The 112,864-nt window shown below is 65.7% G+C and carries 106 protein-coding genes, 5 tRNA genes, 1 other RNA gene and 1 riboswitch (1 of these 113 cut by a window edge); of the genes, 39 read left to right on the top strand and 73 right to left on the bottom strand.

Features of this window, described 5'->3' with window-relative positions; translation table 11 throughout:
- From ftsW to rsmI, 10 genes are all read right to left on the bottom strand, one after another.
- A protein-coding gene (gene ftsW / locus BMY30_RS03230) for a putative lipid II flippase FtsW (protein ID WP_089710555.1) crosses the window boundary here: on the bottom strand, positions 1–526 show its 5' portion. The gene continues 683 nt to the left of window position 1, outside the view; the window shows 526 of its 1,209 coding nt (coding positions 1–526); it begins with the start codon at positions 524–526; its stop codon lies beyond the left edge, outside the window.
- Complete coding sequence (gene murD, locus BMY30_RS03225; protein ID WP_089710552.1) at positions 523–1,899, bottom strand: UDP-N-acetylmuramoyl-L-alanine--D-glutamate ligase; 1,377 nt, start codon at positions 1,897–1,899, stop codon at positions 523–525. Before murD ends, ftsW begins: the two co-directional genes overlap by 4 nt.
- Before the next feature lie 37 nt (positions 1,900–1,936).
- Positions 1,937–3,019, bottom strand: a complete 1,083-nt coding sequence (gene mraY / locus BMY30_RS03220) for a phospho-N-acetylmuramoyl-pentapeptide-transferase (protein ID WP_089710549.1) — start codon at positions 3,017–3,019, stop codon at positions 1,937–1,939.
- A 9-nt stretch (positions 3,020–3,028) separates the two neighbouring features.
- Positions 3,029–4,408, bottom strand: a complete 1,380-nt coding sequence (locus tag BMY30_RS03215) for a UDP-N-acetylmuramoyl-tripeptide--D-alanyl-D-alanine ligase (RefSeq protein ID WP_089710547.1) — start codon at positions 4,406–4,408, stop codon at positions 3,029–3,031.
- The gene (locus BMY30_RS03210; protein ID WP_089710545.1) at positions 4,405–5,925 is read right to left on the bottom strand and encodes a UDP-N-acetylmuramoyl-L-alanyl-D-glutamate--2,6-diaminopimelate ligase; all 1,521 of its coding nucleotides are present in this window, start codon (positions 5,923–5,925) and stop codon (positions 4,405–4,407) included. Before BMY30_RS03210 ends, BMY30_RS03215 begins: the two co-directional genes overlap by 4 nt.
- Positions 5,926–5,948: 23 nt before the next feature.
- Positions 5,949–7,664 (bottom strand): peptidoglycan D,D-transpeptidase FtsI family protein, encoded by a 1,716-nt coding sequence (locus tag BMY30_RS03205; protein ID WP_089710543.1) that lies wholly within the window; start codon positions 7,662–7,664, stop codon positions 5,949–5,951.
- Positions 7,661–7,987, bottom strand: a complete 327-nt coding sequence (gene ftsL / locus BMY30_RS03200; protein WP_089710542.1) for a cell division protein FtsL — start codon at positions 7,985–7,987, stop codon at positions 7,661–7,663. Before ftsL ends, BMY30_RS03205 begins: the two co-directional genes overlap by 4 nt.
- 8 nt (positions 7,988–7,995) lie before the next feature.
- Positions 7,996–8,952, bottom strand: coding sequence for a 16S rRNA (cytosine(1402)-N(4))-methyltransferase RsmH (gene rsmH, locus BMY30_RS03195; protein ID WP_089710540.1), 957 nt, complete (start codon positions 8,950–8,952; stop codon positions 7,996–7,998).
- A gap of 51 nt (positions 8,953–9,003) precedes the next feature.
- Positions 9,004–9,368: RNase P RNA component class A (rnpB, locus tag BMY30_RS03190), an RNA gene on the bottom strand.
- Between the two features lie 32 nt (positions 9,369–9,400).
- Complete coding sequence (gene rsmI, locus BMY30_RS03185; protein ID WP_089710538.1) at positions 9,401–10,258, bottom strand: 16S rRNA (cytidine(1402)-2'-O)-methyltransferase; 858 nt, start codon at positions 10,256–10,258, stop codon at positions 9,401–9,403.
- 45 nt (positions 10,259–10,303) lie between these two features.
- Here rsmI and BMY30_RS03180 point away from each other — a divergent pair, with 45 nt between their 5' ends.
- From BMY30_RS03180 to BMY30_RS03165, 4 genes are read left to right on the top strand one after another with little or no spacing between them, the layout of a single operon-like run.
- Positions 10,304–12,055, top strand: a complete 1,752-nt coding sequence (locus BMY30_RS03180; protein ID WP_089710536.1) for a penicillin-binding protein activator — start codon at positions 10,304–10,306, stop codon at positions 12,053–12,055.
- Positions 12,039–12,407: a YraN family protein gene (locus BMY30_RS03175; protein ID WP_089710535.1), complete on the top strand. Its 369-nt coding sequence runs from the start codon at positions 12,039–12,041 to the stop codon at positions 12,405–12,407. The genes BMY30_RS03180 and BMY30_RS03175 overlap by 17 nt, the downstream gene beginning before the upstream one ends.
- Positions 12,408–12,446: 39 nt before the next feature.
- Positions 12,447–13,040, top strand: coding sequence for a phosphoheptose isomerase (locus BMY30_RS03170; RefSeq protein ID WP_089710533.1), 594 nt, complete (start codon positions 12,447–12,449; stop codon positions 13,038–13,040).
- A 5-nt stretch (positions 13,041–13,045) separates the two neighbouring features.
- Complete coding sequence (locus BMY30_RS03165; protein WP_089710530.1) at positions 13,046–13,624, top strand: BON domain-containing protein; 579 nt, start codon at positions 13,046–13,048, stop codon at positions 13,622–13,624.
- A gap of 72 nt (positions 13,625–13,696) precedes the next feature.
- Here the strand turns inward: BMY30_RS03165 and BMY30_RS03160 are convergent, their stop codons facing one another.
- The 8 genes from BMY30_RS03160 to zapE form a co-directional block, all read right to left on the bottom strand.
- Positions 13,697–14,179: a ClpXP protease specificity-enhancing factor gene (locus BMY30_RS03160; protein WP_089710528.1), complete on the bottom strand. Its 483-nt coding sequence runs from the start codon at positions 14,177–14,179 to the stop codon at positions 13,697–13,699.
- Positions 14,180–14,226: 47 nt separating this feature from the next.
- A complete protein-coding gene (gene sspA, locus BMY30_RS03155; protein ID WP_089710526.1) occupies positions 14,227–14,853 on the bottom strand; it encodes a stringent starvation protein SspA in 627 nt (208 codons plus the stop codon).
- 147 nt (positions 14,854–15,000) lie between these two features.
- Positions 15,001–15,768: a cytochrome c1 gene (locus BMY30_RS03150; protein WP_089710524.1), complete on the bottom strand. Its 768-nt coding sequence runs from the start codon at positions 15,766–15,768 to the stop codon at positions 15,001–15,003.
- Positions 15,768–17,027: a cytochrome b gene (locus tag BMY30_RS03145; RefSeq protein ID WP_089710522.1), complete on the bottom strand. Its 1,260-nt coding sequence runs from the start codon at positions 17,025–17,027 to the stop codon at positions 15,768–15,770. Before BMY30_RS03145 ends, BMY30_RS03150 begins: the two co-directional genes overlap by 1 nt.
- Positions 17,027–17,626, bottom strand: coding sequence for a ubiquinol-cytochrome c reductase iron-sulfur subunit (gene petA / locus BMY30_RS03140; protein ID WP_089710520.1), 600 nt, complete (start codon positions 17,624–17,626; stop codon positions 17,027–17,029). Before petA ends, BMY30_RS03145 begins: the two co-directional genes overlap by 1 nt.
- Positions 17,627–17,846: 220 nt before the next feature.
- Positions 17,847–18,236 (bottom strand): 30S ribosomal protein S9, encoded by a 390-nt coding sequence (gene rpsI / locus BMY30_RS03135; RefSeq protein WP_089710518.1) that lies wholly within the window; start codon positions 18,234–18,236, stop codon positions 17,847–17,849.
- A gap of 13 nt (positions 18,237–18,249) precedes the next feature.
- Positions 18,250–18,678 carry a 50S ribosomal protein L13 gene (gene rplM / locus BMY30_RS03130; protein ID WP_089710516.1) on the bottom strand — a complete coding sequence of 143 codons (429 nt, stop codon included), beginning with the start codon at positions 18,676–18,678 and terminating at the stop codon, positions 18,250–18,252.
- A 240-nt stretch (positions 18,679–18,918) separates the two neighbouring features.
- Positions 18,919–20,106, bottom strand: a complete 1,188-nt coding sequence (gene zapE, locus BMY30_RS03125) for a cell division protein ZapE (protein WP_089710513.1) — start codon at positions 20,104–20,106, stop codon at positions 18,919–18,921.
- 197 nt (positions 20,107–20,303) lie between these two features.
- Here zapE and BMY30_RS03120 point away from each other — a divergent pair, with 197 nt between their 5' ends.
- On the top strand, positions 20,304–20,747 hold the full coding sequence (locus BMY30_RS03120) for a Z-ring associated ZapG family protein (protein WP_170840058.1): 444 nt from the start codon (positions 20,304–20,306) through the stop codon (positions 20,745–20,747).
- Positions 20,748–20,774: 27 nt separating this feature from the next.
- Here the strand turns inward: BMY30_RS03120 and BMY30_RS03115 are convergent, their stop codons facing one another.
- Positions 20,775–21,536, bottom strand: a complete 762-nt coding sequence (locus BMY30_RS03115) for a Nif3-like dinuclear metal center hexameric protein (protein ID WP_089710509.1) — start codon at positions 21,534–21,536, stop codon at positions 20,775–20,777.
- A gap of 101 nt (positions 21,537–21,637) precedes the next feature.
- On the opposite strand from BMY30_RS03115, the gene BMY30_RS03110 reads away from it, so the two are divergent.
- Entirely contained in the window at positions 21,638–22,870 is a 1,233-nt protein-coding gene (locus BMY30_RS03110; RefSeq protein ID WP_089710507.1) for a Do family serine endopeptidase, read from the top strand.
- A gap of 88 nt (positions 22,871–22,958) precedes the next feature.
- Here BMY30_RS03110 and hisD read toward each other — a convergent pair whose 3' ends face one another.
- The 9 genes from hisD to BMY30_RS03065 all read right to left on the bottom strand — a co-directional run bounded on the left by hisD (position 22,959) and on the right by BMY30_RS03065 (position 29,793).
- Positions 22,959–24,281 carry a histidinol dehydrogenase gene (gene hisD / locus BMY30_RS03105; RefSeq protein WP_089710505.1) on the bottom strand — a complete coding sequence of 441 codons (1,323 nt, stop codon included), beginning with the start codon at positions 24,279–24,281 and terminating at the stop codon, positions 22,959–22,961.
- 94 nt (positions 24,282–24,375) lie between these two features.
- A complete protein-coding gene (gene hisG, locus BMY30_RS03100) occupies positions 24,376–25,038 on the bottom strand; it encodes an ATP phosphoribosyltransferase (RefSeq protein ID WP_089710503.1) in 663 nt (220 codons plus the stop codon).
- 20 nt (positions 25,039–25,058) lie between these two features.
- Positions 25,059–26,321, bottom strand: a complete 1,263-nt coding sequence (murA, locus tag BMY30_RS03095) for a UDP-N-acetylglucosamine 1-carboxyvinyltransferase (protein WP_089710501.1) — start codon at positions 26,319–26,321, stop codon at positions 25,059–25,061.
- Between the two features lie 13 nt (positions 26,322–26,334).
- Positions 26,335–26,589, bottom strand: coding sequence for a BolA family protein (locus BMY30_RS03090; RefSeq protein WP_089710498.1), 255 nt, complete (start codon positions 26,587–26,589; stop codon positions 26,335–26,337).
- Between the two features lie 140 nt (positions 26,590–26,729).
- Entirely contained in the window at positions 26,730–27,068 is a 339-nt protein-coding gene (locus tag BMY30_RS03085; RefSeq protein WP_089710496.1) for an STAS domain-containing protein, read from the bottom strand.
- On the bottom strand, positions 27,065–27,715 hold the full coding sequence (locus tag BMY30_RS03080; RefSeq protein ID WP_089710493.1) for an MlaC/ttg2D family ABC transporter substrate-binding protein: 651 nt from the start codon (positions 27,713–27,715) through the stop codon (positions 27,065–27,067). The genes BMY30_RS03085 and BMY30_RS03080 overlap by 4 nt, the downstream gene beginning before the upstream one ends.
- A gap of 5 nt (positions 27,716–27,720) precedes the next feature.
- A complete protein-coding gene (gene mlaD / locus BMY30_RS03075) occupies positions 27,721–28,185 on the bottom strand; it encodes an outer membrane lipid asymmetry maintenance protein MlaD (RefSeq protein ID WP_089710491.1) in 465 nt (154 codons plus the stop codon).
- Between the two features lie 16 nt (positions 28,186–28,201).
- Entirely contained in the window at positions 28,202–28,984 is a 783-nt protein-coding gene (mlaE, locus tag BMY30_RS03070) for a lipid asymmetry maintenance ABC transporter permease subunit MlaE (protein ID WP_089710489.1), read from the bottom strand.
- Complete coding sequence (locus BMY30_RS03065) at positions 28,981–29,793, bottom strand: ABC transporter ATP-binding protein (RefSeq protein WP_089710488.1); 813 nt, start codon at positions 29,791–29,793, stop codon at positions 28,981–28,983. Before BMY30_RS03065 ends, mlaE begins: the two co-directional genes overlap by 4 nt.
- Positions 29,794–29,929: 136 nt before the next feature.
- Between BMY30_RS03065 and BMY30_RS03060 the strand changes: the two genes are divergently transcribed.
- From BMY30_RS03060 to BMY30_RS03010, 11 genes are all read left to right on the top strand, one after another.
- Entirely contained in the window at positions 29,930–30,880 is a 951-nt protein-coding gene (locus tag BMY30_RS03060) for a calcium/sodium antiporter (protein ID WP_089710486.1), read from the top strand.
- A 40-nt stretch (positions 30,881–30,920) separates the two neighbouring features.
- Entirely contained in the window at positions 30,921–31,916 is a 996-nt protein-coding gene (locus tag BMY30_RS03055) for a KpsF/GutQ family sugar-phosphate isomerase (protein WP_089710483.1), read from the top strand.
- Positions 31,917–31,957: 41 nt separating this feature from the next.
- On the top strand, positions 31,958–32,515 hold the full coding sequence (locus tag BMY30_RS03050; protein ID WP_089710481.1) for a KdsC family phosphatase: 558 nt from the start codon (positions 31,958–31,960) through the stop codon (positions 32,513–32,515).
- Positions 32,516–32,518: 3 nt separating this feature from the next.
- Entirely contained in the window at positions 32,519–33,103 is a 585-nt protein-coding gene (gene lptC / locus BMY30_RS03045) for an LPS export ABC transporter periplasmic protein LptC (protein ID WP_089710479.1), read from the top strand.
- Positions 33,100–33,630, top strand: coding sequence for a lipopolysaccharide transport periplasmic protein LptA (lptA, locus tag BMY30_RS03040; RefSeq protein WP_089710477.1), 531 nt, complete (start codon positions 33,100–33,102; stop codon positions 33,628–33,630). The genes lptC and lptA overlap by 4 nt, the downstream gene beginning before the upstream one ends.
- A complete protein-coding gene (lptB, locus tag BMY30_RS03035) occupies positions 33,630–34,355 on the top strand; it encodes an LPS export ABC transporter ATP-binding protein (protein WP_089710475.1) in 726 nt (241 codons plus the stop codon). The genes lptA and lptB overlap by 1 nt, the downstream gene beginning before the upstream one ends.
- 142 nt (positions 34,356–34,497) lie before the next feature.
- Positions 34,498–35,922 (top strand): RNA polymerase factor sigma-54, encoded by a 1,425-nt coding sequence (locus BMY30_RS03030; RefSeq protein ID WP_089710473.1) that lies wholly within the window; start codon positions 34,498–34,500, stop codon positions 35,920–35,922.
- Between the two features lie 170 nt (positions 35,923–36,092).
- Positions 36,093–36,401 carry a ribosome hibernation-promoting factor, HPF/YfiA family gene (hpf, locus tag BMY30_RS03025; protein ID WP_089710471.1) on the top strand — a complete coding sequence of 103 codons (309 nt, stop codon included), beginning with the start codon at positions 36,093–36,095 and terminating at the stop codon, positions 36,399–36,401.
- Between the two features lie 6 nt (positions 36,402–36,407).
- The gene (ptsN, locus tag BMY30_RS03020) at positions 36,408–36,893 is read left to right on the top strand and encodes a PTS IIA-like nitrogen regulatory protein PtsN (RefSeq protein WP_089710469.1); all 486 of its coding nucleotides are present in this window, start codon (positions 36,408–36,410) and stop codon (positions 36,891–36,893) included.
- 50 nt (positions 36,894–36,943) lie between these two features.
- A complete protein-coding gene (gene rapZ / locus BMY30_RS03015) occupies positions 36,944–37,864 on the top strand; it encodes an RNase adapter RapZ (protein WP_089710467.1) in 921 nt (306 codons plus the stop codon).
- A 3-nt stretch (positions 37,865–37,867) separates the two neighbouring features.
- Positions 37,868–38,137, top strand: coding sequence for an HPr family phosphocarrier protein (locus BMY30_RS03010; RefSeq protein ID WP_089710465.1), 270 nt, complete (start codon positions 37,868–37,870; stop codon positions 38,135–38,137).
- Positions 38,138–38,141: 4 nt separating this feature from the next.
- Here BMY30_RS03010 and pmbA read toward each other — a convergent pair whose 3' ends face one another.
- A complete protein-coding gene (pmbA, locus tag BMY30_RS03005; RefSeq protein WP_089710464.1) occupies positions 38,142–39,482 on the bottom strand; it encodes a metalloprotease PmbA in 1,341 nt (446 codons plus the stop codon).
- Positions 39,483–39,602: 120 nt separating this feature from the next.
- Between pmbA and yjgA the strand changes: the two genes are divergently transcribed.
- Positions 39,603–40,109, top strand: coding sequence for a ribosome biogenesis factor YjgA (gene yjgA / locus BMY30_RS03000; RefSeq protein WP_089710462.1), 507 nt, complete (start codon positions 39,603–39,605; stop codon positions 40,107–40,109).
- A gap of 172 nt (positions 40,110–40,281) precedes the next feature.
- Here yjgA and tldD read toward each other — a convergent pair whose 3' ends face one another.
- From tldD to BMY30_RS02965, 7 genes are read right to left on the bottom strand one after another with little or no spacing between them, the layout of a single operon-like run.
- The gene (gene tldD, locus BMY30_RS02995; RefSeq protein ID WP_089710460.1) at positions 40,282–41,736 is read right to left on the bottom strand and encodes a metalloprotease TldD; all 1,455 of its coding nucleotides are present in this window, start codon (positions 41,734–41,736) and stop codon (positions 40,282–40,284) included.
- Entirely contained in the window at positions 41,733–45,572 is a 3,840-nt protein-coding gene (locus BMY30_RS02990; protein WP_089710458.1) for a YhdP family phospholipid transporter, read from the bottom strand. The genes tldD and BMY30_RS02990 overlap by 4 nt, the downstream gene beginning before the upstream one ends.
- Positions 45,573–45,576: 4 nt before the next feature.
- On the bottom strand, positions 45,577–47,040 hold the full coding sequence (gene rng / locus BMY30_RS02985) for a ribonuclease G (RefSeq protein ID WP_089710456.1): 1,464 nt from the start codon (positions 47,038–47,040) through the stop codon (positions 45,577–45,579).
- A gap of 34 nt (positions 47,041–47,074) precedes the next feature.
- A complete protein-coding gene (locus BMY30_RS02980; protein ID WP_089710455.1) occupies positions 47,075–47,680 on the bottom strand; it encodes a Maf family protein in 606 nt (201 codons plus the stop codon).
- Between the two features lie 31 nt (positions 47,681–47,711).
- Positions 47,712–48,200: a rod shape-determining protein MreD gene (gene mreD / locus BMY30_RS02975; protein ID WP_089710453.1), complete on the bottom strand. Its 489-nt coding sequence runs from the start codon at positions 48,198–48,200 to the stop codon at positions 47,712–47,714.
- Positions 48,200–49,072, bottom strand: a complete 873-nt coding sequence (gene mreC, locus BMY30_RS02970) for a rod shape-determining protein MreC (RefSeq protein ID WP_089710451.1) — start codon at positions 49,070–49,072, stop codon at positions 48,200–48,202. The genes mreD and mreC overlap by 1 nt, the downstream gene beginning before the upstream one ends.
- 58 nt (positions 49,073–49,130) lie before the next feature.
- A complete protein-coding gene (locus BMY30_RS02965; protein ID WP_040187615.1) occupies positions 49,131–50,168 on the bottom strand; it encodes a rod shape-determining protein in 1,038 nt (345 codons plus the stop codon).
- A 181-nt stretch (positions 50,169–50,349) separates the two neighbouring features.
- Here BMY30_RS02965 and gatC point away from each other — a divergent pair, with 181 nt between their 5' ends.
- From gatC to BMY30_RS02945, 4 genes are read left to right on the top strand one after another with little or no spacing between them, the layout of a single operon-like run.
- Positions 50,350–50,637 (top strand): Asp-tRNA(Asn)/Glu-tRNA(Gln) amidotransferase subunit GatC, encoded by a 288-nt coding sequence (gatC, locus tag BMY30_RS02960; protein ID WP_089710449.1) that lies wholly within the window; start codon positions 50,350–50,352, stop codon positions 50,635–50,637.
- A 51-nt stretch (positions 50,638–50,688) separates the two neighbouring features.
- Positions 50,689–52,149, top strand: a complete 1,461-nt coding sequence (gene gatA, locus BMY30_RS02955) for an Asp-tRNA(Asn)/Glu-tRNA(Gln) amidotransferase subunit GatA (RefSeq protein ID WP_089710447.1) — start codon at positions 50,689–50,691, stop codon at positions 52,147–52,149.
- Positions 52,149–53,603, top strand: coding sequence for an Asp-tRNA(Asn)/Glu-tRNA(Gln) amidotransferase subunit GatB (gene gatB / locus BMY30_RS02950; RefSeq protein WP_089710445.1), 1,455 nt, complete (start codon positions 52,149–52,151; stop codon positions 53,601–53,603). Before gatA ends, gatB begins: the two co-directional genes overlap by 1 nt.
- A 26-nt stretch (positions 53,604–53,629) precedes the next feature.
- The gene (locus BMY30_RS02945; protein ID WP_089710443.1) at positions 53,630–54,181 is read left to right on the top strand and encodes a cupin domain-containing protein; all 552 of its coding nucleotides are present in this window, start codon (positions 53,630–53,632) and stop codon (positions 54,179–54,181) included.
- A gap of 9 nt (positions 54,182–54,190) precedes the next feature.
- Here the strand turns inward: BMY30_RS02945 and BMY30_RS17520 are convergent, their stop codons facing one another.
- The 4 genes from BMY30_RS17520 to BMY30_RS02930 all read right to left on the bottom strand — a co-directional run bounded on the left by BMY30_RS17520 (position 54,191) and on the right by BMY30_RS02930 (position 58,213).
- On the bottom strand, positions 54,191–54,361 hold the full coding sequence (locus BMY30_RS17520; protein ID WP_139195462.1) for a DUF6435 family protein: 171 nt from the start codon (positions 54,359–54,361) through the stop codon (positions 54,191–54,193).
- A 156-nt stretch (positions 54,362–54,517) separates the two neighbouring features.
- Positions 54,518–56,020 carry an aldehyde dehydrogenase gene (locus BMY30_RS02940; RefSeq protein ID WP_089710441.1) on the bottom strand — a complete coding sequence of 501 codons (1,503 nt, stop codon included), beginning with the start codon at positions 56,018–56,020 and terminating at the stop codon, positions 54,518–54,520.
- A complete protein-coding gene (locus tag BMY30_RS02935; RefSeq protein WP_089710438.1) occupies positions 56,017–57,417 on the bottom strand; it encodes an aspartate aminotransferase family protein in 1,401 nt (466 codons plus the stop codon). The genes BMY30_RS02940 and BMY30_RS02935 overlap by 4 nt, the downstream gene beginning before the upstream one ends.
- A 28-nt stretch (positions 57,418–57,445) precedes the next feature.
- Positions 57,446–58,213, bottom strand: a complete 768-nt coding sequence (locus BMY30_RS02930; protein WP_089710437.1) for a gamma-glutamyl-gamma-aminobutyrate hydrolase family protein — start codon at positions 58,211–58,213, stop codon at positions 57,446–57,448.
- A 256-nt stretch (positions 58,214–58,469) separates the two neighbouring features.
- On the opposite strand from BMY30_RS02930, the gene BMY30_RS02925 reads away from it, so the two are divergent.
- Positions 58,470–59,846, top strand: a complete 1,377-nt coding sequence (locus tag BMY30_RS02925; RefSeq protein WP_089710435.1) for a glutamine synthetase family protein — start codon at positions 58,470–58,472, stop codon at positions 59,844–59,846.
- Positions 59,847–59,940: 94 nt separating this feature from the next.
- Here BMY30_RS02925 and BMY30_RS02920 read toward each other — a convergent pair whose 3' ends face one another.
- The 9 genes from BMY30_RS02920 to BMY30_RS02880 form a co-directional block, all read right to left on the bottom strand.
- The gene (locus tag BMY30_RS02920; RefSeq protein WP_089710433.1) at positions 59,941–60,540 is read right to left on the bottom strand and encodes a glycine zipper 2TM domain-containing protein; all 600 of its coding nucleotides are present in this window, start codon (positions 60,538–60,540) and stop codon (positions 59,941–59,943) included.
- Between the two features lie 213 nt (positions 60,541–60,753).
- On the bottom strand, positions 60,754–62,046 hold the full coding sequence (locus tag BMY30_RS02915) for an NAD(P)/FAD-dependent oxidoreductase (RefSeq protein ID WP_089710431.1): 1,293 nt from the start codon (positions 62,044–62,046) through the stop codon (positions 60,754–60,756).
- A 152-nt stretch (positions 62,047–62,198) separates the two neighbouring features.
- Positions 62,199–63,287 carry an ABC transporter substrate-binding protein gene (locus BMY30_RS02910; protein ID WP_170840057.1) on the bottom strand — a complete coding sequence of 363 codons (1,089 nt, stop codon included), beginning with the start codon at positions 63,285–63,287 and terminating at the stop codon, positions 62,199–62,201.
- Positions 63,288–63,412: 125 nt separating this feature from the next.
- Positions 63,413–64,780 carry a glutamine synthetase family protein gene (locus BMY30_RS02905; protein ID WP_089710429.1) on the bottom strand — a complete coding sequence of 456 codons (1,368 nt, stop codon included), beginning with the start codon at positions 64,778–64,780 and terminating at the stop codon, positions 63,413–63,415.
- A gap of 56 nt (positions 64,781–64,836) precedes the next feature.
- Positions 64,837–65,901 (bottom strand): ABC transporter substrate-binding protein, encoded by a 1,065-nt coding sequence (locus tag BMY30_RS02900; protein ID WP_089710427.1) that lies wholly within the window; start codon positions 65,899–65,901, stop codon positions 64,837–64,839.
- 41 nt (positions 65,902–65,942) lie between these two features.
- A complete protein-coding gene (locus tag BMY30_RS02895; RefSeq protein ID WP_089710425.1) occupies positions 65,943–66,740 on the bottom strand; it encodes an ABC transporter permease in 798 nt (265 codons plus the stop codon).
- On the bottom strand, positions 66,737–67,660 hold the full coding sequence (locus tag BMY30_RS02890) for an ABC transporter permease (RefSeq protein ID WP_089710424.1): 924 nt from the start codon (positions 67,658–67,660) through the stop codon (positions 66,737–66,739). The genes BMY30_RS02895 and BMY30_RS02890 overlap by 4 nt, the downstream gene beginning before the upstream one ends.
- A 10-nt stretch (positions 67,661–67,670) precedes the next feature.
- Complete coding sequence (locus tag BMY30_RS02885) at positions 67,671–68,798, bottom strand: ABC transporter ATP-binding protein (RefSeq protein WP_089710769.1); 1,128 nt, start codon at positions 68,796–68,798, stop codon at positions 67,671–67,673.
- 32 nt (positions 68,799–68,830) lie between these two features.
- Complete coding sequence (locus BMY30_RS02880) at positions 68,831–70,123, bottom strand: NAD(P)/FAD-dependent oxidoreductase (RefSeq protein ID WP_089710422.1); 1,293 nt, start codon at positions 70,121–70,123, stop codon at positions 68,831–68,833.
- A 425-nt stretch (positions 70,124–70,548) separates the two neighbouring features.
- Here BMY30_RS02880 and aptA point away from each other — a divergent pair, with 425 nt between their 5' ends.
- Positions 70,549–71,907 carry an omega-aminotransferase AptA gene (gene aptA / locus BMY30_RS02875; protein WP_089710420.1) on the top strand — a complete coding sequence of 453 codons (1,359 nt, stop codon included), beginning with the start codon at positions 70,549–70,551 and terminating at the stop codon, positions 71,905–71,907.
- 65 nt (positions 71,908–71,972) lie between these two features.
- On the opposite strand, the gene BMY30_RS02870 is transcribed toward aptA, so the two are convergent.
- The 5 genes from BMY30_RS02870 to hemA form a co-directional block, all read right to left on the bottom strand.
- The gene (locus tag BMY30_RS02870) at positions 71,973–72,722 is read right to left on the bottom strand and encodes a HesA/MoeB/ThiF family protein (protein WP_089710418.1); all 750 of its coding nucleotides are present in this window, start codon (positions 72,720–72,722) and stop codon (positions 71,973–71,975) included.
- A gap of 8 nt (positions 72,723–72,730) precedes the next feature.
- The gene (locus BMY30_RS02865; RefSeq protein WP_089710416.1) at positions 72,731–73,231 is read right to left on the bottom strand and encodes an Lrp/AsnC ligand binding domain-containing protein; all 501 of its coding nucleotides are present in this window, start codon (positions 73,229–73,231) and stop codon (positions 72,731–72,733) included.
- 80 nt (positions 73,232–73,311) lie between these two features.
- Positions 73,312–74,184 carry a peptide chain release factor N(5)-glutamine methyltransferase gene (gene prmC / locus BMY30_RS02860; RefSeq protein ID WP_089710415.1) on the bottom strand — a complete coding sequence of 291 codons (873 nt, stop codon included), beginning with the start codon at positions 74,182–74,184 and terminating at the stop codon, positions 73,312–73,314.
- Positions 74,181–75,275 (bottom strand): peptide chain release factor 1, encoded by a 1,095-nt coding sequence (gene prfA, locus BMY30_RS02855; protein WP_089710412.1) that lies wholly within the window; start codon positions 75,273–75,275, stop codon positions 74,181–74,183. The genes prmC and prfA overlap by 4 nt, the downstream gene beginning before the upstream one ends.
- 9 nt (positions 75,276–75,284) lie before the next feature.
- Positions 75,285–76,553 (bottom strand): glutamyl-tRNA reductase, encoded by a 1,269-nt coding sequence (gene hemA / locus BMY30_RS02850; protein WP_089710410.1) that lies wholly within the window; start codon positions 76,551–76,553, stop codon positions 75,285–75,287.
- Positions 76,554–76,755: 202 nt separating this feature from the next.
- Here hemA and BMY30_RS02845 point away from each other — a divergent pair, with 202 nt between their 5' ends.
- The 8 genes from BMY30_RS02845 to BMY30_RS02810 all read left to right on the top strand — a co-directional run bounded on the left by BMY30_RS02845 (position 76,756) and on the right by BMY30_RS02810 (position 84,053).
- The gene (locus tag BMY30_RS02845; protein WP_089710408.1) at positions 76,756–78,525 is read left to right on the top strand and encodes a tetratricopeptide repeat protein; all 1,770 of its coding nucleotides are present in this window, start codon (positions 76,756–76,758) and stop codon (positions 78,523–78,525) included.
- Positions 78,526–78,547: 22 nt separating this feature from the next.
- Complete coding sequence (gene lolB / locus BMY30_RS02840) at positions 78,548–79,159, top strand: lipoprotein insertase outer membrane protein LolB (RefSeq protein ID WP_244516106.1); 612 nt, start codon at positions 78,548–78,550, stop codon at positions 79,157–79,159.
- A gap of 1 nt (position 79,160) precedes the next feature.
- Positions 79,161–80,063, top strand: coding sequence for a 4-(cytidine 5'-diphospho)-2-C-methyl-D-erythritol kinase (gene ispE / locus BMY30_RS02835; RefSeq protein WP_089710404.1), 903 nt, complete (start codon positions 79,161–79,163; stop codon positions 80,061–80,063).
- A gap of 62 nt (positions 80,064–80,125) precedes the next feature.
- A complete protein-coding gene (locus BMY30_RS02830; RefSeq protein ID WP_170840056.1) occupies positions 80,126–81,067 on the top strand; it encodes a ribose-phosphate pyrophosphokinase in 942 nt (313 codons plus the stop codon).
- A 127-nt stretch (positions 81,068–81,194) separates the two neighbouring features.
- Positions 81,195–81,866: a 50S ribosomal protein L25/general stress protein Ctc gene (locus BMY30_RS02825; protein WP_089710400.1), complete on the top strand. Its 672-nt coding sequence runs from the start codon at positions 81,195–81,197 to the stop codon at positions 81,864–81,866.
- A 161-nt stretch (positions 81,867–82,027) separates the two neighbouring features.
- A complete protein-coding gene (gene pth / locus BMY30_RS02820; protein WP_089710398.1) occupies positions 82,028–82,618 on the top strand; it encodes an aminoacyl-tRNA hydrolase in 591 nt (196 codons plus the stop codon).
- Positions 82,619–82,828: 210 nt separating this feature from the next.
- Positions 82,829–83,920, top strand: a complete 1,092-nt coding sequence (ychF, locus tag BMY30_RS02815) for a redox-regulated ATPase YchF (protein WP_089710396.1) — start codon at positions 82,829–82,831, stop codon at positions 83,918–83,920.
- 56 nt (positions 83,921–83,976) lie between these two features.
- Positions 83,977–84,053, top strand: a tRNA-Met gene (locus tag BMY30_RS02810).
- Positions 84,054–84,105: 52 nt separating this feature from the next.
- Here BMY30_RS02810 and BMY30_RS02805 read toward each other — a convergent pair.
- On the bottom strand, positions 84,106–85,404 hold the full coding sequence (locus tag BMY30_RS02805; protein WP_089710394.1) for a M18 family aminopeptidase: 1,299 nt from the start codon (positions 85,402–85,404) through the stop codon (positions 84,106–84,108).
- A 140-nt stretch (positions 85,405–85,544) separates the two neighbouring features.
- Between BMY30_RS02805 and BMY30_RS02800 the strand changes: the two genes are divergently transcribed.
- On the top strand, positions 85,545–87,599 hold the full coding sequence (locus BMY30_RS02800) for a carboxy terminal-processing peptidase (protein WP_089710391.1): 2,055 nt from the start codon (positions 85,545–85,547) through the stop codon (positions 87,597–87,599).
- Between the two features lie 180 nt (positions 87,600–87,779).
- Here the strand turns inward: BMY30_RS02800 and BMY30_RS02795 are convergent.
- The 5 genes from BMY30_RS02795 to BMY30_RS02775 all read right to left on the bottom strand — a co-directional run bounded on the left by BMY30_RS02795 (position 87,780) and on the right by BMY30_RS02775 (position 89,393).
- Positions 87,780–87,855: transfer RNA gene (locus BMY30_RS02795), tRNA-Asn, on the bottom strand.
- A 56-nt stretch (positions 87,856–87,911) separates the two neighbouring features.
- Positions 87,912–87,987: transfer RNA gene (locus BMY30_RS02790), tRNA-Asn, on the bottom strand.
- Between the two features lie 60 nt (positions 87,988–88,047).
- A tRNA-Asn gene (locus BMY30_RS02785) sits at positions 88,048–88,123 on the bottom strand.
- 141 nt (positions 88,124–88,264) lie between these two features.
- Positions 88,265–88,341: transfer RNA gene (locus tag BMY30_RS02780), tRNA-Met, on the bottom strand.
- An 86-nt stretch (positions 88,342–88,427) separates the two neighbouring features.
- A complete protein-coding gene (locus tag BMY30_RS02775) occupies positions 88,428–89,393 on the bottom strand; it encodes a choline ABC transporter substrate-binding protein (RefSeq protein WP_089710390.1) in 966 nt (321 codons plus the stop codon).
- A gap of 183 nt (positions 89,394–89,576) precedes the next feature.
- On the opposite strand from BMY30_RS02775, the gene betI reads away from it, so the two are divergent.
- The 4 genes from betI (at position 89,577) to BMY30_RS02755 (ending at position 95,966) form a co-directional block, all read left to right on the top strand.
- The gene (gene betI, locus BMY30_RS02770; protein ID WP_211607219.1) at positions 89,577–90,182 is read left to right on the top strand and encodes a transcriptional regulator BetI; all 606 of its coding nucleotides are present in this window, start codon (positions 89,577–89,579) and stop codon (positions 90,180–90,182) included.
- A gap of 12 nt (positions 90,183–90,194) precedes the next feature.
- Entirely contained in the window at positions 90,195–91,679 is a 1,485-nt protein-coding gene (gene betB / locus BMY30_RS02765) for a betaine-aldehyde dehydrogenase (RefSeq protein ID WP_089710386.1), read from the top strand.
- A 9-nt stretch (positions 91,680–91,688) separates the two neighbouring features.
- Entirely contained in the window at positions 91,689–93,380 is a 1,692-nt protein-coding gene (betA, locus tag BMY30_RS02760) for a choline dehydrogenase (protein WP_089710384.1), read from the top strand.
- Between the two features lie 138 nt (positions 93,381–93,518).
- Positions 93,519–95,966: an acyl-CoA dehydrogenase gene (locus BMY30_RS02755; RefSeq protein WP_089710382.1), complete on the top strand. Its 2,448-nt coding sequence runs from the start codon at positions 93,519–93,521 to the stop codon at positions 95,964–95,966.
- Between the two features lie 74 nt (positions 95,967–96,040).
- Here the strand turns inward: BMY30_RS02755 and BMY30_RS02750 are convergent, their stop codons facing one another.
- The 9 genes from BMY30_RS02750 to BMY30_RS02710 form a co-directional block, all read right to left on the bottom strand.
- Positions 96,041–97,966, bottom strand: a complete 1,926-nt coding sequence (locus tag BMY30_RS02750; protein WP_089710380.1) for an SLC13 family permease — start codon at positions 97,964–97,966, stop codon at positions 96,041–96,043.
- A 149-nt stretch (positions 97,967–98,115) separates the two neighbouring features.
- Positions 98,116–98,676 carry a carboxymuconolactone decarboxylase family protein gene (locus BMY30_RS02745; protein WP_089710379.1) on the bottom strand — a complete coding sequence of 187 codons (561 nt, stop codon included), beginning with the start codon at positions 98,674–98,676 and terminating at the stop codon, positions 98,116–98,118.
- Positions 98,677–98,690: 14 nt separating this feature from the next.
- Positions 98,691–100,019, bottom strand: a complete 1,329-nt coding sequence (locus tag BMY30_RS02740; protein ID WP_089710378.1) for an aspartate aminotransferase family protein — start codon at positions 100,017–100,019, stop codon at positions 98,691–98,693.
- A 103-nt stretch (positions 100,020–100,122) separates the two neighbouring features.
- Positions 100,123–101,040, bottom strand: a complete 918-nt coding sequence (locus BMY30_RS02735; RefSeq protein WP_089710377.1) for a metal ABC transporter permease — start codon at positions 101,038–101,040, stop codon at positions 100,123–100,125.
- Positions 101,037–102,248, bottom strand: coding sequence for a metal ABC transporter permease (locus BMY30_RS02730; protein ID WP_089710376.1), 1,212 nt, complete (start codon positions 102,246–102,248; stop codon positions 101,037–101,039). Before BMY30_RS02730 ends, BMY30_RS02735 begins: the two co-directional genes overlap by 4 nt.
- 2 nt (positions 102,249–102,250) lie before the next feature.
- Positions 102,251–103,054 carry a metal ABC transporter ATP-binding protein gene (locus BMY30_RS02725; protein ID WP_089710375.1) on the bottom strand — a complete coding sequence of 268 codons (804 nt, stop codon included), beginning with the start codon at positions 103,052–103,054 and terminating at the stop codon, positions 102,251–102,253.
- The gene (locus BMY30_RS02720; RefSeq protein WP_089710373.1) at positions 103,051–104,040 is read right to left on the bottom strand and encodes a metal ABC transporter solute-binding protein, Zn/Mn family; all 990 of its coding nucleotides are present in this window, start codon (positions 104,038–104,040) and stop codon (positions 103,051–103,053) included. Before BMY30_RS02720 ends, BMY30_RS02725 begins: the two co-directional genes overlap by 4 nt.
- Before the next feature lie 151 nt (positions 104,041–104,191).
- Entirely contained in the window at positions 104,192–105,169 is a 978-nt protein-coding gene (locus BMY30_RS02715; protein ID WP_089710371.1) for an NADPH:quinone reductase, read from the bottom strand.
- A gap of 81 nt (positions 105,170–105,250) precedes the next feature.
- Positions 105,251–105,841: a hypothetical protein gene (locus BMY30_RS02710; protein WP_089710369.1), complete on the bottom strand. Its 591-nt coding sequence runs from the start codon at positions 105,839–105,841 to the stop codon at positions 105,251–105,253.
- A gap of 155 nt (positions 105,842–105,996) precedes the next feature.
- On the opposite strand from BMY30_RS02710, the gene BMY30_RS02705 reads away from it, so the two are divergent.
- Positions 105,997–106,752 carry a glycerophosphodiester phosphodiesterase family protein gene (locus tag BMY30_RS02705; protein WP_089710366.1) on the top strand — a complete coding sequence of 252 codons (756 nt, stop codon included), beginning with the start codon at positions 105,997–105,999 and terminating at the stop codon, positions 106,750–106,752.
- A 90-nt stretch (positions 106,753–106,842) separates the two neighbouring features.
- On the opposite strand, the gene BMY30_RS02700 is transcribed toward BMY30_RS02705, so the two are convergent.
- Genes BMY30_RS02700 through BMY30_RS02685 form a run of 4 tightly spaced genes read right to left on the bottom strand, consistent with a single transcriptional unit; the run spans position 106,843 to position 111,352 of the window.
- Positions 106,843–107,610: an ABC transporter ATP-binding protein gene (locus BMY30_RS02700; RefSeq protein ID WP_089710364.1), complete on the bottom strand. Its 768-nt coding sequence runs from the start codon at positions 107,608–107,610 to the stop codon at positions 106,843–106,845.
- Positions 107,610–108,584 carry a FecCD family ABC transporter permease gene (locus BMY30_RS02695; protein WP_089710767.1) on the bottom strand — a complete coding sequence of 325 codons (975 nt, stop codon included), beginning with the start codon at positions 108,582–108,584 and terminating at the stop codon, positions 107,610–107,612. The genes BMY30_RS02700 and BMY30_RS02695 overlap by 1 nt, the downstream gene beginning before the upstream one ends.
- 25 nt (positions 108,585–108,609) lie before the next feature.
- Positions 108,610–109,506: a cobalamin-binding protein gene (locus BMY30_RS02690; protein ID WP_483099046.1), complete on the bottom strand. Its 897-nt coding sequence runs from the start codon at positions 109,504–109,506 to the stop codon at positions 108,610–108,612.
- A 10-nt stretch (positions 109,507–109,516) separates the two neighbouring features.
- Entirely contained in the window at positions 109,517–111,352 is a 1,836-nt protein-coding gene (locus BMY30_RS02685; RefSeq protein WP_089710359.1) for a TonB-dependent receptor domain-containing protein, read from the bottom strand.
- 131 nt (positions 111,353–111,483) lie between these two features.
- Positions 111,484–111,703, bottom strand: a riboswitch (cobalamin riboswitch).
- Positions 111,704–111,897: 194 nt separating this feature from the next.
- Here BMY30_RS02685 and BMY30_RS02680 point away from each other — a divergent pair.
- Complete coding sequence (locus BMY30_RS02680; protein WP_086558114.1) at positions 111,898–112,860, top strand: IS1595-like element ISHda1 family transposase; 963 nt, start codon at positions 111,898–111,900, stop codon at positions 112,858–112,860.
- The last annotated feature ends 4 nt before the right edge of the window (positions 112,861–112,864 follow it).

Here is a 112,864-nt window from a genome sequence, read left to right as displayed (position 1 = left end):
CGCCATAGTCGGGCTCGAGGATCAGCAGCCCGGCGATCACCGCCATCACCACGAGGGGGCGCAGGAAGGCTCCCCAGTGGCGTCGCACCTGGGGCAGGAAGCGCTCCAGGTAGCCCGCCAGGTAGACGATCAGACAGAACTTGGCGACCTCTGACGCCTGCAGGTTGAAGGGCAGGCCCGGCACGGAGAGCCAGCGACGGCTGCCGTTGACCTCGCGCCCTACCAATAGCACCAGCAGCAGCAGTACCAGCCCCACCAACAGCAACAGCGGGCCATTGGCCTTCCACCAGGCCAGCGGCACCCACAGGGCCAGTGTCCCGATGGCGACCGCCACCAGCAGGAAGGCGCCGTGCCGGAGGCTGAAATACCAGGCATTGCCGGTGAGGCTCGAGGCCACCTCGCTGGAAGCCGAGGTCACCATCACCCAGCCGATCAGCAACAGCGCGAAAGATGCCAGCACCAGCCAGCCATCAAAGGCGTGATCGGCGGTACTCAGCCGCTGGCGCAGACGAGACAGTCGTCTCATGCCACCTCCCCTGACAGGCGGCGGACTGCCCGACAAAAGGCCTCGCCACGCGCCTGATAGTCGCTGAACTGGTCGAGGCTGGCACAGGCCGGCGATAGCAGCACGCAGTCCCCCGGCTCAGCGATCTCGGCCGCACGGACGATGGCTGCGGCCAGGTCCGGTACCCGTGCAAGCGGAAGATGGCCCGCCAGCGCATCCTCGAGGCGCCCGGCGTCCCGGCCGAAGAGGATCGCCTCGCGGCCATGGCGCGCCAGGGGGGGTGCCAGGGGCTGGAAATCGGCACCCTTGCCCACCCCGCCGGCCAACAGGATCAGGCGTCCTTCGAGTGTCGGCCCGAGCCCCTCGATGGCAGCCAGGGTAGCGCCGACATTGGTGCCCTTGGAGTCGTTGATCCAGCGCACTCCCGCGACCTCCGCCACCAGCTCGCCGCGATGGGGTAGCCCGGGAAAGCGCCGCAGCACCTCTAGCATGGCCGGGAGCGGAAGGCCCAGGCGATGGCCCATGGCCATCGCTGCCAGGGCGTTAGCCTGGTTGTGGCGCCCCGGCAGGCGCACTTCGTCGGCCAGCATCAGCGGCTCGCCACCGTGCATCAGCCAGTCGCGGCCGGCGCGCCGCGCGATACCCCAGTCACTGCCCGCGGGCGCCCGGATGGTGAAGCGGTCCAGGGCTGGCAGCGGCCCCTCCGGCCAGGTCATGGGGTCGTCGGCATTAACCACGGCATGGCGGGCGCCGCGGAAGATGCCCCGCTTGGCGGCCCGGTAGCCCGCCATGTCGCCATGGCGGTCCAGATGGTCCTCGGAGAGATTGAGGAAAGCAGCCGTTTCGGCCCCCAGCCGGGGGGTGGTCTCGAGTTGGAAGCTCGAGAGTTCCAGCACGAAGAGTTCGGCGTCGGGTGTCGCCTCGAGAAGGTCGAGTGCCGGGGTCCCCAGGTTGCCTCCCACGGCGACCCGAACCCCGGCCTCGCGGGCCATCTCGCCCACCAGGGTGGTCACGGTAGACTTGGCATTGGAGCCGGTGATGGCGGCAATGGGCGCCCGGGCCTCGCGAACGAAGAGGGCGATCTCCCCCACCAGCACCGGCTCACCTGTCGCCTCGCGGCTACGCTCGGTGAGTCCCTCCAGGCCCGGCGTGTAAGGGTCAACGCCGGGGCTGAGCACCACCTCCTCCACTTCGGAGAGCTCCAGCTCGGCAAGCGGCCCGCAGTGGATCTCTATTCCCGGGTGGGCGGCCCGCACGTCTGTCACCCCCGGCGGCATCGCGCGTGTATCGGCGACCATGAAAGGCACATCACGCTGCTCGAGGTGACGACAGATGGCCCGCCCGGAGGCCCCGAGCCCGACCACCAGCGTCGCTCCCTTCGGCACCTTGACCATGTACTGCTCCTTGCGGATGGCGAATCGCCTCTAGGGTTCAGCGGACCTTGAGGGTGGCCAGGCCGATCAGCACCAGCACCACGGTAATGATCCAGAAGCGCACGATGACCCGTGGCTCCGGCCAGCCCTTGAGCTCGTAATGGTGGTGCAGTGGTGCCATGCGGAAAATGCGCCGCCCGGTGAGCTTGTAGGAGCCCACCTGCAGGATCACCGAGACGGTCTCCAAGACGAAGATCCCGCCCATGATGAACAGCACGATCTCCTGGCGCACGATCACCGCCACTACGCCGAGCGCCGCCCCCAAGGCCAGGGCGCCGACATCACCCATGAACACCTGGGCCGGATAGGTATTGAACCACAGGAAACCCAGGCCGGCGCCAGCGATAGTGGCACAGAACACCGCGAGCTCACCCGCGCCCGGGATGAAGGGGATCTGCAGATAGTCGGCGAACACCGTGTTACCGGTGACATAGGCGAACACCGCCAGGCCCATGGCCACCAGCACCGTGGGCATGATCGCCAGGCCATCGAGGCCGTCGGTAAGGTTGACCGCATTGGAGCTGCCGACGATCACCAGGTAGGTGAGCACCATGTAGAACACCCCCAATGGCAGCACGAACTCCTTGAACAGCGGCACGATCAGGCTGGTCTCCACCGGTGAGGCCGCCGTGACGTAGAGCAGCACCGCCGCCGCCACACCGATCAGCGACTGCCAGAAGTACTTCCAGCGCGCCGGCAAGCCCCGGGGATTCTTTTCCACCACCTTGCGGTAGTCGTCCACCCAGCCGATGGCGCCGAAACCCAGGGTCACCGCCAGCACCAGCCAGACGTAATGGTTGGTGAGATCCCCCCACAGCAGGGTGCTCACAGCGATGGCCATCAGGATCATCGCGCCGCCCATGGTCGGGGTGCCGGCCTTGGAGAGGTGGGACTGGGGGCCGTCGTCACGCACCGCCTGGCCGATCTGGCGTTCCACCAGGCGGCGAATCATCACCGGCCCCAGCCACAGGCACAGCACCAGGGCGGTCAGGGTCCCCAGGATCATGCGCAGGGTCAGATAATTGAAGACATTGAAGGCGCTCTGGAATTGCGCCAGGACGTCAGCCAGAAAGAGCAGCATGTATCGCGTTCACCTTGATGCATCCGCGCGCAGGGCCGCCACGACTCGTTCCATGCCGGCGCTGCGCGAGCCCTTGACCAGTAAACTGGCCCCGGACGGTAGATGGTGGAGGACGTGGCGCATCAGCGCCTCCCGATCGTCGAAATGGACCCCGCCTTCGCCGAAGGCCTGGCTGGCCGGCGTCGCCGGTTCACCGAGGGTACCCAGGAAATCGATTCCCCGTTCCCGCGCGTAGTGCCCGAGTTCGGCATGCAGCCGATCGGAATCGCTCCCCAGTTCTCCCATGGCACCCAGCAGGCACCAGTGCGGCCCTGGCAGCGTCACCAGAACATCGAGCGCTGCCTTCACCGCGCCGGGGTTGGCATTATAGGTATCGTCCAGCAGTCGCGAGGCGTTGAGGCCCTCCACGATGTTCATCCGGCCCGGCATCGGCGCCACCGCCTCGAGCCCAGCCAGCACCTCGCCCTCCTCCAGCCCCATGGCCAGGGCCGCGGCCGAGGCCGCCAGGGCATTGGCCACGTTGTGGCGCCCCAGCAGGGCCAGGCGGACACGCCCTATCTCGCGGCCATCCCGGACAAGCGTGAAAGCATAGCGCCCGAGGGCGTCACAGGCCAGCGCCTCGGCACGCAGGCGCGCACGCGGGTCCAGGCCGAAGTCCAGCACTTCATGGGGCGCCGCCAGGCTCGCCCAGGTGGCGAAGAAGGCATCGTCGCGGTTGAGCACCGCCACGCCGTCGGCCGGCAAGTCGGCCAGGATCTCCCCCTTGGCCTGGGCGATCTGCCCCATGCCACCGAATTCGCCCACGTGGGCCCCGGTAACGTTGGTGATCACCGCCACCCGGGGTTCGGCGAGGGCCGTGGTCCAGGCGATCTCGCCGAGATGGTTGGCACCCAGTTCCACCACCGCCTGGCGATGACCAGGCTCCAGCGCCAGCAGGGTCAGCGGTGCGCCGATGTCGTTGTTCAGGTTGCCCTGAGTGGCCAGCGTCGTCCCGCACCGCTCCAGCAGGGTCGCCAGCATCTGCTTGACCGTGGTCTTGCCGCTGTTGCCGGTCACGGCGACCAACGGGCCACCCCAGGCTCGCCGCCGGGCACGCGCCAGCAGCCCCAGTGCCAGCCGGGTGTCGGCCACGAGCAGTTGGAGGAGTGGGTCATCCACTGCTCGTTCCACTTTTCTCTCGACCACGGCCGCCACGGCCCCGGCCTCGCGCGCCTGGTCGAGAAAATCATGGGCGTCGAAACGCTCGCCCTTGAGCGCCACGAACAACGCCCCGCGGGTGAGCCGCCGGGTATCGGTGACGATCGCCCCGACAGGCAAGTCCTCGGCCGGCGCGGGAAGCCCCAGGGCAGCGGCGACCTCGCCCAGGCTCTGCAGGCCAGCGGCACTCATCGTGGACCGTCCCCTTGATATTGCCGGGAATGGGCCGCCAGGCCACGCTCGGCCTCGGCAAGGTCCGAGAAGGGATGGCGAACGCCGGCCACCTCCTGATACTCCTCGTGGCCCTTGCCGGCGATCAGCACCACGTCATCGGAAGCGGCCTCGGCCAGCACCCGGGCAATCGCCTCTCGACGCCCGGCCAACTCGAGGACCTCGGTGCGCTCGGCGTCACCCAGCCCCTCCAGAATCTGGGCACGGATCACCGCCGGATCCTCGCCGCGCGGGTTGTCGTCTGTGATCACCAGCCGATCGGCTTGTTGCCGTGCAGCGGCGGCCATCAGCGGACGCTTGCCGGTGTCACGGTCGCCGCCGCAACCGAACAGGCACCACAGCCGGCCGTCGCCCGGCAGGTGGGCCCTCAGTGCCGACAAGGCATTGTCGAGGGCATCCGGGGTATGGGCATAGTCGATGACCACCGTAGGGCGGCCCTGCCCCGTGAGGCATTGCATGCGCCCGGGCACAGGGGCCAAGTCGGCCGCCGCGGTGAAGAGCGTCTCGAGAGAGTGACCCAGACCATACAGCGTGGCCATTGCCAGCAGCACGTTATCCAGGTTGAAGCGTCCCATCAGGCCGAGTTCGAGAACCCGCTCCCCTTCCGGGGTGGCGATGAGCGCCCGCTGACCCTCGTCATGGGGTATCCAGTCGATGACGCGCAGGGTCACGGACTCATCCTGGCCCACACCCAGCACCCGCACATGGGAGTGCAGGCCGGCGAGCATCAGTCGTGCCAGCGGGTCGTCACCGTTGACCACGGCGAGCTCGAGTTCATGCCGACGGAACAGCCGTGCCTTGGCGGCGGCATAGGCCGCCATGCTGTCGTGGTAGTCCAGATGGTCACGGCTGAGATTGGTGAACACCGCGGCATGCACGCAACAGCCATCGAGGCGGCCCTGTTCCAAGGCATGGGAAGAGACCTCCATGGCCACGCGGCGCACACCGTCGGCCGCCAGCTCACCCAGTGCAGCCTGAAGGGCCAGGGGACCCGGCGTCGTCAGCTGGCCGGCCGCCAGGCGTCCCGGCCGGCCATGCCCCAGGGTGCCGATGAGTCCGGTGTCTATCCCGAGGGCGTTGCTCAGCTCGGCCAGGTAGTGGGTCACCGAACTCTTGCCGTTGGTGCCGGTAACTCCAACCAGTACCAGATCACGGGGCACGGCGAACAGCACCTGGCCCAGTTCGCCCTGGGCCTCGCGCAGCCCCGTCAGCCAGAGTACACGGGGATCGTCGAGCCCCGGCGCACCATCGTCGTGGGCCAGCACCAGCGAGGCCCCGGCCGCGAGCGCCGCCGGAATGAAGTCGCGACCATCGGCCGCCACCCCCGGTACTGCCACGAAGACGTCTCCTGCGGCCAGTCGGCGGCTGTCGAGCACCAGCCGGACTATGTCCGGCAGGAGAATGTCCGCCAGAGCACGGCGACAGTCGGGCCAGAGCCCGCACAGGCCTGCCTCGAGTCGCTCGGCGGTCAGCTGCATCGCATTTTCTCTCCAAGGCTCGCTCATGATTCCGGCTCCCGGGCGTCAGGTGGCACATCCAGCAGGCGCAGGGCATTGCCAGCCACCCGCGAGAAGACCGGCGCCGCCACCGCCCCGCCATAATAGCTGTCGCCCCGCGGATGATCGATCATCACCACGGTGACGATCCGCGGGTCCGAGACAGGAGCGATACCGACGAAGAGGCTGCGATAGGCATTTTCTTCGTAGCCGCTGGCCGAGCTCTTGCGTACCGTGCCGGTCTTGCCGGCGACCCGGTAACCGGGGACGCCAGCTCGGCGGCCACCGGTCCCGGGCTGCACCGATTCCTCCATGATGCGCAGCAGGTCATGGGCCACACCGGGTGTGATGGCAGGATTGCCCACAGGAGGTTCAGGCAGCCTGAGCAGCGAAGGCGGTAATCGCACACCATCATTGGCGAGTGCCGTATAGGCGCTTGCCAGCTGCAGCGCCGAGACCGAGAGGCCATAACCGTAGGAGAGGGCGGCCCACTGGCTGCTCGACCAGCGCACGGGGGCCGGCAGGCTGCCCCCGGACTCGCCGGGGAAGCCGGTACCCGGGGCCTGGTCGAAGCCCAGCCGCCGATAGATCTCGGGGACCAGCGGCTCGTCGAGTTGCAGCACCAGCTTGGACATGCCGATATTGGAGGATTTCTCGAGGATGCCGGCCAGGTTGAGTTCGCCGTAGTTGCGAATGTCCTTGATGGTGAAGCGGTCGATGCGCATCCAGCCCGGCGAGGTGTCGACCACGATGTCCTTGTCGAACTGGCCGCTCTCCATGATCGCCGCCATGGCCAGCGGCTTGACCACCGATCCCGGCTCGAAGACATCGACGATAGCTCGATTGCGCAGCCCCTGAGGATCGAGTCCGGCCCGGTCATTTGGGTTATAAGAGGGCTGGTTGGCCATGGCCAGCACCTCGCCGCTGTGGGCATCCAGCATCACCACGATGCCGCCGTCGGCATCATGCTCGGCCACCGCCGCCTTGAGCTCGCGATAGGCCATGTACTGGAGGCGCTGATCCAGTGCCAGGGTCAGATCCCCTCCCGGCTGGGCCTCCTGCAGCACCGCCAGGTCACGCACCAGGCGCCCACGACGATCCTTGAGCACCCGGCGCTTGCCGGGCACGCCGGCGAGATGGGACTGGTAGGCGAGTTCCAGGCCTTCCTGGCCGACATCGTCGATATTGGTCACTCCCAGCAGTTGGGCAGTCACCTCTCCCGCCGGGTAGTAGCGCTTATACTCCTCCCGGGCATGCACGCCGGGAATGCGCAGATCCAGCACTCGCTGGGCCGCCTCCGGTGTCATGCGGCGGCGAAGATACATGAACTCGTGCTCGGCATAGCGCGCAATGCGCTCGTTGAGAGCATCGAGTTCCTGGCCCAGGGCCCTGGCCAACATCAGGCGCTGGATGTCGTCGACCGGCAGGTCCTGGGGATTGGCCCAGAGGGTCACCACCGGGGTCGAGATGGCCAGCGGTTCGCCATGGCGGTCGGTGATCATGCCGCGATGGGCGGGAATGGTATCAGTGCGCAGGGTGCGGGCATCGCCCTGGCCCTGCAGGAAGGGGCGGGCGAAGACATGCAGATCGACGATGCGACCGACCAGCAGCGCGAGCCCCACCAGCACCAGCGTCATCATCAGGGCATAGCGCAGCCGACCCATGGGGGCCATGGGCGGCGGACGCCGCGGCGACACGCCGCTACGGGCGTCGACGCTCATGGTCGGATGACCTCGACCTCGTCGATGGCGGGCAGACGCATCTCCAGGCGCTCCTGGGCCAAACGCTCGATGCGGGCAGGCGAGGACCAGGCGCTCTCCTCGAGCAGCAGTTGCCCCCATTCGGTCTGCAGTTGCTGCTGCTCGCGCTCGAGCTGCTGCAGGCGAGCATACTGGTCACGGGTCAGGTGACTCGCTGCGATCACCGCCAGGGCCGATCCCAGGCAAGCTGCCAGCAGCAGGACGACCAGCAGCAGCCGCGGTGATATCCCCAAGCGAAGGGGCCAGCCAAACGAGGAAATTGCCGTGGATCGTCCCGGTGTCATGTCCGACCTCAGTATCGCTTGCGCGCCACACGCATTACCGCACTGCGTGCACGAGGGTTCTCCTGCACCTCTTCGGCGGAGGGACGGCGCGCCTTGCCCAGCGACTCCAGCCGTCGCTTCAACTGGTCGTCGCGGATCGGCATGCCGCGGGGAAGGTCGGTATCGCCGCGCACGTGGTCACGAATGAAACGCTTGACCCGGCGGTCTTCCAGCGAATGGAAGCTGATCACCACCAGGTGGCCGCCCGGGGCCAGGGCTTCCAGTGCCGCCTCGAGGGCGGCATCGAGCTGTTCCAGTTCACCGTTGACCTGGATGCGCAGGGCCTGGAAGACCCGGGTTGCCGGATGCTTGCCCTTCTCCCAAGCGGGATGGGCCGTCTTGACCACCTCGGCGAGATCTGCGGTGCGTTCGAAGGGCCGCTCGAGTCGGCGCGCCACGATGGCCCGCGCCAGCCGTCTGGCGAAGCGCTCTTCACCATAGGCCTTGAAGACACCGGCGATCTTGCCCTCACTGGCCCGTGCCAGGAAGCCCGCGGCGCTCTCGCCGCGGGAAGGGTCCATGCGCATGTCCAGGGGGCCATCGCGCAGGAAGCTGAACCCCCGCTCAGGGTCGTCGAGCTGGGGCGACGAGACCCCCACATCGAGCAGTATGCCGGCCAGCCGGCCATGCAGTCCGTGGCGATCAGCAATCTCGTCGAGTCGGGCGAACTCGCCCTGCTCGATGGTAAATCGGGGGTCATCGATGGCCGATGCCTCGGCGACGGCCTGGGGATCGCGATCGATGGCCAGCACGCCACCCTGCGGCGCCAGCCGTTCGAGGATGGCGCGCGAATGACCACCACGGCCGAAGGTGCCGTCCAGATACGCGCCATCGGGGTCGTGGACCAGCACCTCCACGGCACCATCGAGCAGCACGCTGGCATGGCGAAAGCCGCGGGCCGGCTGTTCAGGGGCGAATGTCGGCATGTGGCTCTCGTTCGAGGGGGCTGAGGGGGCGTGTGCAACGGCGATGTTCGGAAAGGGAGTCGGCCGATAAGCCGGGTTCTGTCGTGGACAGTCATTCCTCTAGGGGCCCTGTCACCAGGACCCTCAAGCAACCTACCCGAACCCGACGCGGGCCACGTCATGAGGTTCCTATTTGGTCTTGCTCCGAGTGGGGTTTACCGTGCCACGCACTGTTGCCAGGCGCGCGGTGCGCTCTTACCGCACCCTTTCACCCTTGCCGGCCTCCCGAAGGAGACGTAGGCGGTCTGCTCTCTGCTGCACTTTCCGTCGGCTCACGCCGCCCAGGCATTACCTGGCACTCTGCCCTGTGGAGCCCGGACTTTCCTCCCCCGCTCCGGCACGAGGGCCGGGGCGGCGGCGACTGTCTGGCCAACTCCCGGGGCAAGGATACCAGCGCCCTCTCCCCGCCTCAATGCCCGTCCTTGAGCGCCTGGAGCCGGCCATACCAGACCTTCTTGGCACCACCCAGCACCCGTGCGGCCACGGCGGCCGCCTGCTTGACCCCGACCCCCTCGGCGAGCAGGGCCGAGAGCAATACATCGGCCTCCACCGCCGATGACTCGGCGTCGCCCCGCGGGGCTGCCCCGGCCACCATCACCACGAACTCGCCACGGGCCTGGTCCGAGTCCTCCTCCATGCGGGCAAGCAGCTCGTCGGCACTGCCGTCGAGAAAGGTCTCGAAGGCCTTGGTCAGCTCACGGGCCAGCACGACTCGGCGCTCCCCCAGGGTGGTGGCCAGATCTGCCAGGGTGTCCCGGATACGATGCGGAGACTCGTAGAACACCAGGGTCTCCTCGCGGGCCGCCAGCGCCTCCAACCGCTCCCGCCGGGCACCTCCCTTCGCCGGCAGGAAACCCTGGAAGAGAAAACGGTCGGTGGGTAGCCCCGCCGCCGACAGTGCCGCTACCAAGGCGCAAGGCCCCGGGACCGGCACGATGCGACGCCCACGGGCCCGTAGCTCGCGCACCAGCACGAAGCCGGGGTCGCTGATCAGCGGCGTGCCGGCATCAGAGACCAGGGCAACATCCTGTCCGGCGACGAGGCGTGCATCGAGCTGATCGACCCGCGCAGCCTCGTTGTGTTCATGGAGCGAGAGCATCGGCCGGGATAGGCCCAGGTGGCGCAGCAGGCGGCCGCTGTGGCGGGTATCCTCGGCGGCGATCACTGCCACCTCCCCCAGCACCCTTGCGGCCCGAGGGCTCAGGTCGTCCAGATTCCCAATCGGTGTGGCAACCACGTACAATGAACCGGCAGGCGTATCGGACATCTCGGCTCCCTGGGGGCTCTCGGAAATGGGGACAAGGAAGGATTCATGAAGATCTCGTTTCGCGGCCCTCTGGCTGCCGCCCTCACCGCGCTGCTGCTTGCGGGCTGCAGCTTCCAGCCGAGCATCGTCGAGCGGCAGGCCGACGACGACCCACAGCGCCTGCTGCAACAGGCCGAACAACAGGCACCCGCCCAAGCCGCACTATCACGCCTGGAGGCGGCCGACATCCTAGCACGCCAGGGAAACCGCACCCAGGCACTCGAGGTTGCCAAGGAAGTCGACGACAGCCAGTTGGAGCGCCAGGCACTAACGCGCTGGGCCCTGCTGCTCTCGGAGCTGGGCGAATCCATGGGGGAGCCTTGGGCGGTGATCCAGGCCGGACAGCTGCTAGACGAGGTAGAACTGCCTCGCGAGGCGTCCCTGAGCCTGCGTGAACGCCTGGGCATGGCGCTGGCAGAGGTCGACGAGCCCCTCGCGGCCGCCCGGGCCCTGATTCGCGTCCAGGCCGAGACCGAGCGTGAGGACCTCAACGATCCGATCTGGGATCAGCTCTCGCGACTTGACGATGGCTCGCTCTCCACCCTGCGTGAAGAGGGCAAAGACCTGACCCGTGGCTGGGTTACCCTGGCACAAGTTGTGCGCTCCAGCGGCAGCGACATCCAGCGGCTCTTCGCGCGCCTGGATGAGTGGCGCGAGCGCCATCGCGGTCATCCGGCAGCCCGTCGCCTGCCCGGCGAGATCACCGCCCTGAGTGAACTGCGCGGCCAGGAAGTCGATCATATCGCGGTCTTCCTGCCCGAGTCCGGACCACTCGCTGGCATTGCCGAGGCGATCCGCGAGGGCATCCGTACCCAGCATCAAGAGAGCGCCGACCGTGGTGCTCGCCTGAGCTTTTTCGACAGCAGCCAGAGCGACATGGAGACACTCTACCGGACGGCCGCCGACCGCGGCGCCCAGGTGGTGATCGGTCCACTGGACAAGGACGCCGTCAGCCGGCTCGAACAGCGTGAGCGTGTGCCACTGCCGACTCTGGCACTCAACTACGGTCGCGGGGAACGCAACCGGGCCTTGGGACTCTTCCAATATGGCCTCTCCGCCGAGGACGAGGCCCTGCAGGCCGCGCACCGTGCCTGGGTCGACGGTCACCGCCTCGCCTCGCTGCTGGTCCCGGACAACGACTGGGGACGCCGCGTCGGCGAGGCTTTCTGGAACGCCTGGCGCGACCTCGGGGGCGAAATCGCCAATGCGGTACGTTACAACCCCGAGGCCTCAGCCACCGAGAGCGCACGTCGAGCCGTGACCAACCCCCAGCCGGACATGCTGTTCCTGATGGCTCTTCCGGAGTACGCCCGCCAGGTACCGCCGACGCTGGACTACTACTACAGTGGCGGCCTGCCGATCTATGCGACGTCCCACCTCTTCGAAGGACGCCTGCAGCCCCGCCTGGACCACGACCTGGACGACGTGCTGTTCTCCGATATCCCGTGGCAGATCCCCGATGCAGCCGTGGGCGGCGTCGAGGCCCTGCCCTTCCTGGAGAGCTATCGCCAGCTGCGCGAGGAGTCCGATTCCGCCATGTTCCGGCTGATGGCCATGGGCGTTGATGCCTACGAGCTGGCCCGGCGCTTGCCGCAGCTGCAGGCCATCAGCGGCATCGAGCTGCTCGGCGCCACCGGCACCCTTACCCCCGGCGACGATGGCCGGATCCAGCGCCGCCTGCCCTGGGCACGCTTCGTCAACGGCGTCCCTCAGCCCGTGCTGACGCGGGGCGTATTCGGCGATGACCGGGCCCGGTGACGCCCGCGCCCGCGGTGGCGCTATCGAGCAGTTTGCAGCACGCTGGCTGATGGCACGCGGCCTCTCCCTCGAGGCCAGCAACCAGCATGCCAAGGGCGGCGAGATCGATCTGGTGATGCGCGATGGTGAGGTACTGGTGTTCGTCGAGGTCCGCCACCGTGCCGACTGCCGGCACGGGCACCCACTGGAGACGGTCAACGCCACGAAGCAGCGCCGCCTGATCCGTGCAGCGCGTTTTTATCTCCAGCGCAACGGGCTATCATGTCCCTGCCGCTTCGATGTGCTGGCCGTGACCGGCACGCCCCCCGATTTCGAGATCGAATGGGTGGCGGGTGCCTTCGAAGCGTTTTGACCGGTCAAGCCCCTCAGCGAAAAGGACCAGGAACCCCGCATGGATTTCCAGCAGCGCATTCTCGGCCACTTCAATGCCAGCATCGATACCAAGACCTATGCCAGTGAGGTGCTGCCGCCCTTCATCGAGGTAGCCAGCCAGATGATGGTCCAGTGCCTGGTCAACGAGGGCAAGATCCTGGCCTGTGGCAACGGCGGCAGCGCCGGGGACAGCCAGCATTTCTCCTCGGAGCTGCTCAACCGCTTCGAGCGGGAGCGTCCCAGTCTGCCGGCCCTGGCCCTGACCACCGACACTTCGACCCTGACATCGATCGCCAATGACTACAGCTACAACGAGGTCTTCTCCAAGCAGATTCGTGCTCTGGGGCAGCCTGGCGACATCCTGCTGGCGATCTCCACCAGCGGCAATTCCGCCAACGTCATCCAGGCCATCCAGGCCGCCCATGACCGTGACATGACGGTGGTGGCCTTGACCGGCCGGGACGGCGGCGACATGGCCTCGTTATTGGGCCAGGACGACTGCGAGATCCGAGTGCCGGCGACGTCCACGGCACGCATCCAGGAGGTCCACCTGCTGGCGATCCATTGCCTGTGCGACCTGATCGACGAACAACTCTTCGGTGCTAGCGAGTGATCCCCATGACCAGGAAATCCCTTCTCACCCCTCTGCTGCTCACCCTCGGCATCGGCTTAGCCAGCTGCACCACCGTGACCGGCATCACCACCCCCGGCACCATCGACGAAAACTACGGCGAACGCACCCTGGGCGCCCAGGTCGAGGACGAGAGCATCGAGACCAAGGTTGGCCACAACCTCGGCCGCACCGATGCACGGCTGAGCGATGCCCGCATCAATGTCGACAGCTTCAACGGCGTCGTGCTGCTCACCGGCCAGGTACCCAGCGAGGAGCTCAAGGCAAGGGCCGAAGAGGTGGCCGGCAAGGTGCGTAACGTCCGCGAGGTGCACAACGAGCTCGCCATTGCCGCCAACCTGCCGGCGAGCCAGCGGCTCTCCGATACCTGGCTGAGGACCCGCATCCGCACCAGCCTCGCGGCCAACGAGGAGATCGACTCCGGTCGCATCCGGGTGGTTGTCGAGAACAACAGCGTCTACCTGATGGGCATCGTCACCCGCAGCGAAGCGGAACGCATCGTCCAGGCCGTTTCCAACGTTGGCGGCATGCAGCGTATCGTCAAGGTCTTCGACTACCTGGACTGACGACCGCCCTTGCAGAATGCGAACGGCAGGCCTGTGGCCTGCCGTTTCGCGTCCGGATAAGCGATTCCTGGATCACTTGATGACCCGCAGCGAGGGGCGCCCCTTACGCGGCGGCGCCTCGTCACCCTGATGCTCTTCCTGAGTCACCTCTTGCTGCGAGTGGTCATCAGCGCTATCACCGGCGTTATCCACTTCATTGAGCCGAGGCCCCTTCTCCTCTGCCTCGGTCGCTTCGGCCGGTATCACCGGCTCATGACCGAACACCATGCCCACGCCATTTTCCCGGGCATAGATCGCGATCAGCGCCTCGATGGGCACCATCACCTGCATGGGTCGACCACCGAAACGCGCCGAAAAGCTTACCGCTTCGTTCTCCATGCTGAAGTCACGCACGGCGGTGGGCGCCAGATTGAGCACGATCTGGCCATTCTGGACGAACTGGCGGGGAACCTCGACCCCCGCCTGCTCGGCATCGACGACGATGTAGGGGGTCAGGTCATTGTCCAGCAGCCACTGGTAAAGGGCCCTGGCAATATAGGGGCGGCTCGATTGCATCACTTGGCCCTCCTGGGTCGAGGACCCGGTCATCGCCGGGTCGAAATTCAGGGGCGCATCTCGCGTTCGCTCTCACTGAGCGCCGCCTTGAAGCCATCACGGTCGAACAGGCGCTCCATGTAGCTCATCAAGGGCTTGACCTGCTTCTCGGGCAGCTCTATGCCCAGTGCCGGCAGGCGCCAGAGGATCGGGGCCAGGCAGCAGTCCACCAGGGTAAACTCCTCGCTCATGAAATAGGGCATGTCCTCGAAGATCGGCGAGATGCCGACCAGGCTTTCGCGCAATTCCTTGCGCGCCTTCTCGACGTCTTTCTTCGCGCCACTCTGTATCTGATCGACCAGCGGACACCATTCGCGCTCGATGCGATGCATCCACAGGCGGCTCTTGGCACGCGCCACGGGATAGACAGGCAACAGCGGCGGATGCGGGAAACGCTCGTCAAGGTACTCCATCATCACCTTGGACTCGTAGAGCACCAGGTCGCGGTCGAGCAACGTGGGCACGCTATTGTAGGGGTTGAGGTCGGCGAGTTCCTCGGGGTGCTGCTCGTCGGTCACCTCGACGATATCGACGGCAACGCCCTTTTCGGCGAGCACGATTCGCACACGATGACTGAAATGGTCATCCCCTCCGGAATAGAAGATCATCGACGACCGCTTGGCCACTACACCCATGTAACAATCCTCGCATCAGTTCGTGCCGGGATGATAACACGACCGCCCCCGCCTTGAGGGGCATCGTGTTGCCCGATATCGGGCAAAGACCACGAGGGGCGCATGGCCATCGACCATGCGCCCCCGTGGATGTCCGTCGATGACGGTTCAGTGAACGTCGCGCCAGTACTCACGCTTGAGCAGGTAGGAGATGACCCCGAAGATGAAGATGAAGATCAACACCTTCGGCCCCAGCGACTGGGCCTGCAGCTTGGACGGCTCCCCCGCGTAGGCGAGGAAGTTGGTGAGGTCGTAGACCGCTGCCTCGAACTCCTCCGGCTCCATCTCGCCAGGCTGGGTGACCTGCAGCGTCTCGCAGGACTGGTACTTCCCGGTCAGGGGATCGAGCTCGGCCCCCTCGACCGGTTTATCCGTCGCGGCGCACACCTTCTCCTGCACCCCCTGCAGCGGTTCCAGCACGTTGGGCATGGCCACCAATGGGAAGACCGCATTGTTGACGCCGGTGCCGGTGCTGGGATCCTTGTAGAAGCTCAGCAGGTAGGAGTAGATCCAGGAGGGGCTGCGCACACGCGATTCGAGGGTCAGGTCGGGCGGTGCTACTCCGAACCAAGTCGCACCGTCTTCCTCGTTCATGGCGATATGCATCTGGTCGTTGAAGCCCAACTCGGGGGAGAAGATCAGGTTCTCTTCCACCAGGTCCTGAGGCATGTCCAGGTCTTCGGCAGCACGCGCGAACCGCTGGTGCTCCAGCGAGTGGCACCCCATGCAGTAGTTGACATAGAGTTTCATGCCGTTCTGCAGGGACGCCTTGTCGTGGAGGTCGGGCTCCATGGAGTACGGCACGTCTGCGGCTGGGGCGGCCATCGCCGTGACGGGCACCAGCGCGAAGAGCAGTGCGAACAGTTGCTTTTTCATTAGCCAGTCACCCTTTCCGGAACGGGTTTGGTCTTCTCCAGCCGGGTATAGAACGGCATCAGCAGGAAGAAGGCGAAGTAGATGACGGTGCACACCTGGGACAGCAGGGTACGCCCCTCGGTGACCGGCAATACCCCGAGCACGCCCAGGATCAAGAAGCTGATCGCGAAAAGCGTCAGCATCACCTTGGACATCCAGCCCTTGTAACGCATAGAGCGCACCGGACTGCGGTCGAGCCAGGGCAGCACGAAGAGCACTGCGATGGCCGCGCCCATGAAGATCACGCCGAGAAACTTGGCGTCGAGGCCGAACAGCGAGAAGGTGATCGCGCGCAGGATCGCGTAGAAGGGCGTGAAGTACCAGACCGGGGCGATATGATCGGGCGTCGTCAGCGGGTCAGCCGGCTGGAAGTTAGGCTTCTCGAGGAAATAGCCGCCACCCTCGGGGAAGTAGAAGATCACCACGCAGAAGACGAACAGGAACACCGCCACGCCGACGAGGTCCTTCACCGTGTAGTAAGGATGGAAGGGAATGCCGTCCAGCGGCTTACCGGATTCGTCCTTCTTCTTCTTGATGTCGATACCGTCAGGGTTGTTGGAGCCGACCTCGTGCAGGGCGATGATGTGCAGCACCACCAGCGCCAGGATGACGATCGGCAACGCGACCACATGCAGGGCGAAGAAACGGTTGAGGGTGATACCGGAGATCAGGAAGTCACCGCGAATCCACTGGGTCAGGTCGGGACCGATCACCGGGATCGCCGAGAACAGCGAGATGATGACCTGGGCACCCCAATAGGACATCTGGCCCCAGGGCAGCAGATAGCCCATGAAGGCCTCGGCCATCAGCGCCAGGTAGATGGCCATGCCGAAGATCCACACCAGCTCGCGAGGCGCCTTGTAGGAACCATAGAGCAGTCCGCGGAACATGTGCAGGTAGACGACTGCGAAGAAGGCCGTGGCGCCAGTGGAGTGCATGTAGCGGATCAGCCAGCCCCACTCCACATCGCGCATGATGTACTCGACCGAAGCAAAGGCGCCCTCGGCAGAGGGGTTGTAGCTCATGGTCAACCAGACCCCTGTGAGGATCTGGTTGACCAGCATCAGCAACGCCAGTGAACCGAAGAAGTACCAGAAGTTGAAGTTCTTCGGCGCATAGTACTTCGCCATGTGGTCCTGCCACATCTGGGTGGCCGGGAAGCGGTCATCGACCCAGCGCATAAAGCCGCGCTCCGCCTTGACTTTGTTAGGATTACCCATCAGGCAGTCTCCTCATCTTCGCCGACCGTGATCAGCACATCGCTGTCGAAGCGGTAAGGTGGCACTTCGAGATTGGTCGGTGCCGGCACGTTGACGAATACGCGCCCGGCCAGATCGAAGCGCGAGCCGTGGCAGGGACAGAAGAAGCCGCCCGGCCAGTCGTCGGTTCCTACGCCCTCGGCATCGGGCTCAGGGCGATAGAGCGGTGAGCAGCCCAGATGAGTGCAGATGCCGATGAGCACCCCGATTTCCGGCTTGATCGAGCGCATCTCACCGGAGACGTAACTCGGCTGCTGCGGCACCATGGAGGAGGGATCCGCGAGGCGGTCCTCGGAGAAATTACGCGTCCGCTCGATCATCTCCGGCGTGCGGTTGATGATCCATACCGGTTTACCGCGCCACTCGACGGTCATGCGCTGACCGGGCTCGAGCTTCGACACGTCAGCCTGGACGGGAGCACCCGCCGCTCTTGCCCTGGCACTAGGCTGCCAGGAAGCCACAAAGGGAACCGCAACCCCGACAGCACCCACCGCACCCACGACGGTGGTGGCACCTACGAGGAAACGGCGCCGACCCTTGTTTACGCCGTTATCTGCCATTTCTGGTTTCTCCCATCAGCTTACCCGTTGTTCCATCACGGACAGTGACCCCCCCGCGACCACGGATACCAAATGCGATCTATGGTAAAAAATCGTGTCGCCCCGCACAAGGAAAGGTTCCCTGAACAAACGGAAAACCCTGGCGACAAATTCTTGATCCGGAACAAAAAACGCCCAGGTCACTGGACCCGGGCGTTTTCATGCGGCAATACGAGGCGTATCAGCGCTTGGAGAACTGCGGGCGGCGACGCGCCTTGCGCAGGCCGATCTTCTTGCGCTCGACCTGGCGGGCGTCACGAGTGACGTAGCCCGCTTCGCGCAGCTGGCCGCGGAAGTCCTCATTGTAGTCCAACAGGGCACGCGTGATGCCGTGACGGATGGCGCCAGCCTGAGCCGAACCGCCACCGCCCTTGACGGTGACGTAGACGTCGAACTGACCGAGAGTCTCGGTCAGTTCGAGCGGCTGACGAACCACCATGCGACCGGTGACCCGGCCGAAATACTGGTCCAGCTCACGGCTGTTGACGGTGATCTTGCCGGTGCCCGGCTTCATGAAGACGCGGGCGGTAGAGGTCTTGCGGCGCCCGGTACCGTAATACTGCTGTGTCATGGCGAAGACTCCCTCAGAGGTTCAGTGCTTGCGGCTGCTGGGCAGCATGCGGATGCTCGGTGCCGGCGTAGACCTTGAGCTTCGAGTACATGGCACGACCCAGAGGACCCTTCGGCAGCATGCCCTTGACGGCGGACTCGATGACACGCTCCGGTGCGTGGGCGATCATCTTCTCGAAATTCATGGAGCGCAGGCCACCCGGGTAACCGGTGTGGCGGTAGTAGGTCTTGGCACTGGCCTTGTTGCCGGTGACCTGGACCTTCTCCGCGTTGATCACGACGATGTAATCACCGGTATCCACGTGCGGGGTGTATTCCGGCTTGTGCTTGCCGCGCAAGCGACGAGCGATCTCGGTGGCCAGGCGACCGAGCGTCTTGTCCGCAGCATCGACGACGAACCAGTCGCGCTGGACGGACTGCGGTTTGGCAGTGAACGTCTTCATGGATGAATCACCAATTGATGTGTTGGGTTCTGCCGCCGGGCATCCGGCATGGAACCATCCCTATTTTTCTTGGTTGCAAGCCAACAACAAAGGCTGGAGGCAGGCAACGGGTAGAGCGCGCGAATTCTACACGACCCGCCATCGACATGGCAACGCCAGCATGGTTATCGCTCGAAGCTGACTCGGCGACAAAGCCACCGGCTCCCCTCGCTATAGTCAAGGAAGCCCTGGCAATGCCGGTCAAGGCTTGTGAGGCAGGGCCAGATAGTCGTGGGACTGCATTTCCTGGAGACGCGAGAGGGTGCGCTGGAACTCGAACTCCAGGCGGCCGTCGCGATAGAGCTGATCGGCCGGCACCTCGGCGGACATCAGCAGCTTGACGCCGCGGTCGTAGAACTCGTCGACCATGTTGATGAAGCGCCTCGCCTGATCGTCCTGGTTGGCCCCCATGCGCGTGACGTTGGAGACCAGCACGCTGTGGAACTCGCGGGCCAGTTCGATGTGGTCGTTCTGGCTGCGGGGTCCGTCGCAAAGCTCGGTGAACTCGAACCATACCACGTCGTCATGCAATCGGCGGGCATGGAGCACTCGATGGTTGATCTCGATCGGCGCCCCCGCCTCACCCTCGTGGCCGGCGATCTCACGAAAGCTGCGGGCCAGCTCTGCCTCGGCCTCGTCGTCCAGGGGGGCATGGAAGATTTCAGCACGCTCCAGGGCGCGCAGGCGGTAGTCGACCCCCGAATCCACGTTGACCACCTCGCAGTGACGCTCGAGCAGCTCAATGGCCGGCAGGAAGCGAACCCGCTGCAGTCCATCCTTGTAGAGCTCCCCGGGGACGATGTTCGAGGTTGCCACCAGCACTACGCCGTGAGCGAAGAGCGACTCGAGCAGGTTGGCCAGGATCATCGCATCGGTGATGTCCTTGACGAAGAACTCGTCGAAGCAGATGACCCGTGTCTCGGCCGCAAACTTGGCAGCGATCAGCGTCAGCGGGTTGCGCTCCCCCTTGTAATGCTCGAGTTCATTGTGCACCCGCTGCATGAAGCGGTGGAAATGGGTGCGCATCTTCTCGGGAAAGGGCAGCGTCTCGAAGAAGGTATCCATGAGATAGGTCTTGCCGCGACCCACTCCGCCCCATAAGTAGAGCCCGTGGATTGCGGGCAGCGCAGGCTCGGTTTCCTCGCGATCGCGCCGGCCGAACAGGCCTGCCATCCGTGACTTGAGGCCACCATTGCGCTTCGGCGGCACTACTCGAGAAGGGGGTGTGGTCACCAGCTCATCGTAGAGACGCTGCAGGTGCTTCACGGCCTGTTCCTGGGCGGCATCAGGCTGGAAACCGTTGCGCTCGAGATCCTTCCGGTAGCGGCTCATCGGCGTCTCGGGCTGCCGCGCGCCCGGGAAAGCCTTGGGAGAGTGCGTCTCGCTCATGGGGATTCCTGAGGGCCTGTACTCGGGACATTCGGGAAGGGATTATACGCAATCCCGACCACAGTTGGCATCGCCGGCCGCCGCGTTGACCCGGCGCACCGCGTCGCCCCTATAATGGGGGCCGGATCGAGTCCGGCCAGATGACGACACTTCACACCGTACGGCATGTCGCCCAACGCTTCAGGGAGAAAGCACACGTGGACGAGACCACCATCAACTGGGTGCTGGCCATCGCCTGCCTGCTGGCCGGCATCGGTATCGGAGCACTGGGCTACCACCTGCTCAATGCCAGGGCCGGGGACGCCCAGCACCTTCGCCAGCGACTCGCCGAGCGCGAGCGTGAACTGGCGGAGTTCAAGGACGGCATGGGCGACAGCCTCGAGCGTATCGCTCGGCTGGCCGAGAACCTGCACCGGGAGAGCCAGGACCTCGAACAGGAGGCCGAGGAGGCCAGGGATCGACTTGGCTCCCGCTCGCTGAAGCGCCAGGCCATGGAGGCCGTCGTCCCTGAACCCGCCGCGACCGAGGCGGGGCCCGCCGTGCCCCGGGATTACGCCGACGGCGATCACGGCACCCTCTCCGAAGACTTCGGCTTCAAGAACGACGAAGACGCCGCTAGGCCCCAGCCCCCTCGCCACTGACACCCGCTCGAGGCACAGGCCTGACGCTCAGGCCGGGTTATCAATGTCGACGAAGCGGTGCTCCACATCGAACTCGGCCGCAAGCCGCTCGCCGAGGGCCTGGACCCCGTAGCGCTCGGTCGCGTGGTGGCCCGCTGCGAAGTAGTGGATGCCCATCTCGCGCGCCAGGTGGGTGGTACGCTCGGAGATCTCTCCGGAGATGAAGGCATCGGCCCCGGCTTCCCAAGCCTGGATGACCATGTCCTGAGCCCCACCGGTGCACCACGCAACTCGGCGGATCTCGCTGACGCCCGGAGCCTCGATCAATAGCGGTTCGCGCCCCAGGCACGCTTCGACATCACGGGTCAGAGCCGCGGCGTCGAGGCCCGGCCGAGGCTCGCCCAGCCACACCAGTCCCTCGCCGAGTTCGCCATCCGCACAGCCCGTGACGCTGAAGCCCAACCGGCGGCCGAGTTCGGCGTTGTTGCCGAGCTCGCGATGGGCATCCAGCGGCAGATGGTAAGCCAGCAAATTGATGTCGTAGGCCAGCAGTGTCGCCAGGCGACGGCGCTTGATGCCGGTGATGGTGACCGGCTCGTTCTTCCAGAAATAACCGTGATGCACCAACACGAGATCGGCCTGCCAGTCCACGGCCTCGTCGAGCAATGCCTGGCAGGCGGTCACCCCGGTCATGACCCGCGAGACTCGTTCGGTGCCGGACACCTGCAGGCCATTCACGGTGTAGTCCTTGAAGCGTTCTGGCTCCAGCAGTCGGTCGCAGGTGGCGACCAGGTCGTCACGATTCGTCATGCAGCCTCCGGGCGCGGTCGGGTGGGTAATGTTACAATCCACCCAGTGTAACAGCGGGAGGATAACCCGCGACCCAGCACCGCCGACAAGGACCCCGCTGCATGCGACGCACCCTGCTTCCCTATCTCTGGCCTGTGCTCATCGGCGTGCTGGCGGCCATCGTGCTGCTCAATGCCTTCCCTCAGCTGATCGGCCGGCCGGCATCGCCGCCGGCCCCTCCTTCCACTCCCGCGCTGGTGCCCTCCGACGACGAGACCCGGTCACGTGAGACCCAGGCTCGCGAAGCGCCGGAGGTGCGTCAGGCCGAGCCCCTCACTCGCCAGCAGGGGCGTACCAGCTATGCGCAGGCGGTGGAGCGCGCCGCGCCGGCGGTGGTCAACATCTACTCCAGCCGGGTGGTCGAGCGGGAAGAACATCCGCTCATGTCGGACCCCTTCTTTCGCCAGTTCTTCGGTGACAATCTGCCCAGCCGCCAGCGCATGCTCTCGAGCCTCGGCTCCGGGGTCATCGTCAGTGATGATGGCTACGTGCTGACCAATCACCACGTGATCCGCGGGGCCGACCAGATTCAGGTCGCCCTGCGTGACGGTCGCGAGACCCTGGCCGAGGTGATCGGCACCGACCCCGAGAGCGATCTTGCCGTCCTGCGTATCGAGCTCGAGTCGCTGCCGGTAATGGAATTGACCGATACCACTCGGGTCGCCGTGGGTGACATCGCGCTGGCCATCGGCAACCCCTTCGGCGTCGGCCAGACGGTGACCATGGGCATCATCAGCGCCACAGGGCGCAGCCACCTAGGGCTCAATGCCTACGAGGATTTCATCCAGACCGATGCTGCCATCAACCCCGGCAATTCGGGGGGAGCACTGGTCAACGCCGAGGGCGCCCTGGTCGGCATCAACACCGCCATCTTCTCGCGCTCCGGTGGCTCCCAGGGCATCGGCTTCGCAATCCCCGCCAACCTGGCCCGCAACATCCTCGAGGAGCTGGTCACCCACGGGCGTGTCATCCGCGGCTGGATGGGCGTCGAAGCCCAGGAGCTCAACCAGGAGCTCGCCGCCTCCTTCGGCCTGCAGACCCCTTCTGGCGTGATCATCGCCGGTGTAGTGCCGGGCGGCCCTGCCGACCGTGCGGGCCTGCAACCCGGCGATGTGCTGCTGGAGGTAGACGGCCGGCCGGTGCTCGACCCCCGGCGCACCATGAGCGACATCGCCGCGATGGCGCCCGGCACCCGCCTGCCGCTCACGGTGGTTCGTGGCGGCGAGCGCAGGGAGATCACCATCGAGCTAGGCGAGCGCCCGACTCCGGAGCCGCGTCGACCCGTCGGGGATTGAGGTTTCCAACGACGCGAGGACCCCGCCATTGGACGGGGCCCCGGTTTGTCATGACGCATGTCATTGCGCCACCCCGTTCGCCGAAGTGCTACGCCTTGAGGCGATACTCGGCCGAGCGGGCATGGGCGGTCAGTGCCTCACCCCGCGCCAGCGTGGCGGCGATCTTGCCGAGCTCGGCGGCGCCCTGCGAAGTACAGTGGATGATCGAGGAGCGCTTCTGGAAATCGTAGACCCCCAGCGGCGAGGAGAAGCGCGCCGTCCCTGACGTAGGTAGCACATGGTTGGGGCCGGCGCAGTAGTCGCCCAGCGCCTCGGCGGTATAGCGCCCCATGAAGATGGCGCCGGCATGGCGTATCTCCGGCAACCACCCCTCCGGATTGGCCACCGAGAGTTCCAGATGCTCCGGGGCGATACGGTTGATCAGCGCCATCGCCTCGTCACGATCCTGGCAATGGATCAGCGCGCCGCGGCGGGCCAGCGACTCGCGCACGATGGGAGCACGCTCCAGGCTCGGCAGCAGCCGTGCGATCGACGCCTCCACCGCCTGCAGGTGCTCCAGGTCCCAGCTCACCAGCACCGCCTGGGCATCCTCGTCATGCTCGGCCTGAGAGAAGAGGTCCATGGCCAGCCAGTCGGGGTCGGTACCGCCATCCGAGACCACCAGAATCTCCGATGGACCGGCGATCATGTCGATGCCCACCTGGCCGAATACCGCCCGCTTGGCGGTGGCCACGTAGATGTTCCCCGGACCGACGACCTTGTCCACCCTCGGCACCGTCTCGGTGCCGAAGGCCAGGGCCGCCACCGCTTGGGCGCCGCCCAGCGTGAAGACATGGTCGACACCGGCGAGATAGGCAGCGGCCAACACCAGCTCGTTGAGGATGCCATCGGGGGTCGGCACCACCATGACGATCTCGCGCACGCCGGCCACATGGGCGGGAATAGCATTCATCAGCACCGAGGAGGGGTAGGCCGCCTTGCCGCCCGGCACATAGATGCCCGCGCGATCCAGGGGCGTGACCTGCTGGCCCAGCACGGTGCCGTCGGCCTCGGTGTAGTGCCAGGAGGCCGGCTTCTGGTGCTCGTGATAGGCGCGGATGCGCTCGGCAGCGCTCGACAGAGCCTCGCGCTGTTCCACCGGCAGGCCCTCGAAGGCCTGGCGCAGTCGTGCCTCACTCAGCGTCAGCTCGGCCATGGACGCAACAGCGAGCCGGTCGAAACGGTTCGAATACTCGACCAGCGCCGCATCGCCACGAGCCTTCACGGCGGCGAGAATCTCGTCGACGCGCTGCTGGACCTCGGCGTCGGAGACCCCCTCCCAGGCCAGCAGGTCGGCCAGGCGGCTATCGAAGTCGGCCTGAGAGGTCGATAACCGCGCGATATCGACGCCATCGGTGGGGGATTGGCTCATGGCAGTGGCTTCCTCTCGAAACGGGGTTCGTCGCCTTTGACAAGACTACGCGACAGGCTGCCGCGGCACCTGGCCGCCGGCAAGGCAGGCGTGGCTATGGGGCCGACACGGCAAGGCTATCGCGGCGCGCCGCCACCGCCTCGCGCAGGCGGGCGATGAGCGGTTTCAGGCGTTCGTGTTTCATGGTCATGGCCGCCTTGTTGACCACCAGCCGCGTGCTGATGGGGGCGATCAGCTCGCGCGGCTCCATGCCGTTGGCCCGCAGGGTATTGCCGGTATCCACGATATCGACGATCTCGTCGGCCAGGTTCATCAACGGTGCCAGTTCCATGGCACCGTAGAGCTTGATCACCTCGGCCTGGATCCCTTGCTCGGCGTAATAGCGGCGCGCCACGTTGACGAACTTGGTGGCGACTCGGCGGCGGGCCCGGGCCGGCTCGGCCCCGGTGACGCCGGCTGTCATCAACCTGCAGCGAGCGATCTCCAGGTCGAGGGGCTCATAGAGGCCCTCGACACCGTGCTCGAGCAGCACGTCCTTGCCGGCCACACCGAGGTCCGCCGCCCCGAGTTGCACATAGGTCGGCACGTCCGTGGCACGGATCACCACCAGCTTGACATCCGGCAGGTTGGTATCGAACAGCAGCTTGCGGCTCTTGCCCAGGTCCTCGGCCGGCTCGATACCGGCATCGGCCAGCAGCGGCAGGGTCTCGTCGAGAATGCGGCCCTTGGAGAGGGCCAGAATCAGTTGCTTGCTCATGGTCTCGCCTGTTGGTCGGCTCAGCCGGGAATACGCCTGATGCGTGCGCCCAGCAACTGCAATTTTTCCTCGATGCATTCATAGCCACGGTCGATATGGTAGATACGGTCGACCAAGGTTTCGCCCTCGGCCATCATCGCCGCGATCACCAGCGAGGCGGAGGCCCGCAGGTCAGTGGCCATCACCGGTGCCCCGGAGAGGGTCTCGACCCCGGTGATCACCGCGGTGTTGCCTTCCAGCGCGATGTCGGCCCCCATGCGGTTGAGCTCCTGCACGTGCATGAAACGATTCTCGAAGATGGTCTCCACCACCCGGGCGGTGCCCTCGGCCACCGCATTCATCGCCACGAACTGGGCCTGCATGTCGGTAGGAAAGGCCGGATAGGGCGCCGTGCGTACATTGACCGCCTTCGGCCGCCGGCCCTGCATGTCGAGCTCGATCCAGCCCTCCCCGGTGGTAATGGTGGCTCCGGCTTCCTCGAGCTTGGCCAGTACCGCATCGAGGATGTCGGCGCGAGTGTTACGTACCCGCACCCGCCCCCGGGAGAGCGCAGCCGCCACCAGGAAGGTGCCGGTCTCGATGCGGTCGGGCATGACGTCATGATAGGCGCCGTGCAGCCGCTCGACGCCCTCGATGACGATGGTGTCACTGCCATGTCCGCGAATCTTGGCACCCATCTTGATCAGGCACTCGGCCAGGTCGACGATCTCGGGCTCCCGGGCAGCGTTCTCCAGCACCGTGGTGCCGTCCGCCAGGGTCGCCGCCATCAGCAGATTTTCGGTGCCGGTCACGGTAACGGTGTCGAAGAAGATGGTGGCGCCATGCAGTCGACCATCGACCCGCGCCTTGATGTAGCCAGCCGTGACACTGATCTCGGCCCCCATGGCCTCCAGGCCACGGATATGCAGGTCAACCGGGCGCGAGCCGATGGCACAGCCGCCAGGCAGCGAGACATCCGCATGGCCGAAGTGGGCAAGCAGCGGACCGAGCACCAGGATAGAGGCGCGCATCTTCTTGACCAGCTCGTAGGGCGCATGACAGTCGGTGACCTGGGCGCCATCGAGCTGGATGCACATCCTGTCGCCCATCACGGCCTCGACGCCCATGTGGCCGAGCAATTCGAGCGTAGTGGTGATGTCCTGCAGGTGCGGCAGATTGCCGATGGTCACCGGCTCATCGGCCAGCAGGGTCGCGCAGAGGATCGGCAGAGCGGCGTTCTTGGCGCCGCTTGCCCAGACCTCGCCATCGACGGGGCCATTGCCGGTAATGATCAGCTTGTCCATGGAAGGTCGACCTTCAGGCCCCCTGGTTGTCGGTGGCGGCCTGCCACTGCCGTGGGGTGTAGGTCTTGATGCTGACCGCATGCAGGGCACCGGAGGCGATCTCCTCCGACAGCGCACCGTAGATCATCTGCTGGCGCTTGACCGGCGAAAGACCTTCGAAGACCTCGCCCACGGCCAGCACCTGGAAGTTGCAGCCTTCGCCCTGAATGTGGAACTCGCAGCCGTCGAGACGGCTCTCGAGCAGCGCCTTCACTTCGCTGGGTTGCATGGCACCGGCACTCCTGTGATTCGTAAACTCGTCGCGAACACGCCGCCGGTGGCCACGCAGTGACCGTCGGCAGCGAAAATGTCATGGCACGCCATGGTAAAGAAAAGCACCGCGCTTGGCGATGGAAACGAAGGAGAGGCTCAAGCGGCGACCGTCTCGCCGAGCGGTAGCAGGGTGTCGAGTCCCGCCAACCGGGTCAGGCGCTCGAGGGGGGCTGAAAGCCGAACCGAAGCCACCTCGACGCCGACATCACGGGCCTGGCGGCTCCACTCCAGCAGCACGCTGAGCGCGGCGCTACTGACACGGTCGACGCCGCTCAGATCGAAGACCACCTCGCTGCCGGCCGGTCGGCCAGCCAGCCAGGCATTGCCGGCCTCGGCCATCACCGAGGCGACCTCGAATCCGACCTCGCCGGTCACCACCAATCGACAGTCCTCGGCTTCCAGGCAGGAACTGCGCTGTTCAAGCAGGACGCTCATGCGTCGCCGCCCTCCTCCAGTTCCTCGACGGCAAGCTCGGGCGCCCAGCCGTCGATGACCGCGTCATAGTCGCGATTGTGGTCGCGCATCGCCTGGTCGAACTGATTGCGGAAGGTCAGCCCCAGGTTGATGCCGTTGACGATCACGTTGACCACCTTCCACTGGCCGTCGGAAAGGCGCAGCGAATAGCTGACGGGATAGACGGTGCCGTCGTTGGCTACCACCTCCATGGCTACGCTTGCCTGGTCCTCGTAACGCGAGGCCTGCTGGTTATCGAGCACCCGAATCTCGCGGTAGTCGAAGGTGACCAGGCCCCGGGCATAGGTATCGATCAAGGTCTTGCGGAAGGTCTCGACGAAGCGCGAACGCTGCTGCGGCGTGGCATTGCTGAAGTAGCGCCCCATGACACTGGCACCGATGTAGCGAAAGTCGGCCACCTCCTCGAGGCTATCGTCGACGATCGCCTCGAGCTCGTCGAGGTTGTCGGCGAAGTATTCCTCTTGCCCTTCGATCCGCGTCATCAGCTTGTCGATGCTGGCGCGAATCATCTGCTCCGGATTCTGGTCGGGCTGGGCAGCCATCAGCGGCAACGCCATCAGCAGCAGGCATAGCCCGGCGAACAATGCGCGAAGGTTCAATATCTTCATCTTCTTCACTCCTTGACCATGCTGGTCACGAACTGCTGGATCAACTCCTCCAGCACCAGGGCAGACTGCGTATCTCGCAGGGTATCACCATCGGCGAGGGTCTCGGGCGCCCCGCCCATCGAGAGCCCCACATACTGCTCACCGAGCAGGCCCGCGGTGAGGATGGCGGCGGTACTGTCCTCGGGCAGTTGGCCTTCCAACTGGCCGTCGAGCTCCATCACCACGCGCGCATCGTACCACTCGGTATCCAGCTCGATGACCTCGACGCGCCCCACGGTGACACCGGCCAGGGTAACCCGCGCGCGCGGCTTGAGGCCGCCGATGCTGGCGAAGTTGGCTTCCAGTCGGAAGGTCTCGCTTGGCAGGGCGAGGCTCATGCCACTGACCCTCAACCCCAGGAATACCAGGCCCAGGATACCGGCCAGCATGAACAGGCCGACCCCGAGCTCCATTGTCTTGCTGCGTTTCATGCGTTTGCTCCGAACATCAGGAAAGCCCACCGAACATCAAGGCGGTGAGCACGAAATCCAGGCCCAGTACCGCCAGGGAGGAATACACCACCGTGCGAGTGGTGGCACGCGAGATGCCTTCCGAGGTGGGAATCAGGTCATAGCCCTGGTATACCGCGATCCAGGTCACCACCAGGGCGAACACCAGGCTCTTGATCAGGCCGTTGCCCACGTCGTCAATGAACTCGACGCTGGCCTGCATGTTGCCCCAGTAGGAGCCCTCAAAGACGCCGAGCCATTCGACACCGACCAGTTGGCCTCCCCATACGCCCACCACGCTGAACCCGATGGTCAGCAACGGCAGGGCCACGAAACCGGCCCAGAGACGCGGTGCGACCACGCGACGCAACGGGTCGACGCCGATCATCTCCATGCTGGTCAGCTGCTCGGTGGCCTTCATCAGACCGATCTCGGCAGTCAGCGCAGAGCCGGCGCGCCCGGCGAACAGCAGCGCCGCCACCACCGGTCCCAGCTCGCGCAACAGAGAGAGCGCTACCATCTGCCCCAGCGCCTGCTCGGCGCCGAAGTCGACGAGGATAGTGTAGCCCTGAAGGGCTATCACCATGCCGATGAACAGCCCCGAGACCAGTACGATGGCCAGCGACATCACGCCGACGAAGTGCATCTGCCGCACCCAGAGGTAGACGCCCTCGCGGGACGGAACTCCCACCGCCGACTGGCCGAGGAAGATCCCGGCCCGACCCAGTGATTCCAGCAGCTCGCAACCATGCCGCCCCAGGCGTCGAATCCGGTCGATCATCGCGGCCCCCCGCTGCCCAGGATATCGGCATGGAAGTCGATCGCCGGATAATGGAAGGGCACCGGTCCGTCGGGCTCGCCATGCATGAACTGGCTGACGCGAGGATCAAGGTCCGCATCGAGGCTCGCCGGCGTGCCATGGGCCATTACCTGGCCGTCGGCGATCACGTAGACATAGTCGGCGATGGAGAGCGTCTCCTTGATGTCGTGGGAGACCACCACCGCCGTCAGTCCCAGGGCGTCGTTGAGATGCTTGATCAACTGCACCAGGACGCCCATGGAGATGGGGTCCTGGCCGGCGAAGGGCTCGTCATAGAGGATCAACTCCGGGTCAAGGGCGATGGCGCGCGCCAGCGCCACCCGACGCGCCATGCCGCCGGAGAGTTCTGAGGGCATCAGTTCCCGGGCCCCACGCAACCCGACGGCCTGCAGCTTCATCAGCACTACGTCACGAATCATCGCCTCGGGCAGATCGGTATGCACCCGCAGCGGGAAGGCCACGTTCTCGAAGACATCGAGGTCGGAGAACAGCGCCCCGCTCTGGAACAGCATGCCCATGCGCCGACGCAGCACGAACAGCGCCTTGCGCGACAGTGCATGGACATCCTGACCAGCGATGCTCACCCGCCCCGCATCGGGGATCAGTTGCCCACCGATCATCTTGAGCAGGGTGGTCTTGCCGGTACCGCTGGGGCCCATGATGGCCGTGATCCGACCGCGCGGGATCACCAGATCGACGCCGCGGAAGATCTCCATCTCGCCACGCGAGAAGTACAGGCTCTCCACTTCCACGAAGGGGGAGTCCGTCATCGCTTTACCATCCTCGAGAATATTATCGAACATCGTATCCTAACCATGACGCGACGCGCCAGCGCTCTCGTGTCTTGCACCCCTCGGGCCCGACATGTTCAATGTGCGCCCTCCACTTACCGTCTCGGACCTTGCCATGCTTCTCCCCCTGCTGATCGTCGCACTCGGCTTCCTCGGCCTGCTGTGGAGCGCCGACCGCTTCGTCGGGGCAGCCGCGGCCACCGCCTGGCGGGCCGGCATGAGCACCCTGCTGGTAGGGATGACTGTCGTCTCGCTGGGCACCTCGGCACCGGAGATCGTTGTCTCGGTGATGGCCTCCCTGGATGAGGTACCCGACCTGGCCATCGGCAATGCGCTGGGCTCCAACATCGCCAACATCGCCCTGGTGCTGGGCGTGACGGCCCTGGTAGTGCCGATCCCCGTGCGCTTCTCCATCGTGCGCCGCGAGTTGCCGCTGCTGCTGGGCGCCACCGGCCTGGCCGGCTACACCCTGGCCAATGGCCACCTCGACCGCTTCGATGGCCTGCTTTTACTGATGCTGCTGGTGTTCAGCCTGTGGTGGCTGTTCCGCGCCGACACCCCGGATGACGAGATGGCGGGGGAGATTCCCGGCATGGCACTGGGCCAGGCCCTGATCTGGCTAGCAATCACCCTAGTGATCATGGTGGCCAGCTCCCGCGCCCTGGTGTGGGGCGCCAGCGAGCTGGCCCGGGGGCTCGGTATCAGCGAACTGGTGATCGGGCTGACCGTGGTGGCCATCGGCACCAGCCTGCCGGAGCTGGCGGCCTGCGTAGCCAGCGCCCTCAAGCGCCACCACGATCTGGCCATCGGAAACGTCATCGGCTCCAACCTCTTCAACATGTTGACCGTGCTTCCGGTGCCGGCGTTGCTCGCCCCGGGGGCGACGAATCCCGCCGCGGCCGGCCGCGACTACCCGGTGATGCTGGTCCTGACGCTCGCCCTGGGGGCGCTGCTGCTGTGGAACCGCCGCGGCCACCTGGGGCGCCTGCCCGGGGGCCTGCTGGTGCTGAGCTATGCCGGCTACCTGACGTGGCTCGGCATCGCGGGGTCTCCCGCCGTCGGCTGACCCCTTGAGTGAAACCTCACTACGGGCAACAATCACCGCCATGACCAACGACACTCCCCCTGCCGCCGGCACGTCCCTCCTGCGCGAAAGTGCCCGCCGCACCCTGGAACTGGAACAGCAGGCCATCGCCGCCCTGGCCGGACGCCTCGACGACGCCTTCGACCACGCCTGCGAGCTGATCCTGGCCTGCCGCGGACGCGTGGTGGTCACCGGCATGGGCAAGTCGGGCCATGTTGCCGGCAAGATCGCCGCCACCCTGGCCAGCACCGGCACACCGGCCTTCTTCGTGCATCCCGGCGAAGCCAGCCATGGCGATCTGGGCATGATCACCCCCGGCGATGTGGTGCTGGCCCTCTCCAATTCCGGCGAGACTGCCGAGGTCACCGCCCTGCTGCCGCTGCTCAAGCGCATGGGGGCACCACTGATCAGCATGACCGGCCGCCCGGGCTCGACCCTGGCCCGACATGCCGAGGCCCACCTGGATGCCGGCGTCGAACGCGAGGCCTGTCCGCTGGATCTGGCCCCGACCTCATCCACCACCGCCGCCCTGGCGCTCGGTGACGCCCTGGCCGTGGCGCTGCTCGAGTCGCGCGGCTTCACCGCCGAGGACTTCGCCCTCTCCCATCCCGGCGGGAGCCTGGGCAAGCGCCTGCTATTGCGAGTCGCCGACCTGATGCACCGGGGCCGTCGACTGCCCAGCGTCGCCCTCGGCAGCCCGCTGCGTGATGCCCTGCTGGAGATCACCCGCCAGGGGCTGGGCTTCACCTGTGTGGTCGATACCGACGGTCGCCTGGCCGGGGTCTACACTGACGGCGACCTGCGCCGTACCCTCGACCAGCACAGCGACCTCACTCGACTCGTCGTCGACGATGTCATGACCCGTCCCGGCAAGCGTATCGCTCCCGACACCCTGGCCGCCGAGGCGGTGCGCATCATGGAGGACAACCGCATCTCGGCACTGGCCGTGGTCGATGCCGACGGCCACCCGGTTGGCGCCCTGCACATGCATGACCTGCTCGCCAGCGGCGTCATCTGACGCCCTTCGCCCACCCCAAGCCCCAGACTGCTGGAGACACCATGAGCCTCGATTCCCCCCTGCTCGACAGCCACCTCGTCGACCGCCTGCGTCACGTACGCCTGCTCGCCATGGACGTGGACGGCGTGCTCACCGACGGGCGCCTCTACTTTCAGGCCGATGGCGTCGAGATCAAGGCCTTTCACACCCTTGATGGCCATGGCATCAAGCTGGCGCAGCGCGCCGGTATCGTGGTCGCCCTGATCACCGGTCGCGATTCACCGATGGTCAGCCAGCGCGCCGCTGCGCTGGGCGTCAAGCATGTCTTCCAGGGGGCCGAGAAGAAGCTTACGGTGCTGCGTGAACTCTGCACCCGTCTAAGCCTGGATCTCGATCAGGTCGCCTACTGTGGTGACGACATGCCCGATGTGGCCGCCATCCGGCGTGCCGGGATCGGCATCAGCGTGCCCAGTGCACCGGCCTATATCCGCAAGCATGCCGACTGGGTCACCGCATCCGTGGGCGGGCATGGTGCCGTCCGCGAGATCTGCGACACCCTGCTCCAGGCCCAGGGGCACTGGGATGCTGTACTCGACACCTACCTGCACGGCACGACCTGATCCATGCGCCTGCCGCGTCCCGGCTTTCGCACCGGCCTGTTCCTGCTGCTGTTCGCCCTGGGCGGCGGACTGGCGTTGCTCGACACGCGAGACGACTCGCCCCCCGGACCCGTGCCAGGGAGCGAGGCCGGCGAGCCGGACTACTATCTGGAGGATGCCCAGCTGACCCGTTTCGATGCCCAGGGGCGCCCCCATCAGCGGCTCGATACCCCACGCCTGACCCATACCCCGCATGACGACGTCACCCGCCTGGAGCGTCCGCAGGGGCGGCTACTGGACGACTCGGGGCGGGTCTGGCTGGCCAGCGGCGAGCGCGGCACCCTGGGGGCGGGCGGCAACCCGCTGACCCTCTCCGGCGATGCACGACTCCTGGCCCCCGCCGAGCGCTGGCAGCTCGACACGGAGGTACTACACTTCGACGCCGACAGCGGCCATGCCTGGAGCGACACCCCCGCCCTGCTGCGCCAGCCGCCCCAGCGGATGCGTGGCGAGCGCTTCGACGCCTGGATCAATGACAGTCGCGCCCGGCTGACCGACAATGTGCGCGGCCACCATCCGCCCGACACCCGCGAGGAGCCCGAGTCATGATACGCCCCCCCTTCACCCCTCTACTGACCCTCGGCATCATCGCCCTGCTGCTGGGCAGTGCCCCGACCCTGGCCCTAGAGGGTGATGCCAGCGCCCCGATCGAGGTGGAGGCCAATCGTCTCGACCTCGATGATCGCGCCGGCACCGCGGTCTACACCGGCGACGTGGACATCCGCCAGGGCAGCATGCAGCTGACCGGCGACCGGGTGGAGATCCGGCGCAACGACCAGGGCCTGCTGACCCTTGCCACCGCCACCGGCGACCGCGCCTACATCGAGCAGAAGCCAGCCCCGGATGAGCCCATGGTCCGGGGCTGGGGGCGCACCATCGTCTACCATGTCGCCGAGCGCCGCATCGAGCTGATCGACCGAGCCGAACTGCACCAGGGTGGCGACACCTTCGATGGCGGTTATCTGGAATACTTCCTCGACCGCCGCGTGGTTCAGGCCCGCGCCGATGCCGAGGGCGTCGAGGGGCGCCAGCGGGTGCGCATGACCCTCGAACCCGAGCAGCAGGACGGCCAGTGATGAAGACCCTGAGCGCCCTCCATCTGGCCAAGAGCTATAAGCGACGCCGGGTGGTACAGGACATCAGTCTCTCCATCCAGCAGGGCCGGATCGTCGGACTGCTCGGCCCCAACGGGGCCGGCAAGACCACCTCGTTCTACATGATCGTCGGCCTAGTGCGCGCCGATGCCGGGTCGGTGGCCATCGACGACCTCGACCTTTCCAAGGCGGCCATGCACGAGCGAGCCCGGGCCGGTATCGGCTACCTGCCCCAGGAGGCGTCGATCTTCCGCAAGCTGTCGGTTGCCGACAACATCATGGCGATTCTCGAGACCCGCAAGGATCTCGATCGCATCGGACGCCGAGCCCGGCTCGAGAAGCTTCTCGAGGACTTCCACGTGACGCATATCCGCGACAACCTCGGCATGAGCCTCTCCGGGGGTGAGCGACGTCGTGTGGAAATTGCCCGGGCGCTGGCCACCGAGCCCGCCTTCATCCTGCTCGATGAGCCCTTCGCCGGCGTCGACCCCATTTCAGTGGGCGAGATCAAGGGCATCATCCGCCAGCTGAAAGCCCGAGACATCGGCGTGCTGATCACCGACCACAATGTCCGTGACACGCTCGACATCTGCGACACGGCCTACATCGTCGGTGACGGCCGTATCATCGCCGAGGGCGATGCCGAGGCTATCCTTGCCAACCAGCGCGTCCGCGAGGTCTACCTGGGCGAGGACTTCCGTCTCTGATCGCAATCATCTGATATGTCTGTCGTTGTTCAGCGACGGCATAAAGATTGCGCTTGGCACAATTATTGCTTTTTTGATCTTGCAAGCTCCCCCGGACAGCGGCTAGTGTTGGGGTTTTCGGCAAGCCGAGGACACTCCTCTCATGGCCATGAAGGCGTCCCTGCAGTTGCGCGTCGGTACCCAGCTGACCATGACGCCCCAATTGCAGCAGGCCATTGCGCTGCTGCAGCTTTCTACCCTGGACCTGCGCCAGGAGATCCAGCAGGCGCTGGAGTCCAACCCCATGCTCGAGGTCGCGGACGACTTCGGTGAGCAGGCAGTCAGCGAAGCCGACGACGACGAGTGGGCCAGCGAGATCCCCGACGAACTCAGCACCGACAGCGACTGGTCCGACACCTATCAGGATCTGGGTACCGCGCCCGCCGGCGGTAGTGGCGAAGGCCCAGACTTCGAGCGCCAGGCGTCGGGCCAGAGCCTTCAGGGCCATCTGGCTTGGCAACTGGCCATGACTGACCTGGATGAACGCCAGTTGCGCATCGCCGAAAGCCTGATCGATGGCGTCAACAGCGACGGCTACCTGACCCAGCCCCTGGAGGAGATCCGTGACGGCCTCAGGGCTCAGGGCCTCGAGGGACTCAAGTCCCACGAAGTCGAGCAGGCGCTGTTGCGCCTGCAGCAGTTCGAGCCCACGGGGGTCTTCGCCCGGGATTTGCGAGAATGCTTGTTGCTGCAGCTGGCCAGCCTGCCCGACGACACTCCGCTGCTACCCCAGGCCCGGCGCCTGGTTCGACAGTTCCTCGAAGCACTCGCCGGCGACGACCGCCGCCTGCTCAAGCGCCGCCTCGGCCTCGACGAGGACGCCCTAGACACGGTAATCGAGCTGGTGCGCTCGCTGGATCCACGCCCCGGCAGCGCCTTCAGCGACAGCGACAACACCTACGTCATCCCCGACCTCATCGCCCGCCACACCCGCGATGGATGGCAGGTGGAACTCAACCCGGAAGCCATGCCACGGCTGCGCATCCAGCCTGACTACGCCGCCCTCATCCGGCGGGCGGACAAGAGTGAAGACAACCAGTTTCTCAAGGACCATCTGCAGGAGGCGCGCTGGCTGATGAAGAGCCTGTCCAGCCGTAACGACACCCTGCTGCGGGTGGGCCGCGAGATCATGGTGCGTCAGCTGGATTTCCTGGAGCACGGCGAGGAGGCGATGAAACCGCTTATCCTGGCCGACATCGCCCAGGTCGTCGAGATGCACGAATCGACCATCTCGCGGGTCACCACCCAGAAGTTCATCCACACCCCACGCGGGATGTTCGAGCTCAAGTACTTCTTTTCCAGCCAGGTGGGGGGCGGCAGCGGCGAGGGCGATGCCCACTCCAGTACTGCCATCCGGGCACGTATCCGCAAGCTGGTCCAGGATGAGCCCCCTCGCAAGCCCCTCTCCGACAGCATGCTGGTTAGCCTGCTCGGCGAGGCTGGGATCAGCGTCGCGCGGCGCACGGTCGCAAAGTACCGTGAAGCTATGGGCATCCCGTCTTCCAGCGAACGCAAGCGACTGCGCTGACCTCCATCCGGTGACGCCTCTGCAACCCCTGGCCCTGTGCCGCTATGTACACGCAAGCGATTGAAATGTCGCCGGTCGTTCGCCTCTCGAATCCCCTGGGCCGAGGGGGTATGCAGGACAGCAAAAAGGGTTACAATCGAGCCATATCCCGAAAGAGCAAGGAGCGTGTCATGCAAGTCAACATCACCGGCCATCATGTGGAACTGACCGACGCCCTGCGTGACTATGTGCAAGAAAAGCTCGCCCGCGTGGAACGCCACTACGACAACATCACCACCGTGCAGGTCACTCTATCGGTAGAGAAAGAGCGCCAGCACGCGGCTTGCACCCTGCATGCTGCCGGTGCCGACCTCCATGCCGAAGCCATGGAAAACGACATGTACGCCGCCATCGATGCCCTGGCCGACAAGATCGACCGCCAACTGGTCAAGCACAAGGAAAAGGCCCAGGCCCGCGCCCAGGGCGCCGGCGCTCGCTGATCCGTCATGACACTGGACGCCATCCTGCCCCCCGAGCGCACGCTCTTCGATGTACCCGGGGGAAGCAAGAAACGGGTGCTGGAGTTCTTCAGCACCTTCATCGCCCAGAATACGCCGAGCCTCGACAGTCAGGAGGTCTTCAGCCGACTGATCGGACGCGAGCGACTGGGGAGTACCGGCATCGGCAACGGGGTCGCCATTCCCCATGCCCGCAACCCCCACTGCAAGGCTCCCATCGCCGGCTTTCTGAAGCTGAACGAGCCGGTGGACTTCGACGCCATCGACGGGGAGCCCGTGGATCTGGTCTTCGTGCTGCTGGTCCCGGAGGAGGCCGACGAGGCCCACCTGGCTCTGCTCGGCCAGGTCGCCGGTGTAATGAACGATGCCGACACCCGTGCTCAGCTGCGTCACAGCACCAGCCAGCGCGAAACCCATGAACGCCTCATGGAGGCGATCCGACGACAGGCCTCGACCGGCGCTCAGGGGGGCTGATACCTTCCGCCTCGGGCCTGCCCGGCCATCCCCATGACCAGGAGACCCGCATGCAGCTTGTGATCATTAGTGGCCGGTCCGGCTCCGGCAAGTCGATCGCGCTGCAGGCGCTGGAAGACCTGGGCTATTACGCCATCGACAACCTGCCGGCGATGCTGCTCGGCCCTCTCGTCGATGAATTGCAGGATGACAGCTCCCTGCGCTCCTCGATCGCCGTCAGCATCGATGCCCGCAACCTGCCCGACGCCCTGGAACGCTTTCCCGAACTGCTCGAGGAGCTGCATGACCGCCAGGTCGACTATCAGGTGGTCTATCTTACCACCGACGCGCGCGTTCTCCTCGAGCGCTACTCCCAGACCCGTCGCCGGCATCCCCTGACGCGCGGCAGCGACATGACGCTCGCCGAGGCGATCGATACCGAGGAAGAGTCACTCTCCGAAATCCGCGATCTGGCCGACCTGGTCATCGATACCACACGTCTCTCGGTGCACGAACTCCGGGGTCGCATCGCCGACCAGGTTGCCGGCCACCGAGCCGAGCGGATGACCCTGACCGTGGAGTCCTTCGGCTTCAAGCGCGGTGTACCGCTGGATGCGGATATCGTCTTCGATGCCCGCTGCCTGCCCAATCCTTATTGGGATCCCGCGCTGCGCGATGCCACGGGACGCGACCCCAGCATCATCGCCTTCCTCGCCGGCTATCCGATCGTCGGCGAAATGCTCTACGACATTCTCGCCTGGGTGGAACGCTGGCTGCCGCACTATCAGGCCAGTCAACGCAGCTACCTGACCGTGGCCATTGGCTGCACCGGCGGCCAGCACCGCTCGGTCTACCTGGCCACGCGTCTGGCCGACCAGCTGGCGAACCGCCATGACGGCGTGCGACTGCGCCATCGTGAACTGGGCGTGCAGGTCACGCTAGCCGCCGGCCAGGAACTGGCCGGGGACAACCCCACGCAGGAAGGAACCTGACGCGTGCCGAGACGCAAGCTGACCCTGACCAACCGGCGCGGCCTGCATGCCCGCGCCGCCACCAAGTTGGTGCAGTGCTGCCAGCCCTTCGATGCCAAGGTCACCGTGTACCGCGGCGACCAACAGGCCGACGCCGACAACATCATGTCGCTGCTGATCCTCGCCGCGCCCTGCGGCACCGAACTAGAGGTGTGCACCGAAGGCAAGGAAGCAGACGCGGCGATGGAAGCCATCGAGTCGCTATTCGAGGCGCGCTTCGAAGAAGACGGCTGACGCGTCAGCCGCCCGCCACCATCATCTCGTCGACCAGCCAGCTACCGGTATGGATGCTGCCACGGGTATCGATATCGTCCCCGATACCGATGAGGCCCTTGAACATCGTTTCCAGGTTCCCGGCGATGGTGAACTCCTCCACCGGATGCTGGATCTTGCCACCCTCGACCCAGAAACCGGCGGCGCCACGGGAGTAGTCGCCGGTCACGCCGTTGACCCCCTGCCCCATCAGCTCGGTGACCAGCACGCCACGCCCCATGCGGGCGAGAAGCGCCTCGCGGCTCTCCAGCGGCGCGGTGATACGCAGGTTGCGCGCCCCACCGGCATTGCCGGTGGTCTCGAGGCCCAGGCGCCGGGCGCTGTAGGCCGAGAGCATGTAGCTGGCGAGACGACCGTCGCGAACGAAGACATTATCACGGGTCTGCACGCCGTCGCCGTCGAAGGGCGAACTGGCCATGGCGCCGACTTCCATGGGCCGCTCGCCAAGGCTGAACCAGTCAGGAAAGAGCGGGGCGTTGAGCCGGTCGCACAGGAAGGAGGCCTGGCGATAGAGGGCGCCACCGGCAATCGCGCTCATCAGGTGGCCGACCAGGCCACTGGCGAGGGACGGGTCGAAGAGCACCGGCATCCGCCCTGTGGCCGGTCGCCGGCCCCCGAGTCGCTGCAGGGTACGGCGGGCGGCACTCTCGCCGACCGCCTCGGCAGCGGCCAGGTCGCGGGGCGCACGAGCGCTGGTGAAGTCGTAGTCGCGCTGCATGCCGTTCTCGTCCTCGGCAATCAACATGCAGGAGAGCGAGTGGCGGCTGCCGCATTGGCTGCCCAGGAAGCCATGGCTGTTGGCGTAGACGCGTACCCCTTCACCGCTGGACAGGCTGGCCCCGTCGGAGCTCTTGATGCCTGCAATGCCGCGACCGGCCGACTCACAGCGCAAGGCCAGGTCGGTGGCCTCGTCGATGGAAAGCGGCCAGGGATGGTGGACATCCAGGTCTGGCAGCTCGGTGGCCATCAGCCGCGCATCGGCCAGACCCGAGGCCGGATCCTCGCCGGTGTGACGAGCGATTGCCAGGGCCTTCTCGACCACGGCACGCACCGAGGCCTCTCCGGCGTCGCTGGAGGAGGCACTGCCCTTGCGCTGCCCCACATAAACCGTCACGGCAATCCCCTGGTCCCGGGACAGCTCGACTGTTTCCACCTCGCCCTCGCGGACACTGACGCCGACGCCCTGATCGACGCTGGCCCCCACTTCGCAGGCATCGGCGCCCAGCCGACGGGCCAGGTCCAGGGCCATCCGGGCGCGACTCTCCAGCAGGGTCTGCTGCGCGGCGGCATCGAAAGCCTGTGTCATGAACGTCTCTCCTCACTCGGCCGGCCATCGGGCCGGCCCTGTCGATGGTGCATTGTCCAGCCCCATGCCACGGGCTGATATACTGTTGCGCAATTCGATCCCGACTGACGTGGAACCGGCATGACCCAGGAAGACCTCTCCCCGGCCGACGAGCGGCCCAGCAAGTCCCAGCTCAAGCGCGAGATGCAGGCCCTGCAGCAGCTCGGCGAACAGATCATCGCCATGAGCGATGCCCAGCGCGCCCGCTTCCCGCTCTCCGACGACCTGCTGCGGGCCATCGAGGAGACGGGGCGCATCAAGGCCCGCGAGGCCCGCCGACGCCACATGCAGTACGTCGGCAAGCTGATGCGCGGCGAGGACCTCGACGGCATCCAGGCGGTGTTCGACGAGATCGAGAACGAGACACTGCGTCGTGACCATGCCTTCCACCGCCTGGAGGGTTGGCGCGATCGGCTTATCACCGAGGGCGAAGACGCCGTCGAGGCCTTCGTCAGCGAGTTTCCCGAGGTCGACCGCCAGGCCCTGCGACAGCTGATCCGCAATACCCGCCGCGAGCAGGAGCAAGGCAAGCCGCCGACCAATGCCCGCCGGCTATTCCGGCTGATTCGCGATACCGCGGGCTTGTAAGGCTGACACCGATTGAGGCTGATCCGGCGGCAGGCCCCGGGGTGGCGGACCATCGAGGAGGCGCTGTGAACCCACCCTTGGGCGCTACCGATGCCATCCATGGCATAGGACCTCCTCTTTGGCCTGCCCCCGGCACCCCTCGCTTCACTTAGCGACAGTAACGATCTCCGCCTCAGGACTGAGTCCCACCCACGGTCAGCTCATCGAGCTTCAGGGTCGGCTGGCCGACGCCCACCGGTACGCCCTGCCCCTCCTTGCCGCAGACACCGATGCCGGTGTCGAGCTCCATGTCATGGCCGATCATCGAGACTCGGCCCATGGCCTCGGGGCCGTTGCCGATCAGGGTCGCCCCCTTCACCGGCGCGGTGATCCTGCCGTCCTCGATCAGATAGGCTTCGCTCGCCGAGAAGACGAACTTGCCGGAGGTGATGTCCACCTGGCCGCCGCCGAAGCTCACCGCATAGATGCCCCGCCTCACGCTCTTCAGGATGTCTGCCGGGTCGTCATGGCCGGCGCGCATGTAGGTGTTGGTCATGCGCGGCATCGGCAGGTGGGCGAAGGACTCGCGCCGCGCGTTGCCGGTCGGCGCCATGCCCATCAGCCGCGCATTGACCTTGTCCTGCATGTAGCCGGTCAGGATGCCGTCCTCGATCAGGGTGGTGCTCTGACCCGGGGTCCCCTCGTCGTCGACGGAGAGCGAGCCGCGTCGATCGGCCAGGGTGGCATCGTCGACCACGGTGACGCCGGGTGAGGCGACCCGCTGGCCGATCCGTCCGGCGAAGGCCGAGCTGCCCTTGCGGTTGAAGTCCCCTTCCAGGCCGTGGCCCACCGCCTCGTGGAGCAGGATGCCCGGCCAGCCCGGCCCCAGCACCACCGGCATCTGGCCGGCCGGCGCGTCGACGGCCTCAAGGTTGACCAGCGCCTGCCGCACCGCTTCCTTGGCATAGCGCTCGGCGACGTTCTCGTCGCGCAATCGCTGCATGGCGTAGCGGCCACCACCGCCGGCGCTGCCCCGCTCGCGACGCCCGTTGCGCACCGCGATCACGCTGACATTGAAGCGCACCAGGGGCCGGATATCTGCCGCCAGGGTGCCGTCGCTGGCGCGCACCAGCACCACCTCGTGGACTCCGGTGAGCGAGGCACTGACCTGGGACACAGCGGGATCCGCCGCCCGGGCCACTCGGTCGGCAAGCTTGAGCATGGCGATCTTGTCTTCGGCGGAGAGGCCGGTGAGCGGATCGACACCGGCATAACGAGCCTGGCTGCCCATGGCCACACCCGGCGCCACCCCCAGTCGGTCACCGTGGCGCACGATACCGGCGGCGGTGCGACCGGTCTCGGCCAGGGCATCGGCGGTGATCTGATTGGAGTAGGCAAAGCCGGTCTTTTCGCCGGCCAGGGCACGCACTCCGACCCCACCGTCGATATTGTAGCTGGCCTCCTTGACCTCGCCGTCCTCCAGCACCCAGCCCTCGTGCCAGCTGCGCTGGAAGTATAGGTCGGCATAGTCGATGCCCGGGCCCATGGCATGGCCGAGCCCGGCATCCAGGGCTGCGAGGTCGAGGCCGCCCGGCGTCAGCAGAACGGCGGTGGCCTCGTCGAGCATGGCGTGAGTCTGTGATGTCATTCGGCACTTTCCAGAGAGATCCGCGGCGAGGTCCAGGGGCCTTGCACGCGATAATGGATTCGGGTCACGCGGTCGATGGCGTCACCGAACAGCTTGTCAGCGATAAACAGGGCGCCGCCGACCACCGGGGCACCGGCGAGTACTGCCGCCAGTGGCAGGTTGCTGCTCACCGGAACTGTGACGGCCAGGCGCTGGTCGAGTTCCCGGCGCGCCAGGTCGACGCTGCCGTTGAGGGTGAAATGGGTCGCCGGCCCTTCGATCTCCACCGGGCCGCGGGTTTCCAGCACTCCACCATACAGGGTAGCGGCACCCGTGACACGATCGAAGGCGGTGCCCTGGCCGGTGACATCGGAGAAATCGAGCCTGAGCCGGCGCAGCAGGTTGTCGACGTTGAGCAGCCCGACGACCCGCGCCGAGGGCGACTCGATATTGACGAAGCGTCCATCGCGCAGCGCCACCTCGAGACTGCCTCGGGAGCGAGCCAGGGCGAACTGCCAGGGGGCCCCCGGCCAGGCCAGCTGGCTCGACACTCGGGTCTCGCCGCTGCGCACGGACACCGGCTGGCCCAGTGCCGCCAGGGCAGTGCCCAGGTCCCGGCCATCCAGGTCGAGACGCGCTCGGGTCAGGCTGTCGCCGGCCCCGCTCGCCTCCCACACCAGGTTGCCATGGGCGCTGATCTGGCCCAGCGTTAGGCCCAGGGGATCGACCACCAGCCGGTCTGCCGACGACCGCCAGCGCCCCTTGAAGGGGCCGAGACGCTGCCCTTTCCAGGCGATCTCGGCGATTCGCAGCCGGCCGTCGGGCACGGTCTCCAGCCCCTCCGGCAGGGGGGCCGCTTCGGGCGGTACAGCGAGCTCGTCCAGCAGCTGGCCGCTGCCGCTGGCCGGCGGTACCAGGGCATCCAGTGACAAGCGGTCCAGCATGATATCTAGCGGGGCCCCGAGGTCGGGTCTGTATGACAAACGTCCACTGGCCAGGCTGCCGTCCAGATCCAGCTCCCAGTTCCCGCCTCGGGTATTTCCCTGCATTGCCAAGGAGCCTAGGCAGCGTGACTGCACCTGCAGGCAGTCGGTGCGGATGGCCAGCGATGCGATGTCTGAAGAGCCACTGCGGCGATCCTGCGGGATCAGCGGGGACAGCGCACGTGCCCAATCGGCCAACGGCAGACGCGGCTGATAGGCTGTGACGCTCCAGCCCGAACCGCGATGCCAGGCGTCCGGTCGGCGTCCCAGCCACGCCTGACCCTGCGAGGAGGCGCCACCGTCGAGCTTGCGCCAGCGCAGACCCAACCGCTCGCCCAGCCGGCCATCAATGCGACCCTCGGTCAGGTCGAAGGTCAACTCCAGGGGGAGGCGTGCCTCTCGGGTCTTGCCCAGCGGATCCGACAGGGCGATGGCCAGCCCTTCCAGGCTGCTGTCGAGTCGCAACGTGACGTCGTCATCATCGGTCGCCAGGCGCCCCCGCCAGGGCAGCCGTCCCTCGATCAAGTCACCAAGGCCCGGGATGCCGCTCCAGTCGGCGATGGCCTGAGCTTCGGCCGTGCCGGCCAGGTCGAGTTCCCCATCGAGGGTGTCGATCTCGCTGGTCACGGGCCCGCCCAGCAGCCGCCCCGTCAGCCGCCCCTCCAGGCCGCCCTCCTCGCCACGCTGACGCCAGGCGAGGGGACCCTGGATGTCACGGAACACCAGCTGCAGGGGAGCATGGACGAGTCTCGGGAAATCCGCCTGGGTGTCGATGTCCAGTGCCAGGGAGCCGGGCTCGCTCAGCGTCAGGGCGAGGTCCAGGCTGCCGGACGCCCGGCCCTCACCCTGCCAGTCCTCCACCGCCGCCATGCCTTCGACGGGCAGCGCCATCAGGTAGCGCCGCAGCGCCTCGGCGGAGGCCTCGAGCCCGCTACTGACGGTGAGCCGCTCCTCGGCCAGACGAACCTCACCGGCGCGAGCTTCGACCCCTAGGCTCTCGGCGCGGTCCACCTCCGCCGTCAGGGTCCCGTCAACCATCCGCAACCGTCCGCTTACCCCCTCGAGAGTCGGCCAGTCGGGCGCAAAGGGCAGGCGCCCCTCTTCCACGTCCAGGGCCAGCTGCAGGGCCGGCTCGATACGCTCGCCCTCTCGACTCAGTGGCACATGCAGCCGCAGCGAGCCCTCTGGCACGCGTCCGGCCACCCCGCCGGCCAGCCAGTCGGCGAGTTCTGGTCCCAGCACGCCCACCGGCAGCCAGTCGACCAGCGGCGTCTCGATGGCATCCACATCGCGGAAATCGAGCTGCAGCCCAAAGCCCCCATGCTGGCCACCGCCCACCGAAAGCCCAAAGCCTCCCTCGACCCGGGCCCCGTTCCAGTCAACCTCGAGCTCGCGTCCGCTGACGAAGCTGCGTGGGCCATCATAGGCCCAATCGATCACGCCGCTGACGCGGGAGAGCGCCATGGGCGGGCCGAACACGCGCGGAAAGTGCAGCCGGCTGTCGCGGCCGGCGAACTCGACATGGCCCTTGAGATCCCGCGAGGTCACCCAGACATCCAAGGGCCCGCCCCCGGGAGCATTCTGCCAGGGGGACACCTCCACCTCGGTGGCCGAGGCCCGGGCGATCCAGTCGCCTCCCTGCCGACCCAACCCCAGGCCAGTCACCTGTCCACGCGGGTCCAGGCTATCGATCACCCGAGCCAGGGCCTCGGGCAGCGGTAATCGGTCGCGCCAGGCGGCCAGGGCCCCGAGATCGAACTCGCTGGTGTTAAGCCACCAGCCGTCATCGCGGCTGCGGGCATGCCAGTACTGTGGCACGGCCGGCCCTGTGGCCGTTTCTTCGCCATTCCCTTCGGGCCTTGCCCAGTCGGCGCTGCGTGCATCACCTTCGAGCCAGGCCTGCCAGCCCGATGCTTCACGCAGCCACTGGCCGCGAGCCGTCACCCGATTGAGCACGATGGCCGGGGGTGACGTTGCGTCGCCGTTCGGCTCGGGCTGGCTCAGGGCCAACAAGGGCGCATCGACATCGAGGCGCAAATCGGCCAGGCGGCCGGCATGCCAGCGGCCCCAGAGGCGCGCCTCGCCGCTAGCTGCCTCCAGGCGCAGGGCGTCGCCGTAGCCCAGCACCTCGGAAAGCCCCAGCAGGCTGTCGAGGCGCATCTCGGCCTGCAGCGCCGCGTTGAAGTCGGCCAACCCGGAGGGCCCGGGAATCAGCTCCATCACCATACGGATGGCCTGCTCCCGCTGTCCTTCCACCAGCACCTCGCCCTCCAGGCGTGTACGGCGCGCGTCTCCGGTCATTACCAGGCGTGGCGCCTCGAGTACGGCACGTGTCTTCTGGCCGTGCAGCACCAGGCTGAGCTGGTCAACCCAGGCGCTCTGGCGCAGCAGCATGCCGACCCAGAAGTCGAGACGGTCGAGGTCGAAGGCGGCCTCGGGAAGCAGCTCGAGGGGAATCTCCGCTGGGGCCGGCCAGTGCCAGCGCCCGGCCTGGTCCTGATAGAGGTGCACGGTCACGCCCTGCACCCGGGCATCGGCCACCAGGGGCACGCCGGCGGCCAGGCTGGCCAGGCTATCCAGGCGCAGCTGAGCCTGCTCTACCTCGAGCAGCGGGACATGCCCCAGCCCCCCACGCGAGCGGATCAGCAGGTCGTCGATCGCCAGGTGCGGATCCAGCCCCCGCACGCCGGCCGTCAACTCGTCCAGTTCCACCACCGCATTGAAGCGCGCCGAGAGCAACCGCTCCAGTTGCGGTGCCTGCTCCTCGAGCAGTATGGGCAGCAGGCGCAGCACCAAGGTCAGCACCGCCAGTAGCCCCAGCAACAGCGCCACCAGGGTCAACAGCCAGCGAGAGACAAGCCGGGTCAGGGACATGGGCTCACATCAGCACGATGTCGTACTGCTCCTGGGAGTAATGGGCCTCCACCTGGAAACGGATCGGCTTGCCGATGAACTCCTCCAGGTCAGCCACCGCGGCGGACTCCTCGTCGAGCAGGCGATCCACTACCGCCTGGGAGGCCAGCACGGCATAGGTCTCGGCGCTGTAGGCCCGATCCTCGCGCAGGATCTCCCGGAATATCTCGTAGCAGACCGACTCCGGGGTCTTGAGGGTGCCGCGGCCCACGCAGGTCGGACAGGCCTCGCACAGCGTCTGTTCCAGGCTCTCCCGGGTGCGCTTGCGGGTCAGCTGCACCAGGCCCAGCTCGGTGACCCCGGTGCACTTGGTCTTGGCATGATCGCGCTCCAGCGACTTCTCGAGCATGCGCAGTACCTGGCGCTGGTGCTCGGGGTCGTCCATGTCGATGAAGTCGATGATGATAATGCCACCCAGGTTGCGCAGCCGCAGCTGGCGGGCGATAGCAGTGGCAGCCTCGAGGTTGGTCTTGAAGATCGTCTCCTCGAGGTTGCGATGGCCCACGTAGCCGCCGGTGTTGACGTCGATGGTGGTCATCGCCTCGGTGGGATCGATGACCAGGTAGCCCCCGGACTTGAGCTGTACCTTGCGCCCCAGTGCCTTCTGGATCTCGTCCTCGACGCTGAACAGATCGAAGATCGGCCGCTCCCCGGCATAGTGCTCGATGCGCTCTACCGCCGCGGGCATGAACTCCTGGGCAAATTCGATCAGCCTGCCGTAGTTCTCGCGGGAGTCGATACGCACCTTCTCGATATCGTCACGCATCACGTCACGCAGGGTGCGCATGAACAGTGGGAGGTCATCGTAGATCACGCTGGGGGCCACTGCCGTCACCCTGCGCTCGCTGACGCGCCGCCACAGACGCAGCAGGAAATGCATGTCGGCGGCGAGTTCCTCGATACCCACGGCCTCGGCGGCGGTGCGCACGATGAAGCCGCCAGTCACCTCCAGCTGCTGCTCGACACCGGCCGCCTCGATCAGGCCGCGCAGGCGCTCGCGCTCCATCTCGTCCTCGATGCGCTGGGAGACACCATGGTGGGGGGAGTCGGGCATGTAGACCAGGTAGCGAGAGGGCACAGAGAGATGGGTGGTCAACCGCGCCCCCTTGGAGCCGATCGGGTCCTTGGTCACCTGCACCACCAGCGACTGGCCCTCATGGAGCAGTTGAGCGATGGAGACCTGCTCCTCGGCCGGGGTCCCGGGGGGCATCACCTCGTGGGCGTGAATGAAGGCGGCTCGGTCCAGGCCGATGTCGACGAAGGCAGCCTGCATGCCCGGCAGCACGCGAACCACCTTGCCCTTGTAGATGTTGCCGACGATGCCACGACGTCGAGCCCGTTCGATGAAGGCCTCCTGCAGCACGCCGTTTTCCACCACGGCGACACGGGTCTCCATCGGCGTCAGGTTGATGAGTACTTCACCGCTCATGCGGAAATCCTTGTCCAAAAAAAGTCTGCCGCCATTATGACATAGGCTCGATCGGGAGCGCCCCGTTCCAGACCGGCACGCCCTGTCGGGCCAACAGGTCAGCGGTCTCGTAAAGTGGCAGTCCCACCACCGCCGAGTGACTCCCTTCGATATGCTCGACAAACACCGCCGCCAGGCCTTGGATGGCATAGCCACCGGCCTTGTCCGACGGCTCGCCGGTGGCCCAGTAGGCGGCAAGCTCGGCATCGGTGATCTGACGCATGAAGACGCGAGTGGTCACGCAGCCCGTCTGTAGCCCAGCGGGGCCAGTTACCGCCACCCCGGTAACTACCTGATGCTCGCGTCCTGCCAGCGAGCGCAACATGGCCCCGGCATGCTCGCGATCCACGGGCTTGCCAAGGATCTCGCCATCGCACACCACGGCGGTATCCGACCCCAGGGCGGGGAGCACTGACAGGCGGGCACCGGCCAGCGCCTTCTCGCGGGCCAGGCGGACCACGTAGTCGTCAGCCGCCTCGCCGGACCGCGGTGTCTCGTCGATATCCACGGGGTGCACCTCCACCGTCACGCCGATCGAGGCAAGCAGGTCGCGGCGGCGCGGTGAGGCCGAGGCCAGGCACAGCACGGGGGCGGGGGTCATGTGACGGCTCCAGAGGCGGGTGGTACGTGGATCAGTCGCGAGCGAAGCGGCGCCCCAACGCCTCGAACAGGGTGGTGAGCCAGGGCCAGAGCACGCCCCCGATCAGCGCGGAGAGCAGGAAGGAGAGGTGCATCGAGAAGGGCCCGAAGAGCGCCCTGAGCCACTGCTCGGCCAGTTGGACCATGCCCAGCAGCACGAAGATAAGCACCGCCTGCTGGACCAGCGAATAGGCCCTGAAGCGCGAGTAGACCATGGCACAGAGGAAGGCCAGCAGCGACAGCAGCAGGGCATTCTGCCCCAGCGGCGCGCCCTCGATGAGATCCAGCAGCAGGCCGAGCACGAAGCCGTGGAAGACGCCGACCCTGAACGGCTCGCGCATGCACCAGTAGATCAGCATCAGGCCCAGCCAGTCGGGCCGCCACACCTGCCAGCCATCAGCCAGCGGCATCACCTGCAGGCACAGGGCCAGCAGCAGCGTGATCCAGATCCACAGCAGGTTGGCGGGCGGGGATGTCGCCATCAGCGCGCCTCCTCGTCGGCTGGCGCCGTGCCAATATGACGGGCGGCCTCGAGGGCCGGGGCAGCCAGTTCGCCTTCGGGAGGCGCGGCGGGGGGAGCGGGCGGAAACAGCAGCAGGAAATGTCGGGAGCGCTGAAGCTGCGCCACCGGCGCGGCGGTGACCCGGGCAAAGGGCTGACCCGGATCATGGACCACTGCCGTGACCCGGGCTACCGGATAGCCCGGCGGGAAACGCCCGCCCAGCCCCGAGGTGGTCAGCAGATCACCCTTGCGGATGTCGGCCGTATCGGGCACATGCCGGACGTTGAGGGCCTCGTAGCTGCCCGCCCCCTGAACGACGAAACGCAGCCCGTTGCGATTGACCTGCACCGGCAGGGCATGACTCGCATCGGCCAGCAACAGCACGCGGCTGGAATAGGCCGAGGTGGCGGTGATCTGGCCGACAAGCCCTGCGGCATCCAGTACCGGCTGGCCGACGTAGACACCATCGCGGCGGCCGCGGTCGATCACCATCTGATGGGTGAAGGGATCGGGGTCGAGCGACAGCAGTTCAGCGGTGATATAGCGCATCTCGCGCTGAGGGGTCGCCGCAAGCAGCTCGCGCAACCGCACGTTCTCGGCGGTCAGGCTGGCCATGCGCTGCACCCGGTGCGACAGCGTGAGGATCTGCTCGCGAAGGCGGCGGTTCTCGTCCAGCAGTGCACGCTGGTCGGAAAGTGCCAGCGAGGCCCAGTTGAGGACATCGCTGGGCAGGCTGACCAGCCACTGGATGGGCGCAACAAGCGTGGAGAGTTGGGCCCGCACGGGCTCCATTCGACTGAAGCGCGTATCGGCGAACATCAGTGCCGAGGCCAGGATAACGCACAGCAGCATGCGATAGCCCGGCAGCGGTCCATGCGAGAACAGCGGCTTGATAGGGCGTCCCCCCGAGTCAGTCGCTGGACAGCAACTCGAAGGTATGCTGGTCGATCATCTCAAGGGCCTTGCCGCCACCCCGAGCCACACAGGTCAGCGGGTCCTCGGCGACGATCACCGGCAAGCCGGTCTCTTCGGCGATCAGCTTGTCGAGATCGCGCAGCAGCGCTCCGCCGCCGGTCAGCACCAGGCCGCGCTCGGCGATGTCCGAGGCCAGTTCCGGCGGTGACTGCTCGAGGGCACTCTTCACCGCAGCGACGATGGAGCCCAGGGTCTCCTGGAGAGCATCGAGGATCTCGTGGGAATTGAGCGTGAAGCTGCGCGGGATCCCCTCGGCCAGGTTGCGGCCGCGCACGTCGATCTCGCGCAGCTCGCCGCCCGGATAGGCGCAGCCGATCTCTTCCTTGATGCGCTCGGCGGTGGCCTCGCCGATCAGGCTGCCATAGTGGCGGCGCACGTAGGCGGTGATCGCCTCGTCGAAGCGATCGCCGCCGACACGGATGGATTCCGAGTAAACCACGCCGTTGAGCGAGATGATGGCGATCTCGCTGGTGCCGCCGCCGATATCGACGACCATCGAGCCCTGGGCTTCCTCCACCGGCAGGCCGGCACCGATAGCGGCCGCCATCGGCTCCTCGATCAGGAACACCTCACGCGCGCCGGCGCCCTCGGCGGACTCCTTGATGGCACGGCGCTCGACCTGGGTCGACATGCAGGGCACGCAGACCAGCACACGAGGACTCGGCGTCAGGAAAGTGCTCTGGTGCACCTTGCGGATGAAGTACTGCAGCATCTGCTCGGTGACGGTGAAGTCAGCGATCACGCCGTCCTTCATCGGGCGGATGGCGGTGATGTTACCGGGAGTCCGACCCAGCATGCGCTTGGCATCGGCACCCACCGCGGCCACGCTGCGCATGTTGCCGGACTGGCGAATCGCCACGACCGACGGCTCATCGAGCACGATGCCGCGACCGCGGACATAGATCAGCGTATTGGCCGTCCCCAGGTCGATCGATAGATCGCTGGAAAACAGCCCCCTCAAGCGTTTGAACATGGAGTCGTTACCTAGTGCAGTCCGGGAACCCAGTGCGGATGCAAACGGTATCACCGCGGCCCCCCTGCATCAAGCAAAGTCCCGCGGCGCGAGGCATTTCCCGGACCTGCCAGCGAGGCGGCGGATGTGGTACCTTCTGCGGTCATTTCCCTGACCCACTCCCTGTCGAGGACATCCGATCATGGCGCTTGAACACGCAGACGTTCTCAGGGCCGCCCACCTGGCCCGGCTCGGCCTGGACGATGACGAGGCGGCCCACTATCTGGACGACCTGGGGCGCATCCTGGCAATGGTCGACCAGCTTCAGACCCTGGACACCGAGGGGGTCGCACCGCTGGCCCATCCCCTGGAGACCACCCAGCGGCTGCGTGCCGACGAGGTCACCGAGACCGACCAGCGCAGCCGCTTCCAGCGCTGTGCCCCGGCGGTGGAGCAGGGCCTCTACCTGGTCCCACGGGTCGTCGAATGATCCGTGCCATTCCCATCCGTTTCCGGCAAGCCATCACGGAGCCCAGGGCCCATGCATGACAAGACTCTGACGGAACTCGCCGCCGGCCTCGCCAGCGGCGAGTTCTCCAGCCGCGAGCTCACCCAGGCGCTGCTCGCACGCATCGACCGCTTCGACGGCGACCTCAACAGCTTTATCACCGTGACCGCCGAACAGGCCCTGGCCACTGCCGACCGGGCCGATGCCGACCGCGCTTCCGGCAACGCCGGCCCGCTGACCGGGGTGCCCCTGGCGCTCAAGGACATCTTCTGCACCGCGGGCGTCAAGACCAGTGCCGGCTCGAGGATGCTCGACAATTTCATCTCGCCCTACGACGCCACCGTGGTCGAGAAGCTCGCCGCCGCCGGAACCGTGAGCCTGGGCAAGACCAACATGGACGAGTTCGCCATGGGCTCGTCCAACGAGAACAGTTTCTACGGCCCGGTGCAGAACCCCTGGGACTCCGATGCCGTGCCGGGCGGCAGCTCCGGCGGCAGCGCTGCCGCCGTGGCCGCGGGCCTGGTGCCTGCCGCCATGGGCACCGACACCGGCGGCTCGATCCGCCAGCCGGCCGCCTTCTGTGGCATCACTGGCCTCAAGCCTACCTACGGACGGGTCTCGCGCTACGGCATCATCGCCTACGCCTCGAGCCTCGACCAGGCCGGGCCCCTGGCACGCACCGCCGAGGACTGCGCCCACCTGCTTGGCGCCATCGCCGGCCACGACCTGCGTGACTCAACCAGCGTGGCCCGCGGCGTGCCCGATTATATCCAGGAGCTCGACGCGCCCCTGGCCGGGCTGAGGATCGGCCTACCGCGGGAGTACTTCGGCGACGGCCTCGATCCCACGGTGGCAAGCGCCGTGCGCGAGGCGATCGGCGTCTTTGAGTCGCTGGGGGCCACAGTGCGCGAGATCAGTCTGCCGCACACCCACTATGCCATCCCGGCCTACTACGTCATCGCCCCGGCGGAGGCCTCATCCAACCTGGCGCGCTACGACGGGGTGCGCTTCGGCCACCGCTGCGACGCCCCAGAAGACCTGACGGATCTCTACAAGCGCTCGCGCGCTGAGGGCTTCGGCGAGGAGGTCAAGCGACGCATCCTGATGGGTACCCACACTCTCTCCGAGGGCTTCTTCGACGCCTACTACAAGAAGGCCCAGCAGGTCCGCCGACTGATCCGCCAGGATTTCCTGGATGCCTTCGACGAGGTCGACGTGCTGATGGGCCCGGCCTCGCCGACTCCGGCCTTCGACCTGGGCGCCAAGAAGGATCCGGTCTCGATGTACCTGCAGGACATCTACACCATCGCCATCAACCTGGCGGGCATCCCCGGCATCAGCGTGCCGGCCGGCTTCGCTGGAGGCCGTCCGGTGGGGCTGCAGATCCTCGGCACCCATTTCGCCGAGGCGCGGTTGCTCAATGTCGCCCACCAGTTCCAGCAGGCCACCGACTGGCACCTGCGTCGTCCCGCGCTTGCCGAGGAGACCCTCTGATGCAATGGGAAACCGTGATCGGGCTGGAGGTCCACGTCCAGCTAGCCACCAAGTCGAAGATCTTCTCCGGCGCCTCCACCGCCTTCGGCGCCGATCCCAATAGCCAGGCCTGCGCCGTCGACCTGGGGCTGCCCGGCGTGCTGCCGGTGCTCAACGAGGCCGCGGTGGCCATGGCCGTGCAGTTCGGGCTGGGGATCCACGCCGAGATCCCCGAGGTCTCGGTGTTCGACCGCAAGAACTACTTCTACCCGGACCTGCCCAAGGGCTACCAGACCAGCCAGATGTACCACCCCATCGTCGGACCCGGCGAAGTGGAGATCACCCTGGAGGATGGCGAGACCAAGCGCATCCGCGTTCATCATGCCCACCTCGAGGAAGATGCCGGCAAGTCGCTCCACGAGGATTTTCAGGGCATGACCGGCATCGATCTGAACCGTGCCGGCACCCCGCTGCTGGAGATCGTCTCAGAGCCGGACATGCGCTCGGCGAAGGAGGCCGCAGCCTACCTCAAGGCGATTCACTCCATCGTGACATATCTCGGGATTTCAGACGGCAATATGGCCGAGGGCTCGATGCGTTGCGACGTCAACGTCTCGGTCCGCCCCCGGGGTCAGGCGAGCTTCGGCACTCGCGCCGAGATCAAGAACGTCAACTCCTTCCGCTTCGTCGAGCGCGCCATCGCCTTCGAGGTGGAGCGTCAGATCGAGTTGATCGAGGACGGCGGCGAAGTCGTCCAGGAGACCCGCCTGTTCGACCCCGAGCGCGACGAGACCCGCAGCATGCGTACCAAGGAGCAGGCCAACGACTACCGCTATTTCCCCTGCCCCGACCTGCTGCCGGTGGTGCTCGACCGGGCCTATGTCGATCACCTTCGCGACAACCTGCCGGAGCTGCCCGACGAGAAGCGCGCCCGCTTCCAGAACGCGCTGGGCCTCTCCGCCTATGACGCCGGGGTGCTCTCGGCGAGCCGCGCGATGGCCGAGTACTTCGAGGCGGTCAAGGAGGTCTGCGGCGATGCCAAGCTGGCCGCCAACTGGGTACAGGGCGAGCTCTCCGGCGCCCTGAACCGCGAGGGGCTGCCAATCCAGAACAGTCCGGTCTCGGCGACCCAGCTCGGCGAGCTGGTCGCCCGGGTGAAGGATGACACCATCAACGGCAAGGCCGCCAAGGAGGTCTTCCAGGCGCTGTGGCACGGCGAGGGGGCGAACGCCGACGAGGTGATCGAGGCCAAGGGGCTCAAGCAGGTCACCGACACCGGCGCCATCGAGGCGATGATCGACCAGGTCATCGCCGACAGCCCCGCCCAGGTGGCCCAGTACCGCGACGCCGAGCCCGACAAGCGCGGCAAGATGATCGGCTACTTCGTCGGTCAGGTGATGAAGGCCTCGCGCGGCACCGCCAACCCTCAGCAGGTCAATGCCCTGCTGAAAGAGAAGCTCGACGCGCTGTGCTGATCCCGGGCTGAAGACAGGAGAACCGGATGTCGGATGATGTGGGCTCACGGCTGCGCGCCCTGCGCACCCTGAAGGGCATCTCCCAGCGCGAGCTGGCCAAGCGCTGCGGGGTCACCCACTCCAGCCTGTCGCTGATCGAGCAGGGCAAGGTGAGCCCCTCGGTCAGCTCGCTGAAGAAGATCCTCGACGCCATTCCCATGAGCGTCGGGGACTTCTTCACCATGGACCTGGAAAGCCGCAACCAGGTGTTCTACACGGCCGACGAGCTCGCCGACGTGGGCTCGGGGGATGTCATCTACAAGCTGGTGGGGGCCAACCGCGCCAGCCGCGCCCTGGCCTTCATGATCGAGACCTATCCCGCCAGGGCCGACACCGGCCGGGAAATGATCACCCACCAGGGCGAGGAGGCCGGCGTGGTGCTGGAGGGCGAGATCGAGATCACCATCGGCGCCGAGACCCGCCTGCTGGGTCCCGGCGAGGCCTACTACTTCGACACCAAGGTCCCGCACCGCTTCCGCAACCCCGGCAGCGAGCCCTGCCGCCTGGTCAGCTGCGCCACACCTGCTAGGGCGTTCTGAAACACCGCCTCAGGAGGACTTCAGCCTCTCGATCTCCTCGAGCAGTGCCTCCGCCTCCTCGGTGAGGGTGGCGTTGGCGCGCATGTCGCCATTGCGGGCGGCCAGCATGGCCTGCTCGAGCTTCTGCTCGTAGGCCTTCTGCAGCTTCTTGGTGGGGTCGCTCTTGAAGAATCCGAACATGGTCAATGCTCCTGCCAGGGAATATTCCGACAGGCTACTCGTCGCGACGACGAATATCTATGCAATAGCTATACAAAACTGATACGCCATACACAAAAGCAAAGAGGCCAGCACCATGGCGCCGACCTCGTCGTGTCTTAACTGGTTCAAGAGGCGTCAGGTCGCCAGCGATATCCAGACGCTCTTGAGGTCGGAGTATTCCTCCAGGGAGTGATGGGACTTGTCGCGGCCGTTGCCGGACTGCTTGACGCCACCGAAAGGCATGGTCTGGTCGCCGCCGGCCCAGTTGTTGACGAACACCTGGCCGGACGCCAGCCGGCGCGTGACGCGCATGATGCGGTCGATATCCTGGCTCCATAGCCCGGCGGCGAGGCCATAGTCGCTGTCGTTGGCCATGGCGATGGCCTCTTCCTCGCTGTCGAAGCCGAACACCGCGAGCACCGGACCGAAGATCTCCTCGCGGCCGATGGCCATCGCCGGGGTCACGCCGTCGAATACCGTGGGCGGGATAAACAGCCCCTTGCCGTCCAGCGCCTGTCCGCCGGAGCGCAGCTGGGCTCCCTCCTCCACCCCGCGGCGAATGTAGTCGAGGATGCGGCGATGCTGTGCCTCGTCGACGATCGCACCCATGAAGCTCTCGGGGTCAAGCGGATCGCCGGGCTGCATATTCTCGGCGGCGGCCAACACCTTTTCCACGAAGGCATCACGGATGCTGTTCTCTACCAGCAGGCGTGAACCGGCGATGCATACCTCGCCCTGGTTGTGGAAGATCGCCGCTGCCGCATGCTTGGCAACGCTATCGAGATTCTTGCAGTCGGCGAAGACGATATTCGGGCTCTTGCCGCCGCACTCCAGGTAGAGCTTCTTCAGGTTGGACTGGCCGGCATACTGCATCAGTTGCTTGCCGGTGACAGTGGAGCCGGTGAAGGAGAGACAGTCCACTTCCGTGGAGAGCGCGAGTGCCTTGCCCACGGTATGGCCGAAGCCTGGCAGCACCTGGAAGACCCCACGAGGAAGGCCCGCCTCCTTGGCCAGTTGGGCCAGGCGCAGTGCCGAGAGCGGCGATTTTTCCGAGGGCTTGAGGATGACGCTGTTGCCGGCGGCCAGCGCCGGGGCGATCTTCCAGGCTGTCATCATCAGAGGGAAGTTCCACGGCACGATGGAGGCCACCACCCCCAGCGGTTCGCGCAGCACCAGCGCCAGGGCCTCCTCGCCAGTGGGCGCCACCTCGCCGTAGAGCTTGTCGATGCACTCCGCCTGGTAGCGTATGCAACCGATGGCGCCCGCCATGTCGCCCAGCGAACTGTTTACCGGCTTGCCCATGTCCAGGGTGTCGAGTAGTGCCAACTCGTGCTTGTTGGCCTCCATCAGGTCGGCCAGGCGCAGCAACACCTTCTTGCGCTTGCCAGGGGCCAGACGCGACCAGGCGCCGCCATCGAAGGCCGCACGGGCATGGCCTACCGCCAACTCGGCGTCGGGGGCTTCACAGCTGGCAACCCGGGCCAGCAGCTCGCCGGTCGCCGGATTGAGGGTCTCGAAGGTTTCGCCGCTGGCGGCCTCGACGAAGGCATCGTCGATGAAGGCACGCGACTCGAGGCTCAGGCCGGCGGCCAGGGCCTGCCAATCGGCCAGGGTCTTGGGGGCTTCGGAACGGCTCATGCGGGTTTCTCCTCGGTAGGCGGTTCATCGGCGACCCTCGGCGCCAGGCATCGCGCGGTCTCATCCAGCGCCTCCCGAGCCAGGGACACCAGGTCGTCGATCTGTTCGTGGCTGATCACCAAAGGCGGGGAGATGATCATCGTATCACCCACCGAGCGCATCACCAGGCCACGGCGAAAGCTGATGTCGCGGCAGAGGTTACCCGCGGTCAAAGCCTCGTCGAAGCGCTCGCCGCTGGCCGGGTCGATGAGTTCCAGAGCCGCCATCAGCCCCAGCGAGCGGGCCTCACCGACGAGGGGGTGGTCGGTAAGCGTGGCCCAGCGGCGCGCAAGATAGGGCCCCAGTTCGTCGCGGACCCGTTCGACCACGCCTTCGGCCTCCATGATCTCCAGGTTACGCAGAGCCACCGCGGCACATACCGGATGACCGGAGTAGGTGAAGCCATGGAAGAATTCGCCGCCCTCCTCTATCAGGGTGTCGGCGATCCGATCGCCGACCAGCACTCCGCCGATCGGCAGGTAGCCGGACGAAAGCCCCTTGGCGATGGGCATCAGGTCGGGGGCGAGGTCATAGTGGACGCTGCCGAACCATTCACCCAGACGACCGAAGCCGCAGATCACCTCGTCCACTACCAGCAAGATGTCGTACTTGGCCAGCACCGCCTTGACCGCCGGCCAATAGCTCTCCGGCGGAATGATGGCACCGCCGGCGCCCTGCACCGGCTCGGCGATGAAGGCCGCAACCTTGTCCTCGCCGAGTTCGAGGATTCTCTCCTCGATCGCCGCCGCGCACTGGCGACCGAAGGCCTCGGGGTCCTGACGTTCTTCTCCAACCCGCCCCTCTCCAAACCAGTAGGGCTGGCGAACGTGGGTGATACCCGGCACGCGGGGGCCGCCCTGGTCGTGCATCGGTGCCATGCCGCCCAGGCTCAAGCCCGCCACCGTGGAGCCGTGGTAGCCGTTCTCGCGGCCGATCACCCACTGCTTCTCGGGCTTGCCCTTGACTACCCAGTAGCGCCGTACCATGCGTAGCACTGTGTCGTTGGCCTCGGAGCCGGAGCCGGTGAAGAAGACGTGGTTGAGGTTTGCAGGCGCCAGGGAGCAGAGCTTCGCGGCCAGCTTCACCACCGGCGGGTGCGTAGTCTTGAAGAAGGTGTTGTAGAAGGGCAGCTGGCGCATCTGTTCGGTGGCGGCTTCCACCAGCTCCTCGCGCCCGTAGCCAAGGTTGACGCACCACAGGCCCGCCATACCATCGAGAATTCGATTGCCCTCGGCATCGTAAATATAGACCCCCTCGGCGCGCTCGATGACGCGACTACCCTCCTCGCCCAATGCCTTGAAGTCGGTGAACGGGTGCAGGTGGTGGGCACGGTCCAGGGCTTGAAGCGAATGCAGCATGCTGGCTCTCCGAGTCGGACCGCTGGCCTCAGGCGTCGACGGCTTGTGGCGAGACACGCGCGCCACGATAGGCCTCACTGGCCGTGGCGAACGCTCGGAACAGGGCGTCATGGAGCGGATGCTCGCGGGGCTTCCACTCGGGGTGCCACTGCACCGCCAAAGCGAAGCCAGGAGCACCGGCCACCGAGATCGCCTCGATCTGGCCGTCCGGGGCTGCGGCCTCGGCGATGAGCCCCAGCCCCAACTCGGCGATGCCCTGCTGGTGCAGGGAGTTTACTCGTGAGGCCGGTTCAGGATAGAGCGCAGCCAGCTGTCCGCCCGGCACGATGGCGATGTCATGGGCCGGGGCATATTTCATCTCGCGATCGCCCTCTGGCTCGCGGTGGTCGAACCGACCGGGCACCTGCTGCAAGGCCTGGTGGAGGGTGCCGCCGAAGGCCACGTTGAGCTCCTGGAAGCCGCGACAGATGCCCAGCAACGGCAAGCCCAGGTCCAGGGCGGCGGGAATCCAGCGCAGGACCGCGGCATCGCGATGGATGTCGTCCCGGGTGTTCTCCGGTGCACGCTCGGCACCGTAACGCTGCGGCTCGACATTGCTGTAGCTGCCGGTGAGCAGCAGGCCATCGAGAGAGGCCAGCAGGGCGCTCTCCACCTCACCTTCCCACACCGGCAGGATCACCGGCGCCAGGCCATAGTCGCGCAAGGCGGAGAGGTACTTGTCGGTGACCATGTGCGCGGGGTGACCTTCCACCTCACGGCGGCAGGCGATCACGCCTACCAAGGGTCGAGTGCGCATGGCGGTCTCCTCGAAACACGTGTGATGGCTGTCATGCTTTCCTCAACATAACGCCGTTGATTAACCTTGCCAACCCCTGATCCTGCTACGCCAGGGCCGATTACCGACAACCCTTTGTCGTTAATACAATTGACGGATATAAAGAAGGTACAGCGGCCATCTAATTTTGCCGCCACGCGTAAAAGATTTGACAACATAGACCCGTGATTCAAAGATGACAGCCATCGAACGATGACCTACAGACGACAGGTGGCCCATGCCTTCCTTGCCAGCCGATGAGGCCCGAGACTTTCTCGACCGCCATCCCGACGTCGACAGTATCGACCTGCTGATCAGCGACCTGAACGGCGTGCTGCGCGGCAAGCGCATTCCCCGCGACAACCTCGAGAAGGCCTTCAGCGATGGGGTCAATCTACCCGCCTCGGTATTCGCCCTGGACATCCTGGGCAATACCATCGAGGCCACGGGCCTGGGCCTCTCGAGCGGCGATAGCGACCGAGTCTGCTATCCAGTGGCTGGCACTCTGATGCCAAGCCCCTGGCTGCGCGACGCCCGCCAGGCGCAACTACTGATGACCATGAGCGAAGCCGACGGGTCGCCCTTCTTCGCCGATCCCCGCCAGGTGCTCGACCGAGTGCTTGAGGGCTTCCGCCGCGCCGGGCTTACGCCGGTAGTGGCCGTGGAGGTGGAGTTCAGTCTGGTCGATCGCACCCGGGACGCCCTGGGCATGATCCAACCCCCCTGCTCGCCGGCTACCGGCGAGCGGGCCGCCCAGAGCCAGCTGTACTCGATCAACGAGCTCGACGAGTACGCCGACCTGCTGGAGGAGATCCATGCCGCCGCCCGGACCCAGCAGCTGCCGCTGGACACTGCCCTCAAGGAGTGCGCCCCGGGACAGTTCGAGATCAACCTGGTTCACTGCGATGACGCCCTGGCGGCCTGCGACAGCGCAGTGCTGCTCAAGCGCCTGATCAAGGGCGTGGCCCTGCACCACGGTTTCGAAGCCACCTTCATGGCCAAGCCCTATGGCCAGGAGGCCGGCAACGGCACCCATGTGCATATCAGCCTTCTCGACGAGGCTGGAAACAACGTCTTCGCGGCCGAGGACAGCGACCCGCTCGGCACGCCGCTGTTACATCACGCCGTGGCGGGGCTGCTCGAACTGATGCCGGCTTCCATGGCGCTCTTCGCCCCCAACCTCAACTCCTTCCGCCGCTTCCAGGCTGGGCTCTATGTGCCCATGGCTCCGACCTGGGGGTATGACAACCGCTCGGTGGCGTTGCGTATCCCCTCCGGACCCAATGCAGCAAGGCGCATCGAACACCGCGTGGCCGGTGCCGACGTCAACCCCTACCTGCTGCTGGCTACCCTACTCGGCGCTATCGACCATGGGCTTCAACGGCGCCTGACACCGCCGCTGTCCATCACCGGCAACGCCTATGAGCAGGCCGCGCCCAGCCTGACCAACAGCTGGCGCCAGGCCCTGGACCTGCTGGAGCAGAGCGCGCCCCTGGCAGAGGCGCTGGGTGAAAACTTCCTCGCGGTTTACCTGGCCAATCGCCGGGCCGAGCGCGACCAGGCCATTCAGGCGGTAAGCAAGCTCGAGTACGACTGGTATTTGCGCCACGTCTGAGCGGCCCTCGCCCTCGACAACGACAGCACCCCGGCCATTACTGGCCGGGGTGCTGTCGTTGGTAACGAACGTTGATGACGAATCGGGTGCTCGTTCAGCCCCCCTGCGAAGAGGCGGCATGCCACTGCGGGCGCCCCTCCTCGAGCAACACCCGGTCGCCCTGGGGCGGGCTGTCCAGACGGCTGGTCTCGAGCGTCTCGCCGTGGCGCCAGGTGACCTCATAGCCCTCGGTCTCCTGATGGGTGTCGACTACGGTACGGCACTCCTCGCGAGTGGTGGTCACTGGCTGGGACTGTGCCGCCTGGGCATGCTGGCGTGCCTCCACGCGTTCCTGTACCTCACGGCCAGCCAGGCCGCCGCCGATGGCACCGGCCAAGGTGGCGATCTTCTTGCCGCTACCACCGCCGACCTGGTTGCCGAGCAGGCCGCCGACGATGGCACCGGCGGCGGTACCCACCACGCGGTGGGGATCACGGCTGGCACCCTGCCCGGACGGTGCCTCCGGCTGCGACTGCACGACCACCTGCTCGCAGACCTCGCGGGGAGTCTCCACCGTACGCGTCAGGGTCTCGACATTGGTGATCTCGGCGTACTCGGGGCCGCGCTGTTGGTCCTGGAGCTGGAACGCGCCGAAGGCCAGTCCGCCAAGCCCCAGTACGGCCAAGGTAGAACCTACCACGATCGACTTGCTCATCTGTCACCTCCTGAAGGGCGTGGAACGCCAGAGCCCCAGTATACGCCTACGAATCCTGCCGCGATGGCGAGGGAGAAGGCTTGCACATTCTCTCCCTAGCTGTTGCCTGAAGGAGACAGCGAAGGTGACATGGGGCGGGTGCTAATCGCCTGACAGGCCGTCACGCGGATCGATATCTATGACGAGGGCAACACCGTCGGAGGTTACTGACTTTCAAACTCCGAGCTTGTCGCGGGTCTGGTAGTACCAGGCGCCGATGGCCGAGAGCGGCACGCGCAGCAGGCGGCCGCCGGGGAACGGCGGATGGGGCAGGCCGGCAAAGGCATCGAAGCGTTCCTCGCGGCCCGTCATCACCTCGGCAATCAGCCGTCCGGCCAGGTGGGTGCAGGTAACGCCATGCCCCGAGTAGCCCTGGGCATAGTAGACGTTGTCGTTGACCACCCCGAACTGTGGCAGGCGGTTGAGCGTCATCAGGAAGGTGCCGCTCCAGGCGTAGTCCACCTTGACGTCGGCAAGTGAGGGAAAGGTCGTGAGCATCTTGGGACGAATGACGCTCTCGATATCACTCGGGTCATCACCGCCGTAGTTGACCCCGCCGCCATAGAGCAGCCGGTTGTCACGGGTCAGACGATAGTAGTCGAGCAGGTAGTTGCAGTCCTCCACCGCCAGACCATTGGGAATCAGGGCCCGGGCGCGCGCCTCGCCCAGCGGCTCGGTGGTGATGATCTGGGTGCCGCAGGGCATTGACCGGCTCTCGATCTCGGGCAGCACGCCCTTGAGGTAGGCATTGCCGGCCATCACCACCCGCTCGGCCCTCACGCTGCCGCCGGCGGTGTGCACTATCACCGGCTCGCCGTGTTCCAGGCCGGTCACCGGCGACGTTTCGAAGATACGGCCGCCTAGCGACTCGAAAGCCGCCGCCTGGCCCAGCACCAGATTGAGTGGATGCAGGTGGCCGCCACCGTGGTCCACCAGGGCGCCGGTGTAGCGCTCGGAGTCGACCTCGCGCTTCACCGCCCCTCCTTCCAGCAGTTCTAGTTCCCGATAGCCGTAGTGCTCCCAGAGCGACTTGTGCTCGCGAAGCGCCTGCATCTGCTTGTCGTTGCAGGCGGCGAAGAGGTTGCCGTCCTTGAGGTCGCAGTCGATGGCGTAGCGCTCGACCCGCTCACGGATGATGCGATTGCCCTCGAAGGCCATGTCGCCGAGGGCTCGGGCAGTATCCAGGCCGTACTTTTTCTCGATGACATCCATGTCGCGGCTGTAGCTGTTGACGATCTGGCCGCCGTTGCGACCCGAGGCGCCATAGCCGACCCTCACCGCCTCCAGCACCACCACCGAGAAACCGCGCTCGGCAAGGTGCAGGGCGGCGGAGATACCGGTAAATCCCGCCCCCACCACGCAAACGTCACAACTGACCTCGCCCTCCAGGGCGGGGCGCTCGGGCGCGGCATTGGCGGTGTCGGCATACCAGGACGCAGCGTGATCGCGCTCGAAAGAGACAGACATGACACCCCCCTTGATGACAATTTTATTCGACACTCACACCCATGCTATGCGCGATTTATGCGAAATGGCAATAAATACGACATGGAATAATTGCCAACGACAATAGCCGGAGGGGATTCCTCCGGCTATTGTCATCTGCCTGGATAATGGAATCAGCGGCTGCGTGCCTCGCTCCACAGTTCCTGGAGCAGCTCGAGCTCCTGGCCGCTCACCGAGGGGGTGAAATGCAGCCGCTGGCGAGCCTCTTCGTCAGGCATCACCTGGGGCTCACGCAGGGCATCATCGACCAGAGGCAGGGCCGCTTCGTTGGGTGTCGTGTAGAAATTGTAGTTGGCCAGCTGCGCCGCCACCTCGGGCCGTAGCAGGTACTCGATGAAGGCCCTGGCGGCATCAGGGCTGGGGGCACGCGCGGGAATCGCCAGCACGTCCACCCAACGCTGGGACCCCTCCTCGGGGATGAAGAAGCCCAGCTTGCCATAGGTCTCGGGGTCTTCGGCGCGCTTACCGGCCAGGTCGCCGTTATAGGCGATGCCGGCATGAATCACCCCGCTGGCGACCTGCTCGATGGCGGCCGTGGCGTCGACGAAGCCAACGAAATTGTCACGGCCGCGGGTCTCGATGACCAGCCTGGCCGCGTCGACCCAAGGCTCCTGCCCCACGCAATCGAAGCCGGCACCCTGGAAGGCGCAGGCGGTGCCGAAGGTGAACTGGGCATCACCCTTGAGCAGGGCAAAGGGATAGTCGTCGTTGACCTCGGGGTCGTAGAGCAAACCCCAGCTGGGTTCGGGTTCCGGCCAGGTCTCGCGGTTGTAGATTACGCCGGTCACGCCCCACAGGTAGGGCACCGTATAAGTCCCATCGGTGTCGTAACTCGGTGCGCGAAACTCATCGAGGATATTGTCATGCCCCTCTAGCCCCTCGCCCTCTGCGGCCAGTGGTTGGATCAGGCCGGCATCGATCAAGCGTGGCACGAAGTAATCCGAGGGTACGATCAGGTCATACTGGGCATCGCCCCCGGCGGTGAGCTTGGAGAAGAGCTCGGCGTTCGAATTGTAGTAGTTCTGCACCACCTCGATGCCCGTCTCCGTCTCGAAGGCGTCGATGATGGCCGGGTCCATGTAGTCCGACCAGTTGAACAGGTTGAGCTGCCCCTCCTGGGCTGTCACGGTCATGCTCGCGCCCATCAGCCCCAGCGCTGCCAGCCGTGCCAGGCGACTCCGCACCACGTTTTTCTGTTTCATGCCACGCTTCCTCGTCGATAGCTGCAAGGGAGGCCCTTGCGATGGACTTGCCTTCTGTTTGTCGCTGTCGCGTCCCTTGCTGCCGATATTCACAGGCTCTGCGCGTTAGCCCAGTGAGCCTGGACCTACACTCTCAACAACAGATGCTCCCGCTCCCAGGAGCTGATGACCTGGAAGTAGGCGCGATGCTCGGCACGCTTGACCGCCAGGTAGCTGTGGGTAAAGCGCTCGCCGAGGATATCGGCCAGGGGCTGGCAGTCGTGCAGCAGGTCTAGCGCCGGTCCGATGTCGTCGGGGAGCTTGTTGCCACCGGACCAGGCGGAGCCCGTCACCGGCGGGCGGGGTTCGAGGCGTTCCAGCAGGCCCAGGTAGCCGCAGGCCAGCGACGCCGCCATCACCAGATAGGGATTGGCGTCGGCACCTGCCAGGCGGTTCTCGACGCGCGTCGCCTCGGGGCCGGAGACCGGCACGCGCAGTCCCACGGTGCGGTTGTCCATGCCCCACTCGACGTTGATCGGGGCCGAGCCGCTGGTCTCGGTGCGCATCAGCCGTCGGTAGGAGTTGACGTTGGGAGCCAGCAGCGGCATCACTGAGGGCAGGTAGCGCTGCAGGCCGCCGATGAAATGGTGGAACAGCTTGCTCGGCTGACCTTCCGCGTCGGCGAAGACGTTGTGTCCATCCTTGGCATCGAGCAGGCTCTGATGGATATGCATGGAGCTGCCCGGCTCATTGGCCATGGGCTTGGCCATGAAGGTGGCATACATGCCGTGGCGCAGCGCCGTCTCGCGCAGGGTGCGCTTGAACATCACCACCTGGTCGGCCAGCGCCAGGGGGTCGCCATGCTGGAAGTTGACCTCCATCTGGCCCGCCCCCTCCTCGTGGATCAGGGTATCGAGGTCGAGGTTCATGGCCTCGCAGTAGTCGTACATCTCCTCGAACAGCGGGTCGAACTCGTTGACCGCATCGATGGAGAACGACTGGCGGCTGCTCTCCTGGCGACCGGTGCGTCCGATCGGCGGCTCCAGCGGGTAGTCGGAATCGGTATTGGTCTTGACCAGGTAGAACTCCACCTCCGGAGCGATCACCGGCGTCCAGCCTCGGGCGGCATAGAGCTCCAGCACACGCTTGAGCACATAACGCGGCGCCAGCTCCACCGGTTCGCCGGTCAGGTAGAAACAGTCATGGATGATCTGTGCCGTGGGATCCTCGGCCCAGGGCACCAGGTAGATAGCATTTGCGTCGGGCACCAGCTCCATGTCTCGTTCGGCGGGATTCCAGAAGCGGATGTCCTCATCGTCCGGATAGCCGCCGGTGACGGTCTGGATGAAGATCGAGTCGGGCAGGCGTGGACGCCCGCCGTTGAGGTACTTGCCGGCGGGCATGATCTTGCCCTTGAGGATACCGGTCAGGTCGCTGACCAGGCACTCCACCTCGGTGATGCCGTAATTCTGGAACCAGTCGTTGAGGAGCGGCTGTTCCTGTCGGTTACTCATGGGAATTTCCTTGCCGGGAATGGCGGACCCCCGGCACGATGCCGGGGGTCCTGCGCTCAGCGAGACTGGACCTCGGACCACAGCTGCTGGAAGGTCTGCAGGGCATCGCCTTCCAGGCTGGGGGTGAATCGCAGTCGCTCCATGTCCTCATCGCTGGGCTGGACGGGCGGCTCGGTCAGCACCTCATCCAGATAGGGCGCGGCGGCGGCATTAGGGCTGGCGTAATAGTTGTAGTTGGAAAGCTGTGCCCCTACCTCGGCATCGAGAATGAAATCGATGAACTTGTGGGCCATGCCCGGGTTGGGCGCTTCGGAGGGGATTAGCATCGAGTCCACCCACATCTCGGCGCCCTCGTCGGGAATCATGAACGCCAGGTTCTCGAAGGTCTCCGGATCCTCGTCCTTGAAGAAGAGGTAGTCGCCGTTGTAGGAGAGCCCCACGTGGGTCACGCCCCGGGCCAGCTGCTGCAGCGCCGGCGTGCCGTCGGTGAAGCCACTGAAGGTGTCGCGCCCCTTGGTGTCGATAAGCAGCCGGGCAGCCTCCTTCCAGGCATTCATGTCGGTACAGTCATAGCCGTGGCCCAGGTAGGCGCAGGCGCCACCCATGCTGACCTGGCCGTCGCCCATCAGGGCGAAGGGGTGGTCGGGATTGACCTCGGGATCGAACAGCAGCGACCAGCTCTTGGGCGCATCCGGGAAGGTCTCGCTGTTGTAGACGATGCCGGTGGTGCCCCACTGGTAGGGCGCAGTGTACTCGGCACCGGGATCGAAGGCCGGGTCGCGGAACTGCTCCATGACGTTGTCGAGGTTCTCGAGCTTCGACTTATCGAGTTTTTGCACCAGGCCGGTCTGGATCAGCCGCGGCACATAGTAGTTCGACGGTACGATGATGTCGTACTGCGAGACCCCGCCGGCATTGAGCTTGGCGAACATCTCGGGCAGCGAGTTGAAGTAGTTCTGCACGACCTCGACGTCGTACTTCTCCTCGAAGGCCTCGATGATCTCGGGGTCCATGTACTCGGTCCAGTTGAACAGATAGAGCTTGTTCTCCTGGGCCTGGAGGCTGCCGGCAAACATCACGGCGCCGACGGACAGGGCAAGTGCGGTCTTGTTGATTGTCATCTCGGACTCTCCTCGTTTCCCCTAGGGAGGGATTGGCCGGCTCATGCCTGCCGGCGACGGCTAAACACTAGGCTGATGACGGCAGCGATGGCTACCGCGCCGATCATCAGGGTAGCGATGGCGTTGATCTCGGGCGACACCCCCTTCTTGATTGCCCCCCAGATGTAGATCGGCAGGGTCGCGCTCTCGGGACCCGCGGTGAAGAAACTGATCACGAAGTCATCCACCGACAGCGTAAAGGAGAGGAAGAAGGCGGAGATCAACGCAGGCTTGATGGTCGGCAGCATGAAGTGCACCACTCGTTTGATCGGCGTGGCGTACAGATCCTTGGCGGCCTCGAAGAGTGTCGGGTCCAGGCCCACGAATCGCGAGTAGACGATCAGCGCCACGAAGGGGATCTGGAAGGTCACGTGGGCGATGATCATGGTCCCCAGCCCCGGCTGCAGCAAGCCGGTCAGGCGGTGAATCTGCACGAAGAAGGCCATCTCCGAGATCCCGAAGACGATGTCGGGCAGCACGATGGGCAGGTAGATCAGCACGATCAGCCACCCCAGCTTGCGGTGACGATGGCGATACATGCCGTAGCCGATCCGGCAGCCGATCCCCAGCGCGATTACCGAGGAGGTGATGGCCAGGATCATGCTGTTGGCAAAGGCCGAGAGGATCTCCTCGTTGCCCATCAGGCGGCCATACCAGCGCAGCGAGATACCTGTAAAGGTGGCCGCACTGTTGGAAGCATTGAAGGAGAACAGCACCACCACGGCGAGGGGCAGGTAGAGGAAGACCAGGGTAAACCACCAGAAACCGGTCAGGCAGCGCTTGAAGGTTCGCTTTCTCATATCACCACCTCCTCGCCGCCGCCCAGGCGCTTGCCGATGCGACGCATGGCGAATAGCCCGATGAAGGTGGCGATCAGCATCAGGATTGCCCCGGCCGCCCCCAGTGGCCAGTTGGCCCCACCCGCAAACTGGTTGGCCACCAGGTTGCCGAGCATCATGCCCTTGCCGCCACCAAGCAGCTCCGGGATCACGTACATGCCGAAGGCGGGGATCGCCACCAGCACGATGCCGGCCAGCAATCCTGGCAGGGTCTGGGGAAAGACGGCGTGCCAGAAGGCGCGTACAGGCGAGGCGAAGAGGTCCTGAGCCGCCTCCACCTGGGCGGTGTCGAGTTTCTCGAAGGCGGCGTAGAGCGGCAACACCATGAACGGCAGGAAGTTGTATACCAGGCCCAGGGTCACCGCGAAGTTCGAGGGATAGAGCCCCATGTTGGGAGCGATGAAGCCAAGTCCCTCGGCAAGGTTGGAGAGCGGCGTGCCTGGTGCCAGCAGGTTCATCCAGCCGAAGGTGCGGATCACCTGGTTGGTCCAGCTGGGCACCACCACCAGCAGCAGCATGATCGGCCGCCATCTGGCTCGACAGGTACTGATGTAGTAGGCGATGGGATAGGCGACGATCACCACCAGGCCGGTGGAGACGAGCGTCTGCCACAGCGAGCGCAGCAGGGTGTAGAGATTGCCGGGGCTCCAGCCCAGGAAGCCGAAGCCCGCCAGGCGCCGGAACGACTCCAGCGACAGCGGCATCTCGGGCAGGCCGTAAGGGCCATTGGTCATGAAGGCCACGCCCATCAGGTAGGCACTGGGCAGCACCAGGAAGATCACGATCCAGGTAGCCCCAGGGGCCACAGTGAGCAGCAGGTGGCGTGCCTCGCGCACCATGCCACGACTGCGAGCGGAGGGTGTTACGCCGGTGTAGGCCATGTGCGACTCCTCACTCGCTCAGGGTGACCAGGTCTTCGGGGGCCACCGAGACCGTGACCCGATCCCCCACCTCGGGCAGGTGCCTGCCGCGGTTGTTGAGGGTCGCCTGCAGGGTGCTCGACCCGATCTCGAGACGGTACTCGGCATGGCTGCCGCGGTAGAGCCGCTCGCTGACCGTAGCCGGCAAGTGGTTGTCGCCCGCCACCTCGCCGGGCAGCAGGTCCAGGGTCTCCGGGCGGATCAGCAGCAGGCTGCCCTCCCCGGCGTCCTCGGTGGTGAGTTCGCCAAGCGGCGTGGTCAGGCGCGCGCCCTGGCGGGCGGTGACCGGATAGAGGTTGTCGTGGCCCATGAAGCGGGCGACGAAGGCATTCACCGGGTGCTCATAGACCTCGCGAGGTGGGCCCACCTGCTGGATGACGCCGCCGTTGAGTACGGCGATGCGGTCGGACATTACCATGGCTTCCTGCTGGTCATGGGTAACGAAGACGAAGGTCATCCCCAGGCGTTTCTGGACCCGCAACAGCTCGACCTGCAGCTGGCTGCGCAGGCCGGCGTCCAGTGCCGAGAGCGGCTCGTCGAGCAGCAGCACATCGGGCTCGTTGACCAGGGCGCGGGCCAGGGCGATGCGCTGTCGCTGGCCACCGGAGAGCTGGTCGACGGGGCGGTCCACCAGATCACCCAGCTTGATGAACTCGGCAATCTTCGCCACCCGGGCATCGCGCTCCCCCGGCAGCATGCCACGCATCTTGAGGCCGAAGGCCAGGTTCTCGCGCACCGAAAGATGCGGGAAGAGCGCATAGGACTGGAAGACGGTGTTGACGCTGCGCCTGTGGGGTGGCACCTCGGTGATGTCCTTGCCGCCGATAGCTAGCCGACCGTCGTCGGCCTCCTCGAGGCCGGCGAGGATGCGCAGCAGGGTGGTCTTGCCGCAGCCCGAGGGGCCGAGCAGGGTGAAGAACTCACCAGCCTCGATGGTGAGGTCGACCCCGTCCAGCGCCACGGTATCGCGGCCGAAGCGCTTGTGCAGACCCTTCATCTCGATGGAAGCAGCCTGACGGGCCGTCTCGCCCGGTTCCGCCTGCCCCGCCGAAGGTTCGGCCGGTGGCTCGATGGCTTCCGCCGTGATGGGGTCGCTCATGGGGGTGCCCTCTCGATTCTCGCTGGCCCGGTTCATAGCCGGTCCCGCAGCTTGTAGAAGTGGGTGGCCAGCACCAGCAGTGGCTTGCGCAGCCGCCGCCCGCCCGGGAAGTGGCGATGGGGCATGGCGGCAAAGACATCGAAGCGCTCGCTCTGACCGGCGATGGTCTCGGCCAGCAACTTACCGGCCAGACCCGACAGGGCCATGCCGTGCCCGGAATAGCCCTGGGCGTAGTAGACGTTGCTGCCCACCCGACCGAAATCCGGTGCCCGGTCGAGGGTGATGGCCACGTCCCCGCCCCAGCGGTAGTCGATGCGCACGCCCTCGAGCACCGGAAAGATCCGCGCGATCTTGGCATCCATGCGCGCCTCGAGGCCCCGCGGTTCACGGCCATCGTAGCTGACCTCGCCGCCATAGATGAGGCGCCTGTCGGCCGAGAGCCGGTAGTAGTCGAGCACGAAGTTGGCATCGGAAAGGGCATCGTTACGGGGCAGCACTCGGGCCGCCCGCTCGGCGGAAAGCGGCTCGGTGGCAATCATGTAGTTGGCGGCGCGCATGATACGACCGGAGAGTTCGGGCATCAGGCCCGCCTGGTAGGCGTTGGTGCCCAGCACCACGAAGTCGGCGGTCACTCGGCCACCGGCGGTGAGCACGCTGGCCGGCTGGCCACGGCGAACCTCCAGGGCAGCACTTCGCGCATGGAGCGCCACCCCGGCGCGTTGTGCCGCACGGGCCAGGCCCAGGGTATAGTTGAGGGGGTGCAGGTGGCCGCCCTCGGCGTCATGCAGGGCCGCCGGGTAGACATCGGTCACCACGTGCTCGCGCAGGGTATCTCCCTTCAGCATGGTAAGCGCCGGATAGTCATAGTCGCGCGCCATGCGCTCGCGGAACGCCTCGAGCTCACGCACATGGCGCCGCTTGACCGCGGCATGCAGATAGCCCCAGGCCAGGTCACAGGGAATCGCATGGCGCTCGACCAGTTCGGCGGTCAGGCGCACCGCCTCGCGACTCATCTCCCAGATATCGCGGGCCCGCTCCCGGCCCAGGGCCTTCTCCACGGTGCTGATGTCGGTGCCCAGGCCGGGAAGGATCTGCCCCCCGCTGCGACCGGAGGCACCTTGCCCGATCTCCCCGGCCTCCAGCAATACCACCGAGTAACCCCGTTCGGCCAGGTGGAGCGCCGCCGAGCAGCCGGTAATACCGCCGCCGACCACGCAGACATCGGCCCGCACCTCACCCTCGAGCGGAGGACAGTCACCGAGCTCGACGGCGATGGAATCGCGATACCAGGAAGCGGGCTGCTCCAGCGGTGGCGGAGTCGTCATGCGAGACACCTGTCTGTGATGCGCGGTGCGCTGGTTGTTTTGTAACAGTTGTTGGAACACCTGCTCGGTGACAGAGCCCTGAGCAGGCAACCTCAGTTTGACACCAGCACTGCAACGGCTGTCAAGTATTTAATACCTTCAGGAGTGCCAGTCTCTCTTCATTACAGATCGACAATTTCCCGCAATCGACCAAGAAACTTGTTCTGAAGGAAAAAGATAGCGAATATCGGAAGATTGAAGATGGAGACCGGGATCCGGAAAACCGGACACGCTTCGTCAATTAATCACCATCACTTACCCGAGCGACACGATAGCAGCGTCCTTGCATTCACGTCAGAGCTCACTGATACAAGAGCCGGCAGGACGCCCTTTCGTCAACGTGCTGGTAGGTTAGAGAGGACCACGTTCCGATCGAGGAGACCGTCATGACGGCGTCGACACCCCCTGCTCCCCATGCCGTCGAGAACGGCAAGGGAGCTAGCCCGCTCAATCACCACTACTGGATGCCGTTCAGCGCCAACCGCGACTTTCATGCCCATCCGCGGATGATCACGGCCGCCGAGGGGCGCTTCTTTATCGACGACCGCGGACGGCGACTGTTCGATTCTCTCTCCGGGCTCTGGACCTGCGGCGCCGGCCACAACCGCGTCGAGATCCAGCAGGCGGTGGCGGGCCAGTTGGGTCGGCTGGATTATGCCCCTGGCTTCCAGGTCGCCCATCCGCTGGCCTTCGAGCTGGCCGAACGGGTGGCGGCACTGACGCCCCCAGGGCTGGACCATGTCTTCTTCACCGGCTCCGGCTCAGAGTCCGCCGATACCGCAGTGAAGATGGCACGCGCCTACTGGCGTCTCCAGGGGCGACCGGAAAAGACCCGGCTGGTCGGTCGCGCCAAGGGCTACCACGGCGTCAATGTGGGCGGCACCAGCCTCGGCGGTATCGGCGGCAACCGCAAGCATTACGGCCAACTGCTGGACGTCAGCCACCTGCCCCACACCCTCCAGCCGGCACTTGCCTTCACCCGCGGCCAGGCAGAAAGCGGCGCTGAGCTCGCCGACGCCCTGCTCGACCAGATCGCCCTGCACGACGCCTCCAGCATCGCCGCGGTAATCGTCGAGCCCATGTCCGGTTCGGCGGGGGTCATCGTACCGCCCAGAGGCTATCTGGAGCGGCTGCGCGAGATCTGCTCCGACCACGACATCCTGCTGATCTTCGACGAGGTGATCACCGCCTTCGGTCGCGCCGGGGCCCGAACCGGGGCCGAGGCCTTCGGGGTCACGCCGGACATCATGAACGTGGCCAAGCAGCTCACCAACGGCGCGGTGCCCATGGGGGCCGTAATCGCCTCCCGAGAGATCTTCGACACCTTCATGGCGGGTGGCGGGCCGTCCCATGCCATAGAATTCCCCCACGGCTATACCTACAGCGCCCACCCCGTGGCGTGCGCCGCAGGGCTGGCGACACTGGACCTTTTCGAGCGCGAGGACTTCCCCAGCCAGGTACGGGCCATCGCCCCAGCATTCGAGGAAAAACTCCATGCCCTCAGGGGGCGCCCTCACGTGGTCGATATCCGCAACCACGGCCTGGCCGGGGCCGTGCAGCTCGCCCCCCGCGACGGCGATCCGACCATCCGGCCTCGGGATGCCCATCTGGCGCTCTGGGAGGCGGGTTTCTATGTACGCTACGGCGGCGACACCCTGCAATTCGGCCCGCCCTTCGCCAGCACGGAGGCGGAACTGGAGCGGCTCTTCGATGCCGTGGCCACGACCCTGGACCGGCTGGAGTGATCCGACGCCCTGTGCTAGCGGGGCACTGCTCTGGCAGCACTTCAGCCAGAGCCTCAGTCGGGACGTCAGAAGGAGCCGCAGACCGGACAGGCGGGGTCGCGTGGCACCCTAAAGTGACGCCACTGCCCGCCGAGGCCGTCGAAGGTGGAGAGCCCACGATGGGGCGTGCCGGCGCCGCTGACCAGCTTGATCGCCTCCAGCGCCTGGAAGCTGCCGATCAGCCCCACCAGCGGCGCCACCACGCCGCTCTCGGCGCAGCTGAGTGCCTCGCCACCTTCCTCGCCCGGCGGATAGAGGCAGGCATAGCAGGGAGACTCGGGGTCACGGGGATCGAAGACGGCAAGCTGGCCGGAAAAACGGATCGCCGCCCCCGAAACCAACGGCACTTGCGCCGTGTGGCAGGCGGCGTTGATGGCATAGCGGCTGGAGAAGCGATCAGTGCAATCAAGCACCACGTCCGCCTCGGCGACCGACCGCGCCAGCGCCTCGCCGTCGAGATGGTCGCTGAGCGCCCGGATCATGCAGCTGGGGTTCAGGGCGAGGGCCGCCTCCCGGGCCGACTCGGCCTTGTTGCGACCGAGATCGACGGTGGCGTGGGCGATCTGGCGTTGAAGATTGGAGAGCTCGACTTCATCGGCATCGGCCAGGGTCAACCGGCCCATGCCCGCCGCCGCCAGATAGAGGGCCACCGGCGAGCCCAGCCCGCCGGCGCCGATCACCAGGGCGTGACCGGCCAGCAACCGCTCCTGGCCCTCGATATCAACCTGGTCGAGCATGATCTGACGGCTATAACGTAGCAGGGCATGATCATCCATGGCTGGGCTCACTTCTCGTCGAACTCCTCGATGTCGGGCACGTGGAGGCTGAAGTCCTCCTTGACCTCCTCCATCACCACGTAGCTCTTGGACTCCTTCACGCCGGGCAGGGTCAGCACCACGTCGCCGAGCAGCTGGCGGTAGGCGGACATCTCGGGAATCCGGCACTTGAGGATGTAATCGAACTGCCCCGAGACCAGGTGGCACTCCTGGATCTGCGGCAACTCGGCCACGGCGCGACGGAATTCGTCGAATACCGCCGGTGACTGAGTCTCCAGGCTGATCTCGACGAACACCAGCAGGTTGGCCTTGAGCGCCCGAGGGTCGAGCAGCGCTTTATAGCCGCGAATGATACCTTCGCGCTCCAGGCGCTTGACGCGCTCCAGGCAGGGCGTGGTGGAGAGTCCGACCCGGGAGGCCAAGTCGACATAGGAGATGCGGGCGTTATCTTGCAGGCAGCGCAGGATCTTGCGGTCGATGCGGTCGAGGGAGCGTGTCTTGGGCTTCATGAAGGCAAAGGCGACGAGAGGTGGGATGATTTATTGACCAAGATGTACCACATCACCACCGCCCCTCTCCAGTCCTGCCTTCAAGCCTCAAGGTGACGCCCCAGGCTGATGCGGTCATTGCCGCCGAGATCGCGCAGGGTCGAAACATCCACATAGCCCGCCGCAGCGAGGGCCTCACGCACCGCCGCTCCCTGACCATGGCCATGCTCGAGCAGCAGCCAGCCGCCGGGCACGAGGTGGGCGCGGGCTTCGCCCACCAGGTGGCGCAAGTCGGCCAGGCCCAGCTCGGCCGCCACCAGGGCGCTGTGCGGTTCGAAGCGCACATCACCTCGCTTCAGGTGGGGGTCATCCTCGGCGATATAGGGTGGGTTCGAGACGATGAGGTCAAAGCGCTCACCGCCGTTCTCGTCGCTCTGTTCGCTCTCGACGTTCAAGGCCGTGAACCAGTCCCCGCGGCGGAAGTCGACGTTGTCGATGACGAGCCGTTCGGCATTGTGACGGGCCAGGGTCACCGACTCCGGGCTAAGGTCGATGCCGACCACCGACCAGCCGGGCCGCTCGCTGGCAAACGCCAAGGCGATGGCTCCGGTGCCGGTACCGAGATCCAACAGCCGACCCTGGTCCGATGCGCCATGGGCCAAGGCCGCCTCGACCAGCCGCTCGGTATCGGGGCGAGGAATCAGCGTGTGTCGCGAGGTGGCCAGCGGCAGCCCCCAGAACTCGCGCTCACCGGTCAGGTAGGCCACCGGCTGCCCCGAAGCTCGCGCCGCCAGGAGCGCCTCGAAGAGGGCCCGCTCGAGGATCGGCACCTCGCGGTCGCCCCAGGTATAGAGCCAGGTGCGATCGACGCCCAGCACATGGCAGAGCAGCACCTCGGCATCGAGCCTTGCGCTCGGGGAACCGACATCAAAGAGACGCCGGGCGGCCCGCGCCAGCAGGGCATCGAGTGTCATCCGGCGTCCTGCTGCAGGGCCGCCAGCTGCTCGGCCTGGTACTCGTGGATCAGCGGCTCAATCACGTCATCGAGCTGCTCGCCGCCGACCACCTCGGCCAGCTTGTAGAGCGTCAGGTTGATGCGGTGATCGGTGACCCGGCCCTGGGGGAAATTGTAGGTACGAATGCGCTCGCTGCGATCGCCGGAGCCTACCAGGGAACGCCGGGCATCGGCCTGCTGCTGGCGCTGGCTGGCCACGGCCGACTGCTTGAGCCGAGCGGCGAGCAGCGACATCGCCTTGGCGCGATTCTTGTGCTGACTGCGCTCCTCCTGACACTCCACCACCACGCCGCTGGGCAGGTGGGTGATGCGGATGGCGGAGTCGGTGGTGTTGACGTGCTGGCCGCCGGCACCGCTGGAGCGGAAGGTGTCCACACGCAGGTCGTTCGAATCGATGTCAATGTCGCCTACCTCATCGGCCTCGGGCATCACCGCCACCGTGCAGGCAGAGGTATGGATGCGCCCCTGGGACTCGGTGGCCGGCACGCGCTGCACCCGGTGGGCCCCGGACTCGAACTTGAGCCGTGCATAGACCCCATCGCCCTTGACCCGCGAGATGATCTCCTTGTAGCCGCCCTGCTCGCCATGGCTGGCACTGACGACCTCCACCTTCCAGCTATGCTGCTCGGCGTAACGGGCGTACATGCGAAAAAGGTCACCGGCGAACAGCGCCGCCTCATCCCCGCCGGTACCGGCGCGAATCTCGAGGAAGACGTTGCGTCGATCATCGGGGTCCCTAGGCACCAGCAACTGCTTGAGTCGGATCTCGAGGGCCTCGAGCCTGTCACGCCCATCACCCCGCTCGAGCTCTGCCAGCTCACGCATCTCGGCATCGGCATCGTCGAGGAGCTGCTCGGCGGAGGCGATGTCGGCCTCCACGCCGCGATACTCACGCCAGGCCTCCACCAGGGGTTCGAGCTCGGCATATTCCCGCGAATAGTCGCGGAAGCGGGTCTGGTCGCTGATCACCTCGGGCTCCGCCAGCAGGGCGGAAAGCTCCTCGAAGCGCTCGACGAAGGCATCGAGGCGCTGGCGCAGGGTGGCTTTCATCGGCGCATCCTATCGGGAGTGGTCGGTGGATTCATCCAGCAGCAGGGCGGTGGCGGCCTCCAACAGGTCGCGACGATCCCGGGAGGCCGCCTCGCGCATCGCCACGGTGGGACGATGCATCAGCCGATTGGTCAGTTGGTGGGCCAGGCGCCGGATCACCAGCTCGGGGTCCTCACCCCGGGCCAGGCGCGCCATTGCCTGCTGCTCGGAGAGGTCGCGCATGGCCTCGCCACGGGCACGCACGTCGCGGATCAGCTCGCCGCCGCTGCGGATACGCCGCTCGTGCTGCCAGTTGCCCACGCCGTGCTCGATCAGCGACTCGGCCTGGTCGGCAGCCACCTGACGATGCCTTCGATTCTCCTCGATGACTTCCTGGAGGTCATCGACGGTGTAGAGGAAGACATCACTGAGCTCACCCACCTCGGGCTCGATGTCCCGGGGCACGGCGATGTCGACCATGAAGACTGGGCGGTGGCGGCGCTTCTTCAGCGCCCGCTCGACCATGCCCTTGCCAAGGATCGGCAGGGGGGCGGCGGTGGAGGAGATCACGATGTCGGCCTCGACCAGCGCCTCGGGGATCGCATCGAGGGTGATCGCCTTACCGCCCAGCGGGCCGGAGAGGGCCTCGGCCCGCTCGCGGGTACGGTTGGCCACGGTGAGCTGCCGGACGCCGGCCTCGTGGAGGTGGCGCGCCACCAGCTCGATGGTCTCGCCGGCGCCGATCAGCAGCGCCCGCGAGCGGGTGAAGTCACCGAAGATGCGGCTGGCCAGGCTCACCGCTGCATAGGCCACCGACACCGGGTTGCGACCGATGCCCGTCTCGGTGCGCACCTGCTTGGCCACGGCGAAGGTGTTCTGGAACAGGCACTCCAGCTCGCCGCCCAGGCCATGGGACCGGCGGGCCGCCTGGTAGGCCTCCTTGAGCTGGCCGAGGATCTGCGGCTCGCCCAGCACCATGGAGTCCAGTCCTACAGCCACCCGCATCAGGTGGCGGGCCGCCTCATTCTCGTGGAAGTGGTAGGCACATCGAGAGAGGTCCTCCACCTTCAACCCATGGAAACGGCCCAGCCAGTCGAGGATCTCGCGCTCGCCGACGGCCTCGGTGACGCAGTAAAGCTCGGTGCGGTTGCAGGTGGAGAGGACCGCCGCCTCGCGCACCTCCGGCAAGGCACGCAGCTCGGCCAGTGCCGCCTCAAGCTGTGTCGGCGAGAAGGCGACCTGCTCACGCACCTCGACGGTGGCGGTCCGGTGGTTGATTCCCAGGGCAAGAAGCGTCATGCGTTCGGCATCTTCGCGAGTCGTGGTTCCGGTAGGGGCGCAGGGGTAATGTCCGGTGACACGGTCCGCCCATCCTCGAAGCGCCGCATTCTACCACAGGCCGCCCGCTCGGGGTGCCATGACATTCCGTGATCGGGATCATGCTTTGCCCGGGGAAGGCGAGCCGTTATGCTGACCACTCTTCCTCCGGCTCGAGACGCGCATGCCCCGCGGAACGCTCTCCCGAATAACTCATCGCATCCCCCTGGTGCCGCTGGCGCTGGCGATACTGCTCGCTGGCTGTCAAGGCCTGCCGGGGGGCGCTTCGACCGCCGCACCCGCCGCAGACCCGATGGCGGGTGCGCCGGCGGTTACCCGCGGCCTGGATGCCGACAGTCTCTCCGGCCTGCTGGTCGCCGAACTGGCAGGACAGCGCGGGGACTATACGCGTGCCACCCGCGGATTTCTCGACGTCGCCGAGCGCTATGACTCCGCGGCTCTCGCCGAGCGCGCCACCCTGGCCGCCCGCTTCAGCGAGGATACCCAACTGCTCGAGGACGCCGCACAGCGCTGGCAGGCCCTGGCCCCCCAGAGCGACAACCCGGCGCGCCTGCTCGCCAGCCTCGCCATCCAGCGCGGTGACTGGGACGATGCCCTGCAACAACGCCTGGCCGCCATCAGGCGTGGCGCCGAAGAGGAGCTGATAGGCTTCGTGGAGAGCGCCCTCGAGGCCGGTGTCGACCCGGCGCCGCTGCTGGCCATGATGCGCGAGCACCTGGCCGCTAGAGGCAAGCAGACACGCCACGACAGCGAACTGGCCACCGCCCTGCTGGAAGCCGCCGCCGGTGAGCGCGCGGCCGCCGAGCAGCGCCTTGCACAACTGGCCCGGGAGGCCCCCGAACTACCCGAACTTTGGCAGATTCGCGCTCGCCTGGCCCTCCAAGCCGATAACCCCGCCCAGGCACGATCGGCGGCGCGACGCGGCCTGGAAGTGGCGCCAGGTGATCCACGCCTGATGCTGCTGCTGGCTCGCGCCGAGATACAGTTGGGCGGCATCGAGGCCGCCGAGGCCACCATCAACGCCCTGCTCGACGACCATGGCGATGATGCCGAACTGCGCCTGGGCCTGGCGCGGCTGTTCCTGGAGGAAGAATACCTGCCCCCGGCGCGCCGCCTGCTGCTCCCCCTGGTCAGTGACGACGAGGCGCCACCACTGGCCTTCCTGCTGCTTGGCGCCATCGCCGAGGAAGAGGGCGAGGTGGACAACGCCCTTCTCTATTACCGCCAGGTGGGAGAAGGCGAGCAGTTCCTGACCGCCCGCCTGGGCGCGGCCCGGATGCTGATCGAGAATGACCGCCTGCTCGACGCGCGCACCTTCCTCCGCCTAGAGCGGCTGCGTCACGAGGCCTACCGCAGCGAGCTGGTCTCCCTGGAGGTCGAACTGCTCGATGAGGCCGGTCTCGACGACCAGGCCGATGCCCTGCTCGACAGCGAGCTCTCGCAGCACCCCGACGACGAACAGCTTCTCTACCAGCGGGCCATGCGCGCCTTTGCCGACGACGACCTTGCGGCCATGGAAGCCGACCTTCGTCATATCATCGAGAACGACCTGGACAACGCCAATGCCCTGAACGCCTTGGGCTATACCCTCGCCGATGCCGATCTCGAGGGCCGCCTGGAGGAGGCGCGTGAACTGATCGAGCGGGCCCATGCACTGGAGCCCGGCAACCCGGCCATCCTCGACAGCATGGGCTGGGTCCGCTATCGACAGGGCGACCCCGAGGAGGCCCTGCCCTGGCTCGAGCGGGCCTGGTCGGCCATGCCCGACCAGGAGATTGCCGCACACCTGATCGAGGTGCTCTGGGCACTGGGCGAGGAGGAGCGTGCACGCGCCCTGCTCGAGGAAGTCCGGCAGCGCTTCGAGAAACGTCCGCTGATCGACGAACTGCTGCAACGATACCCTGAGCTCGACGCTCCCGGACGTGACGACTGACCCCTGAGGAATGGAACTCACCATGACCACCCTGCCGCGACTGCTGATCCCCCTGTTTGTCCTGGCCCTGCTGGCCGGCTGCGCCGGCCGGGCGCCAGCTCCCGAGGGAGAGCGTGCCGCGGGCCAGTGGCAGGCCCAGGCCGGGCGCCTGGCCGAACTCGACACCTGGGTACTGGTCGGCAAGGTCGGCCTGCGCACCCCCGAGGAGTCCACCAGCGCCAACCTGGACTGGAGCCAGCATCCCCACTACTATCGGCTGCTGATCAGCGGGCCCTTCGGCAGCGGACGCAGCACCCTGGAGGGACGCGAGGGGCGCTTCTCGCTGACAACCGGCGAGGGACGCTTCGAAGCCGAGACTCCGGAGGCGCTGATGGAGCAGCAGTTGGGCTGGTCGCTCCCGGTCAGCGCGCTCTCCGACTGGATCCGCGGCCTGCCGGCGGACAACAGCGCCTATCGGCTGGTAGAGGACGATCTGGGCTTTCCCCTTCGCCTCGAGCAGGATGGCTGGGAAATCGAATACCGCGACTGGGAGCGCGTCGTCGACCTCTGGCTGCCCAGGCGCCTGGTAATGACCTACGACGACTTGCGGGTCACCCTGGTGGTCACCGAATGGCGTCCGACCCTAGACGACTGACATGCCCTCGACCATCCCCCTTGGCGAGGCGCTGGTATTGCCGGCGCCGGCCAAGCTCAATCGAATGCTGCACATCATCCGCCGCCGGCCAGATGGATACCACGAGCTGCAGACGTTGTTCCAGTTCCTCGACGTCGGCGACACCCTGACGCTGCGCGCCCGCGAGGACGGCGAGATCCGCCTCCTTCCCCACCTGCCCGGAGTGGAGCCCGAGGACAACCTGATCGTGCGTGCCGCCCGCCTGCTGCAGGCCGAGAGCGACTGTCGTCTGGGGGCGGACATCCATCTCGACAAGCGCTTGCCGCTGGGCGGAGGGCTGGGGGGTGGCAGCTCGGATGCCGCCACCACCCTGCTCGGCCTAGACACCATCTGGGGAATAGGGCTATCACTGGAACGCCTGGCCGAGCTGGGCCTGACCCTGGGAGCCGATGTGCCGGTGTTCGTGCACGGCCGCTCCGCCTGGGCCGAGGGGATCGGCGAACGCCTCACCCCAGTCGCGCTCGACACCCCCTGGTTCGTGGTGATCCACCCTGGCGTGACGGTCTCTACCTCGGCGGTGTTCAAGGCGCCGCAATTGACACGCCACACCCCCCCGATTACCATGGCGCGCGCATTGCAGGGAGGAGCGGCGAGCTGGAGCAACGATTGCGAGCCCACCGTTCGGACACTGTATCCCGAGGTGGCGCATGCTCTCGACTGGCTGGCGAGCCGAGCGGCGGCCATGCTGACCGGCACCGGTGCCTGCGTGTTTGGCCGGCTTGGCAGCGAAGCGCAGGCCGAGCAACTCCTGGTCGAGGTTCCCGAGGGCTGGCAAGCCTTCAAGGCATGCGGCCTGAATCGCTCACCTCTTCATGTTGCGCTGGGTCGATGCCCCTCACCGCCCAAGGCGACGAGGCATCCCTGAACGTCCCGGAACAACCATCGACCCGAATCCCTGAAGACCCTACACAGCAAAGGTGGCTGCGCGTGTCAAAATTGATGGTTTTCGCCGGGAATGCCAATCCCGAACTCGCCCGAAAGGTCGCCGAGAGTCTGGACACCTACCTGGGCAATGCCACGGTCGGCCAGTTCAGCGACGGCGAAGTCGCGGTCGAGATCAACGAGAACGTGCGCGGCAAGGATGTGTTCATCCTGCAGTCCACCTGTGCACCGACCAATGACAACCTGATGGAGCTGATCCTGATGGTGGACGCCCTGCGCCGGGCTTCCGCTACCCGGATCACTGCGGTGGTGCCCTACTTCGGCTACGCCCGTCAGGACCGCCGCGTGCGTTCCGCACGCGTGCCCATCTCGGCCAAGATCGTCGCCGACATGATGGTCAAGGCCGGCGTCGACCGCGTCATGACCATGGACCTGCATGCCGACCAGATCCAGGGCTTCTTCGACGTGCCGGTGGACAACGTCTACGGCTCGCCGATCCTGCTCGACGACATCGAGCGCCAGAACTACGACGATCTGGTAGTGGTATCGCCGGATGTCGGCGGCGTGGTGCGCGCTCGCGCCATCGCCAAGCAGCTCAACGCCGACCTGGCGATCATCGACAAGCGTCGCCCCTCGGCCAACCAGGCCCAGGTGATGCACATCATCGGCGAGATCGAGAACCGCACCTGCGTGGTGGTAGATGACATGATCGACACCGCCGGTACCCTGTGTAAGGCCGGCGAGGCCCTCAAGGCCCGAGGTGCCCGTCGCGTGGTCGCCTACGCCACCCACCCGATCCTGTCGGGGCCGGCGGTGGACAACATCACCGAATCGGTGCTCGACGAGGTGGTGGTGACCGACACCATCCCCCTCTCCAAGATCGCGCGGCGCAGCGGCAAGATCCGCCAGCTCAGCGTCGCCGGCCTGATCGCCGAAGCGATCCGCCGGGTCAGCAACGAGGAATCCGTCAGCGCCATGTTCCACTGAACGCGAGTCCATCGAGATTCGCTCGGTGGTACGAGGCGCGGGACACATGCCCTGCGGGGCTCCCGGAAACGCCGTGGTCTGGTCGCGGGCCACGGCGCCTTCCTTACTTCCAGAAAGAGGCAATTTCATGTCCGATTACACACTCAATGCCAGCGTTCGTAACGACCTGGGGAAAGGTGCGAGCCGCCGCCTGCGTCGTGCGAACGAACAGGTGCCGGCCATCATCTATGGTGGCGAGCAGGCGCCGCAGCCCATCGCCGTCGACAAGACCAGCTTCTACAAGGCGCTTGAAGACGAGGCCTTCTTCTCCTCCCTGATCAACCTGCAGGTGGACGGCAAGGCCCAGCAGGTGGTGGTGCGTGATCTCCAGCGTCACCCCTACAAGCCGCTGATCACCCATGCCGACTTCCTGCGGGTCGATGCCACCCACGAGATCACCATGCGCGTACCGCTGCACGTGGAGGGCGAGGACAAGTGCACGGGCATCAAGGATGAAGGTGGCGAGCTCCACGTGCTCGCCAACGATGTCGAGATCAGCTGTCTGCCGAAGGATCTGCCCGACTTCCTGGAGATCGACATCACCGAGGTGGCACTGGGTACCACCCTGCACCTTTCCGACCTGACCGTGCCGGCCGGTGTCACCATCGTCGCGCTCACCCATGGCGAGGATCATGACAACGCCATACTGAGCATCTCCAAGCCCAAGATCCGTGAAACGGAAGAGGACGAGGAAGGCGAAGAAGGCGAAGAAGCCGCCAAGGGCGAAGAAGGTGAAGAAGGCAAAGACAGCGCCGAGTAATCGCGCCTGTCCGGGGCCATGCCGAGCATGGCCCCTCCCTTCATCGATCAAGCGCCCCGGCGCTTGATTTTTTTGTGGCCGTCCATCCCTGGCGGCCATCCTCCAGACCGCCGCTAACGCGACGTCAAAAATCATTCCAGATGATTTTTTGGAGACACGACATGAACCAGGTCAAGGCGATCATTGGACTGGGCAACCCCGGCGCCGACTACGCGGCCACCCGCCACAATGCCGGTGCCTGGCTGGTGCAGGCCGTTGCCCGGGCGGCGGGCGACGAGCTGCGTCCAGAGAAGAAGTTCCTGGGCCTGCACGCCAAGGTCCAGATGGGGGGCCAGGAAGTGCACCTACTCGAGCCCACCACCTTCATGAACCGCAGCGGCGGTGCCGTGGCGGCCCTTTGCCAGTTCTTCAAACTTGCCCCAGACGAGCTCTTGGTGGCCCACGACGAACTCGACATGCCGCCCGGCACTGCGCGCTACAAGACAGGCGGGGGACATGGTGGACACAATGGCCTGCGCGACATCACCAGCGCACTGGGCGGCGACAACGGCTTCCATCGGCTGCGCATCGGCATCGGTCATCCCGGCGACAGCCGCCAGGTGACCCACTACGTGCTCGGCCGTCCCGGCAAGGCGGAGCTTGCCGCCATCGATGACGCCATCGACGAATGCCTGGCCACCCTGCCCCAGGCCATGGCCGGCGACTGGGCGAAGGCCATGAACCGGCTGCACAGTTTTACAGCGCCGAGCTGAAAGCGCCGAGCTACAAGGGCCGCTGAGCTATAAGCGGCCGAAGACAGGCAGCCATGCCGGAACGACACTGCCCGGGGCCGAATCCGACCTGCATTATTGACGGCTTGTTGCTTCGCAGCTTGGCCGCTCGGCGCTTGTAGCTTGGCGCTCCGCGCTTCCGTAGAATACCGGCCATTCTCCATTCCCGAACTCGCTCTCCAGGACAATTCCATGGGTTTCAACTGCGGTATCGTCGGCCTGCCCAACGTCGGCAAGTCCACGCTGTTCAATGCGCTGACCAAGTCCGGCATCGACGCCGAGAACTTCCCCTTCTGCACCATCGAGCCCAACGTGGGCATCGTGCCCATGCCCGACCCGCGCCTCGACAAGCTGGCGGAGATCGTCAAGCCGCAGAAGGTGATTCCCACCACCATGGAGTTCGTCGACATCGCGGGCCTGGTGGCCGGTGCCTCCAAGGGTGAAGGACTGGGCAACAAGTTCCTGGCCAACATCCGCGAGACCCAGGCCATCGCCCATGTGGTGCGCTGCTTCGACAACGACAACGTGATTCACGTCGCCAACCAGATCGACCCGCGTGCCGATATCGAGATCATCAACATGGAGCTCGCGCTGGCCGATCTCGACACCGTCGAGCGTGCCATCCAGCGCCTGGTTCGCGTGGCCAAGGGCGGCGACAAGGACGCCATCGCCACCAAGGCGATCCTCGAGCGCATCCAGCCTCACCTGGCCGAGGGCCTGCCGCTGAGAAGCGTCGGCCTGAACGACGACGAGCAGCGCCAGCTCAAGAGCTTCGGCTTCCTGACCCTCAAGCCCACCATGTACATCGCCAACGTCAACGAGGACGGCTTTACGGACAACCCCTACCTCGAGGTGGTCAACGAAATCGCCGCCGAGGAAGGCGCCGTGGTGGTGCCGGTTTGCAACCAGATAGAGGCAGAGATCGCCGAGCTGGAGGACGAGGAGCGCGCCATGTTCCTCGACGAGATGGGCATGGAAGAGCCGGGGCTCGACCGGGTGATCCGCGCAGGCTACGCCCTGCTCGGCCTGCAGACCTACTTCACCGCCGGCCCCAAGGAGGTGCGAGCCTGGACGGTGAAGGTGGGAGCCACTGCCCCCGAGGCGGCCGGCGTGATCCATACCGACTTCCAGAAGGGTTTCATCCGCGCCGAGGTCATCGCCTATGACGACTTCGTCTCGCTGGGTGGCGAGCAGGGCGCCAAGGATGCCGGCAAGTGGCGTCTTGAGGGCAAGGAATACATCGTCCAGGATGGCGACGTAATCCACTTCCGCTTCAATGTCTGAGGCCACAAGGCCTTGACCCAAGGGTGCAAACTCCCTAGAATTCGCCCCCGTTGTTCGGCTACGTAGCTCAGCTGGTTAGAGCACATCACTCATAATGATGGGGTCCCCTGTTCAAATCAGGGCGTAGCCACCAGATACCGAAACCCGGTGCCCTATGGCGCCGGGTTTTTCGTCTTCCTCTTCCTCTAGGCCAGCTCGGCGCGATCGAAGAAGGCGGTAAGCACGCGGGTCAGATACTCCACATCCCGGGCGCCGGCGGTCTCGCGGATCGAGTGCATGGCCCACTGGGGCACGCCTACGTCCAGGGTCGGCACACCGAGCTCGGTGGCGGTGATCGGGCCGATGGTGCTGCCGCAGCCCATGTCGGCGCGGGTCACGAAGCTCTGCACCGGGACCTCGGCCGCACGGCAGAGATCCCGGAACAACGCCGCCGTGGCGCTGTTGGTCGCATAGCGCTGACTGGCGTTGACCTTGATCACCGGTCCGCCGTTGAGCAGCGGGCCGTGGGCGGCATCGTGCTTGTCCGGGAAGTTGGGGTGCAGGGCATGGGCGTTGTCGCAGGATATCAGCCGCGATGACTGGATCAGGCGGATGAAGCCCTCCTCCCCTGCCTCGCCGAGCTGGTCACTCACCCGTCGCAATACGTCACCGAGGAAGGGACCCTGGGCACCACAGGCACTGGCGCTGCCCACCTCCTCGTGGTCGTTGGCCACCAGCACCGCCCCCTGCCGACCATCGCTCTCCAGCAGGGCCTCCAGACCCATGAAGCAGGAGAGCAGGTTATCGAGACGGGCACTGGCGATCAGCTCGCCGTCGACGCCGACCCGGGCCGGCGGCTGCATGTCGCGGAAGGCGAGCTCGAAGTCGAGGAGCTCGAAGTCCTCGAGAGCGTGCTGCTCGGCGACCCAGCGCTCGAGCAGACGCTCGAGATCGGGCTGCTCCCCGCCCTGCAGGAAGACCGGAGCCATTTCGGTCTGGGCGTTGATGGCACGGCCGTTGTTGGCCTCGCGATCCAGGTGGATCGCGAGACTCGGGATGATCGCTAGCGGCCGATCGACATCGAGCAGCACGCCCTCGATGCGCCCATCGGCATGACGTAGGTGCACCCGCCCGGCCAGCCCCAGGTCACGGTCGAACCAGGGTGCCAGCAGGGCGCCGCCATAGACCTCGATGCCGAGCTGGAGCCAGCCCGCCGCGCTCTGGGCAGGGTTGGGCTTGAGGCGCAGGCCAGGGCTGTCGGTATGGGCCCCGATCAAGCGTAGCGCCGTGAGCCGCTCATGGGGCAACTGCAGGGCGATGAGCGAAGAGTCATTACGCGTGACGTAGACACGCTCGCCGGGGGACAGTCGCCAGGCCCGGGTCTCCTCGAGGCGCCGGTAGCCGGCCTCCTCCAGCCGCCTGGCCATGTTGGCCGTGGCATGCCAGGGCGTGGGAGATCGACGCAGGAAGTCGAGCAGGCGCTCGAGTCGGGCATCCTGGGACATGGAATTCCTCTATCGCGGGGCGTTTCAGGGGTCTTGGCGGCACGATCAAGCTGATATACTGCCTAATTCGGTCCATGCAATGCGTCAGCCGGGTCGGAGCCTGAACAGTAAGTGTACACGAATCGGGGAGTGCTTCATCGATGAGCCTGTTAGTCACCCTTGGGCGTTCAGCAGTCCTGGCCGTGCTGCTGGCCGCCACGTCGGCACTGGCCGACGTCGAGCCGAGCGATGCCCAGCGCCAGGTGGCCCCGGAAGTGGCCGAGTCGCTGCGCTACGGCCACTATGCAGATGTCAGTCTCGACGACGCCTGGTCGGGGCGCGCCTTCTCGCGCTATCTGGACGTCCTCGATGGGCAGCGAGCCTTTCTGCTCGACCGCGATGTGGCCGCCTTCAGCGACTTGGAGACAGGCATGGACGAGGCGCTGCTCGAAGGCGACCTGACACGTCCCTTTGCTCTCTATCAGCGCTATCACGATCGCGCCGAATCGCGCTTCGAATGGCTGCTGGAGCGGCTCGACGAGGGTATCGATTTCGCCTTCGACAGCGACCAGCGCCTGGAACTGGAACGTGAGGATGTCCCCTGGGCCGGCCAGCAGGCGGCCCTGGATGAGCTGTGGATGAAACGGCTCAAGAACGCCGCCCTGACCCTCACCATCAGCGACCAGGACGCCGAGCAGGTGGAAACCAACCTGCGCCAGCGCTACGAAGGGCAGCTGTCTCGCCTGCGGCAGACCAACGAGGGGGACGTCTTCGGCCTCTTCATGGCCGCGGTGACCGGCAGCGTCGACCCGCACACCGGGTACCTCTCGCCACGCCAGGGCGAGTCCTTCGATATCCAGATGCGTCTCTCGCTGGAGGGCATCGGCGCCCTGCTCCAGGCCGACGGCGAGTACGTCAAGGTATCGAGCCTGGTACCGGGCGGCCCGGCCGAGCGTGACGGAGCCCTGCAGCCGGCCGACCGCATCATCGGCGTGGGCCAGGCAGGCGAGGAGATCGTCAACGTGGTAGGCATGCGCCTCGATGACGTGGTCGACCTGATTCGCGGCCCCAAGGGCTCGGTGGTTCGCCTCGAAGTGGTGCCCGCCCAGGCCGTCGACATGACGCGTTCCAAGGTGATCGACATCACGCGTGATACCGTGGACCTAGAGGATCAGGCCGCCCAGGGCGAGGTCATCGAGATCGAGCGCGACGACGGCACTCACCGCCTCGGTGTGATCGAGATCCCCACCTTCTACGTCGACTTTGATGCCTGGCAGGCCGGTGAAGAGGACTACCGCAGCACTACTCGCGATGTGGCCAAGGAAATTGAGCGACTAAAGGACGAGGGTGTCGAAGGCATCGTGCTCGACCTCCGCAACAACGGCGGTGGCGCCCTGCAAGAAGCCAATTCGTTGATCGGCCTGTTCATCGACCGCGGCCCCACCGTGCAGGTCCGCGACGCCCGCGGCCGCATCAACCTCTACGGCGACACCGAGAGCGGCACCCTCTATGACGGCCCCCTGGCCGTGCTGGTTAACCGTCTGTCGGCCTCGGCCTCCGAGATCTTCGCCGGGGCCATTCAGGACTATGGCCGTGGCCTGGTGGTGGGTACCGACACTTTCGGCAAGGGCACGGTCCAGACCCTCAACGAGCTCAGTCATGGCGAGATCAAGCTGACCCGGGCCAAGTTCTACCGCATTTCCGGGGCAAGCACCCAGCACCGTGGCGTGGCGCCGGACATCCGCTTCCCGAGCCTGATCGACCCGGAAATGATCGGCGAGAGCAGCCTCGACAACGCGCTGGAATGGGATACGGTGCGCGAGGTGCAATATCGCACCTACGGGGAGCCCCGCCAGTACCTCGAGACACTGCGCAGCCGCCATCAAGAGCGTGCTGCACAGCACCCGAACTTCCACTACCTCGAGCAGCAGTCCGAACTGGTCAGCCGCCTTCGCGATCAGCACACCAGCGTCAGCCTCAATCGCGAGCAGCGCCAGCGCGAGGTGGAAGCCCAGGAGGCAGAACGGCTCGCCCTCGAAAACGAACGGCGTCTTGCCCTGGGTCTGGACCCGCTTGAAGATTGGGCCGATGCCCGCGACGAAGAGGACGGCGAAGGGGCGGAGCCGATCGACCGCGCCCAGATCTTGGAGGCGGCCCAGATCCTGCTCGACTACACCCAGCTCGAGGACACCTGGCACTACGCGGAACGCAACTGACTGCGACGCCGGGCCCCCAAGGCCCGGCTATCTCCTGGCCCCAACAAGGCGCCAACGAAATTCATGCCAGACGCACGGCAACGACTGGCGGGACCAACAGATTCGGGGGTAACAGCAACGGTCACTCGGCAGGAGGCGAGGACACGGATGCAGCAGAAAAGGAAAGTCGCCAGGAGGATCTGGCTCCCCGAACAGGACTCGAACCTGTGACCCAGTGATTAACAGTCACTTGCTCTACCAACTGAGCTATCGGGGAACAATGCAGAGTGTCGCGGGACAAGACGGAGGGAGCGGCAGGCAATCGGGAACGGTTGGCTCCCCGAGCAGGACTCGAACCTGCGACCCAATGATTAACAGTCATTTGCTCTACCAACTGAGCTATCGGGGAATGACCGCATGCCGCAATGTGCCTTTCACTTCGCGAGATCCTTCGCCGCATGGGCGAAGCTGGCTCCCCGAGCAGGACTCGAACCTGCGACCCAATGATTAACAGTCATTTGCTCTACCAACTGAGCTATCGGGGAATGACCTCAAGCACGGGACGTAGTATACGGATCGGGCCCGCAAGGTCAAGCGAGGATTGGCATTCCACCCCCTTAACAGGCGGCTCCAGACACGATGAAAAACGCCCGCCAGGGAGATCCGGCGGGCGCTTTCGCATGTCCTGGTGGCTACGCCCTGATTCGAACAGGGGACCCCATCATTATGAGTGATGTGCTCTAACCAGCTGAGCTACGTAGCCTTATCAACAGCTTGCCCGACAAGGCGTCGGGCAACGGGGTGGGATTATGCACGCGGGCCCGATGCATGGCAAGCCCACGCTGATACTCACGCCTCGATATCGAGGGCACGCTTGACCGCCGGCAACGCCGGTTCGCCCTCGCGAGTCTCGACACCCTCAAGCCAGGTCTCCAGGATCTCGGGATTGGCCTGCAGGTAGGCACGGGCAGCATCGCGGGGATCGGTGCCCTCGTCCATGATCTCACCCATCAGCTGATTCTCCATCTCGAGGGTGAACTCGAGGTTCTCCAGCAGTTCACCGACGTTGGCACACTCTTCGACGAAGCCGGCGCGGGTGTTGGTGTAGACGGTGGCACCGCCGAGGTCGGGGCCAAAGTAGTCACCCGCCCCTTCGAGGTAGGCCATGTCGAAGTTGGTATTCATGGGATGCGGCTCCCAGCCGAGGAACACCATCCACTGCTCATCCGGCGTCCGAGCACTCAGCTCGGCGAGCATGCCGGCCTCACTGGAATCGATCAGTTGCCAGTCGCCCAGGCCGAAGGCGTCGTCATCGATCATCTGCTGGATCAGCTGATTGCCGTCATTCCCGGCCTCGATGCCATGGATCTCGCTGTCAAACTCCTCGGCATGCTCGGCCAGATCTTCCACCGAGGTGACGCCGGCATCATGAACATACTGCGGTACCGCGAGAGTGTACTTGGCGCCCTCCAAGTTGGCCCCCAGCCGATCGACATCGCCATCCTCGACGAAGGGATCGCTGATCGACGCCATGGAGGGCATCCAGTTGCCCAAGAAGACGTCAAAATCATCGTTCTTCATGCCCTGATAGGCGATGGGCACGGAGACGGTATCGATCCGCGTCTCATAGCCCATGGCTTCAAGCACTTCGGTGGTGAGCGCGGTAGTCGCGGTGATGTCGGTCCAGCCGACCTCGGCGAAGCGCACGATCTCGCAGCTCTCGGGCGCAGCGGCCTGCAGCGGCGAGACGGAAAAACCCAGGGCAGCGGCACCAAGACCCAGGGTCAGGCGGCGGTTCAGGTTACGGGTGAGCATGGAGGCATTCCTCTTGTCGAGAATGAAGTATAGGCGTGATGGCAACACCACGAGCAAGTGAGGCCCTTGTACCAGACCCTTTATTGATTGAACGTTCAATAAAGAAATGGCAAGCTGTGCACATGGTAACCATGCTTCACATGGTGGTTGCAAGATCAATTCCCAGGAAAGGAGTCAGCGACGGTGCCCAAGGTTGGAATGGAACCCATCCGCCGCCAGCAGCTGATCAAGGCCACAATGGCAGCGATAGACGAGGTCGGCCTGGCGGATGCCACGGTGATGCGCATTGCTCGGCACGCAGGCGTTTCCGCCGGAATCATCAGCCACTATTTCGGCGGCAAGGACGGCCTGCTGGAAGCCACCATGCGTCAGATACTGAGCGACCTGCGCGAGGCGGTGGCGACACGGCGGCGTGAGCTCTCCACCACCAGCCCCAGGGACCACATCGGCGCCATCATCGACGGCAACTTTGACCGAAGCCAGGTCACGGGGCCGGTAGCCAAAACCTGGCTGGCTTTCTGGGCCAGCAGCATGCACAAGCCTGAGTTGGCACGACTTCAAGAGGTCAATGACCGCCGCCTCTACGCCAACCTCTGTCACCAGTTCCGCCGTGTGATGCCCCATGACGAGGCGCGCGCCTGTGCCCGGGCCCTGGCCGCCCTGATCGACGGCTTGTGGCTGCGCGGCGCCCTGACCCTCGAGGGCCTGGACAGAGACGAGGCGCGCCGCCTGGCACGGGACTACCTCGACCGCCTGCTCGACAACCGAAACACCCTTTCCCCTTCCTGAATGGAGGCCAACATGCCATCCCTTGAGACCCAGACCCTCTACATCGACGGCCGTCACACGGCCGCTACCTCCAACGAGACCTTCTCCGTAGTCAACCCTTTCGACGGCTCGCTGCTTGCCGAGGTTCAACAGGCGGCCGAGGCCGACGTGGATGCCGCCGTGGCCGCGGCACGTAAAGGCCAGCGTACCTGGGCGGCGATGACCGGCATGGAGCGCAGCCGCGTCCTCAACCGCGCCGTCGCCCTGCTCCGTGAGCGCAACGACGAGATCGCCGAGCTCGAGACCCGCAATACCGGCAAGCCGATCAGCGAGACGGCCGCGGTAGACGTCGTCACCGGCGCCGACGTCCTCGAGTACTATGCCGGCCTGGCCGCCGCCATCGAGGGCAGCCAGATCCCGCTGCGCGAGGGTTCCTTCGTCTATACGCGCCGCGAGCCACTGGGCGTGATCGGCGCAATCGGCGCCTGGAACTACCCCATTCAGATCGCCTGCTGGAAGACCGCTCCGGCACTGGCTGCCGGCAACGCCGTGGTCTTCAAGCCCAGCGAGGTCACCCCGCTGACCACCATGAAGCTTGCCGAGATCTTCACCGAGGCCGGGCTGCCCGACGGCGTTTTCAATGTCATCCACGGCGACGGCAGCGTCGGCGCCCTGATGACCGGACACCCCGGCATCGACAAGGTCACCTTCACCGGCGAGGTGGGCACCGGCAAGAAGGTGATGGCCGCGGCCGCCGGCTCCACCCTCAAGGACGTGACCATGGAACTCGGCGGCAAGTCGCCGCTGATCGTCTTCGCCGACGCCGATCTTGACCGTGCCGCTGACGCCGCCATGATGGCCAATTTCTACTCCAGCGGGCAGATCTGCACCAACGGCACTCGCGTGTTCGTCGAGGCTTCGGTGAAGGAGGCCTTCGAGGCGAAGATCGCCGAGCGCGTGGCGCGCATCCGCGCCGGCGACCCGCTGGACCCGAGCGTCAACTTCGGCCCCCTGGTGAGCTTCGAACACCAGGAAAAGGTGCTCGCCTATATCGCGCTGGGCAAGCAGGAAGGCGCGAGGGTGCTGGCCGGCGGCGAGGATTGGAGCAAAGGTGAACGAGGCGGAATCGAATGGAAAGAGGGCGCCTGGGCGGCCCCCACGGCATTCACCGATTGCACGGACGAGATGCGCATCGTGCGCGAGGAGATCTTCGGCCCGGTGATGGCAATACTCGCCTTCGACGACGAGGAAGAAGTGATCCGCCGCGCCAACAACACCCACTACGGCCTGGCCGCCGGGGTCTTCACCGAGAGCCTCAACCGCGCCCACCGGGTGATCCACCGTCTCGAGGCGGGCATCTGCTGGATCAACACCTGGGGCGAGTCTCCCGCCGAGATGCCGGTGGGCGGCTACAAGCAGTCCGGCGTGGGCCGGGAGAACGGCCTCGAGACTCTGGCCCACTACACCCAGACCAAGTCGGTGCAGATCGAGATGGGCCCCTTCGAATCGGTGTTTTAAGGAGATCCCATGCCCCAGCTCCGTGAATTCGACTACATCATCATCGGCGCCGGGTCGGCCGGTAATGTCCTGGCCTCTCGCCTCACCGAAGAGGAGGGCGTCAGCGTGCTGCTGCTCGAGGCCGGCGGCCCCGACTACCGCTTCGACTTCCGCACCCAGATGCCGGCGGCACTGGCCTACCCGTTACAGGGACAGCGCTACAACTGGGCCTTCGAGACCGACCCGGAACCCCATATGGATGGCCGACGCATGGAGTGCGGCCGCGGCAAGGGCCTGGGCGGCTCTTCGCTGATCAACGGCATGTGCTACATCCGCGGCAACGCCCTGGACTACGACCACTGGGCCAAGGCGCCGGGCCTGGCGGACTGGACCTACGCCGACTGCCTGCCCTACTTCAAGAAGTCCGAGAGCCGCGACATCGGCCCTAACGCCTACCACGGCGGTGACGGGCCGGTGAGCGTGACCACGCCGAAAGAGGGGAATAACCCTCTGTACCGCACCTTTATCGAGGCGGGCAAACAGGCCGGTTACCCGGAGACCGAAGACGTCAACGGCTACCAGCAGGAGGGCTTCGGCCCCATGGACCGTTTCGTCACCCCGCGCGGCCGGCGTGCTTCAACGGCCCGCGGTTACCTCGACCAGGCCAAGGGACGGCCGAACCTGACCATCGAGACTCGTGCGCTAACCGACGTGATCGAGTTCGAGGGCAAGCGGGCGCTGGGCGTGCGCTACTTTCTCAAGGGCGAGCCGCATCAGGCCCGCGCCCGTCGCGAGGTGCTGCTGTGCGGCGGGGCCATCGCCTCGCCACAGATCCTCCAGCGCTCCGGCGTGGGTCCGAAGGATCTCTTGGATGAATTCGGAATCGATCCGGTGCACGTCAACGAGAACGTCGGCGCCCATCTCCAGGACCATCTGGAGATGTATATCCAGTACCAGTGCACCCAGCCGGTCTCGCTCTACCCGGCGCTGAAGTGGTACAACCAGCCGAAAATCGGCGCCGAGTGGCTCTTCCTGGGCAGCGGCATCGGCGCAAGCAACCAGTTCGAGGCGGCGGGATTCATCCGCTCCAATGACCAGGAAGAATGGCCCAACCTGCAGTACCACTTCCTGCCCATCGCCATCAGCTACAATGGCAAGAGCGCGGTCCAGGCGCATGGCTTCCAGGCCCATGTGGGCTCCATGCGTTCCGAGAGTCGCGGGCGCATCCGCCTGATCTCCCGTGCCCCCGAAGCCGCACCCAGCATCCTCTTCAACTACATGTCCACCGACAAGGACTGGCAAGAGTTCCGCGATGCCATCCGCCTGACCCGCGAGATCATCGCCCAACCTGCCTTCGATGCCTACCGCGGCCAGGAGATCTCGCCCGGACCGGACGTGCAGTCAGATGCCGAGTTGGATGCCTTCATCAAGGCCCACGCCGAGACTGCCTATCACCCCTGCGGAAGCTGCCGCATGGGCGAGGACGACACGGCCGTTGTCGACGGACAGGGCCGAGTTCACGGCTTCGAAGGGCTGCGGGTAGTGGATGCCTCGCTGTTTCCGGTGATTCCCACCGGCAACCTCAATGCGCCGACCATCATGCTCGCCGAGAAGATCGCCGATCGCATTCGCGGCCGTGAACCGCTGCCGCGCTCGAATGCTCCCTACTATATAGCGGGCGATGCCCCGGCTCGGGACGAACCCCGACGCCGGTTAAATTAAATCGTGAGCTTAACCGAGTAGCAGGGTCACTCAGATAACAGCTGAGAATGACTGGCCGGTTGCAGAAAAGTGGACTAGTCTGCAAGAATTCAAACATCTGTTCGAATTCCTGCATTCCACAACAACCGGAGTCACGCCATGCTCACCCTGATTCTGCTGATCGCGGCCGTGGCCGGCCTGCTCGTCGTGATGCGACGCGAAGCGGGTGCTCTGCCCGCCCTCGGCGTGCTCGCCGTCACCGGCCTGGCCAGCCTGCTCTTCGCCTCCTCCCTGCTGGGCGTGCTGCTGCTGCTCGGTGCCGCTCTCCTGACCGCAGCCGGCTTGCCGGCATTACGCCTCCGGTGGCTTTCGCCCCGCCTCTTTACCCTATTCAAGAAGGTCGCACCCCGGGTCTCGGAGACCGAACGCATCGCGCTGGAGGCGGGCACCGTGGCCTGGGAAGGCGAACTCTTTACCGGGCGCCCCGATTGGCAAGCGCTGCTCGCGTTCCGCGATGAGGGGTTGACGGCAGAGGAGCAGGCCTTCCTCGACCACCAGTGCAGCGTGGCCGCCGGCATGTGCAACGCCTGGGAGATCACCCGGGAACTCGCCGACCTGCCACAGGAGCTGTGGGAATATCTCAAGCAAGAAGGCTTCTTCGGCATGATCATCCCCAGGGACTACGGCGGCCTGGGCTTCTCCGCCAAGGCCCAGTCGCTGGTGCTGCAGAAGCTCTCGATCAGCGAGACCCTGATGGTCACCGTGGGCGTGCCCAACTCCCTGGGGCCCGGCGAGCTGCTGCTCAAGTACGGCACCGAGGAACAAAAGGACCACTATCTGCCGCGGCTTTCCGACGGACGCGAGATTCCTTGCTTCGGTCTGACTGGTCCACGTGCCGGCTCAGACGCCACCGCCCTGCCCGACACCGGTGTGGTGTGTCGGCAGGATATCGACGGCGAGGAAGTGCTGGGCCTGCGGCTGAACTTCGAGAAGCGCTGGATCACCCTGGCGCCCATCGCCAGCGTGGTGGGCCTGGCCTTTCGGCTCTTCGACCCCGACCACCTGCTCGGCGACGAAGAAGACCGCGGCATCACCCTGGCGCTGATCCCGCGAGACACGGCGGGTATGGAGATCGGGCGCCGCCACCACCCTATCGGCAGCCCCTTCCTCAACGGGCCAATCAAGGGCAAGGACGTCTTCGTAGCGCTCGATACCATCATCGGTGGGCCGGAAATGATCGGTCAGGGGTGGAGGATGCTGGTGGAGTGCCTCTCCATCGGGCGCTGCATCACCCTGCCCTCCGGCGCCACCGGAACCGCCCGCTACGCCCTGGGCTGGAGCGGGGGCTTTGCCCGCATCCGTCGCCAATTCAACGTGCCGGTAGCCGAGATGGAGGGTGTTCAGGAGCCCTTGGCGCGCATGGCCGCGCTGGCCTATGTCTCCCGAGCCGCCGTCTACCAGACGGCCAACACCATCGACCACGGCGAGAAGCCGGCGGTACCCTCGGCAATCCTCAAAAGCCAACTGACCGAGTTCCAGCGTCAGATCCTCGGCGACGCCATGGACATCCATGGCGGCAAGGCAGTGACCCTGGGCCCGCGCAACTACCTCGGCATCGGCTACAGCGCCAACCCGGTGGCCATCACCGTGGAAGGCGCCAACATCATGACCCGCAACCTGATGATCTTCGGCCAGGGGGCGATCCGCTGCCATCCGTACGTGCTCGAGGAACTGGCTGCCAAGGAGGCCGACGATGTAAAGGCCTTCGACCGCGCCTTCTTCGGCCACGCCGGGCTGGTCTTCGGTAACGCCGCCCGCGCCCTCACACAAGGCCTGGGACTCGGACGGCCCGGCGTGCCCTTCGATGAGGTCGCCGCTCCCTATGCCCGCGACATCGCCCGTCTCTCAGCCGGCTTCGGGTTATGTGCCGATGCCGCCATGGCGAGCCTCGGCTCGAGCCTCAAGAAGCGTGAGATGCTCTCGGCCCGCCTGGGCGACGTGCTCTCCAACCTATATCTCGCCTCGATGACGATCAAGCAGTGGCATGAGGGAGACAAGGTCGAGGGCGAGGCCGCCCTGCTGCACTATGGTTGCCGGTTCCTCCTGAGTCGCGCCGAGCAGGCCTTCGACGAGCTGTTCGACAACCTGCCGAGCCGTGCCCTGGGCCGGGTACTGCGTATCATCGTGATGCCCACCGGCCGCCGCTGGAAGCGTCCCCAGGATGCCCTGACCCGCGAGATCGCCCAAGCCATCTCCCGCGATACCTCACTGCGCCACTACCTGCTGGAAGCCACCTGGCAGGAGAACGACGGCAGCCGGGACAATCCGCTCGCCCACTACAATGCCCTGCTGGTCACCCAGGAACGGGCCGAGAGCCTCTACCGCAAGGTCAACAAGGCCTACGCCCAGGGCGAGCTGCCGGCGGAAGCACTGCACCCCGAGCAGAAGGTGGAGGCAGCGCTGAAGAAGGGACTTATCTCCGAGGAAGATGCCTCCTTCATGCGTGAACGGGAGGCCGCGGTGCTCGAAATGCTCAGCGTGGACGACTTCGCTTACGACGCCTTCGTCACCGACAAGTCTAAGGTGCTACGCCATAACGCTGACTGATCTTGACAAGCGAACCAGAGAAGCCCCGGCCAGCCCGGGGCTTCCTTGTGGGTGACAACGCTACCCCTCACCCTTCACCCCTCCAGCGGCCATACCAGCAATATCATCGGTATGGCCACCGCCAGCACCACGAGCGACAGCGGCAGCCCCATTTTCCAGTAGTCGGCGAAGTGATAACCGCCGGGACCCATCACCAGGGTGTTGGACTGGTGGCCGATGGGCGTGAGGAAGGCACAGGAGGCACTGACCGCAACGGCCATGAGAAAGGGATCCATCGAAACATCGAAGCCCTGGGCCAGGCTGACAGCAATGGGCGCCATCAGCACGGCGGCCGCATTATTGTTGACGATATTGGAGAGCGTCATGGAGATGATGAACAGGCCCGCCAGCGTGATCACGATGGGCCAGTCGGCGCCGAGGCTAAGCAGGGTATCGGCGATCGATTGCGCGCCACCACTGGTCTCCAGTGCCTCGCCCACGGGGATCATGGCGGCCAGCAGCACGATCACCGGCCCGTCGATCGCCTGGTAGCCCTCCCGTAGGGGCAGGACGCCCACCAGAAGGGAGAGCAGGGCCGCACTGGAGAGCGCGATGGCCGTCGGCAGGAGATCGAACATCATGGCGACGATGGCCACCGCAAAGATCCCCAGGGAGAGCCACAACCTGGGCGGCTCTCCCGTGGGAAGATCGCGCTTAACCAGGGGCAGACAGCCAAGCGTCGCCAGGCTCTCGGAAAGCCTGCTCTCCCCTCCCTGCAGCAGAACGACATCGCCGGGTTCGAAGCGTATCTCGTGCAGACGTTTCTTCAGACGGGTGCCCTCACGAGCCACCGCCACCAGGTGCAGGCCATACTGGTTGTGGAGACCCAGTTGCCGAACACTTCGATTGACCATCATCGAATCTCGACGCACCACTGCCTCGATGAGCTGGAGCCCTTCGGTGTCGATGACGCGCTGCTCATCCTCCTTGTCCTTGTCTTCGTCCTGATTACTGTCTCCGCGGGATGCCGCCTCATCGGGCTCGCCCTCCTCCTTGTCTTTCTGCCTTTCTCTCTCTTCCCTTTCCTTTTCTTCCTGTTCTTTCTCCTGCCTTTCTTTCTCCTCCTCGAGTTCCGCCTCTGCGCCCAGCGAGAGACCGGCCTTGTCCTCGAGCTGCTTCATCTCGTCGGGGCCCGCTTCCACCATCAGGGCGTCCCCCTCCTTGAGGGGGCCATAGAACTCGTGTCCCGCCCAGCGCTGGTTACCCCGAATCACGGCCAGCACCGGTATGGTTTCGTCCAATTCGTGCTGTAGCTTGTTGAGTGTCCAGCCGTTGGCCTTGGAACCCTCCCTCACCTTGACCTCGAGCAGGTAGTTCGCGGTATCGAACATCGCCTCGGTTGAAGCCTTGCTGGCACGCATGGGTACCAATCGCCAGCCCAGGACCACAATGAAGGCCAGCCCTGCCAGGGCGACCACGGCACCCACCGGAAAGAAAGTAAACATGCCGAAACTCTCGCCGAGGGTGTCATTGCGGAAACTGGAGATGATGATATTGGGAGGAGTACCGATCAAAGTCGTCAGGCCGCCCAGCAGCGAACCGAAGGCGAGCGGCATCAGCAGAAACGACGGCGAAGTGTCGTGTTCTCGGGCCACCCGCATGGCGACCGGCAGCATCAATGCCAGAGCACCCACATTGTTCATGAAGCCGGAGAGCACCACCACGGTGGCAGTCAGGGCGACCAGTTGCAGGAAGAGTCGATCGCCGACCTTCAAGACCTTGTCGGCAATCACGTCCACCACGCCGGAGTATTCCAGGCCACGACTGAGTACCAAGACCGCCGCCACCGTGATCACCGCCGGATGACCGAAGCCGCTGAAGGCTTCCTCGGCGGGCACCAGGCCCAGCATCACCGAGACCAGCAGGGCGGTGAGCGCCACCAGATCGTAGCGGAAGCGCCCCCAGGCGAAGGCGACCAGCGTCAATCCGAGGACAATGAAGACCAGCGTGCTGTCGGCCATGACACCTCCCTGTATATTCGTGGAGACTCAAGCACACCAGCCGCAGGCAAGAAAATCCAGACCTTTCGTTCAATCAGGAAGCAAAGAACCCGGCCTGAGAGCGTCAGCTCGAAGGCACGCTGCTAGCGGCTGGCGGTCATTGCCAACCGTTATGGCTCGGCGAAAGGCAGGGGACCGGTGCCCCGACGCACCTCGAAGACATTCAGCGTCATGGCCACCAGGGCGTAATAGCCGAAGACCCCTACCAGTTCGACTACCGCCGGCTCGCCGAAGGCCGCCACTGCCTCGGCGTAGAGCGCCTCGTCGACACGACGAGTAGTGTATAGCGTCTTGCCCAGGCGATAGACCAGCGCCTCATTGTCGAGCTCGAAGGGGGGGTCCCGCCCCTCCTGTAGCGCCTCGATCACCGCCTCGGTGACGCCCGCCTCGCGCGCGATGGGGGCATGGATCTGCCACTCGGCCTGGGACTGCCACCAGGCCGCGGTAAACAGGATCGCCAGCTCCGTCAGCCGCGTATCGAGCCGGGTCCCGTATCGGCAGAAGGCACCGAGTCGCTGGGCGTGATCGGCCAGTTCCGGGCTATGGATCCAGGCCAGGAAGGGACCGTCCAGGTTGCCGCGGGGGCCGCTCAGGATGGCGTCCAGCACGCGGCGCTGCTCGGGTGCCATGCGGGTCTCGTCCAGCGGGGAGAGGCGGGAGTCGATCGACATCGGACTGGGCTCCATCAGGCGTGGTCGAAGACGGTTTTCAGGGACGCATCGAGCTTGTCGACGATCTCGTCCAAGTGCGATTCGTCGAGGATGAAGGGTGGGGCCAGCAGGATATGGTCGCCCCGGCGCCCGTCCAGGGTGCCGCCCATGGGATAGCACATCAGGCCCTTGGACATGGCGGTGCGCTTGACCGCCGCATGCAGCTTGCGGGACGGGTCGAACGGCGTCTTTTGGCCCCGGTCGGCCACCAGCTCGAGCCCCCGGAACAGGCCCCGACCGCGGATGTCGCCGACATAGGGGTGCTCGCCGAAACGGGCCTCCAATCGCTGCTGGAGGCCCTCGCCCAGCCGGTCGACGCGCGGCAGCAGGTTCCGCTCCTCGATGGCCCGCTGGACCGCCAGGGCGGCGGCGCAGGCGGTGGCGTGACCGATGTAGGTGTGCCCGTGCTGGAAGAACCCCGAGCCCTCGGCGATAGCCTGGCGAATATGTTCACTCACCAGGGTCGCACCAATCGGCTGGTAACCGGCGCCCAGGCCCTTGGCGATGGTCATCAGGTCCGGCGTCACGCCCTCCTGCTCGGCGGCGAACAGGCTGCCGGTCCGGCCCATGCCGCACATCACCTCATCGAGGATCAGCAGGATGCCGTGGCGATCGCAGATCTCGCGCACCCGCGTAAAGTAGCCCGGCACCGAAGGGACCGCTCCCAGGGTCGCGCCGACCACCGGCTCGGCGACGAAGGCCATCACGTTCTCTGGCCCCAACGACTGGATCTCGGCCTCGAGCTCTGCCGCCAGACGCTCACCGTAGGCCTCCGGGGTCTCGCCGGGGGCCTGATCCCGATAGGCGTAGCAGGGGCTGACGTGACTCACCTCGACGAGCAGCGGCTCAAACTGTTGCCGACGCCAGGCGTTGCCGCCGGTCGCCAGCGCCCCCAGGGTGTTACCGTGATAGCTCTGGCGCCGCGCAATAAGGTGCTTACGCTGGGGCTCGCCCCTCTCGATGAAGTATTGGCGCGCCAGCTTGAGCGCCGCTTCCACCGCCTCGGACCCTCCCGAGACGAAATAGACGGAGGAGAGGCCCGTCGGAGCCCGCTCGACCAGGAAGTCGGCCAGGGCCTCCATCGGCTCGTTGGTGAAGAAGGAGGTGTGGGCGTAGGCAAGCCGCCCGACCTGCTCACGGATAGCCTCGATCACTTCGGCATCGCTGTGGCCCAGACAGGACACCGCGGCACCCCCACAGGCATCCAGGTAGCGGCGCCCCTCGGCATCGATCAGGTAGGGGCCGTCGCCGCCCACGGCGGTCGGATACTGTTGCTGCAGATGACGGTGGAATACGTGGCTCATGCTGACCTCACACGGGTTTTCGCAAATCAGATTGTCATTTTTATGAAAAGTAACGATTTTTCTGCATCGAGTCACGGATGCGCCAGATGGGCGCCTACGTGGACTAGCCGAGCGGCTCACGGCGATGGCGATAGGGGCCGAACAGGCAGGCCAACAGCAGCAAGCCCCCGGACAGCGTGGCGATCATCCCGGCCGCACTCAACGAGACGCTGAAACCTAGCCAGCCCGGGCCATAGCCTGCCAGCACATACCCCAACACCGCCGAGACCACGGCGATCAGCTGGCTAAAGGCGATCTGCGAAGCGAGATGGTTGGTCATCAAGCGGGCTGCGGCGGCGGGACAGATGAACATGGCAATGACGATGATCGCCCCGACCGCCTCGAAGGCGGCAATGGCGGCCACGGCCACCATCAGCACCAGCAACAGGCCGACCAGCGTCGGGCGGGCACCGACGCTGGCGGCGAAATCGGCATCGAAACTGGCCAGCACCAGGCCGCGGCGGAAGACTACAACGAAAGCGGCCACCAGGGCCCCCATCCAGGCCACCCGGCCCAGTTGCGGCGGCAGGTCGGACAGTGCCTGCGTATCGAACAGCGAAGCGACGCTGGTGCCCTCGAACCAGATCAGGCTCTCCAGATTGCCGTAGAGGGCATGCTCCACGTCCAGGTGGACCGTGCCCACCTCATTCCACTCCAGCATCAGAACGCCCAAGGCAAATAGGCTCGTGAAGACCACGCCCATGGCCGCACTGTTTTCCACTCGGCCCAGGCGGCGGATCAGCTCGATCATCGCCACGGTGAACAAGGCCGACACGCCGGCCCCCAGCATCATCGCCGAAGAGGCCAGAGTTCCGGTGAGCAGGAAACTCGCCACGATACCCGGCAGCGCGACGTGGCTGATGGCATCACCGATCAGACTCTGGCGGCGCAATACCAGGAAGTTGCCCAGCAGGGCGCAGGACATGCAGATGATAATGGCGACCGTCAACGGCACCAGGCTGAACATCAGGAAATCGCTCATGGGTACGCCTCCCGACTCGCCATCAGCCGGTTCTCGAGCACCATGATGGTATCCGGCGAGAGCACTCGTTCGATCGGCAACAGGCCGCGGTGATCGAGCTGTGCGGCATCCTCCGGATAATAGCGCCGGTGGAGTGCCCAGAGCCGCTCCTCATGCTCGGCATCCCGAGCCGCGGCCCAGCCCGAAGGTGTTGCCACTCCATCGCGGCGGATGAAGCCCTGACGCCGCAGCACCCTCATGGTCAGGTCGTCGAAGATTGCCTCGTCACGAGCCAGGGCAAGCAGCCCCTGGCGCAAATGGACTCGCCGCTTGAAGCGCTGGTGGGCAATCAGGGTGGCCAGGATGCCGCGCCGCGGCGAAAGCAGGAAGGAGACCAGAAAAAGCACGAAGGAGGCCAGCACCACCAGGGGGCCGGTGGGCAGCCCTTGTCGAACGCTGGACAGGGTGACGCCGAGATAGCCGGCGAGGGCGCCGAGCAGCGCCGCCAGCGCCACCACGCGCAGCGGCCGGTCGGTCCAGAAGCGACCGGTCACCGGCGGAATGATGGTCAGCGCGACGATCAGGATCAAGCCGGTGATCCGCAGCCCGATCACCACCACCGCCAGCAGCAAGAGCATCAGCAGCATATCGACGCGCTGGACCCGGACCCCGTTGGTAGCGGCGAAGACGGGATCGAAGCAGACCATCAGGAAGTCACGACGCATGACGATGATGCCGGCCGCCAGCAGCAGGGAACAGAACCCGATCAGTTGGGCTTCGGCCGCCAACATGCCGGCGGTGGAACCGACAAGATAGCCGGTCAGCCCGGCCTGGCCGGACACCGCCAACGACTGGATGACGGTGAGCAATACCACGCCCAGGCCAAAGAAGGTGGAGAGCACGGCGCCTATGGCAGCATCCTCACCTAGCCGGGTGCGGTGGCTTATGGCCTGCACCGCCCAGAGCCCGGCGGCGGCGCTCAGCCCAGCGCCGACTAGCAGGCCCGGCATCCAGCGTCCGTCGCCGAATACCAGCGCCATCAGGATGAAGGCCAGGGCCAGGCCGGGAAGGGTCGCATGGCTAATCGCATCGCTGACCAAGGAGCGCTTTCGCAGCAGCACGAAGCTGCCGATCATGCCAGCACCGCCCCCGAGCAGCATCGCCCCGAGGGTCACCAGGCTGGTGTTGTAACCGGCCTCGAAGATCAGGGCGCGCCACCAGGCTTCCATGCTCAGCACTCCCGGGATTCCCGGGGCGCCTCGTCCAGCAGGCGCAATAGCTGGACATCGCCGAGCCGACCACCGTAGGTTTCCTGAAGGTTCTGCGCCGTGAAGGTCGTCGCCACAGGCCCGGCCGCGATGCGGTGGACATTGAGCAGCAACAGGTGATCGAAATAGTCGCGTACCGTGGCGAGGTCATGATGGACGCAGAGCAGGGTCCTGCCCTGGCGACGCAAGGTCTTGAGCACCTCCACGATGGCCTTCTCGGTGGCCGCATCGACCCCGGCAAAGGGTTCGTCGAGGATGGTCAGGTCTGCCTCCTGGGTCAGGGCACGAGCCAGGAAGACGCGTTGCTGCTGGCCGCCCGAGAGTTCACCGATCTGGCGCCGGGCGAAGGCCTCCATGCCGACACGGCCCAGACTCTCCATGGCCTTATCGCGGTGGTGCCGACGGGTTAACTGCCACCAGCGCAGGTCGCGGAAGAGCCCCATGGTCACCACGTCGATCACCGTCGCGGGAAAATCCCAGTCGACGCTGCTGCGCTGCGGGACATAGGCCACACGGCGCGAGCGGCCGTCATAGGGTTTGCCGAACACACGGATATCCCCAGTGAGCCGCCGGGTGATGCCCAGGGCGGCCTTGAGCAGGGTCGACTTGCCGGCCCCGTTGGGACCCACGATGGCAGTCATGCTGCCCGGCGGCGTGATGAAGTCCACCGAGTGCACCACCGGTCGATGGTCATAGCTGACGGTCAGGCCATGGATCGCCAGGGGGCTCGCCACCACCTCGTCGGAAAGGTGCAGTGCACCGTTCATTCGCTCACCTCTTCCTGGCCCAATCGCTCCAGTCTCCCCCCGGTGGGGGCCTCGCCCCCCAGCGCACGTGCGATCAGGGTGACGTTGTGATCGAACATCCCGAGCCAGGTGCCCTCGTAGGTCGCGGCCGGTCCCATGGCATCGGAAAACAGCTCTCCGCCGATCTCGACCGTCCAGCCCTCGGCGGCCGCCCCCTCGACCAGCGCCTGGACGTTACGATCCGATACCGACGACTCGATGAAGATGGCGCCGATCCGACGGTCCACCAGCACGTCGACCAGCGATTCGATGCGCGCCAGGCCGGCCTCGCTCTCGGTGGAGAAGCCTTGGATACCCATGACCTCGTACTCATAGGCGTCGCCGAAGTAGCCGAAGGCATCATGTGCCGTCACCAGGACCCGTGACGACGCCGGCACGCTGTCGAGCACCATGGCAGCGTAGCCATCCAGCGCCTCGAGCTTGGCGAGATAGGCATCGGTGCGCGCCTCGAACTCCTGGGCATGCTCGGGAGCCAGCTCGGCCAGGGCATCGCGGATGCCCTCCACCACCCACAGCCAGCGGCCGGGATCCATCCAGACGTGAGGATCGGGCTGGTCAGGATATGCCTCGTCGGCAAGACGCTGCTCGACCGGCACCGCCTCGCCCACGGCGAAGACGGGCTTGCGTTCCGCCAACCGTGACAGGAAGTTGCGCAATTGGGCCTCCAGGTTGAGACCGTTCCAGAACACCGCATCCGCCCGGGTCATGGCAGTGACGTCGTGGCGAGTCTGGCGATAGAGGTGCGGATCTACCCCCGGCCCCATCAAGCCTTGTACCTCGACCCGCTCCCCTCCTATTTCACGCAGGACATCGGCGATCATCGCGGTTGTGGCCACCAGCTTCAGTGGCGCATCGTCCTCGTCGGCCAGCACCGGTCCGGCCAACATTCCCGCCAGCATAAGCAACAAGAGCTTCAGGGTAAGCGCACGTCGGGGGAAAGCTGTCATCGATGACCCTCGGGGGTGGATGGTGTTACCGAACAGAATACGCGCTGGCGGTCAGTTCATGAATTGGCATGACGGAAGATTCCGTATCACCGGATCATCACCGACGCCTGATGCCCAGCAGTGATTTTCCGGCTGCGGGCACGAGAGCCTGTCACGGCAGGAGGATGGTGGAGCCGGTGGTCTGGCGGCCCTGGAGGGCTTCCTGGGCCTTGCCGGCCTCCGCAAGCGGGTAGCGTTGGCCGATATCGACCTTGACCTTGCCGCTCTCCAGCATCGCGAAGAGCTCGCCGGCCATCCACTCAAGCCGCTCGCGGGTGTCGGCATAGCCGTTGAGGCTCGGCCGGGTGACGAACAGCGAGCCCTTCTGGTTGAGGATGCCGATGTTGACGCCCTCCACAGCGCCCGAAGCATTACCGAAGCTGACCATCAACGAACGTGGCTTCAGGCAGTCCAGCGAGGTCTCCCAAGTATCCTTGCCCACCGAGTCGTAGACCACGTCACACATTGCGCCGCCGGTCAGCTCGCGGACACGCTCCACCACGTTCTCTCGGGTATAGTCGATGGTCGCCCAGGCGCCATTGCGCTCGGCCAGCGCCGCCTTTTCCGGCGAACTCACCGTGCCGATCAGCTTCACGCCCAGCGCCTTTGCCCACTGGCAGGCAATGGAACCCACGCCCCCGGCGGCGGCATGCCAGAGAATCGTCTCGCCGCCCTCAAGCGGACAGGTCTGACGCAGCAGATACTGCACGGTGAGTCCCTTGAGCATGCTGGCGGCGGCGGTCTCGACGTCGATGGCCTCGGGCAGCACCACCACTTTTTCCGCTGGCACCACATGCTGCTCGGCATAGGCGCCCAGCGGCCCCTGGGCATAGGCGACCCGGTCTCCCGCCTTGAGGTGGGTGACGCCCTCGCCCACCGCATCGACCACGCCGGCCCCCTCGGTGCCCAGACCGGACGGCAGCCACGGGGCCGGATAGAGGCCAGTGCGGAAATAGATGTCGATGAAATTGAGGCCGACGGCCTGGTTACTGACGCGAACCTCGCCGGGCGCCGGCTCGGCCGAGGTGACGTCGACGAGCTCGAGGACCTCGGGCCCACCGGTGCGAGCGAACTGGATACGCTTGGCCATGGGGATGTTTTCCTTGTGTTGCCTGCGAGATTAGCCCACCAGTCAAGCGCCGTGGGCCCGCAGGGTCAAGCCACGTCGCCGTCAGAGAGTGGCCGGAAAGGACTCCAGGCCGCGGATAAAGCGCGCCTTGTAGTCATCGAACTGCTGGCGGTCGCGCTTGAAGGACTGGATCACCGACGCCTCGTCGAAGGTCAGCGCCCTGGGGAGGTCCTCGAGGGAGGCGGCGGGATGCTTGGGCCCCAGCCCGATCCGCACCCCGGCCTTGCCGTCCAGCCAGCGCGTGATGCCCGCCTCGCGAAAGCGAGCCTCCTGCTCGGCATCCTGGGTATCGATGCGCAGGGGCGCCTTGAGCGCCAGCTCGGCGACCAGGCGCTCAGCCGGGCGCGGCACACGCACATGGCCCTCCTCTTGATACTGGTCCAACTCGACCAGCAGCATCACGGTCATGCTGCTGCCGACCTCGTCGAGCACGAGCAGGGCCAGTGCCACCGGGCGCGAATGATCATCCACCAGCGCCAATACCCTCGCTGCCTCCTGCTTGATCAGCACCCCCAGTGTGCCGGCGAAGGTTGCCAGCGGCCTGAGGCCCGCCTCCTGGCCATAGGCTTCGGCGCACAGCCGGGCCAGGCAGGCTTCGCGTTGCTGGGGATTCTTGATATGCACGATTCTCATCTCGGTATCCTCGCGTTCGGCAATATCACCAGGGTCCCATCATCAGGGTCAAAGTCGCGCAGCCTACCATATCCAAGCCATGACGAATGGCGATACGCTGTAGGCCGCTTCCTCGCCGCCAGTGCGCGGTGTCTCGCTGACCAGGACGCCTGTTCATGCCCCACCCTGACATCCCCCTGTCCCGTTTGATCGCCCATCGCGGCCTATCCGCCCGAGCACCGGAAAACACCCTGATCGCCGTTCGCGAGGCCAAGCAGGCCGGCTGTGATTGGGTCGAGCTCGATGTGCAACTGCTCGGCGACGGGACCCCGGTAATCTGGCACGACGCCAACATCCGGCGCTGCTCCGATGGCCGCGGCCGACTGGGCGACCTGGACCTGGCCACGGCCCGCCGGCTCGATGCAGGCGGCTGGTTCGGAGACGCATTCCGGGGCGAGCGCATGGCCACCCTCGAAGAGATGCTCGTCCTCCTCGACGAGCTCAAGATGGGAGTGAACCTGGAACTCAAAGTGAATCGCGGCCGAGATCCCCACGCCTTGGTGGATACCGCCCTGCCTGAGGTAATGGAGACACTGCCGCCGGCGCGGCGCCTGGTCTCCTCCTTCAGCGACACCGCCCTGGCTCGGGCACGCACCCTGGCCGGGCCCGAATCCCTGGCGCTGGGCGTGCTCTTCGAGACGATCGGCCGCGACTGGCGCTCACGCTGCGAGCCGGTGCAGGCCTACAGCGTTCATGCTGACTGGAGGCGCCTCAAGAAGACGCGCGTTCGCGAGGTCATCGAGGCGGGCTACCGACTGCTCTGCTATACGGCCAACGATCCCACCGCCTTCGCCCCACGCTGGCAATGGGGCGTCGAAGCGGTGATCAGCGACGACCCGATGCGCTTCGCCGGTCACTTGCCCGCCACCTGAGCACACCGCCGGAGACCACCGCGGCGCTGGGGGTGAAGTAGCAGACGCCAGCACGGTCGGGCACGACTACCACGACCTCCCTTGTCAGGCTCAGGGCACGGCAACGAACACCCTCGAGCCTTCTATCTCGGCTCTGGCCAGGCGCTGGCCATAGAGTCGTTCCAGAACCTCGGGCACCAGCATGCTCGCCGCCGGGCCCCAGCAGGCCTCTCCGTTCGGGTAGAGCAACAGCAGGTGATCGCACCAGCGAGCGGCCAGGTTGAGGTCATGCAGGCACATCATCACGGCACGGCCGCCGGCTGCCTGCTCGGCCAGCAGCCGCATCACCGCCACCTGATGGTGCAGGTCCAGATGATTGGTGGGCTCATCGGCTAGCCAGACGCCAGGGTCCTGGGCCAGCAGGGTGGCGATCGCCAGCCGCTGGCGTTCACCGCCGGAGAGCGTGGCCACCTGGCGCCCGCCCAGCGCCGCCAGGTCCAATCGTTCCAGGGCATGCCGCGCCAGCGCCAGGTCCTCGGCGGTTTCCATCTGCCAGGGGGAGAGCCAGGGGTGGCGGCCGATCAGAGCGGTCTCTTCCACCGTGGCGGGAAAGCCGTCGTGATGCTCCTGGAAGACCAGCCCGAGGCACTGGGCCAGTCGGCGGCGTCGCAGGCGGGCCAAGGGCACGCCATCCACCTCCACCTGGCCAGCGCGTGGCGGTCGCAGGCCGGCTAGTGTGTGCAACAGGGTGGTCTTGCCCGAGCCATTGGGTCCCAGTACCCCCCACACCTGACCTGGCAGTACCGCGATGTTCAGTGGATCACCCCCATCGCGGCCCGGGACATCGTTGACCAGCCCACGGGTCTCCAAGCGACTCATCAGCGGCTCCGATGCAGCAGGTAGAGGAAGGTCGGCACTCCGAGCAAGGCGGTGATCACCCCCACCGGAAGCTGCTCGGGGGCGATGATCGTTCTCGCCAGGGTATCCGCCAGCACCAACAGGGTGCCGCCGGCCAGGGCACAGGCGGGAAGGATCAGCCGCTGGTCGTTGCCCAGCACCAGGCGCAGCATGTGCGGCACCACCAGCCCGACGAAACCGATACTCCCCGCCGTCGTTACCGCCACGGCGGTGATCAGACTCGCCAGCAGGTAGATCAGCCATTCCAGCCGCCGGACCGCCACCCCTAGGGCCGCGGCTTGCAGCCCGCCCCGAGCCAGCACGTTGAGGCTCCGCCCGAGCGGCACCACCAGCAGGCAGACCAGGGCCAGCAGGCCCAGCGCAACGCCTGGGCCTCGCGCATGGGCCAGGTCACCCATCAGCCAGTAGAGCATACCCGGCAGCTGCCGGGCCGGGCTGAGCGAGAGGATCAGAGTGATCACCGCTCCCCAGCCGGAGGCGACGACCACACCGGTGAGCAGCAGCCGCGACGGCGTCCAACTGCCGGTACCATGGGCCAGGCCGAAGACCAGCAGGGTCGCCGTCAGGGCGCCGGCAAAGGCCGACCCCGAGATCACGGCACTGCCCAGCCCCGCCAGCATCGCCAGCAGGGCGCCCACCGCCGCGCCGCCGGAAAGCCCCAGCACATAGGGATCTGCCAGAGGATTACGTAGCAGCACCTGCATCAGGGCGCCGGCCACCGCCAGCAGGCCGCCGGTAGCAAAGGCAGCCAGGGCACGCGGCAGGCGCAGCTCGAGGATTAGGGTACGTGACAGGGCATCGCCACCGCCCGTCAGCACGGCGAGGCTCTCCGACAGGGGCACGGCGGCGCTGCCCAAGGCCACGGCGAGCACCAGGGCAGCAAGGGCAGCCGTTGCCAGCACTCCTAGGGTCAACGCCAGCTGGCCTACTGTCAGGTGCCCATGGGTGGCCGTACCCGGGCTAACGGCGGCCACGGGCAACTTCCAGCCTGTCACAGAGCCGCCGGCTGCCCTCGAGCAGTCGTGGCGTGGGCCGCTGGAGCAGCGACGGAGGCACGAAGAAGAGGTTATCGCGGGCCACCGCCCTCAGCTCGGGAAAGCGCTGCCAGTCCGCCAGCCAGCCGCGGCTCTCTTCCCCCCGCCCGCCGGCGAGGATCACCTCGGGATCGGCCGCCAGCACGGCCTCCTCGTCGATGCGCGGCACCAATCGCGACAGGTCGCCGAAGACGTTCACGCCCCCGCACAGTGTGACTGCCTTGCCGATGAGGTGCTCGTCGTTGACGGTCATCAAAGGCGAGTCCCACACCTGATAGAACACGGATACCGGAGGCGCAGCCTCATGGATTGCCGACAGCTCGGCAACCCCCTGACGAAAGCGCTCGGCGGCCAGCCGCCCCTGTGCCCCGCTGCCGCCCAGCCGCGCCAGCCGTTCGAGGGCCGTGGCGATGCCCTCGAAATCCCGTGGCTCGATGCGGAACACCGGCACCCCCAGCCGTTCGAGGCGCTCTACCTGCTCTGCGGGATTGCCGGTGACCCAGCCGATCACCAAGTCCGGCTGCAGGGCCACCAGGCGCTCCAGGTCTAGGCGATCATGGCTGCCCACGGAGGGTAGCTCGCTGGCCGCGGGTGGAAAATCGCTGTGATCCACCACCGCCACCAGCCGCTCCCCTGCCCCCGCGGCGAAGAGCAGCTCGGTGGCCCCGGGGGAGAGCGCGACAATCCGCTCGGCCGGCGCCGCCAGACAGATCTCGCGGCCGCTGTCGTCGATGGCGCAGACCTGATCGGCAGCGGCCGGCTCGACGAGGCCGGTCAGCAGCACGAACAAGAGCCCGGCCATGCCGGGCAGACGGTGAGTCACTGGCGATTCCCTAGGGACCAAAGTGGACACTGACAAAGGCAGCTCGGCCGGCGTTGATGTAGTCATCGCCATCAAAGAATTTCGCCGTCGCGTACTCCTTGTCCAGTGCATTCTCCACCGTCAAACGGGCTGTCCACATCGGGGCGAATTGCCAGCCGGCACGCAAGTTGAGCAGACCGTAGCCGCCAAGCCGGGAAGAATTGCCAAGGAAGTCGTACTCGTAACGGTGGTCCTGAACAATCCAGGATCCCCCCAGTGACCAGTCACCCAGCTCACGATCGATATCAAACCGCAGGCTCTGGCTAGCACGCCGTGCAAGCTGGTTACCGGTACTGCGATCCTCGGGATCGGTCCAGGTGAGGGCCGTTGCCAACGTCCAGTCATTAATCTCGGCACCACCGGAAATCTCAATGCCCCGGATACGACTGGTGGGGATGTTGGTCGGCACATCGTTGATCTGGGCCGAGATCAGGTTATCGATATCGGTTTGATAAAGCGCCGTATCCCAGAACCAATTCGCATACTGGCCACGTACCCCAATCTCGACGGTGTCAGATGTTTCAGCTTCCAGATCGGGATTCGCGAAACCAGGATAATAAAGATCATTGAAGGTGGGGGCGCGAAAGGCCGTGCCGTAGCTGGCCCGGGCGATGTGATGGTCGTCCAGGGCATAGCCCAGCGCCAGGCTGCCCGTCAGCTCTTCCCCGTAGGCCTCGTTATCGTCATGACGAAGGCTGGCCTGAAGGCTTAGTGGTGAGAAATCTAGAAGCCCTTGGGCAAAGACCGCCGTGTTATCACGACTATCTTCTTCATACTGCGTCGTGCTACTGACGCTATCTTCAGTATGTTCAACACCCGCCACCAGTTCGTGGACGCTGAAACTTAAGGTGTTCTCCCAGCGGGCAGTCTGGGTTTGAGTGTCGAATACTGAAATACCATAAGAATCGAAAGTGTCACGTTCGTCTCGCGCCTCGCTCAGGGTGACGCGGCTTGACCAGGTCTCTGTCACCGGCGTCTCAGCGTAGACCGCCGCCACCTGTTGCACGAAGTCATCTTCCGCGGGGGCGCCGAAGCTATCAAACTCGGTCGTGCCTCGTCCCCGCAGCGCCAGCATGCCCATCTCGGCGCCGCCGTCGAAGGTGTGGGAGAGTCGTACCACACCGCTGGTATTGTCGTAGCCCTTATCATCGCCGCCGCGGCGAACCGGCACGCCCTCAGTATCGAAGCGGCTGGCGGCAAAGTGGTAGCGGGTACCGCCCTCGGCGCCGGAAAGACTGGCGGAGTAGCGCTGAGTCTCGAAGGAGCCGCCACCCACCGAAATACGCGGCGTCGGTTCGCCCTCTTTCCCTTCAGGAGTGAACAGCTGGACAACGCCACCCACCGCGTCGGCGCCATAGAGGCTGCCGCGGGGACCGCGCACGATCTCGGCACGCTCGAACATGCGAGGATCCAGAAATTCCCAGGACGCCGCCCCCGTGGTCGCGGAGCGCAGTCGAATGCCGTCGATCAGCAACACGTTCTGGTTGCTGTTGGTTCCCCGGATGAAGACGCTGCTCTGCTTGCCGTAGCTGCCATTGGTGCTGACATCCACCCCTGGCTGGCCACGCAGCACATCGGTGATGCTGGCAGGGTCCTGGCGACGAAAGGCGGCTTCGTCGATCACGGTGACGGACGAGAGGCTCTGGTCGGCAGTTCGAGGGGCCAGGGTGGCGGTCACCACCATCGGATTTAGCTCGACGGTGGCAGATTCCTGGTTAGCGCTGTTCGACTGTGCCTGAACGGCCAGAGGAAGCGCGGCGAGACCGAAGGCGGCCAGGCCGGAGGTGGCAGTGATGCGGTTTTTCATGGAATGTCCCTTGCTCGCCGTACTCACCCGTACGACTGGTCGGTATTGCAGTCACCGGGACGGCAAGGGATCGAGGAAGAGGGAAAACGAAAGAGACGACGCCTGCCCAGCCTCCTGGTCGCCCACCGCAACCCGGCATTTACTCTCGGGCCGGTCTCCGGGCTTACGAGTGAAAGCCGGGCATGAAGCAGGCCCGACGTCCGGAACGACCGCCTTCCCGTGCAGCAGCACAGTGGCGTGATGGCCGTTCTTTCCTCGATCACCGTTGCGGGGGCAGCGTCGGAATGGGATTACCGACTTCCCGTTTCACTGGCGGACGTTTCCACCAGCACCTGAGAGGTGCGCGTAAGCTAGCAATCCCTCGATGAAGCGTCAACGCATACCCTCCGACTGATTGACCTGGCGCAGCCAAACTTATGGCGGGCTGACAGGACATCGCCTCGCCCCTATACTATATATTTATGGCTATGTTGGTATCTGTTGTTGGCGTGCTTTAAAAATACTGTATAAACTACTGTATATCCAGTTTTCCTCTGGGGCACGCCATGAATCAATCAGACCTCAAAGCCCTCGAACAGACACTGACTCGCCTCCCTGACCATCTCAAGAAATACCTGGCAGATCAGATTCTTGGGCAAATAAGCTCCCAAGCGAACACCTTGCTCGACACCGCGAGACCTCACCTTCCCTGCCCACACTGTGGCGCTGAATACCCTGCAAAGTGGGGGCGCAGCGGTGGCCTGCAGCGGTATCGCTGCCGGAATCCCGATTGTCGCAAGACCTTCAATGCCCTCACAGGTACGCCCCTGGCCAAACTGCAGCACCGCGACAAGTGGTTTGATTACCTGCGCTGCATGCGAGACAGTCTGACGTTACGTGTCTCGGCGGCCCGAGTGGGCATCGATTTGAAGACGGCCTTCCGCTGGCGACATCGCTTCCTGAAAACGAGCGCTCAAGACAACGCCAACCCACTATCCGGCATCATCGAGGTAGACGAAACCTTCTTCCTGGAGTCCTGCAAAGGAAAGCGTAATCTCACGCACCGCAAACCTCGAAGGCGCGGCGGGCAAGGCGATATGAAGAAAAAAGGGCAAAAGATTCAGGTTCTTATTGCGCGAGACCGTAACGGAAAGATCAGTGACTTGGTCGATCCGGCGCTCAAGAAATCCACTGTTCATGAATTCTTGGCACCGATCATCGATCGTGACTCGATTTTATGTTCGGACGGGCACAGCTGGTATAAAACCTTCTCTGCCGACCATGGCATTGCTCATCATCGACTGATCACACTCGACAATCAGCGAGTGCTTGGCAAGGAATACCACATTCAGAACGTAAACAGCTATATGAGCCGTTTGAAGGGCTGGATGACGCGCTTTCATGGGGTGGGGACCGAGTACTTACCCAATTACCTGGCATGGCGACGGTTGTTTGAAACCGCGAAGCCAGCAGAGGAAGCGTGGTTTCGCAAGGCGATAGGCGCAGACCAACAACAGATACCAACATAGCCAT

The organism is Halomonas daqiaonensis (assembly GCF_900109725.1).
GTDB lineage: Bacteria > Pseudomonadota > Gammaproteobacteria > Pseudomonadales > Halomonadaceae > Halomonas > Halomonas daqiaonensis.
This window is presented reverse-complemented; position numbering and strand designations above follow the sequence as displayed.

Bases quoted from the DNA above. Each gene is read 5' to 3' on its own strand.
- rpsI (WP_089710518.1), bottom strand. From the start codon at position 18,236: ATGACACAGCAGTATTACGGTACCGGGCGCCGCAAGACCTCTACCGCC.
- lptC (WP_089710479.1), top strand. From the start codon at position 32,519: ATGCGCCTGCCGCGTCCCGGCTTTCGCACCGGCCTGTTCCTGCTGCTG.
- BMY30_RS03085 (WP_089710496.1), bottom strand. From the start codon at position 27,068: ATGAGCGTCCTGCTTGAACAGCGCAGTTCCTGCCTGGAAGCCGAGGAC.
- BMY30_RS02845 (WP_089710408.1), top strand. From the start codon at position 76,756: ATGCCCCGCGGAACGCTCTCCCGAATAACTCATCGCATCCCCCTGGTG.
- gatB (WP_089710445.1), top strand. From the start codon at position 52,149: ATGCAATGGGAAACCGTGATCGGGCTGGAGGTCCACGTCCAGCTAGCC.
- BMY30_RS03065 (WP_089710488.1), bottom strand. From the start codon at position 29,793: ATGACGGACTCCCCCTTCGTGGAAGTGGAGAGCCTGTACTTCTCGCGT.
- BMY30_RS02990 (WP_089710458.1), bottom strand. From the start codon at position 45,572: ATGTCCCTGACCCGGCTTGTCTCTCGCTGGCTGTTGACCCTGGTGGCG.
- rsmI (WP_089710538.1), bottom strand. From the start codon at position 10,258: ATGTCCGATACGCCTGCCGGTTCATTGTACGTGGTTGCCACACCGATT.
- BMY30_RS02680 (WP_086558114.1), top strand. From the start codon at position 111,898: ATGAATCAATCAGACCTCAAAGCCCTCGAACAGACACTGACTCGCCTC.
- BMY30_RS02900 (WP_089710427.1), bottom strand. From the start codon at position 65,901: ATGACAATCAACAAGACCGCACTTGCCCTGTCCGTCGGCGCCGTGATG.
- BMY30_RS02880 (WP_089710422.1), bottom strand. From the start codon at position 70,123: ATGACGACTCCGCCACCGCTGGAGCAGCCCGCTTCCTGGTATCGCGAT.
- BMY30_RS03055 (WP_089710483.1), top strand. From the start codon at position 30,921: ATGACCAACGACACTCCCCCTGCCGCCGGCACGTCCCTCCTGCGCGAA.
- rng (WP_089710456.1), bottom strand. From the start codon at position 47,040: ATGAGCGGTGAAGTACTCATCAACCTGACGCCGATGGAGACCCGTGTC.
- ispE (WP_089710404.1), top strand. From the start codon at position 79,161: ATGCCCTCGACCATCCCCCTTGGCGAGGCGCTGGTATTGCCGGCGCCG.
- BMY30_RS03215 (WP_089710547.1), bottom strand. From the start codon at position 4,408: ATGAGTGCCGCTGGCCTGCAGAGCCTGGGCGAGGTCGCCGCTGCCCTG.
- BMY30_RS03165 (WP_089710530.1), top strand. From the start codon at position 13,046: ATGACCAGGAAATCCCTTCTCACCCCTCTGCTGCTCACCCTCGGCATC.
- BMY30_RS02745 (WP_089710379.1), bottom strand. From the start codon at position 98,676: ATGTCGATCGACTCCCGCCTCTCCCCGCTGGACGAGACCCGCATGGCA.
- betA (WP_089710384.1), top strand. From the start codon at position 91,689: ATGCCCCAGCTCCGTGAATTCGACTACATCATCATCGGCGCCGGGTCG.
- mlaD (WP_089710491.1), bottom strand. From the start codon at position 28,185: ATGAAACGCAGCAAGACAATGGAGCTCGGGGTCGGCCTGTTCATGCTG.
- BMY30_RS02750 (WP_089710380.1), bottom strand. From the start codon at position 97,966: ATGGCCGACAGCACGCTGGTCTTCATTGTCCTCGGATTGACGCTGGTC.
- BMY30_RS03175 (WP_089710535.1), top strand. From the start codon at position 12,039: ATGACCGGGCCCGGTGACGCCCGCGCCCGCGGTGGCGCTATCGAGCAG.
- pth (WP_089710398.1), top strand. From the start codon at position 82,028: ATGAACCAGGTCAAGGCGATCATTGGACTGGGCAACCCCGGCGCCGAC.
- tldD (WP_089710460.1), bottom strand. From the start codon at position 41,736: ATGACATCACAGACTCACGCCATGCTCGACGAGGCCACCGCCGTTCTG.
- BMY30_RS03210 (WP_089710545.1), bottom strand. From the start codon at position 5,925: ATGCAGCTGACCGCCGAGCGACTCGAGGCAGGCCTGTGCGGGCTCTGG.
- BMY30_RS02725 (WP_089710375.1), bottom strand. From the start codon at position 103,054: ATGAACGGTGCACTGCACCTTTCCGACGAGGTGGTGGCGAGCCCCCTG.
- BMY30_RS02870 (WP_089710418.1), bottom strand. From the start codon at position 72,722: ATGGATGATCATGCCCTGCTACGTTATAGCCGTCAGATCATGCTCGAC.
- prfA (WP_089710412.1), bottom strand. From the start codon at position 75,275: ATGAAAGCCACCCTGCGCCAGCGCCTCGATGCCTTCGTCGAGCGCTTC.
- BMY30_RS02965 (WP_040187615.1), bottom strand. From the start codon at position 50,168: ATGTTCAAACGCTTGAGGGGGCTGTTTTCCAGCGATCTATCGATCGAC.
- prmC (WP_089710415.1), bottom strand. From the start codon at position 74,184: ATGACACTCGATGCCCTGCTGGCGCGGGCCGCCCGGCGTCTCTTTGAT.
- BMY30_RS02800 (WP_089710391.1), top strand. From the start codon at position 85,545: ATGAGCCTGTTAGTCACCCTTGGGCGTTCAGCAGTCCTGGCCGTGCTG.
- BMY30_RS02710 (WP_089710369.1), bottom strand. From the start codon at position 105,841: ATGAGAATCGTGCATATCAAGAATCCCCAGCAACGCGAAGCCTGCCTG.
- mreC (WP_089710451.1), bottom strand. From the start codon at position 49,072: ATGCTGCTGTGCGTTATCCTGGCCTCGGCACTGATGTTCGCCGATACG.
- murA (WP_089710501.1), bottom strand. From the start codon at position 26,321: ATGGACAAGCTGATCATTACCGGCAATGGCCCCGTCGATGGCGAGGTC.
- BMY30_RS03145 (WP_089710522.1), bottom strand. From the start codon at position 17,027: ATGGGTAATCCTAACAAAGTCAAGGCGGAGCGCGGCTTTATGCGCTGG.
- BMY30_RS02775 (WP_089710390.1), bottom strand. From the start codon at position 89,393: ATGCTCACCCGTAACCTGAACCGCCGCCTGACCCTGGGTCTTGGTGCC.
- BMY30_RS02935 (WP_089710438.1), bottom strand. From the start codon at position 57,417: ATGCTGCATTCGCTTCAAGCCCTGGACCGTGCCCACCACCTGCACCCG.
- lptA (WP_089710477.1), top strand. From the start codon at position 33,100: ATGATACGCCCCCCCTTCACCCCTCTACTGACCCTCGGCATCATCGCC.
- BMY30_RS03170 (WP_089710533.1), top strand. From the start codon at position 12,447: ATGGATTTCCAGCAGCGCATTCTCGGCCACTTCAATGCCAGCATCGAT.
- BMY30_RS02925 (WP_089710435.1), top strand. From the start codon at position 58,470: ATGCCTTCCTTGCCAGCCGATGAGGCCCGAGACTTTCTCGACCGCCAT.
- BMY30_RS02755 (WP_089710382.1), top strand. From the start codon at position 93,519: ATGCTCACCCTGATTCTGCTGATCGCGGCCGTGGCCGGCCTGCTCGTC.
- rplM (WP_089710516.1), bottom strand. From the start codon at position 18,678: ATGAAGACGTTCACTGCCAAACCGCAGTCCGTCCAGCGCGACTGGTTC.
- sspA (WP_089710526.1), bottom strand. From the start codon at position 14,853: ATGGGTGTAGTGGCCAAGCGGTCGTCGATGATCTTCTATTCCGGAGGG.
- BMY30_RS02715 (WP_089710371.1), bottom strand. From the start codon at position 105,169: ATGGCCAAGCGTATCCAGTTCGCTCGCACCGGTGGGCCCGAGGTCCTC.
- BMY30_RS02735 (WP_089710377.1), bottom strand. From the start codon at position 101,040: ATGAGCGATTTCCTGATGTTCAGCCTGGTGCCGTTGACGGTCGCCATT.
- BMY30_RS02740 (WP_089710378.1), bottom strand. From the start codon at position 100,019: ATGAGCCACGTATTCCACCGTCATCTGCAGCAACAGTATCCGACCGCC.
- mreD (WP_089710453.1), bottom strand. From the start codon at position 48,200: ATGGCGACATCCCCGCCCGCCAACCTGCTGTGGATCTGGATCACGCTG.
- hpf (WP_089710471.1), top strand. From the start codon at position 36,093: ATGCAAGTCAACATCACCGGCCATCATGTGGAACTGACCGACGCCCTG.
- rapZ (WP_089710467.1), top strand. From the start codon at position 36,944: ATGCAGCTTGTGATCATTAGTGGCCGGTCCGGCTCCGGCAAGTCGATC.
- ftsL (WP_089710542.1), bottom strand. From the start codon at position 7,987: ATGACACCGGGACGATCCACGGCAATTTCCTCGTTTGGCTGGCCCCTT.
- betB (WP_089710386.1), top strand. From the start codon at position 90,195: ATGCCATCCCTTGAGACCCAGACCCTCTACATCGACGGCCGTCACACG.
- gatA (WP_089710447.1), top strand. From the start codon at position 50,689: ATGCATGACAAGACTCTGACGGAACTCGCCGCCGGCCTCGCCAGCGGC.
- ychF (WP_089710396.1), top strand. From the start codon at position 82,829: ATGGGTTTCAACTGCGGTATCGTCGGCCTGCCCAACGTCGGCAAGTCC.
- petA (WP_089710520.1), bottom strand. From the start codon at position 17,626: ATGGCAGATAACGGCGTAAACAAGGGTCGGCGCCGTTTCCTCGTAGGT.
- lolB (WP_244516106.1), top strand. From the start codon at position 78,548: ATGACCACCCTGCCGCGACTGCTGATCCCCCTGTTTGTCCTGGCCCTG.
- BMY30_RS03180 (WP_089710536.1), top strand. From the start codon at position 10,304: ATGAAGATCTCGTTTCGCGGCCCTCTGGCTGCCGCCCTCACCGCGCTG.
- BMY30_RS03110 (WP_089710507.1), top strand. From the start codon at position 21,638: ATGCGACGCACCCTGCTTCCCTATCTCTGGCCTGTGCTCATCGGCGTG.
- ptsN (WP_089710469.1), top strand. From the start codon at position 36,408: ATGACACTGGACGCCATCCTGCCCCCCGAGCGCACGCTCTTCGATGTA.
- pmbA (WP_089710464.1), bottom strand. From the start codon at position 39,482: ATGACACAGGCTTTCGATGCCGCCGCGCAGCAGACCCTGCTGGAGAGT.
- zapE (WP_089710513.1), bottom strand. From the start codon at position 20,106: ATGAGCGAGACGCACTCTCCCAAGGCTTTCCCGGGCGCGCGGCAGCCC.
- BMY30_RS02910 (WP_170840057.1), bottom strand. From the start codon at position 63,287: ATGAAACAGAAAAACGTGGTGCGGAGTCGCCTGGCACGGCTGGCAGCG.
- mraY (WP_089710549.1), bottom strand. From the start codon at position 3,019: ATGCTGCTCTTTCTGGCTGACGTCCTGGCGCAATTCCAGAGCGCCTTC.
- BMY30_RS02700 (WP_089710364.1), bottom strand. From the start codon at position 107,610: ATGAGTCGCTTGGAGACCCGTGGGCTGGTCAACGATGTCCCGGGCCGC.
- BMY30_RS03205 (WP_089710543.1), bottom strand. From the start codon at position 7,664: ATGAGCGTCGACGCCCGTAGCGGCGTGTCGCCGCGGCGTCCGCCGCCC.
- BMY30_RS02720 (WP_089710373.1), bottom strand. From the start codon at position 104,040: ATGACAGCTTTCCCCCGACGTGCGCTTACCCTGAAGCTCTTGTTGCTT.
- BMY30_RS02730 (WP_089710376.1), bottom strand. From the start codon at position 102,248: ATGGAAGCCTGGTGGCGCGCCCTGATCTTCGAGGCCGGTTACAACACC.
- BMY30_RS02940 (WP_089710441.1), bottom strand. From the start codon at position 56,020: ATGAGCCGTTCCGAAGCCCCCAAGACCCTGGCCGATTGGCAGGCCCTG.
- BMY30_RS02895 (WP_089710425.1), bottom strand. From the start codon at position 66,740: ATGAGAAAGCGAACCTTCAAGCGCTGCCTGACCGGTTTCTGGTGGTTT.
- yjgA (WP_089710462.1), top strand. From the start codon at position 39,603: ATGACCCAGGAAGACCTCTCCCCGGCCGACGAGCGGCCCAGCAAGTCC.
- BMY30_RS03050 (WP_089710481.1), top strand. From the start codon at position 31,958: ATGAGCCTCGATTCCCCCCTGCTCGACAGCCACCTCGTCGACCGCCTG.
- mlaE (WP_089710489.1), bottom strand. From the start codon at position 28,984: ATGATCGACCGGATTCGACGCCTGGGGCGGCATGGTTGCGAGCTGCTG.
- BMY30_RS03030 (WP_089710473.1), top strand. From the start codon at position 34,498: ATGGCCATGAAGGCGTCCCTGCAGTTGCGCGTCGGTACCCAGCTGACC.
- BMY30_RS02825 (WP_089710400.1), top strand. From the start codon at position 81,195: ATGTCCGATTACACACTCAATGCCAGCGTTCGTAACGACCTGGGGAAA.
- BMY30_RS02980 (WP_089710455.1), bottom strand. From the start codon at position 47,680: ATGACCCCCGCCCCCGTGCTGTGCCTGGCCTCGGCCTCACCGCGCCGC.
- hisD (WP_089710505.1), bottom strand. From the start codon at position 24,281: ATGAGCCAATCCCCCACCGATGGCGTCGATATCGCGCGGTTATCGACC.
- BMY30_RS02805 (WP_089710394.1), bottom strand. From the start codon at position 85,404: ATGTCCCAGGATGCCCGACTCGAGCGCCTGCTCGACTTCCTGCGTCGA.
- BMY30_RS02905 (WP_089710429.1), bottom strand. From the start codon at position 64,780: ATGAGTAACCGACAGGAACAGCCGCTCCTCAACGACTGGTTCCAGAAT.
- lptB (WP_089710475.1), top strand. From the start codon at position 33,630: ATGAAGACCCTGAGCGCCCTCCATCTGGCCAAGAGCTATAAGCGACGC.
- BMY30_RS03080 (WP_089710493.1), bottom strand. From the start codon at position 27,715: ATGAAGATATTGAACCTTCGCGCATTGTTCGCCGGGCTATGCCTGCTG.
- BMY30_RS03060 (WP_089710486.1), top strand. From the start codon at position 29,930: ATGCTTCTCCCCCTGCTGATCGTCGCACTCGGCTTCCTCGGCCTGCTG.
- BMY30_RS02945 (WP_089710443.1), top strand. From the start codon at position 53,630: ATGTCGGATGATGTGGGCTCACGGCTGCGCGCCCTGCGCACCCTGAAG.
- BMY30_RS02930 (WP_089710437.1), bottom strand. From the start codon at position 58,213: ATGCGCACTCGACCCTTGGTAGGCGTGATCGCCTGCCGCCGTGAGGTG.
- BMY30_RS02685 (WP_089710359.1), bottom strand. From the start codon at position 111,352: ATGAAAAACCGCATCACTGCCACCTCCGGCCTGGCCGCCTTCGGTCTC.
- BMY30_RS02865 (WP_089710416.1), bottom strand. From the start codon at position 73,231: ATGAAGCCCAAGACACGCTCCCTCGACCGCATCGACCGCAAGATCCTG.
- hisG (WP_089710503.1), bottom strand. From the start codon at position 25,038: ATGAGCAAGCAACTGATTCTGGCCCTCTCCAAGGGCCGCATTCTCGAC.
- BMY30_RS03150 (WP_089710524.1), bottom strand. From the start codon at position 15,768: ATGAAAAAGCAACTGTTCGCACTGCTCTTCGCGCTGGTGCCCGTCACG.
- BMY30_RS02920 (WP_089710433.1), bottom strand. From the start codon at position 60,540: ATGAGCAAGTCGATCGTGGTAGGTTCTACCTTGGCCGTACTGGGGCTT.
- BMY30_RS03090 (WP_089710498.1), bottom strand. From the start codon at position 26,589: ATGCAACCCAGCGAAGTGAAGGCGCTGCTCGAGAGCCGTCTCGACGGC.
- BMY30_RS02705 (WP_089710366.1), top strand. From the start codon at position 105,997: ATGCCCCACCCTGACATCCCCCTGTCCCGTTTGATCGCCCATCGCGGC.
- BMY30_RS17520 (WP_139195462.1), bottom strand. From the start codon at position 54,361: ATGTTCGGATTCTTCAAGAGCGACCCCACCAAGAAGCTGCAGAAGGCC.
- BMY30_RS03160 (WP_089710528.1), bottom strand. From the start codon at position 14,179: ATGCAATCGAGCCGCCCCTATATTGCCAGGGCCCTTTACCAGTGGCTG.
- aptA (WP_089710420.1), top strand. From the start codon at position 70,549: ATGACGGCGTCGACACCCCCTGCTCCCCATGCCGTCGAGAACGGCAAG.
- hemA (WP_089710410.1), bottom strand. From the start codon at position 76,553: ATGACGCTTCTTGCCCTGGGAATCAACCACCGGACCGCCACCGTCGAG.
- rsmH (WP_089710540.1), bottom strand. From the start codon at position 8,952: ATGCCGACATTCGCCCCTGAACAGCCGGCCCGCGGCTTTCGCCATGCC.
- BMY30_RS02890 (WP_089710424.1), bottom strand. From the start codon at position 67,660: ATGGCCTACACCGGCGTAACACCCTCCGCTCGCAGTCGTGGCATGGTG.
- BMY30_RS02915 (WP_089710431.1), bottom strand. From the start codon at position 62,046: ATGTCTGTCTCTTTCGAGCGCGATCACGCTGCGTCCTGGTATGCCGAC.
- gatC (WP_089710449.1), top strand. From the start codon at position 50,350: ATGGCGCTTGAACACGCAGACGTTCTCAGGGCCGCCCACCTGGCCCGG.
- BMY30_RS02885 (WP_089710769.1), bottom strand. From the start codon at position 68,798: ATGAGCGACCCCATCACGGCGGAAGCCATCGAGCCACCGGCCGAACCT.
- murD (WP_089710552.1), bottom strand. From the start codon at position 1,899: ATGGTCAAGGTGCCGAAGGGAGCGACGCTGGTGGTCGGGCTCGGGGCC.
- BMY30_RS03115 (WP_089710509.1), bottom strand. From the start codon at position 21,536: ATGACGAATCGTGACGACCTGGTCGCCACCTGCGACCGACTGCTGGAG.